Source organism: uncultured Psychroserpens sp., assembly GCF_947494225.1.
Classification (GTDB): Bacteria; Bacteroidota; Bacteroidia; order Flavobacteriales; family Flavobacteriaceae; genus Psychroserpens.
In genome coordinates this window covers 57,672-173,014 of sequence record NZ_CANLUG010000001.1, presented here as the reverse complement: position 1 = coordinate 173,014, position 115,343 = coordinate 57,672, and the positions used below count along the sequence as shown (strand labels likewise).

Genomic DNA, 115,343 nt, shown 5'->3' with positions numbered 1-115,343 from the left:
GGAAAAACGAACTTCTTCGAAAAACGTGTATCTGAATATCAAAAGGCAGGTGTTCTTAATAAAGAAGAAGAAGAAAATAAATACGACTTTGGCTCAGATAATTTCGATTTCTAGAGCTTAGAGTAAATCAAAGACAGAAGTATTTTAATTGGCATATCGTTTCCGTAGTTAATCAACTTCAGAATATAGTAGTACAGCCAATTTTAATTTCAATATAAAAACCTAATTAATTAACAAGCTATAAATCAACTTCCTGTAGGTTTATAGTTCCAACTAACCCTTTTTTCTGAACCCTAATTCAGAAAAGAACTAAAAAATGTGTAAAGTATGTATGTAGTAAAAAGAGATGGAAGAAAAGAACCTATCATGTTCGACAAAATTACGTCAAGAGTACGTAAATTATGTTACGGACTTAACGAACTTGTAGATCCTATTAAAGTAGCAATGCGCGTCATTGATGGATTATATGATGGTGTAACTACAAGTGAATTAGATAATTTGGCTGCAGAACAAGCAGCAACGATGACAACCGCACATCCCGATTATGCACGTTTGGCAGCTCGTATTTCAGTCTCTAACCTACACAAAAACACAAAGAAGACCTTTAGCGAGGTCATGACAGATTTATATACTTACGTTAACCCAAGAACAGGAAAAAAAGCACCACTATTAAGTGATGAGGTATACAACGTAATCACCGAAAATAAAGATAAATTAGATTCTGCTATTATCTATAATCGCGATTTTGGTTACGATTATTTCGGGTTTAAAACCTTAGAGCGTTCTTACCTTTTAAAATTAAATGGAAAAATTGCTGAACGCCCACAACATATGCTTATGCGTGTCTCTATTGGAATTCACCTTAATGATTTGGATGCCGCTTTAGAGACCTATGAGTTAATGTCTAAAAAATACTTTACACACGCAACACCAACATTATTTAACTCTGGAACTCCAAAACCTCAAATGTCATCTTGTTTCTTATTAACAATGAAAGATGATAGCATTGATGGTATTTACGATACATTAAAACAAACAGCAAAAATTTCTCAATCAGCTGGCGGAATAGGATTATCTATTCATAATATTAGAGCCACTGGAAGTTATATCGCAGGAACCAACGGAACAAGTAATGGTATAGTGCCAATGCTTAAAGTGTTTAATGATACTGCACGTTATGTAGATCAAGGTGGCGGAAAACGTAAAGGAAGTTTTGCAATGTATATCGAGCCATGGCATGCCGATATTATGAGTTTCTTAGACCTTAAGAAAAATCATGGTGCAGAAGAATTACGTGCTCGCGACTTGTTTTATGCAATGTGGATGCCAGATTTGTTCATGAAACGTGTTCAGGAAGATGCTGAGTGGACACTCATGTGCCCTAACGAATGCCCAGGTTTATGTGATGTGCATAGCGAAGAATTTGAGGCATTATATACAAAATATGAAGCCGAAGGTAAAGGTCGTAAAGCTATAAAAGCGCGTGAACTTTGGGAGAAAATTTTAGAATCTCAAATTGAAACAGGAACACCTTACATGTTGTATAAAGATGCAGCAAATCGTAAGTCTAATCAGAAAAACTTAGGAACAATTCGTTCGTCAAACTTATGTACAGAAATAATGGAATATACCTCTGAAGATGAGGTTGCTGTATGTAATTTAGCATCAATTGCATTACCAATGTTTGTTAAAAATGGCGCGTTTGATCACAAAGAATTATTTAGAATTACAAAACGTGTAACTAAGAATTTAAACAGAGTTATCGATAGAAATTACTATCCAGTAAAAGAAGCCGAAAACTCTAATTTCCGTCATAGACCTGTTGGATTAGGAGTACAAGGTTTGGCAGATACATTCATTAAATTACGTTTACCGTTTACAAGTGATGAGGCTAAAAAATTAAATCAAGATATTTTTGAAACCCTTTATTTTGCAGCTGTAACAGCAAGTATGGAAGAGGCTAAAGCCGATGGTCCTTATGAAAGTTATGAAGGATCACCAATTAGTAAAGGAGAATTCCAATACAACCTTTGGGGTATTAAAGATGAAGAATTGAGCGGACTATGGGATTGGGCGAAATTACGTAAGCAAGTATTAAAGAATGGTGTACGTAACTCATTATTAGTCGCACCTATGCCAACAGCATCGACGTCTCAAATTCTTGGAAACAACGAATGCTTTGAACCATATACTTCTAATATCTATACACGTCGTGTATTATCTGGAGAATTTATCGTTGTAAATAAGCATTTATTAGAAGATCTTGTTGAACTAGGTCTTTGGGATGAAGGTTTGAAAAATGAAATTATGAGAGCAAATGGATCTATTCAAAACGTAGATAACATTCCTCAAGATATAAAAGAGCTTTACAAAACAGTTTGGGAGTTGAGCATGAAAGATATCATTGATATGTCTCGCCATAGAGGATATTTTATAGATCAATCTCAGTCACTTAACTTGTTTATGGAAGGTGCAACAATGGCAAAATTAACATCTATGCATTTCTATGCTTGGAAAAGCGGATTGAAAACAGGAATGTACTACTTGCGTACTAAGAGTGCTGTAGATGCCAAGAAGGTTACCATTGCTAGAACAGAAAAAACGGAGCCTGTTGCTGTTGCTCAAACGCAACAAGTAGTCGTAGATAATGTTGCTCAAAAGCAACAAAAAGCTGCCGAAACTGCTGCAAAGTTTGCAAAACAAACAGCAGAGAAAGTAGAAGTAGAACCAATGAGTGCAGAAGAAATGAAGGCATTAATTGCTCAAGCTAAAGAAGGCGAAGGTGATGACTGCTTAATGTGTGGTTCTTAGTAATTAAGTGTTAGATAAAAAGCACCTCGAAAGAGGTGCTTTTTTAATAAAAGATTGAATGTTAAAAACATGTTGAAAAGCTTTAATCTAATAATTTTTCAATCTAACCTAGTAAAATTAATTTTGATAAGAGTAAGTAACAGATTTTATTAATGATAAATAATTATATGCGAGAATAAGACACAAAAAAAAGGGATACTGGAAATATCCCTCTTGGTAATTTTTTCTAAAAAAAGCTTGACCGGCAATTTTTTCAGATTAATAGCGAAACATTAGAGACTTCTCATCTCCTATTTCTTCTTCAAAGAAACGAAATTAGATTATTTCTGCCAAGTTAAATTATTTCCGTCAAATATAAATAGTTGAAAAAGCCTATGACATAAGGCTTTATGAACCTTATAATTTATCAACTATTTTAAAAAGTATGTTAATAACTAGAGTTATATATAAAATTAGAGTAACTCTTAAACAAATTAAAATTATGGAAAGAAATTATGTAATTTCAATAAATCAGTTAGCAGATTTTTCTAGAGCTACTGATGCAAAAAAAAGAAGAATTATTAAACAACAAAAAGTTCCAAATAAGTTTTTAGTCGCTTGGTATCAATTAGCAAAATCAAGAATAAAAAAAACGATTGCAAACAATGGAGATTTAAAACCAATATTAGATGGTATAGAAGAGTTAAAAGCAAAAAAGCCTGAAAAACAGAGACAGATAATTGATAGAATGGTTTCATTAGATGCTCTAAAAAGGTTTATTAATATAAAGTTACCTAAGTTATTAAAAGAGATTCCTCATGAGGTAATTAAGAAGCCTAAATCAAAATCTATAATAATTAACGGAGTAGAAGTGATAATTTCTCCAGATGTTATTTTTAAACTGAAAATTGAGGGTAAAACTTATATTGGTGCAGTTAAAGTACATATATCTAAGAATAACGTATTCGATAATCAACAATCTAGATATATATCAAGTCTTATTTATAAGTATCTGAACGAAGTTGTTGCTAAAGAAGATGAAGAAGTGATGAAGGACTTATGTTTATCAATAGATGTTTTTGGAGAAAAAGTAATTACAGTTCCTAAAAATTTAAAAAAGGCAATAGCAGATATTGAGGTTATTTGTGAAGAAGTAAAAGCTATATGGAATGTTGCATAAAAAAGACTCCAAAAAATCTTGGAGCCTTTTTAATGAATTTAAATCTGGAAAAAAGAAATTTCAACCCAGAACCTAATATTTTTATTAGTTGAACATGAGACTTCAAATATATAAAATTGATTAAGCATAAATGAAATTTCATATTTATTAATTAAAATTTGAAATTATGGCTAAGAAAGCTACAATTACAAGACACAGAAGCGCTAAAACTGGAAAGTATGTGACAAAAAAATATGCTGATAGACATCCAAGCACAACTGTGAAAGAGAAAAGAAGAAAATAATTTTCTCGAAAAGCATCTCGAAAGAGATGCTTTTTTTATGTTTGCAAGTATCATAAAAGATGGAAAAAAACCAATCAAAAAAACTTAAAGAAGTTGCTAGTGTATTTTTTAAACTAGGCTGTTTTGCCTTTGGTGGTCCCGCAGCTCATATCGCTATGATGGAGGACGAAATTGTAACGAAGAGACAATGGATGACCAGAGATTATTTTTTGGATTTAATAGGAACTACAAACTTAATTCCTGGACCTAATTCAACCGAAATGACCATGCATTGCGGTCATGAACGCGCTGGGAAATTAGGACTTTTTGTAGCAGGATTATCCTTTATAATTCCAGCGACTCTAATTACTGCAATATTGGCTTATTTGTATGTTTCCTACGGAACATTACCAGAAGTAGAACCCTTTATTTTTGGTATTAAACCTGCCGTTTTAGCCATTATCGCTTCTGCCGTAATTAAACTCGGTAAAAAGGCAATAAAAGGCACAGAACTTGCCATGTTGGGAAGTCTTGTTTTAATGGCTAGCTTGTTGGGTTTGAACGAAATTATTGCGCTACTAACAGCCGGCATTCTTGGAATGCTATATTTTACTATTAAAGAAAAGACTAATAAAAATATTCATAGTATATCACCATTGTTTTTATGGCCAGTTCTTGGAACATCCTTAGTAAAAGTATCAACACTTAATGTGTTTTGGGTGTTTTTAAAAGTAGGTGCCATTCTCTATGGAAGTGGTTATGTGTTATTTGCCTATCTAGATGCCGAGTTAGTTACACGAGGCTGGCTAACAAGAGCAGAGCTTATTGATGCTATTGCGGTTGGTCAATTTACACCAGGACCCATATTATCAACATCGACATTTATTGGTTATCAATTGTCTGGTTTTTATGGCGCACTTGCTGCTACAGCCGGTATTTTTTTACCTTCCTTTTTGTTTGTACTTATATTAAATCCGTTTATTCCTAAAATGCAGAAATCTAAAGTGCTAAGGCATTTTTTAAATGCTGTTAACGTTGCTGCAGTTGCTATAATGTTGGCTGTTTTAGTGATTATGACTAAAGAAACTTTGCTAGATTGGAAAGCTATAGTTATAGCCTTAGGTGCTGTAATTTTAACCTTTAAAACTAAAATTAGCCCTATTTGGGTCATTCTTATTGGAGCTGTTTTAGGTTATATATTACTTGGTTTATTTTCTTAATTAGTGAGTTTATCGGTTCCTAAATACTTATTGTCTTTGTTGTAATACCAAGCTCTAAGTTTTGGAATCTTAATGCCATTAATACTAGAAGTGTCTGTGAGCAAAATATATTCGCCGCTATCTTTTTTTAGAGCGCCTTTATCGTCAGTTTTAAAAAATTGATAAACCTCCATTGCATAGGTTTTTGGGTCGAAATAGAAAAACCAAACATCGCTACCAACGGTTTCATCATAGGAAGCTTTTAGAACCAGATATTCTTTTCCTTTAAATGTTTTACGTTCTACTTTATCGTGGATAATAGTACCTTCATCTTTGAGTTTCATTGGCAAACCATAGAGGTAAGTATAATAGTTTTTGTAAAGTTTGGCACGATCACAAGACAAGTTATGTTCTTTTTTTTGAGCTTCGGAAATAGCACTTTCTCCATTTAATTTTATGGTACAGTCGGTCTTGGCTATCGTGTATTCTGTGGTCGTTGTATCTCTTTTTGCGCTTACATAAAAGAACTCTTTCGGCAAATTAATTTTAATATGACTATCTCTATTTGGATTGTTTGGTGTTTCCATAGTGATATAAAACTCACCGTCAAATTTAGACCAACGTCCTTCAGGATCATGATAGTTAATGGCCTTGTCAAGAAGATCCTTACCTGAGAGTTCTTGGGCGTTTATGAATTGACAACTTAAAAATGAGATGATAACTATGAGCAATGATTTCATAACTGAAAATTTTGAGATACTAAATTAAACTATTTTGAATTACTAGAATTAGAACAAGATCATAGAAACAAAAAAGCCACCTCTTTTAAGGTGGCTTTTTTTCTATTCGAATTGTTGTTTATGATTCTGATCCCGACGCTGAATCTGGACCTGATTCTGATTCTGCAGGAGGAGGCGCTGTTTCACTAATTTTTGCTGGTTCTATGGAACTATCGTGAGAGTTGTAGTACTCTTCTAATAGATTCATAGTTGCTGTTAGTAAATCTTTGGTCTCCAATAATAATCCAAAGTATAATGTTGTGTTTTTTGGACTAGATTCTTCAGTTCTAGTTCTTGCTACTTGTTTTACAATTTTATCAGTAACTAAATCAAATACTTCCTTTTTACGATTTATGATTGATCCAATCTTTTCAAACGAACGCGAATCGAAGGCCTCTTTAGTTTCATTAAATAAAACTTCTAATGTGTCATCAATTTCTTTAAGTTCTCTAATCTGACTAAACTTAAGTTTTTTATGATTGTTATTGATATGCTTGTGACTTGCCTGAGAGATATAATCTAAAGACTGGGTCATATCTTGTAGGTAACCTAAGATATTGATATAAAAACTACTTGCTCTTAAACTAGTTTCGTCCAGGTTTTTAATAAAATAGAAGATGTTATCTCGCAAACTATCAACTTCCGTAGACAGTTTGTCAATTTGTTTTCTATTCTTCTTAAGTAAGACTAAATCTTGTTTAGCAAGACCTTTAACGGCATTGGTGTAAATTCTATTTCCACGTTTTACAACATTAGAAATATTAGAAGCACTTTCATGAATCACACCTTGAACCGAACGACTTCCTGTTTCAGTAAGAGAGTCTTCGTCTAAAGTTTTGTTAGATTTCTTTTTGTGAGCTCTATAATTTCTATACAATAAAAACGCCGTTATCAATAATAAAATAGGAGTCATTACGCTTGGGTTCCAGTTTATTAAGAATACGATAATACCTGCTGCAGTAAATGCACCAAAGGCAGTTCCAAACCATCCTCCAATAACATTTAAAACACCTGCTACTCGATATACAGCACTTTCCGCTCCCCAAGCGCGATCGGCTAATGATGTACCCATGGCTACCATGAAGGTTACATAAGTTGTAGATAATGGTAATTTCATTGATGTTGCAATCGCAATTAAAACACCTGCCACCATAAGGTTAACAGAAGCTCTAATCATATCAAAGGCAGGAGCATCAATACTTTGTGTTTTTGTTAGATTCTCATTTGGTTTATGGAAACTATGTGCGATACGTTCTTGAGTTGCTTTTGGAACGATAGAACTAATAGCTGTAGATAACCAAGATGTTCCTTTTACAACCGCTCTAGAGATGGCATTAGGCTCAAATTTTTCATGTGTTTCACCTTGACGTGATAAACTAATTTCTGTTTCGGCAACCGTTTTCGCTTTTTTAGAAAACCATAATGTCACTACCATGATACCTCCAGCAATAAATAATAAGAAAGGCTCTGCTGGCATTTTCTTATCTAAGACATCCATCATAAATCCAGAAGCAGCTCCACCATCTAAGGTCCACGCTTCATAAGAGTGATAAGCGGCCATTGGCACACCAATAAAGTTTACTAAGTCGTTTCCAGAAAAAGCTAAAGCTAATCCAAATGTACCTACGGCAATAACAACAAGAAGAATACTCTTTTTTGTGATTTGTTGAAATGCATATGAGAATAATGTAAATATGGCAAACCCAATGGCAATAATATAAACTTCATTACCTTCAACATAACCTTTTAAATCTTTGTAATAAGGTGTTCCTTTAAGTCCTTTCATGAAAATAAAGTAAAGGATAGCGGTTAAAGCTAATCCACCAAATAAGGCACCAAAACTCTTCATTTTATTTTCATACTGAAACGTGAAAATAAGCCTCGATATCCATTGCACAAAAGCACCTACACTAAAAGCTATAACCACAGACAAGAGTATACCACTTATAATTTCCATGGCTTTTTTGGTGTTAATATAACTGCCTAAATCTGCCAATGTTTGCGTGTCAGAATGACCAATCTTTATTAACGCCATTACTACAGCGGCACCTAATAAATTAAATACAATAGAAACCGTTGTTGATGTTGGTAAACCAAGTGTATTGAAGAAGTCTAATAGAAGAATATCTGTAATCATTACCGTCATGAAAATAAGCATGATCTCATGAAAACTAAACATGCCAGGAACGAATATTCCCTTACGTGCCACTTCCATTAATCCACTAGAATATACAGCTCCAATAAAAATACCTAAACTTGCTACAATCATAATGGTTCTCATTGAAATTGCTTTAGAACCTATGGCTGAGTTTAAGAAATTAATCGCATCATTACTAACTCCAACTATAATATCGGCAACCGCCAATACCGTAATTGCAATTAACATAAATAAATAAATATTATCCATAATCTTTATAGTTTAAAAAGGTGTGCAAATATCTTTAGAGTATTGCGTTATCGTGTTACCTTATTGTTATGTTTTTATTGTTTAAAAATGAACGTCAAACCCTATTCTAAACGTAATGTTATCATCATTTCCGTCTAAAGTTGTATAGCTAATATCTGACTGTACTTTTAATTTATGACCTAAAATGTATTTTGAAGCACCCAACGTGTACTGTTCTCTAGGTAGCGTTTCTGTTACAGCCTCATAATCTACAGTCGTAAAACGTCCTACGATTTCGTAATTACTTTTAAATAAATAACCAGCTTGAAGATTTACAGCGTTTCCTGTTAATACAATGTCACCAGTTGGTGTAGTACCATCAACATCAACAGCTACTGGATCATCGGCAGTTCGTTTAGCGTATTCTCCCATAAACGAGAATCCATTGTATTTAAACATGGCATCTGCAAAAATCGTTGTCTGATTGGTTTCATACAATGAACCATCAGATTTAAACATATAATCTCCAGCAAATCCACGTTCTCTCACTGCATCTTGATTAAAGTTATATGTAAAACCAACCATAAGTTTTGGTTTTTCCTCACGTTTTAAATCTGCTTGACTATAATCGCCTTTAGATTTAAATTTTCCGAATGGTAAAAATTCAAGACGTGCCGTATACTGTAAACCACCTTCATTACCTTCGGTTACATTACGCCCTTCTCCTTGTGAGATAGATAGTTTTTCACGTATTAAAAAATCGCCTCCCAAATTACTTTTGTGACGCAATTGAATTCCTAAATCACGATCAATATTAAAACGACTGTTAAGTAAAGAACGGTCAATTAGTTGTAAGTTACCCGAAGATACAACACGCTCTACGTTACCAGGTAGCTTTGTCTGACCTGCCCATAATTCCCAGTTTTTTGCAAAATTCCACATAATAACAGCATCTAATATGTAGCGTGGTGTATTTCTGTTAAATTGATTGGCTCCTGAAATATCTCTATTAGACAATCCTAGTTCAATTTTATATTTAAGTTTAGGGCTATAAGCAAAACCATCAAACTTTAAACGTGCACGTCTAACAATGAAGTTGTGATCTGGACTTCCATATTGGTCGCCATCATGATCCCATGATGATACAGAACGAACCTGAAAACGAGGCGCGAATTTTACGCTAAATGAGCTGTCTTTTGCAGTAAAGTTAATGAGGCCTTTTCCAAATGAAGTATCGCTAATTTCTTGAGCGTTTACAAAGGATACAATACACAATAGTAGTGTTAGGGTAGTAAATTTAGATTTCATTATAAGTATTAGTTTTTGTCGCTACAAATAACCAACTCTAATGTTAACTGAATGTTTCCTAATGATTAATTTTTATGTGCATTTTTAAAATAAAAAAGGCTGCTTTTGAAAAAAGCAGCCTCATTAGTAATCATAATTACTTAGCCGACAAAAACTAATAGAATTAACGACATACTAATCGTGTATTAATACACAATTACAAATATCTAGGCGAAACGTAATGTAATTGTAATGCTAATATTATCTAATTATTAAGATTTTTCAAAAATCACAAATAACTAAAAATCAATTAATTATGAATTCAATGTTAATTTAATGTTATGTGAATGTTTAAATATTGTAAATTTTTGCTTAAATTTGATAAGCTATGTTTAACTAATAACCCAAATTCCAATAAAGATGAAAAAATTGTTTGTACTACTGATAATGTTAAGTGTAACTTTCACTTTTGCTCAAGAGCAAAAAAAGGTGGATCTCAAAAAAGATGGCGACTTAACCGTTGCAACCTACTATTATGAAAATGGAGCCATAGAACAAGTTGGTACATTTAATAAAGAAGGTGAACTTCATGGTATTTGGACTAGTTATGATTTAAAAGGAAACAAAGTAACTGTAGCCAATTATAAAAATGGGAACAAAGTTGGAAAGTGGCTGTTTTGGTCAGGTGACAAACTAAGAGAAGTAGATTATGTAGATTCAAAAATTGCTAGCGTTAGCGAATGGACAGATAAAGTTCAACTAGCGGTTAGCAATTAAATAGATATTAAAACACATAAAATAAAAAAGTTCCCAACAGCGATGTTGGGAACTTTTTACTTATAGACCAATTCAAAAAATAAGTTTTAAAACTTATAACTGTATCCAAGAGCTATTTCTGTACCTGGTTCCCTAACTGAGAACAGCTGATCTCTTGTTCCAAAAGACACATAATCACTCTGCCTTTTACTATTTAATATGTTAGAAACTTTAAAATCAATAGAAGATCTCTTGTCTTCTCCAAAGGCTTTGTTCAATGTGAAATTTAAACTATTAAAGGGTTTCGTATATACATCAGGAACCAACCCAATACCTACAACCTCAAGAGTTTCACCTTGTACGTTGTAAAATAATCCAGTTTGAAAACCCGAATCTTGATCATTGTAATCTAAACCAAAATTAATAAGAAAAGGCGCCTGACCTTGTAAGTCTCTTTCTCTATCAATACGCTCACCATCTCTTGCAGCCAATTGCCTACTTTGAAACTCTGCGTCGGACATAGTTAGTTCAGATTTAATAAAAGACACGTTTGCATTAAACTTTAATTTATTTAAACCTTCAGTTATAAACCCTAGACGTTGTCTCACTTCAAATTCAACACCATAAACTTTAGCATTACCTAAATTAGCCACAGTTAATTGCGTTGGCGCTTGTAAAAAGAATGATTGCTCAATGGGATCTTTAAAATCTTTATAGAAACCACTTACGGCAAACATTTGACCATTTTCACCAAAGCGCTCATATCTTAAATCAAAATTGTTAACATAAGTTGGTACTAAGTTGATATTACCAATGAACAAACGATTTGTAATTGGATCAAAAATTCTAGCAACCGACGATTCTTTAAAAGAAGGGCGTGCTGTTGTACGAGAATATGATGTTCTTAAGTTGGAATTATCAGTAACGGTATAGATCAAGTTAGCCGAAGGAAAAAGGTCGAACTCATCTAAAATTGGAGCTCTATCAAATTGCATTTCATTATTCTGCCCTGTGTAAAACGATTTAAAGAGTTCAGTTCTAATACCTACAACCGTTTTCAGTTTGTCTGTTACGTTAAATTCGGCCGAAATATATGTTGCTCCAATATTCTGCTCACCTTCATAAGCATCAATAGGATTAAATTGATCACCAAAAACTAGGAATGTTCCAGAGTCTGTAGTTGGATTCCATATGTTTTGTGAAGCCAATAAATTATCGGCATTTCCGTCGGCAACAAAAGAATCATCACCTTGGATATTAAATGTGTAATCATCAATGCTGAAATCTCTAAACTTATAAGTATAAGCACCACCAAATTTCAGCTTTCCTGGTCTACCAAAAATGTCAACCGTTTTGTCTAAATCAACTTTACCTGCCCAGTTTTCTTCAATGAGATTTCTCCACAATTGAATTGGAAATGTCGATGCAGATGGACTCACAAAGAATTGCCCTTCTCCAGACTGTTGGAATGGTGTAATTCTATGAGCTTTATCCATAACTTTTGAAAATGTTGGAGAGAGTTTCCATTCTAGATTAAATGCATTCTCGTCGTCGCTCAAACGGTGTTTTCCATTAAGCAATAGGTTTGTGATTGAACGTTCTGTATAGGTTAATGAGTTTTTAATTAAAGGCTCAATTCCGCCTCCAACACCATCTTGTGAAATGTCTTGCTCAAAAAATCCAGCCGTCGACTCTCCATTTTGAATATGTAAAAAGTTGGCTTTATATTTTGACTTGCTCGTTTTATAAGTTAAGCCAAGCATTCCGTTAAGAATCACATTATTTATACCTTCAGACCCTCTTGAATTTAAAACAGAACTTAAGTCGTTTACTGAAGAGTCATTAAAGTTTTTTACGAATGCACCATCATTTCTATTTTCATAAAATGTAGTTTCATTCTTGTATGAAAATGAGGCCTGATATCCTATTTTGTTATCACCAATGTCATATTGATTTCCTAAGGTGAAACCAATATCAAAATTCATTCCACTGGTTTCTTGTTTTGCCTGCAGTTCTTTCTGAAATCTATTGGTTAAAGACGTTAATAACAATCTGTTTTCGAACGTTCCAGGAATAGGTTGGTATCTATGAATTGGAAGGTCTCTTGTGCCATCATCAAAACCAAAAAAGTCGGTATCACTTCCAGTATAAGTTAAATACTTGTCGTTAAAGTGCATATCTGGATTATAAGATGTACCTACTGAAAGCGTATATTCAGGTTTAGTAGGGAAATCTTTAGTAACGATATCTACAATACCACCAGTAAAATCGGCTGGGTATTCTGCAGATGCCGATTTCAATACAATAACGTTGTCTAATATATTCGTTGGAAACAAATTCATTTGAATTGTATTTCTATCGGGATCTAAACCAGGAATGTCAATACCATTTAAGATAGATTTGGTATAACGATCACCTAATCCACGAACATAAACATATTTACCGCCTTCAATAGAAACACCAGGAACACTTTTTACAGCACTTGCAAGGTTGCCTGCACCAGAACTTTTTATAGACTGAGCAGATAGTCCATCTAATACGACAACAGATTTCTTTTGTAAATTTAATACTGAATTTTCAGTATTACGCTTTACAGATGTTTGGATAATTACAGTATCTAACGAATTTGTTTCTAAAGTGACATCAAGATGAGTTACCTCTCCAGCTTTAATAACAACATCTGTTATTTCTTGTGTATTGTATCCAACAAATGAGAATATTATAGTATATGTCCCAGGATCTAATTCTAATTCGTATTTCCCATCAAAATCAGAAGTGGTACCAGTTGTAGTTCCTTTTACTAAAATATTAGCAAAGGCCATTGGCTCTACAAACTCACCATCAATTACGTTTCCAGCTACTGTTCCTTTTTGAGCGTTTACAAGATTAATGCTAACCAATAGAAAGAACAGAAGGGAGTAAATGTTTTTATGCATGATTGTTTAATTATTGAAACTATTGCTCGCCGTAATTGGCAAGCAATAGCTTTGTTTTCAAACTATATTGTTTGATTATTTTTTAGAATCCTAAATTTCCAGCGTTGTTGGCGTAAGTCCAGCTTAAGCTCGAAGTTGTTGCGCCAATAGTATTAGCACCTTCAGTTACAGCTGTAGCAGTAGAACCAAATCCGGTAACCGTAACGGTTTCAGCTTTATTTACGAAAATGCTAGTGACATCTGTAACACCTGCAGGTAATGCAATTTCCCAAGCTCCAAACGTTAAATCTCCAGTATTGTAATTGGTAGCAACACCATCATTATCTAATTCAACATCTGAAGACGCTTTGAACCCGTATGCATATATGTTATTTGTAAACCCTGTAGCACCAGATCTGTAATCTGCATATTCTCCATTCTCAGTAGTGGTATTACCAATAATAGTGGCATTTTGTAATGTAAATGAGCCTGTAGCAGAACCTTCTGGACCATCAATTTCAAAAGCGTGATCAGAGAAGTCTCCCAATATAACAACCGCATTGTCGATTGTACCAGAATACGCCTGATCAATATCTAAGGCGTCATCACCTTGAGCCCATACTAATAAGTTAGATGCGTTAACTGTTCCGCCAAAGAACTCTATACCATCATCAACATTGGCTACAACTTCTATATTATTGATTATTGTTCCGGTACCAACACCACCAAGTGTTAAACCGTTGATTTCGTTTCCTTCACCAATTAAAGCACCACCATGACGAATGGAGATATATTGTAATACTCCAGAATTATCAGTAGCATCTGTACCGCCATAAAGTCCGAAAGTATCGTCTGCAGGAATGCCTTCAATTTGAGCTTCAGTAATATCTCCAGAGAACGAACAAGGTGCATTACCTAATAGGATTAAACCTCCCCAAAGTCCTCTATCGTTTTCATCTAAGTTTGTACCAGCAGTTTCACCGCAAGTAATGTTATCAGCCGTAGATGTGAAAATAATAGGTTCTGATGCTGTACCAACAGCATTTATTTGTGCTCCTCTAGCAACAATTAAAGCAGAGGCTAAGGAACCCGTTCCAGGAGTTCCTTTAATGATAGTTCCTGCTTCAATAGTTAAAATAGCGCCATTATCAACAACCACTTTTTGATTCAATTGATAAATGTTATCGTTTGTCCATGTTGTGTTTTGTGTAATAGCTCCAGTTACTGATACTATTGGGCATTCATCACCATTACCATTTCCGTTTTGAATGATAGTAGTTTCTTCTATAATAATAGGTGTGTCATCATCTTTAAAACATCCTGTAAACACAAGAGAAGAAGCGATTAATGCAGATAATACTAATTTTTTCATGATTATTTTTTTAAATAGTTTTTATGTTCTTTTAGTAACGGTGCAAAGATGATTGTACAATGTAAAGTCAAGGTTAAGTAGTTATTAAACCTAAATCATAAAACCGTTAATTAAGTGTTATGGGATATTGCTATTTTTTGTTAATTGGAAACATTAAATTAACATTGAAATAGTTTATCTTGCTGGTGTTAAAACGATACTATGAATTGGGAACAATTACTCTCCTTAAAACGATTTGGTGATACTCATAAACGCTTAAGAAAAGAACAGGACGAAACACGATTAGGTTTTGAAGTTGATTATGATCGCATAATATTTTCTTCAGAATTTAGAAGTTTACAAGACAAGACTCAGGTGGTGCCATTATCTAAAACCGATTTTGTCCATACACGTCTTACGCATAGTTTAGAGGTAAGTGTAGTTGGTCGTTCTTTAGGCCGTAAAGTCGGACAGAAAATATTGGAGAAGCATCCTCATTTAAGAGATGTACACGGTTATCAAATTAATGATTTTGGAGCCATTGTTGCTGCTGCTGCACTTGCACATGATATTGGGAATCCGCCTTTTGGGCATTCTGGAGAAAAAGCTATTGGTGAGTTCTTTAAAACCGGAGAAGGCCGTTATTTTGAAGACGAATTAAACGCTGAGCAATATGAAGACTTATGCAGTTTTGAAGGAAATGCCAACGGATTTAAAATCCTAACCGAAAGCAGAAAGGGACGTGTTGGAGGTTTAAGACTAAGTTATGCAACACTTGGAGCATTTACCAAATACCCTAAAGAGTCCCTTCCGAAGAAACCCACAACTCATATTGCAGATAAAAAATATGGTTTTTTTCAAAATGAAAAAGATACGTTTAAAGATATCGCCCAAGAATTAGGCTTAATAAAAAGAGGTGCTAATGATGATGTTAGTTATTGTAGACATCCGTTGGTATATCTTGTTGAAGCAGCAGATGATATTTGTTATACGATCATAGATTTCGAGGATGGTATTAATTTAGGACTTATACAAGAAGAATACGCTTTAGAATATTTAATCAATTTAGTTAGAGATTCTATTCAAACAAAAACCTATAATGCATTAGAAAGCACCCAAGACAGGTTAAGTTACTTACGTTCATTAGCTATCAATACCCTTATTAGTGAGGCCGTAGATATTTTTATGGAACATGAAAACTCTATTTTATCTGGAGAATTTTCTAAAGCACTTATAGATTACAGCGCATACGAAGCACAAATAAAAGACATTATTACCTTAAGTATTAGTAATGTATATCAATCTACAGAGGTTATCGATAAAGAAATTGTAGGTTATAAAGTTATAAATGAATTACTCCAAGTATTTACTAAAGCTGTGGTCCATAACTTAAAAGGTGAAACATCTAATTTTGACAAGCTGATTTTAAAATCATTAAAACATCATGTTGATATCGAAAAGGATAATCTTTATGATAGTTTGCTGTCTGTTTGTTTTTATGTTTCTAAAATGTCTGATAGTAATGCAATGCTTACTTATCAAAAATTGACAGGGAATCATCTGTAATATAGAGTGTTAGTAATAATACAGAATAGACGCTGTGTTTTGTTGATATTAGTGTTGATAATTATTCACTTAAGTAAATAAATACTCACAAAATAAGTATGATCTTTGAGAGAGATACAGAAGGGAACTTTGTAGAGTTCTCTTTTTATTTTATGCATTTCATCGATTAAATTTGTATTTTAACGATAAATAACTATATTTGTTTAACCTAATCTTTTAAACCTACACAGATGAAAAAGAATATTCTTGGAGCTGCAGTGATTTTTTTCGTAACACTAGCGTTTTTGTTAATGATTGATGATATTACTAGTAATGGTAATCATGAACCACAACAACCCAATGTTCAGGTTTACGACGTGAATGAGCAGCCAGATATTGCTACTACAGACCAAGAGGAGCAATAGAGCTAAACAAAAGACTTAAACTATCGGCATCAATCTTTAAAGATTGATGTTGTTGTTTTATAGAAGCATGTTCAACAAAACGGTCTGGTATTCCTAATGTTTTTATAGGTGTAACGTAGTTGTTTTTTGAAGCAAATTCCAAAATAGCACTTCCAAATCCGCCAATTATCGTACCATCTTCGACGGTGATTATATGATCATATGTTTTAAACATGTGGTGTAATAAGGTTTCATCTAATGGTTTAACAAAACGCATATCGTAATGAGCTATATGGTCATTGTTTGTACAAGAATCGATGGCATCTTCCACAATTGATGAGATTGATCCAATAGTTAGAACTGCTAGATAATGGCCTTCTTTGAGCTGAATAGCTTTACCAATTTTAATTTCTGAAAAAGGCTGTTGCCAATCAATAATACGACCACGACCTCTTGGATATCTAATGGCAATAGGGTGGTCTAATCCTAATTGGGCAGTAAACATGATGTTTCGTAATTCAACTTCATGTCTTGGAGCAAAAATGATCAAATTGGGAATGCATCTCAAATAGGCTAAATCGAATACGCCATGATGTGTTGCACCATCTTCACCTACCAATCCTGAGCGATCCAAACAGAAAATAACTGGGAGATTTTGTAGCGCAACATCATGAATGACTTGATCGTAAGCACGCTGTAAAAATGTAGAATAGATGTTGCAAAATGGAATCAATCCTTGGGTTGCCATTCCAGCAGCTAAGGTCACAGCATGTTGCTCGGCAATACCAACATCAAAGGCACGCTCAGGAATTTGCTCCATCATAAATTTTAAGGAACTTCCTGTGGGCATAGCGGGTGTGATACCAACTATGTTTTTATTCTTCACAGCTAGTTCGACTATGGTATGTCCAAAAACATCTTGAAATTTTGGGGCTTGCTGCCTAGAGGCAGATTTAGCATATACCTCTCCCGTATCTGGGTTGAATTTTCCCGGTGCGTGATATTTAACTTGGTCGTCTTCGGCTTGTTTTAAGCCTTTACCCTTGGTGGTAATGACATGCAAAAACTTAGGGCCTTTAACCAATTTCAAACGTTCTAATTCCGAAATAAGCGCGTTAAAATCATGACCATCAATAGGACCTGAGTAATCAAAATTTAAGGCTTCAAAAATATTGTCTTGCTTCTCTTTTCCTTTTTTTACATTGGTTAAATATTGTTTCAAAGCACCAACGCTTGGGTCGATTCCAATGGCATTATCGTTCAAAATCACCAACAAATTAGTGTCAGTTACACCAGCGTGGTTAAGTCCTTCAAAAGCCATTCCGCTGGCAATAGAAGCATCACCAATTACTGCGATATGATGTTTGTCTTCGCCTTTAAGTTGTGAGGCAATAGCCATACCTAAGGCAGCAGAAATTGAGGTTGATGAATGCCCAACACCAAAGGTGTCGTACTCACTTTCTGCACGTTTTGGAAAACCACTAATACCACCTTCTTGTCTGTTGGTATGAAATATATCTTGTCGCCCAGTAAGTATTTTATGTCCATAGGCTTGATGTCCAACATCCCAAATGAGTAAATCGTCAGGCGTGTTGAATACATAATGCAAGGCCAAAGTTAATTCTACCACACCAAGACTAGCACCTAAATGACCTTCTTTTGTGGCTACAATATTGATAATAAACTCACGTAACTCTTTGGCGAGTTGAGGTAAGTCATTTGGCTGTAATTGCCTTAAGTCTTTAGGGAAATTAATATGGTCTAATAGTCGTTTTTGCACACTACAAAAATACGAGAATTAATCAGTCTTCCATATTAAAAGCAATAGGTAAATTATAAGCAACCGCAACGGGCTCACCATCATATTTTGCTGGACTAAACTTTGGTAATAAACCAATAACGCGTTTGGCCTCTTCGTCTAATAAAGGATGTGGAGCTCTGGTGTCAATATCTTTAACATTACCATGCGCATCAATTGTAAATTTAATATAGATCCGTTGTCTTCCATTTAAACCAAGGTTAGCGGCAGTTTTTATATTGAAATGTTCTAAAACAAATGCTCTCATACGTGTATTAAAATAGGCTTTGATATCTTTCTTTGGAAGGTTTTTAGGTGCATCAATGAAATTTGGTTTTTCATCAACAGTATACCATGTTAAAGGGTAATTCGTGTCTACAATGTCTACATCACCTTCAACGATTACAATACCTGTAGGTGTAGAAATAGGAGGCGGTGGAGGCGGTATTTTTTCTGCGATGCTATCTACTTGTTTTTCTTTTGTTGAACAAACAGATGCTGTAGAGTCAACTTGTGTTTTGGCTTCAAAAGCAGTTGAATCTATAGCGGTTTTAATAATCTCCACACTCTCTATCTTTTTGGCTTGTCCATTATCATCAGAACAACTAAAGAGTGATGTTCCCATGGCTAATAACAAGGCCAATAAAAATAGCTTATGGAAACTCATAGTTTGCTCAAATACGGTTTCTGAAATTTGCAAATTAACAGCATCTAACTGATTTTGTCTAATATGTCCGCAAATCCTATGATGTTTATGCTCATGAATAAATTCTTGAACTTCGTTGGTGTTCATTTTAGTGAAATCAACAACTGTTTTAGAGCAGGATTGACAAAAACGTCCTTTTTCATTAGGCGTCATTTCAGACCAGTTTTCATGACATGGTTTGGGAATTGAGATCGTGTAGCGTGGTTTCATAGTTGAGTGATTTCTAGAATAGCATCAAAATTCTTGCCGACTTTCAGAAAAAACATTTAGAATTGTATTTTTACAACTATGGAAAACCCGTTTGATGACACTTATTTTATGAAAAAAGCCTTGCAAGAGGCTGAAGATGCTTTTGAAAAAGGTGAAATTCCTGTAGGTGCTGTAGTCGTTATTAATGATCGAATTATTGCTAGAGCACATAATTTAACTGAGCTTTTAAATGATGTTACCGCACATGCCGAAATGCAAGCCATTACTGCAGCTGCTAATTTTTTAGGAGGAAAATACTTGACCAATTGTACCTTGTATGTTACGCTAGAGCCTTGCCAAATGTGTGCAGGGGCTTTGTACTGGAGTCAGATCTCTAAGATTGTTTATGGAGCCAGAGATGAAGAACGGGGTTGTATTCATTTAAAAACAAAACTACATCCTAAAACAAAAATGGTTGGAGGTGTGCTTGCCGATGAGGCTTCTGCATTATTGAAGCGCTTTTTCATTCAAAGACGAAATTTGAATTAATAGTTAAACACACTATGAAAATTAGTAATCATTTATTTAGATCTGTGATGGTGGTTTTAATATTTGTACTGCTATCCAGTTGTGACCCTCCACATAATATATTTCTTATCAATACAACCGAATCTGAGGCTAAGATATCGTTTCACTTCAACGAAACCTTTGAGAATAGATTATTAAAAGATGATGTAACTGGAGATTCTCTAATTGTATATTTAAAGCCAAATGAAACGTATGATATGGACTTCGGAATAGGAACGTGGTCAGATGATGAAGTCAATACATTGGTGAAATCAATACGTTCGTTGGAAATAGAAACAATAGATACTAAAAGCATTTATAAAACGGAAAAAGCAATGCGTAGTCTTTTTGTGAATAATAGAACAGGACGTTGGTGGGACACCGAAATTAATTTGGAAATTCAATAAAAAAAACGCCTAACTTTCGTTAGACGTTGAAACTGTAATATAAAGTATATCTTCTTAAAGAACTTGTACGTTAGCCGCAACCATTCCTTTTCTTCCTTCTTCTTCAGTGTACTCTACATTATCGCCTTCACGAATTTCAACACCGTTAAGGTTTGATACGTGTACGAAAATGTCTTTTCCTGTTTCTTCGTTGGTAATGAATCCAAATCCTTTTGAATCATTAAAAAATTTAACTGTTCCAGTCATTGTAAAAAAAATATATTAATTAAGATGCAAATGTAAGGCTAATAATAATGCAATGCATTAATTAATTGCAATTTTTTAAAATATTGAAAATTAAACAGTTAAAAAAAAGATTGTTTAGTACTTTTTATCTTTCTGGTTTTCACGCATTTTATCAAGGTTTTCCTGCGTTAACATGTAGTCTTTTATGTCTTTACCTTTCCATCTGTAATATCCAAAAAGTGGAAAGACCACGGCAAAAAGCCCAATAACACCAAAGCCTATGAGCTTTTGAGAGTACTCAACATCTATAAGAAAGCCACAAATAATGCTGGCAGCTGAGGCTAAAAATGCAATAAGAATAATATATTTCATCAGAATGTGGTTTTGGAAAATACCATTTTATGAATTAAGACGTAAAATTAATTAATTCTCGCCTGTATGCTGTTAATAGTTTAGATTTTGATACAAATCCGAAATAACTACCCGCTTTAATTACTGGGAGATTCCAAGCACTACTATCTTGAAATTTACGCATTACATCTTTCATAGAATCACTTTCGTAGTAAATATAGTCTGGCGGATTGTGCATAAATGTTTCTACCGAAGTGGTTTCATAAAGGGATTGGTCAAACATGACAGTTCTAATATCGTCTAGTAAAATAATACCTACTAAATAGTGGTTTTCATCTACTACAGGAAATAAATTTCGACTCGATTTAGCAACACCTTGATGGAGCATCTCACCTAGAGGCATTTCAGGATTTAGAATTGTAAAGTCTTTTTCGATAACACTATCTAATTTCATTAAGGTTAATACCGATTGGTCTTTATTATGTGTAAGAAGCGCTCCTTTTTCGGCAAGTTCCTTTGTGTAAATAGTGTGATCTACGGCATTTTTAGTAATAATGAACGACATGGAAACGGTAATCATTAATGGAACGAACAATTGATAACCACCTGTGATTTCAGCAATTAAAAAGATAGCAGTTAAAGGTGCATGTAGCACTCCTGCTATTAATCCTGCCATGCCTATAAGCGTGAAATTTGATTCAGATACCTGAAAACCAAAACCTATATTGTTGATGATTTTTGCAACGACATTACCTAGTGCGCTTCCCATAACCATTGTTGGAATAATAATACCACCTGCGCCGCCAGCGGCAAAAGTAGTGGTCATGGCTACAGCCTTAAAAACAGTAATACCAATAAGCAATGCGATAACGACCCAAATATTGTCTAAATAATCATCAAATGGCGTTTTCCCTAAAGCATGTAAATGATTGCCGTCTAGTAAATCTTTAATAAAACCAAAACCCTCCCCATAAAGTGGAGGAATAAAATAAAGCATCACTCCAATAGCTAAACCACCAACAATGAGTTTTTGACCGCTTGTTTTAAAACGTTCAAAAAACTTGTAAACGGCAAAATAAATTTTAGAGAAGTAGATTGAAGCAACTCCGGTTCCTATACCAAGAATGATAAAAAATAATGTATCCCTTAGGGCGAATGTTGTTGAAACATTATAGTTGAATAGCACGCCGTTTCCAAGAAAAAAATATGAAGTTAATACGGATGATACGGAAGCAATTAAAAGCGGTAATAAGGAAGCGAAGGTAAGATCGAGGCTAAACACTTCTACCGCAAAAATAATGGCGGCAATTGGGGATTGAAAAATAGAGGCAATGGCGCCAGCTGCTGCGCAACCAATGAGTAAGGTTCTTGTTTTTCTATCCACATGAAATAATCGTCCAATATTTGAGCTCACTGCCGATGCCGATGCAATTGCGGGACCTAATAATCCAACCGATCCACCAAAACCAGCGGTTATTGGTGCAGTAATTAGAGGGAGGTACATTTTACTCCGCTTTAGTAATCCGTTCTTCTTGGATAAGGAAAACAAGATACTCGGAATAGCATGTTCTACTGGTCGTTTTGAAACATACTTGGCGAATAAGTATACGAGCCAAAGACCAATGACAGGTAAAATAAAATAGATTCCATTTTGAGATTCTATGATGCCCTTTTCCAACAACCACTCAATACCATATGTGATATTTTTAATAGTTACAGATACCAACCCAGATAATAAGCCAATAAGAATAGCTAATAAAAACACGAAGTTCTTTTGCGAGATGTATTTGTATCGCAAAATGAGTAAGCGCTTTATTAGGTTTTGGATTGGCATAGATTAAATCTACTAAAAAATCCTGCATGAAGCAGGATTTTTAATTTATGATTTTAAGTTGAGTTTTAAACTCAATTCAGTTAATTGCTCATCATCAATTGGAGCAGGCGCATCAATCATGACATCTCGACCATTGTTATTTTTTGGGAAAGCAATAAAATCTCTAATTGTTTCTTGTCCGCCAAGTATGGCTACCAATCTGTCCAGTCCAAAAGCTAAACCACCATGTGGAGGTGCGCCATATTGAAAAGCATCCATTAAGAATCCAAACTGAGCTTTTGCTTCTTCAGGTGTAAATCCTAAATAATCAAACATTAATGCTTGAGTTTCTTTGTCATGAATACGAATAGATCCACCACCAATTTCATTTCCGTTTAAAACTAAGTCATAGGCATTAGCTTTAACATCACCTGGATTTGTTTTGAGTAACTCAAGCTGTCCTGGTTTAGGCGAGGTAAATGGATGATGCATAGCGTGGTAACGTTCTGTATCTTCATCCCATTCTAAAAGCGGGAAATCCATAACCCAAAGTGGTGCAAACTCATCAGGATTACGTAAACCCAAACGTTCTGCAAGTTCCATACGTAAAGCACTTAATTGTGCTCTTACTTTGTTCGTATGTCCTGAAAGTATACAAATTAAGTCTCCAGGTTTTGCTCCAGTAGCTTCGGCCCATTTTGCCAAATCATCTTGATCGTAAAATTTATCTACCGAAGATTTATAAGTTCCATCTTCATTACATCGGCAATATACCATTCCTAGGGCGCCAACTTGAGGACGTTTCACCCAATCAATTAATTTGTCAATCTCTTTTCTTGTGTGGCTGTTTCCTCCAGGAACCGCAATTCCTACTACAAGTTCGGCCGAATTAAAAACATTGAAATCTTTATGTTGAGCTACCTTATTAAGTTCTCCAAATTCCATCCCGAAACGAATGTCTGGTTTATCATTTCCGTAGAGACGCATCGCATCGTCGTACAACATTCTAGGGAATTTTTCAATTTCAACACCATTAATCTCTTTAAGAAGATGGCGAGTTAATCCTTCAAAAGCGTTTAAAATATCTTCTTGTTCAATAAAGGCCATCTCGCAGTCAATTTGAGTAAATTCAGGTTGTCTGTCGGCACGTAAATCTTCATCTCTAAAGCATTTTACAATTTGGAAGTATTTGTCCATACCTCCAACCATTAACAGCTGTTTAAAGGTTTGTGGAGATTGAGGTAAAGCGTAAAATTGTCCTTCGTTCATTCGAGAAGGGACTACAAAATCACGAGCACCTTCTGGTGTGGATTTAATTAGGTAAGGTGTTTCAACTTCTATAAACCCTTCATTAGATAAATAGTTTCGTACTTCTTGAGTGACTTTATGCCTAAAGATTAAGCTGTTTTTTACGGGATTACGACGAATATCCAAATAGCGATATTTCATACGTAATTCTTCGCCACCATCAGTGTTATCTTCAATAGTAAAAGGTGGTAATTGTGACTCATTTAGAATTAATAAGTGGTCTACTAAAATTTCAATATCACCAGTTGGCATATTAGGATTCTTAGATTCACGTTCGATAACCTTTCCTTTAACTTGAATTACAAATTCTCTTCCAAGTTTTTGAGATTGTTCTAAAAGTGCTTTTGCTGTTCGTTCTTCATCAAATACAAGTTGTGTCAACCCATAACGGTCTCTAACAACAACCCAGTTAATTGCTCCTAAATCTTTAACGCGCTGAACCCAGCCTGAAAGTGTAACTTCTGTATTGATATGCGATGCTCTTAATTCACCACAATTATGACTTCTGTACATAGTAAAAAATTGAAATGCAAATTTAACAAGTTAATATGTTTATTTCTATGTTTCGTGGCAATTTCTGGTTTAAGAAATTAATTTTTAAAGAATTCAAACAACATTATTTTTACATCTTTTTAACAATATTTGTGAATTTATTAAGTTTTTATTAAGATATTTAACATGACTAATTCAAAAAATTAACATTATGAACTACACTTTATCATTAAAGTTGCTTCTTTTTTCTTTTCTTTTTATTCCGCTCCTGACTTTCAGTCAGAATGTTACGGGTAAAATAATGGATGGGGCTACAAATCAACCTTTGCCTGGTGCTAATGTCATCATAAAAGGGACCTCTACAGGTGCAACTACAGATTTTGATGGAAACTTCTCAATTAACGTTGATAGTTTTCCAGCTACACTTGTTATTTCTTCTTTAGGTTTTGAAACTATGGAAGAAGTTGTAACCGAACCGGGAGTCGTTAACGTTACTCTTAAAGAATCTGCAACGGCCTTAAACGAGATTGTTGTTACAGGTTTAGCATCGTCTACGAAGAGATCTAATTCTGCCAATGCTGTTGCATCAATTTCTGCAGCGGATCTTACTGGTGTTACTGTGCAATCCGGTTTAGACGGAGCGCTCTATGGTAAATTTAATGGAGCAGAAATTAAAGCAAATTCTGGAGCTCCAGGTGGTGGTATTTCAATGAGACTTAGAGGTGTTACTTCAATCTTTGGAGATCAGCAACCGCTATTTGTTGTAGATGGTGTTTATGTAGATAACTCATCGATTGGGTTAGGAAATAATATTGTAAGTCAGGCTGCTGGTGGTGGTAACCCATCATCTAACCAAGATGATGCATCTAACAGGATTGCTGATATAGATCCAGAAGATATTGAAAGCGTTGAAATCTTAAAAGGAGCTTCGGCTGCCGCTATTTATGGGTCTCGAGCTGCTGGTGGTGTTGTTATCATCAAAACAAAACGAGGAAAGCAAGGAAAGCCGAGTGTACAATTTTCACAGGTTGTAGGTTTAAGAAGCCCAACACAATTATTAGGATTGAGAGACTATACTCAAGCTCAAATTACTGCATTAGGTGGACCAAGTAACCCAACGCTTACAGATTATGAAGCATTACTTTTTGATCATACTAGAGTATCTTCAACAACAAGGTTTTCAACATCTGGAGCTAAAGATAATACAGATTATTTTTTAGGTGCTACCCATAGAGATGAACCAGGTTTGGTTGACAATACTGGTTATACAAAAAGTTCAGTACGTCTTAATGTCGGACAACGATTTAATGATTGGTTAGATATTTATGTAACATCAAATTATATTAATTCGAAAGCCGATAGAGGGTTCTTTAATAATGGTAATGCCAACAGAACAATAGGATATGCGTTAGCGTTTACTTATCCATGGGAAGATTTGTCGCCAGTTAATGGTGTTTATCCTCAAGGTGGTGCAGGTTCAAATGTTCTCGAGACTGTGGCTTTAACCACAAATAGAGAGGAAGTAAATAGATTTATTGGAAGTGCTAAGTCGAACATTAAGTTATGGACAACAGATCAACACAGATTAAAACTTGTGTTAGAAGGTGGTTTTGACCAATATACATTGAGAACAACCAGTATTTTTCCTAGAGCATTATCTTATTTTGCATCACCAACATCTTTAGGAGGTGTGGCAATTTCTGGAACAACGATTAATACAAATTACAACTTGTCGGCGTTCTTGGTTCATAATTTTGATTTGGATAACGGCTTAAGTTTTACAACACAGTTAGGTAGTTTTTACCAAGACTTCGATCGTAATACTGTGATCACAATTGCTTCGGGATTAAATGGTTCTCAAACTAATTTAGGACAATCAACTAATGTGTCAACACAACAAGTAATTCGACCTCAAAAGGATACAGGATTCTTCGCTCAAGAGGAAATTAATTATAATGATCAAATTATAGGAACCATTGGTATTAGAGGTGATAAGTCAACAAACAATGGAGACGCTAATAAAATGTACTATTATCCAAAAGCTAATTTAGCTGTGAATCTGCACAAATTTGATTTCTGGAATATAGATGAAGTGTCTTACCTAAAACCAAGAATAGCCTATGGTGAATCTGGAAGATTTTCAAACTTTAATGACCGATTTACATTAATGAATCCACAATTTATTGGAGGTCAATCTGGTTTAAGCCCAGGGAATTTGAGAGGGAATCCTAATATTGGCCCAGAACGCCAAGCAGAATTAGAATACGGTCTTGATTTTGGGTTATTAGATAATCGTTTAAATTTTGAAATCTCATTCTATAATAAGAAAATTGACGATCTGTTGATTCAAGCACAAGCTCCACCATCTTCTGGTTTTACAACTGAAGTGGTAAATGGTGGTGAGTTAGAAAATAAAGGTATTGAGCTTGGTTTAAATGCTACAGTTATGGAAAAAGAAAATTTCACTTGGAATGCAAGTTTAAAATGGTGGAAAAATAAGTCTGAAGTAACACGTCTTGATGTTCCTGCATTTACTACAGGTGGATTTGCCGCATCTTTAGGAACCTTCTTAATTCAAGAAGGAAAAAGCGCAACACAAATTGTAGGTACTTATGACGCTACAGCTTTTACGCCAGAAGAGATTGCAGCCAGAGATCCTGAAGGAGATGGTTTCTTCGTTTATGGGAATGCAGAGCCAGATTTTCAAATGTCATGGTTTAATGAAATAAATTATAAAAATTTCGATTTTACATTTTTATGGCATTGGAAAAAAGGAGGTGACAATATCAATCTAACAACCTTATTATATGATTTAGCTGGAACAACATGGGATTACAATGACACCGGTTTAGATCCTAGTGGTCAGTTAAATAATGGAGATTATAGAGCTAGTCAAGCCTTTGTTAATCCAGATCCAGTAATCGAAGACGCTGGTTATTTAAAATTAAGAGAAATTGGAGTGTTTTATACATTACCAAATGATTTAATTAAGTATGCAAGTCAAATTAGAGTAGGCGTTTCTGGACGAAACCTCATTAACATCTTTGACTATAATAGTTATGATCCTGAGGTTTCTAATTTTGGAAACAATGTCCTTGGAAATAATGTTGAGGTTACACCTTATCCAACATCTAAATTTGTAAACTTTCATTTAAATGTCACTTTCTAAAAAAATAATATTATGAAAAATAGAATAATAAAAATGATCTTTTTTGCACTAGCCTTTTCTTTTGCTGGTTGTGATTTAGATGAAATACAAAATCCAAACGCCCCTACAGTGGAAAGTTTTGGAAATGGATCTAGCCAGGCTGATGTTCAGCTATTGGCTTCAGGACTCGAAGCGATAATGAGAAATGATTTAGCGTTTCATTATGATACAGTAAGTATTCTTGGAAGAGAATACTATGATTTAACAGGTGTAGATCCTCGTTATACAGGAGAGCTTTTAAAAGGACCATTAGACAATAATGGGTTTTTAACTACAAGAGCATATGCAGCGTGGTATAAAGCAGTAAAATCGGCCAATATATTGATTGAAGCTGTTGAAAATTCTTCCGCAGGATTTACAGATGATGTTAAGAATAGTTATTATGGATATGCAAAAACATTAAAGGCATATTCGTTATTAATGGTAGCTAATAGACAGTATACAAATGGAATTCGTCTTGATGTTGCTGATCCTGATAATTTAGGACCTTTTGTAGGTTATACAGAAGCACTGGCAGGAATTATGAGTTTATTAAATGAAGCAAACACTGATTTAATGAATGCTTCTGGAAATTTTGATTTTAGCATTAGTGCAGGCTTTACAGATTTTAATACAACAACAACTTACAGACAATTTAATAGAGCTGTTGCTGCCAGAGTAGCATTATATCAAGGCAACAATTCGTTAGTACTTTCGTTACTTGCCGAGTCGTTTTTTGACATTAATGGAGATTTATATCTTGGTCCTGCTCACATTTTTGGATTAACTGGAAATGATATCCTTAATGCGCAGTTTCATGTTCCTGGTCAGTCTGGACAGGAGTTTATGGTCTTAGATTCGTGGATTGCCGATGCAGAAGCTGGTGATACTAGAGTTACAGAAAAATCTATTGAGCTTCCTGGAGGAACCATGTTTGACGGCCTTTCTGCCGATTATCAAATAGCTGTTTATGATAGCAATGTGGACCCTGTATATCTCATTAGAAATGAAGAGCTTATTTTGATTTATGCTGAAGCTAATATTGGAACAAATAACAGTGAAACTGTTGCGGCAATTAATAGAGTTAGAAATGCGGCTGGCTTAGGTGATTATGCTGGAAGTCAAACCGATGATAATGAACTATTAGAAGAAGTTTTAAGACAAAGACGTTATTCACTTCTAGCTGAAGGTCATCGATGGATTGACCTTAGAAGATTAAATAGATTAAATGATACTTATATTGAACTGGATAGACCTGGTGACAATGTAATTGACGCATTCCCTACACCATTTGCTGAAAATGAATAGGTAATTATAGAGTAGTTAAATCAAAAGCCTCAACATTATGTTGAGGCTTTTTCGCTATTAATCAAACCTTTTCTAATTCCCTAAAAAGGTTTATTGTACATTGACACATAGGTCGAATGTATATTGTTAGACTTGCCCTTCAAGTCTTTTATCCATATTAAATGTTTCTGATTCTATAATATCAGTTTCTTCTACAGGGCTTACGCCTTTCATCCACATTTTTAATCTTGTCACTAAATAAAATAAAATAGGAACCACAATAAGTGTTAAGAAGGTCGCTATAAATAATCCATATATTACGGTCCATGCTAGAGGTCCCCAAAATATGACGTTATCACCACCAACATAGATGTTAGGGTTAAACTCACTAAATAGTGTAAAGAAATTAATATTTAAACCCGTAGCTAGTGGTATTAATCCTAAAATCGTAGTAATGGCTGTTAATAGCACTGGACGTAAACGTGCCTTTCCTCCTTTAACAATAGCATCTAATAAATCGTCTTTCGCCAAATAATCATCGTCATCTAATTTTCGTTTGATCTTTTTTCTATCTACTAATAACTGGGTATAATCTAATAGTACTACACCATTATTTACAACAATACCTGCGAGAGATATGATTCCCATCATGGTCATCATAATAACAAAGGCTTTACCAGTAATAATTAATCCGCCAAATACACCTATAAGACTCAAGAAAATCGCCAGCATAATAATACCCGGTTTCGATACAGAGTTAAACTGAAATATGAGCAAAAAGAAGATAAGACCAAGACCGATAAAAAAGGCCGACATTAGAAACGCCATTTGCTTATTCTGCTCTTCTATTTGACCAGTGTAATCAATTTTAACATCATCAGGCTTGTCAACAAAAGAGGTCATCTCATTTTGAATTTTGGCTACAATAGCACCTGCATCAGTATAACCAGCTGCCAAAGCAGAATAAACCGTCACGACGCGTTTCACATCTTTGTGTTTTATGGCGCTAAACCCAGAAGAATTACTTTGGCTTGCTACAGCAGATACAGGGACTTCCTTAATTTGACCTGAAGCCATGTCTCTAAACGTAATTTTCTGATTGAAAATAGCACTTTTGTTATAGCGGTTTTCCTCATTAAAGCGCACATAAATATCGTAGTCATCACCATCTTCCTTATAGATCCCTGCCTTAGCTCCAAAAATCGCGTTACGCAGTTGCTGTCCTACTTGCCCCGATGTAATACCAAGCTCCCCTGCTTTTTTACGATCTACATTAACCTGCATAGATGGCTTAGATCTATTAACATCAATTTTTAATTCCTCAATACCTTGAATATTTTTAGTATTGATAAAGTCTTTCATTTTTTCGGCAGTAGCTATAAGTTCTTCATAATCCTTACCTTCTAACTCAATATTAATTGGATATCCAGCAGGTGGACCAACAGCATCTTTCTCTACTGAAATGGCTACTCCAGGATATATACCATCTAAATCATCTTGAACTTTTTTCAATAGGTCATTACTATCGGCGCCTTCTCTGTATTTGTACTCACGCATAGTAGCAGTGATCTTACCGCGATGAGGCATTTCGGCCGCAGATCCTCCATCTGTTTGTGGATTTCCTGCACCTTCACCAACTTGAGATACGGCACTTTCGGTTAAGAAATTATAACCACCATGCAAATAAGAATCTTCATTGATGATATTGTAAACGCGTTGTTCAATATCATTGGTGATGGCATTGGTTTTTTTAATGTCTGTTCCTTCAGGATATTCTATATAAACAATAATTTGGTTTGGTGTATTGTCTGGAAAGAACTCCACCTTAGTACGTTGGCTAACTACAGAAGCACCAAAACTTCCAAAAGCAATGAATAATAGCACAACAGTTCCGATAGTGATAAAAATTGGACGTTTTCTGCCTAAGGCTCCGCGTAATATTTTTTCATAAAAACGTTCCCATTTTGGAAGTGTTCTAGACTGGAAATTATTTGCCCATTTCCTAAGAAATAAACGATAAGCCCATAACATGATTGAAGTAAATACCATAACAGTTCCTAGTCCGCGATAAGCACCTCCAAACACAATAATTAATAAGCCTATTACAGCTAGAATTAACGACACTTTAATAATTTGTTTTATAGGCATTTCTTTGTCTTCAATGGTCATATACCTTGATACTAATACCGAATTAAAGAAAATAGCAACAAATAATGATGATCCTAAAACAACAGAGAGGGTTATGGGGAAATATTGCATAAACTGTCCCATAACACCAGGCCAAAGTCCTAATGGTACAAAAGCGGCAACCGTCGTTAACGTAGAGATGATAATTGGGAATGCAATTTCACCAATACCTTTTTTGGCAGCTTCTATTCGGCTCATGCCTTCTTTCTCCATTAGACGATAGACATTTTCTACAACCACAATTCCATTATCTACTAACATTCCTAGTCCCATGATTAATCCAAATAAGATCATAGTGTTCATGGTATATCCCATGAGATTTAAAATCATTAAGGACATGAACATGGACATAGGGATGGCGAACCCAACAAATAATGCATTCTTAAACCCTAAAAAGAACATTAAAACCGTGACCACTAGAATGATTCCGAATATGATATTGTTTACCAAATCATCTACTTGACCTATTGTTTTTTCAGATTGATCATTAGCAATCGTCACTTTTAAGTCTGGAGGAAAAACACTAGTAATAGCATCGTCTACCATCACTTGAATTTTTTCGGCAGCATCAACCATGTTTTTTCCAGCACGTTTTTTTACATCAAGCATTACTACTGGGTCACCAAATTCTCTGGCGTAGGTCGTTTTATCTTCATCTTTAAAAGTAACTTTAGCAATGTCTTTAAGATAAATAGGGTTGTTTCGTTCGCTTTTAACAACAAAGTCTTCTAGCTCTTTTGGATCTTCAATTTCTCCTAAAATTCTAATCGTACGACGTTGTCCGCTTGAAATTAAATTACCTGCAGACATGGTCATATTCTCATTGCTAATCGTATTGATAATATCATTAAAACTAACTTGAGCGGCCATCATTTTATAAATGTCTACGGCAACTTCAACTTCTTTATCTTGAGCACCTCTAATATCAACTTGTTTGATTTCTTGCAAACTTTCAATTTCATCTTCAAGATATTCGCCAAATGATTTAAGAACATCTACGGGATAGTCTCCAGATATATTAATGTTGAGAATTGGAATTTCCTCAGACATACTCAAATCAAATACATTAGGCTCTACCTTGGCACCATTAAAGGTTGGCCAATCTTCACTCGCCGTTTCTGAATCTACCTCGTCTTTTACTTTTTGCTTAGCAGCTTCTACCGAAATATTTTCATCAAATTCAACGATAACAATAGAGTAATCTTCTTGGGATGTTGAGGTGATTTCAACAACATTACTCACCGTTTTTAGTTGATCTTCAATAGGATCTGTAATTAATTTTTCGATGTCTTCTGCTGTGTTTCCTGGATAGACAGAACTAATATAAATTTTCGTTTCTTTAATCTCTGGGAAATTCTCACGAGGCATACTAAAGTAAGCACCTGTTCCTAATATTAGGATAAGCGTAATTAGAACATACATCGTGGTTTTGTTGTTAATGGCCCACGAGGATAGTATAAATTCCTTATCTACTTTTTTCTTCTTTTTGTCTTTTTTGCTCATTAGTTTCTAAGCTTTAGTCGTTAGTAGAATCATTGGTTTCTAGGTTAAGAATCTTAACTTCTTGACCATCCTTTACGCTTCTTGCACCTTCTTGAATAATTTCATCTGAATTGGATAATCCAGAAAGTACCTCTATATAATCACCTTGTGTTTTACCTGTTTCAATAATAGCACGTTTGGCAGTGGCTTTGTTTCCAGACTTATCGGTAATGGTATATACATATTGTTGTCCTTCGGCATTTTCAGAAATAATGCTCAATGGAATTAATATCGCCTTCTCATTCGTGTAATCGTTAATTTTTAGTTTTGCTGTAAGATTAGGTTTGATGTTTTTGTCTTTGTTTGGAATCGACACTTCGACTTTAAACGTTCGATTAGCAGGATTGATAAAACTTCCTGCCTGACGTACTTTTGCTTCCATACTAATTCCAAGAACTGGAAACTCAACTTCAACTGTTTTGCCTTCAGTAACATTGGTAATGTAACTTTCTGGAACATCAGTTTCTATATACATATTATCTAAATTCACTATTCTAAATAATTGCGATTGTCCAGGAGCAACAACACTACCTTGTTCAGTAATAACGTCATCAATAGTTCCTGAAAAAGGGGCTTTAACCACTGTTCTTGCTACCTGTTGCTGTAATTGATTAACAGCCTTTTGCTGTGCTTCATAGTTGGACTTTGCCTGAAGAAATTGAATTTCACTACCTATGTTTTGATCCCAAAGACGCTTTTGCCTTTCGAAAGTTGTTTTGGCTAAGTCTGTCTGAATTTGTAATTGAGCAACTTGCTGACTTAACCCACCATCGTCAATTTTTGCTAGTGTTTGCCCTTTAGATACATTTTGACCTTCTTTTACAAATACATTAGTCATCACACCAGAGTACTCAGGATAAATAACTAAGTTTTTCTTCGTATCTACATTTCCTTGTAATTCTACGTAATGTTCAAAAACACTTTCTTTAGCTGGAAATGTGGTAATTAAAGGAATTTTCTCTTGTGGATCTAGCTCTTTAATTTTAGAACTCAATTGCTTTAATTGTTCAGCCAGTGCTTGCTGCTCAGCATCTAATTCGGTTTTCTTTTTACGAATTTGCTCTAAGTCATTAGAAGCAATAATATCTTCTACACTTTGCGTATTATCGTTTCCGCAGGAAACTAAAACAAGAGCGATTAATGATAAAGTTATAATATGTTTCATTTGAAATGGTGTTTAATTGTTGATTGGTGAATTGAGTACAGTTTCTAATTCGGCTTTAGAATTAATAACATCAAGCATGGCTTGAAGTAATTCCTGTTGTGCCGCATACAATTGTGTTTGAGCTTGGCGTAGTTCGAAACTTGAACCAATACCTTCGAAAAACTTGGTTTGATTTTTACGTTCAATACGTTCTGCTAATGCAAGGTTTTGTTTTTTATTTTCATAATCTTCAATAGCAAATTCGTAATTACTTTTTGCCGATGCGATTTGAAGTTTAATTTTCTGCTCGGTTTCTTCAAGTTCGGTTTCAGCTTTTACGAGATTTATTTTAGCACGTTGGGTGGCAGCGCTACGTTTTCCAGAACTAAAAATTGGAATGTTAAGGCTTACGCCAACCAATGCTGATCCAAACCATTGCTGATTACTTTTTAGAAATGTGAAAGAATCGCTATTTCCATTATAGCCCCCAGTAAGAAACCCGCTAAGGTTTGGTAATGCCTTACTTTTTTCAAGTTTTACAAGGAGTTCTTTTGAGGTTTTATCATTAGCTGCAATCATGTAGTCTATAGTGTTTTGAACATTGTCGTCGGCACTCAATAGGTTTATTGATAGTTGATCTGAAGAAAGTGTTTCTAATGTATCTGTTAATAATGTACCATTATAAATGTCTAATCCGAGTGTAATATTTAGCATTTGTAGAGCTAAAGTTTTTAATCTATTGGTATTATTAAGATTACTTCTTACACCAGAAAGTGTAATTTGCAATTGCTCGACATTTTCTTCTTCTCCCAATCCATTTTCGTAGATTTTTTGAGTTTCGTAAAGGTTTTTTTCAAGCACAGCGATATTGCTCTCAAGGATGCTCACACTTTCTTGCGCGAGGAGAACATTACCATAAGCATTAATTACGGCTTTTCGTACTTCTAAATCTGTTTTGGTTTTAGCATTTTTTGAAATATCTAAAAACACTTTTGCAGATTGTAATCCAACTAAGTACGAACCATCAAAAATAAGCTGACTTAAAGTTGCCGATGCGTTAACTGTTTGTTTAGTACCAAATGTTACAGGAATAAAACCTTGAGGAGCTTCTGGTAATTCTTGAGTTTGAAGCGCATCTAAGTCGTAATAATCTTCCAGTTGTCTAATGCCTCCAATAGGATCAAAAGCTGCAGCAGGGAGTAAAGATACTTGTTGTTTTAAAAAATTCTGATAATCAACACTCGCATTAATTTGAGGTAACCCCGTTGCTGTTGTTTCCCATTTTTGTTGTTTGGCAGCCTCGATATCATTTTGAGCATTTTTAACTTGCCTATTATTTTCTAAAGCAAAATCTATGGCTTCTTGCAAACTAAAAGTTGTAGGGTCATTTTGAGCAAAGCCAAAACAAAAACTTAAGAGTATGAAAGTTAGTGAAACGTTCTTCATTCTATTTATGATTGATTTTTTGTTATAAATTGATTTAATATGGTTAATCCTTTATCAGTAACAATAGCTCTTAAGTGATATTCAAGATAACTTTCCATTAAGTATTCCATTGAAAATTTTTGATTAGGAAAAATAGCAGGATCTTTAATTCCTGTCATTCCATTAAAGTACATTCTAGAAATAAAATCAACATCGATAGTGTTTCTAAAAAGCCCTGTATTTACACCATCCTGCAAACTTTCTTGTACAGATTCGTGCATCTTCTCAAATTGTTTGAATTTTAAGGCACTATAGATTTGAGGATAATATTTTCTTAATTGATATTGAGGTGACGACTTTTCATTTTTTAAATGATGCATCACAAACATTTTTATATCATATAGCTCTTCAATAGGATTGTTTGAAGCATCGCAAATGTCATCTATGCCATCACAAATGGTCTCAAAAAGATGAAATGTAACGGTTTCTACAAGTTTAGTTTTATTGCTAAAGTGAACATAAATGGTTTTTTTTGATATCCCCATTTCATTGGCTATATCATCCATTGTTACGCTTTTAAACCCTAGATTAAGAAAGAGTTCTGTAGATTTTTGTATTATTTTTTCTCTCATAACGAGGTGCAAAGATACGTGAGGAAACTTTAAAAACAAAAAAAGTTTCCTAAGTTTTAATCTTTTTTTAACATTGCGTTAAAGTCTTGTGCTCGGTTTATTGATTTACATTATTTTTGCACAATGCAAAATATTCAATCCTATCACGAAGTATTTGTAAAGCACCTTGATGCTTTTGTAAGCTCAAAACAACCTGAAACACTTTACAATCCAATTAATTATATATTGCAACTTGGGGGTAAGCGTTTAAGGCCCATTTTGACCTTGATGACTGCCGAAATTTTCGAATGCGATTACAAAAAAGCATTAGATGCCGCACTAAGTATTGAAGTGTTTCATAATTTCTCATTGGTACATGATGATATAATGGATGATGCGCCGTTGCGCCGCGGGCAGGAGACGGTTCATGAGAAATGGGACATCAATACAGGGATTCTATCTGGTGATGCTATGCTTATTATGGCATATCAATTGTTCGAAAACTATGAGCCTCATGTGTTTCAAGAGCTGGCAAAACTATTTAGTAAAACAGCTATCGAGGTATGTGAGGGTCAGCAGTATGATGTCGATTTCGAAACGCGCGATGACGTGACCATTACAGAGTATTTGAAAATGATTGAATATAAAACAGCAGTTTTAGTTGGTGCGGGAATGAAAATGGGAGCTATTGTAGCAGAAGCATCTCATGAATGTCAGGACTCTATTTATGACTTTGGAAGAAATTTGGGGATTGCTTTTCAGTTACAAGATGATTACTTAGATGCTTTTGGAAACCCAGAAACCTTTGGTAAGCAGGTTGGAGGTGATATTATTGAAAATAAGAAAACATACTTGTATTTAAAGGCTTTAGAGTTTTCAAATGGTGAAGATCAGTTACAATTAGAACATTTATATAGTGTTAATCCATCAGATCCAAGTGAAAAAATTGCAACGATAAAACAACTATTTGTGTCAAGTGGCTCTGCAGAAGCCACAAAAAATGAGATAGAGAATTATACTAAAAAGGCGTTCTCGGTTTTAGATACTATTAAAATTTCCGAAGAGAATAAAGATAAACTTAGAGCCTTTGGAAATGACCTAATGAATAGAAACGTATAATGCAATTGCCTAATACTTTTGAGAACTTGGTTAGCGAAGCTAATGATCTAAGTCTCTATTCTAAACTGATACAGCAAGTTAATAAAGATTTTTTGCTGGCAAATATTGATCTTGATTTTGAAGAAACTATTTTGCCTTCAAGTTTAAAATATATGCTACACGATACGATTTACAAACTCATTCAGCAGAAATTTGCCGATTATCTAAACCTCTTGTATATCGTAGATGTTTCCGAAGAAAAAATAAAGCGGTTGGATGGCAGTGATACTTTAAAGTTATCTGAGCAGGTTACTTTTTTGGTGCTACAGCGTGAGTGGCAAAAAGTGTGGTATCGTCATAAGTTTTCTTAAAAGAAAACGCGCACAAAGGGTGCCCAAGGATCTGCATAAATGCTTTTGTCCCTGTCATAAAGTACGTCATATCTAATACCCAGTGTAATATTATTAGAGCGATAACCTACCCCTAAAAATAAGGCTGGATACCAATAATTTTGATCTTCAAACGCATTGTCGTCAAATGTTCGATTGACATTAAGTTCTTCAAATTCTCCCGATAGTTGAATTTCAGGAATTGGATTGTATAAGCTAATAACGCTAGCCCCAAAGATGGTTGAGTTGTAAGTGTTTTTTAGACTGTTATATGTGCCATTAAGACCTAGACCTAACGCAAAATCTGGGTTGAACTGGTAGATTGCACTAGGCGCAATAGTACCACTAAAAAAACCATCACCAAAACTTAAACCTAAACCACCTCCAAATCGAACATGTTCCCAAAAGTCATTAGGTTTGTCTTCCGTTTGAGAAAATGAGACTATTGAAAAGTTTAAAAATAGACTAAGAATAACAGCAGATTTCAAATTAAAAAGACACGAAAATTTCATAAACTAAAATTTGAGTTAAATATGGTTTATAAATATACCAAAAAGGTATCTATTTTTAGTAAATGTTGTATTTTTGACTAAATTTTGTTGAAGCGAAAACGACTTATACCAAATAATGGATAAATATTCCTTTTTAAACGCAGCACACACAGCATACTTTGCTGATTTATACGAACAATACCAAAAAAATCCTGATTCAGTTGAACCAAGTTGGAGAGCCTTTTTTCAAGGTTACGATTTTGGTAGTGAAAGTTATGGAATGGATGATGATTTAGTTGAAGGTGTTTCGACGCAAATTCCAGAACAGGTTCAAAAAGAATTTCAAGTTGTTAAATTAATTGATGGCTATAGAAGCCGTGGGCATTTATTTACCAGAACAAACCCTGTTCGTGCTCGACGAAAATATGCACCAACCCTTGAGATTGAAAATTTCGGTCTTTCACAACAAGATATGGATACAGTGTTTTCAGCAGGGGAAATATTGGGCATAGGAAAAACAACGTTGAGACAAATTGTTGATCACCTAGAAAAAATATATTGCGATTCTATTGGTGTTGAGTACATGTATATTAGAAAACCCGAAGAGATTCAATGGATTCAAAATAAACTTAACGTTAATGACAACCAACCGCGATTTTCTGAGGATCAGAAAAAGCATATTCTTAAAAAACTTAATGAAGCTGTGTCTTTTGAGAGTTTTTTACACACAAAATATGTTGGGCAGAAGCGATTTTCCTTGGAAGGAAATGAATCTTTAATTCCGGCTTTAGACGCTCTTATTGAAAATGCCTCAGAACATGGTGTTAAAGAATTTGTTATGGGAATGGCACATCGCGGTCGTTTAAGTACCTTAACTAATATCTTTGGTAAATCTGCAAAAGATATTTTTAGTGAGTTTGATGGAAAGGATTACGAACAGGAAGTTTTTGATGGAGATGTAAAATACCATTTAGGCTGGACAAGTAATCGTGTTACCGATAATGGAAAGCAAATTAGTTTAAATATAGCACCAAATCCATCACATTTAGAAACGGTAGGAGCGGTTGTTGAAGGCATAGTTAGAGCAAAGCAAGACCACAAGTATAGCGATAATCCATCTCAGGTATTACCAATTGTGGTTCATGGCGATGCTGCTATATCGGGACAAGGCCTAGTTTATGAAGTGGTTCAAATGGCGCAATTAGATGGCTATAAAACAAGTGGTACCATTCATATCGTAGTTAATAATCAAATTGGTTTTACTACAAATTACCTTGATGGTCGTTCTAGTACTTACTGTACAGATGTTGGGAAAGTTACCTTGTCACCTGTATTACATGTTAATGCAGATGATGCCGAAGCAGTAGTGCATGCAATGTTATTTGCTCTTCATTTCAGAATGAAATTTAAACGTGATGTTTTTATCGATTTGTTAGGTTATAGAAAATATGGGCACAATGAAGGAGATGAGCCACGTTTTACCCAACCCAAATTATATAAAGCGATTTCTAAACATAAAAATCCGAGAGATATCTATGCTGAAAAATTAATATCTGAAGGTGTTATTGATAAAGGTTATGTAGCTCAGTTAGAAAAAGACTATAAAGATAAACTAGAAGTAAAGCTAGAAGATTCTCGAAAAATAGATAAAACCGTGATTACACCATTCATGGAAAATGAATGGGTAGATTTTAATACTGTTGTTGAAGATAAAATGATTCAACCTGTAGATACGACTTACTCTAAAGATCGTCTAAAACACATCACCAAAGTCATCTCTAATTTGCCAGAAGACAAGAAATTTATTCGTAAAATAGAACGTTTGGTGCAGTCCAGACAAAAGATGTTTGACAACGATAAGTTAGATTGGGCTATGGCAGAACACCTAGCTTATGGAACGCTACTTGAAGAGGGGTATGACGTGCGTATTTCTGGTCAGGATGTTGAACGTGGAACCTTTTCACATAGGCATGCAGTTGTAAAGGTTGAAGATAGTGAGGAGGAGATTTTATTACTTAATCAAATTAGTGATACACAAGGTAAATTCTATATTTATAACTCATTACTCTCAGAATATGGTGTTGTAGGTTTCGATTATGGTTACGCTATGGCAAGTCCTAAAACACTAACTATTTGGGAAGCACAATTTGGAGATTTTAGTAATGGGGCTCAAATTATGTTAGATCAATACATATCGGGAGCTGAAGATAAATGGAAACTTCAGAATGGCTTAGTTATGCTTTTGCCTCATGGTTATGAAGGGCAAGGAGCTGAACATTCTTCGGGTAGAATGGAACGTTATTTACAACTATGTGCAAAAGACAATATGTTTGTAATGGATTGCACAACACCTGCAAATATGTATCATTTATTGCGTAAACAAATGAAAGCAGAGTTTAGAAAGCCCCTTATTGTGTTTACACCAAAAAGTTTATTACGCCATCCTTTGGTAGTATCTTCGGTAGAAGAGTTTGCAAATGGTAGTTTCCAAATGCTAATTGATGATACCTTAGTTAAAACTGAAGACGTAAAAACCTTAGTTTTTGTAACAGGAAAATTCTATTACGATTTATTAGAAGAACGAACTGAACTTAAAAGAAATGATGTTGCTCTAGTTAGAATTGAACAGTTATTCCCTTTACCAGAAAAACAAATTAGAGCAATCATTGATCAATATAAAAATGCTAAAGACATTGTATGGGCTCAGGAAGAACCTAGAAACATGGGAGCTTACAGTCACATGCTTATGCATTTGGATGAGGCAAAATCGTTTAGAGCGGCAACCCGAAGACCTTATGGAGCTCCGGCAGCAGGAAGTAGCGTGAGATCTAAAAAACGTCATCAAGAAGTGATTGATTTCGTATTTGATAGTACTAAAAACAATCAACGTTAAATGAAAAAAGTAGTTTTTGTATTAAGTGTATTATTTGCGTCGTATATGTCTTTCTCGCAAGAGCAAGAACATTATAATGTTGTAGCATCACAATTTAAAGACCTTTATAATGCTAATGACTATAAAGCTGTTTTTGAATTGTTTAATGAAGGCATGCAAAAGGCTTTACCGATTGATAATACAAAGGCTTTCATATCTAATATGAAATCTACTCTTGGAACTATTAAATCTGTTGAGTTTAATAGACTTAAAAATGATGCTGCCCATATCTATAAGATGACGTTTGATTCTGAATTAAGAGACATACTTTTCTATCTAGATGATTCGAATAAAATTGCAGGTTTATTGGTAACACCTCATAAACCAAATAACCTTCCCGTAATAGAACGCAATACAACGAAAATGATACTGCCATTTAAAGAAGAATGGTTTGTTTTTTGGGGAGGTACTAACGTTGGACAAAATTATCACGTTGCTTATGAGAATCAGCAATATGCTTATGACATATTAATAATGAAAGACGGTGTTTCGCATAAAGGAGATTCTAAAGTAAATGAGAATTACTATGTTTTCGGTAAAGATATTATTGCGCCTTGTGATGCTAAAGTAGTTGAGGTTATTACAGGGGTGAAAGATAATATTCCGGGAGAATTAAACCCCGAGCAATTAACAGGAAACACAGTAGTGTTGCAAACAGAAAATGAAGAATATTTGTTATTTGCACACTTAAAAGAGAAGTCCATTGTAGTTAAAGAAGGACAAATGGTTAAACAAGGAGATCTTATGGGGCAATGCGGAAATTCTGGTAATACAACTGAGGCTCATTTGCATTTAAGTCTACAGAATGTTGCGGACATGAATATTGCTACAGGAGGAAAGTTATTCTTTGACGATATTCTAGTAAATGGTGAGATCAAAAAGAATTACCTTCCAGTTAAGGGAGATCAAATAAAGAATAAAAACTAATACAATAAACGCTTAAAAATAAAATTATAGAACGATGATTTTAGAAATGAAAGTTCCTTCACCAGGAGAATCAATCACAGAAGTAGAAATTGCAGAATGGTTAGTTGCAGATGGTGACTATGTTGAGAAAGATCAAGCCATTGCAGAAGTAGACAGTGATAAAGCTACTCTAGAACTACCTGCTGAGGCTAGTGGAACAATTACACTTAAAGCCGAAGAAGGTGATGCTGTTGAGGTTGGAGCTGTAGTCTGCTTAATTGATACAAGTGCTACAAAGCCTGATGGAGATGACGCACCTACAAAAGAAGAGGTAAAAGAAGAAGCGCCAAAGAAAGAGTCACCAAAAGCGGTCGTAACTGAATCTAAAACTTATGCTACAGGAACAACAAGTCCTGCTGCCAAGAAAATATTAGATGAAAAAGGTATAGAAGCATCTTCTGTTCCTGGAACAGGAAAAGATGGACGTATAACAAAGGATGACGCTGTGAAGGCTGTTCCTTCAATGGGAACACCAACTGGAGGCAACCGAGGAACATCGCGTAGTAAAATGTCTATGTTGAGACGTAAGGTTGCTGAGCGTTTAGTAGAGGCTAAAAATACAACGGCTATGTTAACAACGTTCAATGAAGTTGACATGTCTCCAATTTTTGAATTGAGAAAACAATACAAAGAAGATTTTAAAGCAAAACATGGTGTAAGCCTTGGTTTTATGAGTTTCTTTACATTAGCGGTTGTTAGAGCTCTAAAACTGTATCCTGCAGTAAACTCAATGATTGACGGAAAAGAAATGTTGAGCTATGATTTTGTTGATATATCTATTGCTGTATCTGGTCCAAAAGGATTGATGGTACCTGTAATAAGAAATGCCGAAAATTTAAGTTTTAGAGGCGTTGAATCTGAAGTAAAACGTTTGGCTATAAGAGCTAGAGATGGTCAGATTACGGTAGATGAAATGACAGGTGGGACGTTTACTATATCTAATGGTGGTGTTTTTGGAAGTATGTTATCTACGCCAATTATTAACCCTCCTCAAAGTGGTATTTTAGGAATGCACAATATTGTTGAAAGACCTGTTGCTATTGATGGAAAAGTTGAGATTAGACCAATTATGTATGTAGCATTATCTTATGATCATAGAATTATTGATGGTAAAGAAAGTGTTGGGTTTTTAGTTGCTGTTAAAGAAGCATTAGAAAATCCAGTTGAATTACTAATGAACAACGACATTAAGAAAGCCTTAGAAATGTAGTTCGTTAATGTCGGTCGATATATAATATACAAAAAAGCGCAATTCAAGTTATGTATTGCGCTTTTTCTCCCTAATAAAATAACTAACTAATAACTAAAAAAAATTTACAAGGATATTTATTGATATAATTAAAATGGCACTAAATATTAAGCCCGCAATAAATATCTTGTTGGTTAGGCTTTGTTTGTTTTTCATCGTTTCCATTTTTATATCTTTTTAAATTATACTTTTCGATTTCAATAAAGCTCTGAGCTTATGAAGACACTCAGAGCCTTATATACCCTAATTAATTAATAGAGTTACTATAAAAAAATCCCTCTAATCTTAATAACTCTGACGTAAAATTCGCCATTAATTGAATACCAAACAATACGTAGTTCTACGTATATTTTGTGCTTTAAATGTTAAAATTTGGAGTTTAACAGATTTATGAATGCCTGGTCATATATTTCTATATAAAAAAGCTCTGGATTATAACAACCCAGAGCCTTTGTCCTTTCTTCCAAAAGGAAATTGATTAATAGCAATACAAATTAAGGTAATATATAAATGCAAAACAATACGTAGTTCTACGTATTTTATAAAAGAAAAAACTCTAAATCAAAAATGATTTAGAGTTTTCTAGTTAATTAAATTCTCCCTATAAGAAATAAATAGCTAGAACAAATATCAGGAATCTGCGAATTGGATGCAATAGGTATATTTACCTGTTTTTTAAAATAAAAAACTCTAAATCAAAAATGATTTAGAGTTTTAGTTAGTTTAATTCTCCCTATAAGAATTAATAGCTTACAACAAATATCAGCATTAAATCAATTAGAGTCAATACGTAGTTCTACGTATATTTAGATAGAAATTCTTCGTGTTCTTTTGCATATAAAACGATGCTGTTAGCATTAGATTCTAACTTTAATTTGGTTCTTATATTACTTTTATGCTTTTCAACTGTTCTGTCTGAAATAAACAAAACACTAGCAATCTCCTTTGCTGTTTTGTTTTCGGCGGTGAGCTTAAAGACTTTCATTTCAGAATCGGTCAAAGTTTTTAAAGCATCAGGAGTTTCTTTTATTTCAAGGTATTCAATTAATTCTGGACTGAAATATGATTTCTCTTCAAGTACAGATGTGATACAAGTTTCGATTTCAGCGATTGCAAACTCTTTAAGAATATATCCGTAAATCCCTAAAGATTTTGCTTTGTTATAAATATCCTGACTCTTTTCAAAAGTGATAATAATAATTTTGGTGTCTGAATTTAATGCTTTGCATTTCTCGGCAACTTCTAAACCTGTAAATATGGGCATTTGGATATCCAAAATTGCTATATCAGGTTGGTGTGCATTAATTAGAGTTAGGGCTTCTTTGCCATTTTTTGCGCTAGCAATAACATTAAACTGCTTCTCTAGAAGGAAGTCATTGAGACCTTTAAGAATTAATGGGTGATCGTCTGCTATAATTATTGACGTAGACATTGGGCTTTGGTGTGAGGGATTTATGTTTAAATATAACGAGTTTTGTTAATTTAAAGAAATAATTTTCACAATTTTAAATAGAGATATTTTTTGTCATAGTCTATAATGGCTTTTGACTTTTTTAATATATCAGCCCCTATAATCCCGTCAACAGGTTTAGAGTTATGAGTTGTTAGAGCGGTGTTAACATGAGAAAGATTGAACAAGATTAACGCTACTTTGTCTTTTTTCCAACGTCCGATTTTGAGTGTGTTTTTTTTAGATACCTGAGTTTGCATGTCAATAGCACCAGCTCCAGCCGCTTTAATTTTAGAATCTTTAGCGATTAGGTTAAAGGTTTCAATAGCCTCAAAGCCTACACAAGAGCTAGAAGCGCCAGTATCGAGAATAAATAGCCCTTTGATGCCATTTATTGATGCTTTAATTTCAAAATGGTTGGTCTTGGTTAATTTCAGTTTTACCTTAGTATATTCTTTGGCTAACAAATACTCCTGTAGCGTTTCCATAGCGTTAATTTTGAACAAAGATAATAGTATAGATATTATGAACAGACTTTATTATTAATTCGTTTATTTTTGCAGCATGATAATCACAGATACCCATACACATTTATATAGTGAATCTTTTGATGCTGATAGAAAAGAAATGATTGAACGTGCTATTTCCCAAAATATCACTCGTTTTTTTATTCCGGCTATTGATTCTAATTATACAGAAGCTATGTTGGCATTGGAGGCTGATTTTCCAGAACATACATTTTTAATGATGGGACTTCACCCAACCTCTGTAAAAGAAAATTATAAGGAAGAATTACAACATGTAGAAACCATGTTGGCAAAACGTCATTTTTATGCAATTGGTGAAATTGGAATTGATTTGTATTGGGATACATCTACATTGAAAATACAGCAAGAGGCGTTTAGGTATCAGATAAAATTGGCAAAACAATATGGCTTGCCTATTGTAATTCATTGTAGGAATGCCTTTGATGAAATTTTTGAAGTTTTGGAAGATGTTGCAGATGAAAAACTTTTTGGGATATTTCATTGCTTTACAGGAACTATAGAACAAGCTCGTAAGGCGATTTCTTATAACATGAAATTAGGAATAGGAGGTGTGGCTACTTTTAAAAATGGAAAGATTGATCAGTTTCTTAATAGTATTGATTTAGAGCACATTGTTTTAGAAACAGACTCACCTTATTTGGCACCAAAACCATATCGAGGAAAGCGAAACGAAAGTGCTTACATAATTAAGGTGTTAGAAAAATTGTCGGAAATATATTCAGTTTCCGAAGAAAAAATTGCCGACATTACAACCTCAAACTCTAAAGATATATTTGGAATATAAATCATGAGCGCAAACCATCCCAACATATTATTAGTCTATACTGGTGGAACTATTGGTATGATTAAAAATGCTGAAACAGGAGCATTAAAAGCCTTTGACTTTAAAAACCTTTTAAAAAACATTCCAGAGCTTAAGCTATTAGATTGCGATATTGAAACACTTTCGTTCAATGAACCTATAGACTCTAGTAATATGAGTCCAAAGTACTGGATTCAAATTGCCGAAATTATCGAGAGTCATTACGATAGATTTGATGGGTTTGTGGTCTTACACGGAAGTGATACGATGAGTTATTCGGCCTCAGCATTGAGTTTTATGTTTGAAAACTTAGCGAAACCAATTATTTTCACAGGCTCTCAATTACCCATTGGCGATTTACGAACTGATGCTAAAGAGAATTTGATTACATCTATACAAATGGCTTCATTACAAAAAAATGGGAAGCCTGTAATAAAAGAGGTAGGCTTGTATTTCGAATATAAATTATATCGCGGAAATAGAACGACAAAAATCAATGCCGAACATTTTGAAGCATTCGAATCTTTAAACTATCCTCATTTGGCAGAATCTGGAGTTCATTTAAAAGTTGAATATGATGATTTGTATAAACCCAATACAAGAAAAAAGTTGGTGGTTCATAAACAATTTGAAACAGACATTATATTAATTAAAATGTTTCCAGGTATTTCAGAAGCGATGTTAAAACCCCTATTTGAATGCGATGATGTTAAAGGAATTGTTATAGAAACATATGGTGCTGGTAATACGACAACTGAAATGTGGTTTTTGAATATGTTGAAAAAGACAACAAAAAGAGGTATTCCTATAGTTAATGTAACACAATGTTCGGGAGGTAGTGTTCTTATGGGGCAATATGAAACAAGTACTCAATTAAAATCTCTAGGAGTTATTTCAGGAAAGGATATTACTACTGAAGCTGCCCTGGCCAAGTTGATGTTTATGTTAGGAGAAAAGGTGTCTCCAAAGGCATTTAAAACTATTTTTGAAACCTCGCTTCGAGGTGAAATGTCTTAAAGTGTATTTCAAAGTTTTATAATTATAATTTGAGTTGTATGTTTGCTGCTCAAAATTAGAGAGGTGGCCGAGTGGTCGAAGGCGCACGCCTGGAAAGTGTGTATACTCCAAAAGGGTATCGAGGGTTCGAATCCCTTCCTCTCTGCGAATACATGAAAACACCTCAGTGAATTTGTCGAAGCTTGCTTCAGTAAATTCACTGAGGTGTTTTCATGAGCAAACGAAAGTTTGCCTATGCAATGTATTACCAGCATATCCAATTGGGATCAGCGCAGCTAATCCTTCAAGGTTGTCGAAGCTTGCTTCAGTAAATTTGTACGATAGTATTATAATTTCTTTATAAGAAAATGTAATAAAAGTGATGTTAAATGCGTTAATTTTATGAGATTTTTGATTCTTCAAACAACAAATCCAAAACATTTTATTTAAATTCGTCATTGTAAAGATTTCAAATTGAGTTAAACAACGTTAAACCTCACGACTCAATTGGGATTTTTATTTTTTAATTACAATTTTTTTATATCTTTAACACTTTAACTAATAAAAATTAAGAACAAGAACGATGAAAAGACTATTTTCTATCTTAGCCATAGCATGTATCATGGCTTTCGGTACTGTTAACGCAAGTACAAATGCTTACACAGTAGAAGCTGCAACTACAGCAGTTACCACTTCATTTCAAGACGAAACTCCAGCAGCAGCTGACGAAGAAAAATCTTTTACGCAAGAAGTAAAAGAACGTTTTATTGAAGGTGGTCCATTTTTTATGGGAATTGTATTGCTATGTTTAATTCTAGGATTAGCTATTGCTATTGAAAGAATTATCTATTTAAATCTTGCAACTACAAATTCGAAGAAATTAACTGCTAATGTTGAAGACGCTCTTAATTCGGGTGGAATTGAAGCAGCAAAAGAAGTTTGTAGAAACACAAAAGGTCCTGTTGCATCTATATTCTATCAAGGATTAGACAGAGCAGATGAAGATATTGATGCTGCTGAAAAAGCTGTTGTAGCTTATGGTGGTGTTCAAATGGGACAATTAGAAAAGAATGTATCTTGGATTTCATTATTTATCGCATTAGCACCAATGCTTGGTTTCATGGGAACTGTACTTGGTATGATTGATGCCTTTGATAAAATTGAAGCTGCAGGTGACATGAACCCTTCATTAGTAGCAGGTGGTATTAAAGTAGCCTTATTAACAACAGTATTTGGTCTGATTGTTGCTATTATATTACAAATCTTTTACAATTACATTATCTCGAAAATTGATAGCATCGTTAACGATATGGAAGATGCATCTATCTCACTAATGGATTTATTAGTAAGACATAAGAAATAAGAAACCAATTATTAAATCGAACATAATATGAATATTCAAAAAATAATCAAAATTGTTGCTTTAGTAATAGGTCTAATCGCAGTATTCTTCCTAGTAAGAATTATGATGTTAGGTGATGAAGCTATTGAAACAGTGCCAGATAACCAAGCTGTATTAGGTTGGTTTGCAAATTTGGCCTATGTAGTTTTAGGAATTGCGACAGTATCTGCAGTTGTATTTAGTTTAGTAAACTTAGTAAGTAGTCCAGATAAACTTAAAAAATCTTTAATCTCTGTAGGCGTTTTTGTAGCTGTTTTGGCAGTTGCATGGTTTGCGTCATCTGGAGTTGAAAGAGCATTGGACGACGGTAAAATATTAACTGCTGGTGAATCTCAAATGATTGAAGCAGGAATCAAGGCATTTTATATTTTAATTCTATTAGCAGCAGGCTTAATGTTGTTCTTTGGAGTTAAAAAGATGCTAAGTAAATAAAACAAATTATGGCAAAACGATCAGCACCAGAAGTTAATGCAGGATCTATGGCAGATATTGCATTCTTACTTCTTATATTTTTCTTGGTAACGACAACGATTCCTAAAGATTCTGGAATTAATCGTAAGCTCCCTCCAATTGAGGAAAACGATGAAGATGTTATTATTAAGCAAAAGAATATTTTTACTGTTTTAATTAATGGTAAAGATCAATTATTAGTTGAAGATGAACTAATGGAGCTTAAAGATTTAAGAGCAGCGGCTATTGAGTTTTTAGATAATGGAGGTGATGGTTCTTGTGATTACTGTAATGGAAAGAAAGATCCAGCATCATCAGATAATCCAGATAAGGCCATTATTTCATTAAAGAACGAGAGAGAAACGTCGTATAAACAGTATATTTCGGTTCAAAATGAATTGGTAGCGGCTTATAATGAATTACGTAACAGAAGAGCAAAATTAATAGGACCTAGAAGAGGATTTCCAGATATGGATTTTGTGAAGATGGAAGAGAATTTTAAAGACGCTAAGTTCACTGGTAATAGAGAGAAACTAAAAGAGATTATTGAGGAAATTAGAACAGAATATCCAGAAAAGCTCTCTGAAGTTTACACTAAATAAAACACAAGAAAATGTCTAAATTTAAAAATAAAAAAGACGATGCTTTACCAGCGGTAAACACAGCATCTTTGCCAGATATTGTTTTTATGTTGTTATTTTTCTTCATGGTTGTAACAGTTATGAGAGAAGATACATTACTCATTGAAAACAAATTGCCATTGGCCGATCAGGTAGAAAAATTGGAAAAGAAATATCCAATTAGTTATATCTATGCAGGTAGCCCAACAGCCTCTTTTCAAGAACGATATGGAAAAGAAGCGCGTTTACAACTTAACGATAAATTTGCTGAAATTGGCGAAATAGAATCTTTTATTAATGCCGAAAGATTGGCTATAAGAGAGGAGTTGAGAGATTACTTAACGGTATCATTAAAAGTTGATAGCGAAGCAAATATGGGTATTGTTGGTGATATTAAGCAAGAACTTAGAGAGGCTAATGCCCTTAAAATTAATTATGCAACAGGTTCTGGTAGTGCATTAGACAACTAACTACGAGCCTATTAATTATAAAAAAAAGCATCCATTTAATGGATGCTTTTTTTATTCCATCTACTCAAAATTTTTTACAGACTATTGAGTTATATTTGTATCATGAAGCAGGTTTTATATTTAATAATCTTACTAATGTGTATGCAGTCACTGGACGCTCAAGAAGTGATTTCAAGTGAAAACGCATCAGACTCTATCGTCGATAAGAAATACAGAGAGGATCAATTTTATATTTCTGTAACCTACAACCTGCTTGGAAAAAAACTCGATGGTGTTTCTCAAAACGGATTTTCGAGCGGATTTCACTTTGGGTTTATTAGGGATATGCCCATTAATGTAAAGCGTAACAAAGCCATAGGTTTGGGCTTAGGTTTATCAACAAACTCCTATAATCAAACCCTACTTATTGCTGAAAATAGTGGCAGCTTTAATTATTCTATATTAGATGATGACGAGACATCGTTTAGTAAGAATAAATTCACAACCTATCTCATTGAAGTGCCTTTAGAATTTAGATGGCGAACGTCAACACCAACCAATTACGATTTTTGGAGAATATATGCAGGTATTAAATTTGGGTATGTTGTATATAGTTCCTCTAAATTTAATGGAGAACCTAATGATATTCAATTGACTAATATTGATGATTTTAATAGGATTCAATATGGTCTAACACTGAGTGCTGGATATTCTAATGTGAGTTTTCATTTGTATTACTTACTCAATCCCATTTTTGATTCTAATGCTAAACTCAGCACTACTGGTCAGTCCATTGAGATGAATGCCATTAAGATTGGACTTATATTTTATATTCTTTAAAAATGTAAAGTTAAATCCAGTAATTTAACAAGAGTAATTGTGGTAATAAGCCCACAAAAAAACCTACAATTAATTCTGAAGGTGTATGAGCTTTTAGATGTAATCTTGAGGTTGCAATTGCCCCTAAAATGATACACATTAAAGCAATAGTGCCATTAATGTTTATCTTGAAATGAATGGCTACAGCAATGGCGAACATAAAAAAACCTGCGGAGGCTATCATATGAATACTAGCTTTGAATTTCAATAAAACAAGAACAAGACAAGTGATTGTTGAAATAAGAATACCCATAAAAAAGAAGTATAATTCGGGTAATTCATCAAGAGGTAATACTCTAATCAGAACAAGTGCAATGATAAAACTATTAATGATAAGCGGAATTCTACGTTCTGAAACATGCTCTAAGTGAAAAGATTCTACCTTCCTGAGTGTTTTTAAGAGGTAAAATAATAGAATAGGTAAAACAATGGTGAGAATAGTAATAGAAAATACTTTCGCCTTCATTCTAGGTTCAGGAACAAAGCGTGGTGTTTTTGAGAAATAAAATACAACACCCAATAACGGCATCAATAATGGATGAAAAATATAAGATATACTTTTTAGAAATTGATCTGAAATGCGTGTCGTAAGCTGTTTACCTTCAATCATATTTTCTTACGTAATCTCGCTACTGGAATATCTAACTGCTCGCGATATTTAGCAACAGTTCGGCGAGCTATCGGATAGCCTTTTTCCTTAAGAATAGTTGCTAATTTTTCATCGGTTAATGGCTTTTTCTTGTCTTCCTCTTCAATAACTGTTTCTAGTATTTTTTTAATCTCACGAGTTGATACCTCTTCACCTTGATCATTGGTCATAGATTCACTAAAAAATTCTTTAATGAGTTTTGTTCCATAAGGTGTATCTACATATTTACTATTGGCGACACGCGAAACTGTAGATACGTCCATATCAATCTCATCGGCAATGTCTTTTAAAATCATTGGCTTTAACTTGCGTTCATCGCCTGTAAGGAAGTATTCTTTTTGATAATGCATGATAGCACTCATCGTAACAAAAAGAGTCTGTTGACGCTGTTTAATAGCTTCAATAAACCATTTAGCAGCATCCAGTTTTTGTTTGATAAATAATACGGCGTCTTTTTGAGATTTACTTTTGTCTTTAGATTCTTTATAGCCTTTCATCATGTTGCTATACTCTCGAGACACATGCAGTTCTGGCGCATTTCTGCCATTAAGCGTTAATTCTAGTTCGCCATCTACAATTTTAATTGCAAAATCAGGAACGACATGCTCAACTATCTTATTGTTTCCAGCGTAAGAACCACCTGGTTTTGGGTTAAGGCGCTCTATTTCTTCTATTGCATCTCTTAATTGAACTTCAGTGATGTCAAATTTTTGAAGTAATTTTTTATAATGTTTCTTTGTAAACTGATCAAAGGCTTTATCGATAATAGCGATGGCAAGCTCAACATCTGGATGTTTATCTTTTCGATGTAATTGAATACTTAGACACTCTTGGAGGTTTCTAGCACCAACACCGGCTGGATCTAATTGATGGACCTTAAGCAATACTTTTTCAATAGTTTCTTCGGTAGTAAATACATTTTGAGTAAAGGCCAAATCATCCATAATATCGCTCAATGAACGTCTTATATAGCCACTTTCATCAACACTTCCAACCAAAAACTCTGCTATTTCTCGCTGCTCATCACTAAGCCTAAATGTATTTAGTTGATTTCTCAAATGCTGCGTAAATGATGTTCCTGCAGCATAAGGGACATTTTTTTCTTCATCATCAGCGCTATAATTATTGGCCTGTGTACGATACTCAGGAATGTCATCATCACTCAAATATTCGTCAATGTTGATGTCTTCTGTGTTGATAGTTTCGTTGTCATCATACTCATCGCCTGAGTTGTCAAATTCATCAAACTTGTCTTCATCTTTAGAATCTTTCCCTGTATCCAAGGCAGGATTCTCTTCTAATTCTTGTTTTATACGTTGCTCAAATGCTTGTGTAGGCAGCTGTATCAACTTCATAAGCTGAATTTGTTGTGGGGACAACTTTTGAGATAATTTAAATTGTAAATATTGTTTGAGCATAATCTAAATTTGGTACAAAGTAAAGTTAAAAAAACTATTGATAATTGCTTGCAAAAACAGTGCCCTTTTATAATAATTTAAAAGACCTACCAGATTTTAAATCTAATAGGTCTTATAAATAAATTTATATACTGTGATTTAATTAAAACTCGGCATTTTGAGGAGTTCTAGGATAAGGAATAACATCTCTAATATTTCCCATTCCGGTAGTGAACATAACCAAACGCTCAAAACCTAATCCAAATCCAGAATGAACAGCAGTTCCGTATTTACGCAAGTCTAAATACCACCACAATTCTTCTTCTGGAATATCTAGTGCTTTCATTTTTTCTTTTAAAACCTCCAAACGTTCTTCTCGTTGTGAACCTCCAACCATTTCTCCAATCCCTGGGAATAAGATATCCATAGCACGAACCGTTTTTCCATCTTCATTTAAGCGCATATAAAATGCTTTTATATTAGCTGGATAATCAAACAAAATTACTGGACACTTGAAGTGTTTTTCAACTAAGAAACGTTCATGCTCACTCTGTAAATCTGCACCCCATTCTTCAATAATATATTTGAATTTCTTTTTCTTATTGGGTTTACAGTTTCTTAATATATCAATAGCTTCCGTATAGCTAACACGTTTAAAATTATTGTCTACAACAAACTTTATTTTTTCAATCAAACTCATTTCTGAGCGTTCGGCCTGAGGTTTGGTTTTTTCTTCGTTGAGTAAACGTGTTTCTAAAAACTCAAGGTCTTCTCGATTGTGTTCTAAAACATAACTCAATACCGATTTCATGAAATCTTCAGCCAAATCCATATTTCCAGCTAAATCCATAAAAGCCACTTCTGGCTCAATCATCCAAAATTCTGCTAAATGACGAGTAGTATTAGAGTTTTCAGCTCTAAACGTTGGTCCAAAAGTATATACCTTTCCAAGAGACATAGCATAAGTTTCTGCTTCTAATTGCCCAGAAACTGTTAAGTTAGTTTCCTTTCCAAAGAAATCTTGCTTGTAATCAACATGGCCTTCATCATCCAAAGGAGGATTTTTAGCATCTAGACTGGATACGCTAAACATTTCACCAGCACCTTCGGCATCACTTCCAGTAATAATTGGTGTATGCATGTAGTAGAACCCATTCTCATTAAAGTACTTATGTACGGCAAAAGACAATGAAGAACGCAAACGCATAACAGCGCTAAATGTATTAGTTCGTGTGCGTAAATGTGCATTTTCTCTTAAGAATTCGAAGGTGTGTTTCTTGGGTTGAATTGGGTATTCATCAGGATCAGAATCACCTAAAATAACAATAGACGACACTTGTATTTCTACTTTTTGCCCTTTTCCTTGACTTTCAACTAGGTCACCTTTAATATGAACTGCAGCGCCTGTTGTAATGCGCTTTAATAAGGCTTCATCGGTATTTTCGAAATCAACTACACACTGTATATTATTTATCGTCGAACCGTCATTTAAAGCAATAAAACGATTGGCTCTAAATGTTCTAACCCAACCTTTAATTTCTATAGGCTGAAATGTAATATCTTGTGTTAATAGTTGTGAAACTGTATAGCTCATTATTCTGAAATTTTATGCAAATATAATTGTTATAGGTTTAATTCTCTTCGGAAGTTTCATCTTCCTCTGGGATAATATTTATTGAAGGCTTTCGCATCACTTCCTTATTAGCAATGCTACGTTCAAGAGATAATAGTAATGACGGAAGTAAAAGTAAATTGGATAGCATAGCAAACAATAAGGTCGCAGATACTAAGGCGCCCAGAGCCACAGTGCCTCCAAAACTTGATGTTGTAAATACGATAAAACCAAAGAACAATACTATAGAGGTGTAGAACATGCTCACACCTGTTTCACGTAATGCTCTATAGACCGATTTGCGTATTTTCCAATGGTTTGCTTGAAGTTCTTGTCTGTACTTCGCTAAAAAATGAATGGTATCATCAACAGATATACCAAAGGCAATACTAAATACTAAGATTGTCGATGGTTTAATAGGAACGCCTAAATACCCCATTAATCCAGCTGTTATGACTAGTGGCAGTACGTTAGGGATTAATGAAACGATAATCATTCTAACAGATCTAAACATATAAGCCATGAATATTGAAATCAAAATAATGGCAAGCGACAACGATATGGCTAGGTTTTTCACTAAGTATTTTGTGCCTTTCTGAAATACTAAAGCCTTTCCAGTCATGGTTACATTATAACGATCTTTGGGCTGAAATACCTTATCAATTTTATTCTGAAGATCTTCCTGAATACGCTCCATTTTATCAGTGCCAATATCTTTCATGAACGTCGTAATTCTGGCATATTGCCCAGTACTGTCTACAAAGTTTTTTAAGAGATCAACATCTGAAGATGAGTTTTTAATATAGGAAGAAATAAAAAGTTGTTCTTGACTAGTAGGTAACTGATAGTATTTAGGGTTACCATTAGTGTAAGCTTGTTTGCTATATTTTACAAGGCTAACTACAGAAATTGGTCGAGATAGTTCTGGAGTTTCATCAATGAGGTCTTCAATTTGCTCCATTTTTTTCAGCGTACTCAATTTCATAACCCCTTTTTTACGCTTGGTATCTATCATAATTTCAAGAGGCATAATTCCATTAAATTCCTCTTCAAAAAATCTAATGTCTTTAAAAAAAGCCTCTTCTTTTGGCATGTCTTCTATAAGACTACCCGAGATTTCTATTTTATATATTCCAATAATACTGGCAATAATAAGTACTAAAGACGTCACATAAATGGCAATTTTTTGCTCTCTTACCATACGCTCAATCCAATTTACAAAACCACCAATCCAGCGTTTATTTAAATGTTCGAGGTGACGATCTTTTGGATAAGGTAAAAACGTATAAATTATTGGAATTACTAAGAGGCATAGTATAAAAATTGCAAGAATACTTAACGATGCAACAATACCAAACTCTTTCAAAAGTTTACTTTCAGTTAAAATAAAGGTTGCAAATCCAGATGCTGTAGTGACATTAGTCATGAGCGTTGCATTACCAATTTTCGTAATTACACGCTGTAAAGATTTTACCTTATTACCATGGAGTTTTACTTCATGCTGATATTTGTTAATAAGAAATATACAGTTAGGAATTCCAATAACGATAATTAATGGAGGTATTAATGCAGTAAGTACTGTAATCTCATAGTTTAGCAATCCTAAAATTCCAAATGTCCACATGACGCCCACGCAAACAACAATTAGCGAAATGAATGTTGCTCTAAAAGATCTAAAAAAGAAAAAGAAAATAAGTGAGGTAACACCTAACGCAAGCCCAATAAAAAGCCCGATTTCATCTACAATATTTTGAGAATTTAACGTACGTATGTAGGGCATACCTGAAATTCTTACATCCAGGTCGTTAGCATCTCTAAAGGCTTTGATTTTTTTATCTAGCGTGAGCATGATAAAATCTTTCCTTGCAGCCGTATTTACGATGTCTTTTTTTAGATAAATAGCTGTTCTAATGGTTCCAGTCTCAGTATTAAAGAGGAAGTTGTCATAGAACGGATATTTTTCAAAAAGCTCAGTTTTTAATAGGTTAATTTGTTCTTGAGACGAAACAGAATCTTTGATAAAAGGAACAAGGTCAAACTTTTCGGCCTCATTATTTTTCAGAAGTTTTTGAAGGTCTTTAACAGACACTACGGTCTCTACTTCGTCATAGGCTTTAAAATCTTCAGAAAGTTGGTTCCAAGCATTTAACTTTTCAACGGTGAAAAGCGTAGAATCTTTAACCCCCAGAACAATTAAGTTTCCTTCTTCTCCGAACACATCAAGAAACTTGTTGTAGGTTATATTAACCTCATGGTCATCAGGAAGTAAATTAGCTTCGGTATAGGTAAAACGCATGTTATTCCACTGCGAACTAAAGAAAATAGTAGCCAGAATAATGGTAATAAGAATACCAATTTTGTTTCGCAAAATTAGTCGCGCAACAACTTCCCAAAAATCCTTCGTAAACAATTTAAACATGTGCTTTATAAAAGAAGCGCAAAGTTAGGAAAAACCTAGTGATTGTGTGTAAAAAATAAGATTTATTAACACTCCTTTTTTTTTTGAAAATATCTAGAAATATTATTCTGGATTTAACATTTCGATATTAGAATAATAGTGTAAATATCTATAACTTGAAATAAAAATTAAATTGTATAGGGTTTACTTTTATAAATCACGGATTTTAGTGTTGTTTTTACTGTTGCTCACAACGAATTTGTTGGCGCAAACTAGTAAATCATACACGCATAATTCGTTGGCAGAAAAAGTTTACTTACAACTAGATAATACCGTTTACACCACTGACAAAACCATATGGTTTAAAGCTATTCTCATTAATGCTGGAACTCATCAGACAGCTTATTCCAGTGGAGTTTTATACGTTGACTTAATAGATTCAAAACAGCACATTGTTAATTCTAAACTCATTAAAATTAAAGATGGTATAGGTAATGGTCATTTTGAATTAGATAGAAGCTATAAGCCAGGAATGTATTTGATTAGAGCTTATACCGAATGGAATAAAAATTTCAATTCAGATTTTATTTATGAAAGGGAAATTCAAATATTTTCTGAAAATAAAAACGATAAGTATCATAAGCCAATTGAAAATATTAGACGAGTAGATAGTCATGCCATCACTCAAAGGTTTAAAGCCAATTTGTATCCAAAGCTAATTGACCCAGAGCATAAGAAAAATTTAATGGTTTTTGTAGCTCAAGATGGTCAAGTAGATACGCTTGTTTCAAAGAGAGGTAAAGACGATAGCTATGTTTTAGAATATGAAATTTCAAATCAATCCAAGCATGTAGAGTTAAGTTTTTTAACTGATAATAAACGTTCATATACAACGACGTTTTCAACACAATTAGGCTTTATAGATTTACAATTTTTTCCTGAAAGTGGAAACCTTATAAGTGGTTTGTCCAATAGAGTAGGTTTCAAGGCAATTGGAGCAGACGGTAGAGGTGTTTTTGTTGAAGGACATGTTTTGAATGAAACTAATGAAATTATAACATCCTTTAAGAGCAACACGTTGGGAATGGGAAGTTTTATGTTGGACAACGTAGATAGCGCTACACAATATAAGGTGCAACTCAAGTCCGATAATAATGTTGGAGAAAACGTATATTATTTACCACCAGCTGTGCAATTAGGTTATCTGATAAACGTGATTTCTAAAAACGATAAAATCTATGTAGCCGCTAAAACTAACATTAAAGGCAACAATTCAATAGTTTTGAAAGGAATGTCTCGCGGGTTTGAGTATTTGAAACAAGAGGCTACTTTAATTAATGGTAGTTTTATTTATGTATTTCCAAAGGCATTATTTCCTGAAGGTATTATTGCTTTTACATTGTTTGATAATACAAATGTACCTGTGGCAGAACGTTTGTTTTTCAATCATGATATAAGTAAACGGCTAATGGTTAATGCGACATTTGAACAAAAAAGTAGATACCAGAGAGATAAAATAGATTTAAGTATTTCCACTCAAATACCAGATAAAATTTCTGTTGGTGCCAATGTCTCGGTGTTAGTTTTAAATAAAGAAAACCTAGATAGTAACCATCAAAATATACGATCTTATTTTTTATTGAGTTCTGATTTGAAAGGCCCTATAGAAAATCCAGGATTCTATTTTCAGGATGGGCACATTGAAGATATTGATTTTTTGATGTTAACTCAGGGCTGGCGCAGATACAAATACCATGACGCTATAAGGAAATTGAATTATAAACTCGAAAAAAACTTAAATGTTTCTGGAATAGTAACGCCTAAAAACTCCAAAAATAAAAACAGTCCTATTGAATTGATGTTAATGACTTTTGATAAACAACGCTCGGTTTATACAACAGATGTTGTGGCTCCTGGAAGTTTTGAGTTTCAACTAAATGATATATACGGAAAGGAGCAGGAAATTGTAATTCAAGCTCTTGATAATACCGAAACAGATAAGAGTGATTATAATATAACTTTAAATAAGAAAACAGAACTTCCAGTTGACTTTGTTATAAATACTATAAGTGGAGTCAAGGATAGTTTAGTGCAAAAGATTGTAGAAAAAAATAGAGAATTTAAAAGCAAACAAGAACAATACTACTTTAATACGTTTGGCACAACCAAATTAGATGAAATTGTTATCAATGGCTATAAGATGACACCCATGAGAAAAAAGATGGCTGACAATTATGGAAACCCAAATGCGGTAATTGACGGCAAAGCTCTAAGAGCAGCAGAAAGCGAACTATCAACAGGTCTTTTTAGTGTGCTTTTTAGTAGTAGTTTCAGAGATAAGATTATTATCACCAGAGGCGTTACAGGAGATCTCAGTGCAAAAACAGCTAAAGGAGGAAGAGGTCATGTGACCTTATTTGTTGTAGATGGAGAGCCAGTGACCGAAGTCAATATGCCAATGCTTCAATATTTGTTGGTAGATGAGATTACGAGTGTTGAGGTTATTAATAATGCAAAAAAATTAAAAAAATTATACAGCATTGTCATGTCTGCACCTCCTCCACAAGGTCGTTTTGAGGGCAGTATTATAGCCATTTATACGCGTTCTGGTAGAGGTTTATTTGGTGCTATTAGAACTTCAGAAGAGAAATTAGAGTTAAATGCGATACCTGTGTTTTCTATTGAAAAAGAATTTTATGTGCCTAAACACGATTCTAATCATGTCTATGATTTGTCTGTTCCTGATTTTCGATCTACGATATTCTGGGAACCACAGTTAATAATAGATGATAAAGGAGTCCAAAATCTTAGTTATTATCATTCAGATAATGTAGGAACATTTCAAATTATTATCGAAGCCATTTCTAAAACAGGCGAAATAGGATATCAGGTCCTTAGTTATACTGTCGAAGAGCGCACTAATTGATCTATAGACTCACATTAAAGGTGAACTTGGCTGCAAAATTATCGGCCCATGATGGCAGGTGATATCCGCCATAACGATACGCGAAACTTAAACCAAAACCAAAGAGTAGTTTGTTAAGTTCTATTCCTGCTTCAGAGTATCCTTTAGATAACGTATTAAATTCGATACTTTCATGACGATTAATGTTTTTCATGTCACCAATAGCAAATCTAGAAATAAGGACGAGCTGTGGTCTATAGCGTTCAGTAATTTTAAAAGGCCGTACAAAGTGTTTAAGTTGCAGTGTGGTAAAACGATCAGAAAAGAACTCATTAAAATACATCGTTTCAAAACTGTTGATTCCTGCTACCGAAAAGCGTTGTAGAACGGTTTCTTTAGTAATATTATTTGGGTAGGCGTGATATAGATGTGTTAAAGGTGTGTTGCCTAAAGCAAGTCCAGATGTTAAAATAGCTTCGGTAAATACCTTGTCGTTAAAAATAAAGCGATGTACTGTTCTAAAATCGGTTTTAAAAAAATTAAAATCTCCTTTAAGAACATTCCTAAAACCTTGAGTGAACTGAAGTGAAAATTTCGGATAGCCGCTTTTAACTTCTTTTACTTGACCATTGTCTTTTTCAAAATCACTAAATGGACTCCATTGTAAAGATACTTTCGCTGTACTTAAATCAAAGGTCTCATAAGATGTATCGTCAATTGTATAAAAATAGTTGTAGGTTGGGTTTATTTTACTAATCGCAAATTGGGTTTCAGATAACAAATGATTTGAGAACTGATGTTCAACAGAAATAGATTTTGTTATGTGCTTATGGAAGAGGTCAATATTAAGTAATCTTGGTTCAAAAAAGGAGAAAAAACGTTTATCGGTTAAAAACGTAGAACTGCCTGTTTCTTGAAGGTCATCGATATATGTTAAGTTAATCCATGTATTTGTCGCTTCATTTACTCTTAATCCGCCACCAATTTTATACTTGAAACGATGATCTCTAAAACCATAAACAACATAGCTGTTTATGCGATATTTTTTAGAAAAGCCACTATTTGTTTCACCACCTAAACCAGTTCTAAATCCTTCATATTGATTAAATTTTATAAGATATTTTAGATCTATGTTGAGGAATTTAGTTGGAAAAAATCCGTTACCTAGTTGCTTTAAGAATTCTCTTTTATTTAAAGAATCATTTTGAACCTTGGTCGAATCGTTTTCTGGAATTGGATGTTGTGAATATAATGCACAAGTAAAGAGCATAAATAAAATTAAGCAATAAGTCTTATGCATGTAATGATGAATAAATTTAAATTAATAAAAAAAGCGACGTTAGGTTAGTCGCTTTTTGAGTTTTATACTGTCATGATTTCATTTTCCTTGACTTCAAACGTATTGTCTGCTTGTTTAACGAATTTGTCTGTCATTTGTTGTATATCAATTTCGGCATTTTTTTTCTGATCTTCAGAAACATCATCAAGTCCCTTAATCTCATTATTGGCATCTTTACGCGCATTTCTAATACCTACTTTTGCATCTTCAGCTTCTGCTTTTGCTTGTTTTGATAATTCACGTCTACGCTCCTCTGTTAAAGGAGGAACATTGATAATGATACTTTCACCATTACTCATTGGGTTAAATCCTAAGTTGGCGATCATAATGCCACGTTCAATTTCTTGAAGCATACTTTTCTCCCAAGGTTGAACAGTAATTGTTCTACCATCGGGTGTATTAACATTAGCCACCTGACTTAAAGGTGTTTGTGCACCATAATAATCTACTGTAACACTTCCCAACATGGCAGGACTTGCTTTTCCAGCTCGAATATTACCAAATTGCTTTTCCAGGTGCTTAATAGCATTATCCATAGCTTCTTGAGCCGTATCTAATATAAATTTTATGTCTTCGTTCATAATTTAAAAACTTTAATCTGTAAAAGGCTTAACAAAAAATGAGCCAAAATTATAAATTAACTTTAGTACCAATATTTTCTCCAGAAACTACTTTAAGTAAATTCCCTTTTTTATTCATATCAAAAACGATGATCGGTAATTTGTTTTCCTGACTTAATGTAAAAGCTGTTGTGTCCATAACTTTAAGTCCTTTTCTCAATACATCATCAAAGGTAATGTGATCAAACTTTATTGCATCCGCATTTTTTTCTGGATCGTCATTATAAATACCATCTACGCGAGTTCCTTTTAAAATAACATCAGCTTCAATTTCAATTGCGCGTAAAACAGCTGCCGAATCTGTCGTAAAATATGGATTTCCTGTTCCTCCACCAAAAATCACAACACGACCTTTATTGAGGTGACTCATTGCTTTTCTTCTAATAAAAGGCTCAGCAACCTCGTTGATTTTAATAGCCGTTTGTAGGCGTGTTTTTACGCCAGCATCCTCCAATGCATTTTGTAAAGCCAAACCATTAATAACGGTAGCAAGCATTCCCATATGATCACCTTGAACGCGATCCATGCCATTCATTGCGCCAGCAACACCTCTAAAAATATTTCCACCACCAATAACAATGGCAACTTCAACATCTAAGTCTGTTATTTCTTTGATATCTTTGGCATATTCTGCTAAGCGTTCGGGGTCAATACCATATTGACGAGAGCCCATAAGAGCTTCACCAGATAATTTAAGTAGGATTCTTTTGTACTTCATTATTTACATTGAAAGTTTAGCAAATATAATCATTATCTTTTTTTAGTAAAGTAGAAACTTATAAATAAAAAAAACCACTACTCTGTATTAAAGTGTAGTGGTTTTATTTATGAGGTTCTTGTTTTTCTAGGAATAAATTATCCTACTGTAGCACGTTTAAATCCAGTAACAGAAACGTCACCATAAGATTCAACATACTGAGCAACAGTTTTCTTTTCGTCTTTGATAAACTTTTGATCTAATAAACATTGTTCTTGATCTAAAGTCGTGTTATCAGAAATAAAACGCTCCATTTTACCTGGTAAGATTCTATCCCAGATTTGTTCTGGTTTACCTTCTGCTTTCAATTCTGCTTTTGCAGCTTCTTCAGCTTGTGCTAAAACTTCAGGAGTTAACTGAGCCATAGAGATGTACTGTGGTACATTCTTTAAAGTCTTACCTAAACGTCCTAATTCAATATTATCTTTTTCGATAACAGCAATTCTAGCTTCAGTTTCAGAAGCAACATATGCAGGATCAAAATCTTTATAAGATAATGTTGTAGCTCCCATTGAAGCAACTTGCATAGCAACATCTTTAACTAATACCTCTACATTGTCAACCTTTGCAGATAATCCTACTAAGGCAGCAATCTTGTTGATATGAACATACTGTCCAACGTAAGGTGCATCTAATTTTTCAAATGCTGTAATGTCTAATTTCTCTCCAATAACTCCAGTTTGTTCTGTTAACTTTTCTGCAACAGTCATTCCTCCAAAGTCAGCAGCTAAAAATTCTTCTTTAGTATTGTAGTTTAATGCAACATCTGCCAATTCGTTAGCTAATGCTACGAAATTTTCGTTTTTTCCAACGAAATCAGTTTCACATCCTAATACGATAGCAACACCTGATGTGTTGTCTGCATTAATTTTTGCGATTGCAGCACCTTCAGATGAATCTCTATCAGCTCTTTTTTCTGCAACTTTTTGTCCTTTTTTACGAAGTACTTCAATGGCTTTGTCAAAATCGCCTCCAGCTTCAACTAAGGCTTTTTTACAATCCATCATACCAGCTCCGGTAGCTTGTCTTAATTTATTTACTTCTGCAGCTGTAATTTTTACAGTATTTTCCATTGTTTATAAAAATTTAAAAAAGTCGTTTAATTTATATTTCCTAATGAAAACAATTAAACGACTTAATTATATTGTGTAATTGTTTTATTTATTCTTCTTCGTTAGCGGCAACTGGTGCAGCTACTTTTGGTTCGGCTTTTTTCTCAGCCTTTTTCTCAACTTTTACTTCTTTTTTTGCTGCTGGTGCTTTGTCGTTTTTAGCAGCATCTCTTTCTGCTTTGTCAGATTTTCTTTCAGCTAAACCATCTGCAACTGCCGACGTTACTACTGATAAAATTTTGTTGATTGACTTTGACGCATCATCATTAGCAGGAATCAAGTAATCTACTTCACGAGGATCAGAGTTTGTATCTACCATTGCGAAGATTGGAATGTTTAATTTCTGTGCTTCTTTGATAGCAATGTGCTCACGCTTGATATCTACAACAAATAAAGCACCTGGTAAACGTGTCATGTCAGAGATAGAACCTAAGTTCTTTTCTAATTTTGCTCTTTGACGATCTACTTGTAAACGCTCTTTTTTAGATAATGAGTTGAATGTTCCATCTTTCTTCATACGATCAATCATAGCCATTTTTTTAACGGCTTTTCTAATTGTAACGAAGTTAGTTAACATTCCACCTGGCCATCTTTCTGTAATGTAAGGCATGTTTACAGCGCCTGCTTTTTCAGCAACGATGTCTTTAGCTTGCTTTTTTGTAGCAACAAATAAGATTTTCTTTCCAGAAGCTGCAATCTTGTGAAGGGCTTCAGAAGTTTCTTCAATTTTTGCTGCTGTTTTGTAAAGGTTGATGATATGGATACCGTTACGTTCCATATAAATGTAAGGAGCCATGTTTGGATCCCATTTTCTTGTCAAGTGACCAAAGTGTACACCTGCTTCAAGTAAGTCTTTTACTTCTACTTTTTCCATTTTGTAATAGTTTACGTTCTGTTAAATTAGCAATGGTTGAGTGGTTGCTTTTCGCTCGCCTTAACCATTTAGATGCTAAACTGTACCTGAACTCGTTTCAGGATTTTTTTAATTGTTACTGAATAAAAATTCAGTGGTTTTAATTTAAAGCTGTTCTGACGATTAACCATCAGAACAGCTTTGAGATTTTTATATTCCGAAGAAAATTCAGAATAATAAAAAAGGATAGGATTAACGTTTCGAGAATTGGAACTTTTTCCTTGCTTTCTTCTGACCGAACTTCTTACGTTCAACCATACGAGGATCTCTAGTTAATAATCCTTCTGGCTTTAATATTAGTCTGTTTTCTGCATCAAGTTCGCACATTGCACGAGATAATGCTAAACGGATCGCTTCGGCTTGACCTGTAATGCCACCACCATAAACGTTTACTGTAATATCAAAGTTGCCATCGTTGTTAGTCATAGCTAAAGGTTGGTTTACCTTATACTGCAATGTTGCAGTAGGAAAATAAACCGCCATGTCTTTTTTGTTTACCGTGATCTTGCCTTTTCCTTTAGCAAGGTACACACGAGCAACAGCCGTCTTTCTACGACCGATTTTGTGAATTACTTCCATTAGTTAACTTTGTTTAAGTCGATTGCTTTTGGCTTTTGAGCTTCATGTTTGTGCTCAGAACCAACAACAACATTTAAATTACGGAATAAATCTGCACCTAATTTGTTTTTAGGGAGCATTCCTTTTACTGATTTTTCCACGATTCTTGCAGGATCTTTTCCAAACAATTCATTCGCAGTTAAACTTCTTTGACCACCTGGATACCCTGTGTGACGAATGTACGTTTTGTCATTCCACTTGTTTCCTGATAAGTTGATTTTTTCAGCGTTGATAACAATTACGTTATCTCCACAATCAACATGTGGTGTGAAGTTAGGCTTGTGTTTACCTCTTAAAAGTATTGCTACTTTAGAAGCTAAACGACCTAGCGTTTGATTCTCAGCGTCAACTAAAACCCACTCTTTATTAACAGTAGCTTTGTTTGCTGAAATCGTTTTGTAGCTTAATGTGTCCACACTTATTAATTTTGTTATTAAACATTCCTCTCTTAAAAAAGAGTTTGCAAATTTACGATTAAATATTTGATTACCAAATCCTATTTAGCCAATATTTTGAGAGGGATTAAAAATAGTTTTATTTTTGTATTGGCTTGATAGATACCTTATTCGTTAAAATTTTCTGAAACCTGATGGTTTAATGCAACAAAGGCTTTAAATTGAAGTCTTTAGAATAAAGACTAATCAATCAAATCAATGAAAATCTCTACACTAATCACTGCATGTTTCATTTGCAGTTCACCAACCATTTTTGCTCAAAACGAACCATCCAATACCAAAAGAGTCTATACAACCTCGGCTATTAAAGATTTAGACGCACCTACTATTGATGGTGTTTTAGATGAAGACGCTTGGAATATTGTAGAATGGACTTCAGACTATACAGAATTTCAGCCCGATGTTGGAACACCACCAACAGAGCAAACAAAAATGAAAATCATTTATGATGATAAAAACCTCTATGTCGCATTTAAATGTTATCAAGCCGATCCTAGTACCATAGAAAAACGTATGGGACGCCGTGATGATTTCCCAGGAGATTGGGTTGAAATCAATCTTGGAAGTTATAATGATGATCGAACGGGTTTTTCGTTTACCATTTCAGCATCTGGGGTAAAAGGTGATGAATTTATATCTGATAATGGAAATTTTGATGGCAGTTGGAACCCTATATGGTATGCTGATACAAAAATTGATGATGATGGTTGGACTGCCGAAATACGAATTCCTTTAAGTCAGTTGCGTTTTGGAGATCTTGAAGATCAGGTTTGGGGCTTACAATCAACGCGACGTTATTTTAATAATGAAGAGCGATCAACATGGCAACCTCTACCTGCAAACCCTCCAGGATGGGTAAGTGAGTTTGGTGAACTACGTGGACTTGTGGGTTTAAAACCTCAAAAACAATTGGAAATTCAACCCTATACTGTTGTGCAATTAGATACCTATCAAGCCGAAGCAGGAAATCCTTTTAGAGACGGAAGTGATACCAAACTTACGGGCGGATTGGATGCCAAAATTGGTATTACAAACGACCTTACGGTTGATTTGACAATTAATCCAGATTTCGGACAAGTAGATGCAGATCCTGGAGCCATTGCATTAGATGGTTTTGAGATTTTCTTTCAGGAACGACGACCATTTTTTGTAGAGAATAAAAATGTTTTTGATTTTAGAGTGGGAGGCGGAAGAGATAATGTATTCTTCTCAAGACGTATTGGCCGAACACCTCAAGGCTTTACAACGGCCGATGGTAGTTTGGGTGAATATGAGGACATACCAAATTTTACAACAATTCTTGGTGCAGCAAAATTTAGCGGTAAGACGAAAAATGGTTGGGCTATTGGCCTTTTAGAAAGTATTACAGCTAAAGAGTATGCCGAGATTGAACTAGATGATCGTGAGGATGTTATCAATAGCTTGCCCGAAGTTGGTGAACGACGTGAGGAACTCGTCGAACCATTTACTAATTATTTAGTGGCAAGAGCGCAGAAAGATTTTAATAATCGTAACTCTTATATAGGTGCCATTGTAACATCTACAAACAGAAAGTTGGAAGGGAATTTAGATTTCCTGAGAAAAAGCGCTTATACAGGAGGTGTCGATTTTAGACATAACTGGAAAAACCGCAGGTACTATATTCAAGGGAATCTTACATTGAGTAATGTTAATGGAAGTAAAGAAGCCATCACTAATACGCAAACGTCATTAACACATTTGTTTCAACGATCTGATGCCAGTCATGTGGATGTTGATCTTAACAAAACCTCATTAACAGGTTCAGGTGGACGACTGGAGTTTGGACAACGAGGTAGCGATAAATGGCGTTATACTATTGGCGGAAATTGGAAGTCTCCAGAATTAGAACTCAATGATATTGGGTTTTTAAGACAAGCAGATGTCATCTCTCAATATGCTAATGTGAGACGCTTATTTAATAAGCCTACAAGTTGGTTTAGGAGAGCCAATATTGGTTTAGAACAATTTACTCAATATGATTTTGAAGGGAATTATAACAGGATTCAGTATGAAATGAGCGGAAATATTAACTTCATAAATAACTGGTTTGCCGATTTTGGTGCTGCTCATAAACCGAGAATATACAGTAATACAGTATTGAGAGGAGGTCCAAGATGGCGATGGAATGAAGAGAATTTCTGGTATATGTTTATTGGAACCGATCAACGCAAGAAGCTAAGTACGACTGTTGGTTATGTGAACTCTAGAGCAAAACAAAACAACTTTTCATTGGATCGCTATGAATTAAGATTTAGATACCAGCCTTTAAACTCATTGAGTATGTCTTTAAATTTTCAATATGAGGAAAATCCGAATAGAACCCAATATGTCACTCAATCTGATTTTAACGGAACACCTCGATATATCTTAGGTGAAATTGATAACGAAAGTTTGAGTGCTACTTTGAGAGTTAACTATAATATCAACCCTAATTTGACCATTCAGTATTATGGACAGCCGTTTATATTTAAAGCGAAGTATTCTAACTTTAATTTTGTGAATAATCCAACAGCCGAAAACATTAACGATCGTGTTACTTGGTATGATTCTAATCAAATTTCTCAAGAAGACGGTTCGTATGTTGTGGATGAAGATGCTAATGGAACTGCAGATTATAGTTTTGGTGACCCTAACTTTGCGTTCGTACAATTTAGATCTAACCTTGTTGTGCGCTGGGAATACATACCAGGTTCAGAGGTTTTCTTAGTATGGTCTCAAGGTATTAACGGACTAGGCGACGTTAATAATTCATTTGGTAGTATAATTGACAATCAAATTTTCAATCAGAAACCAGAAAATACGTTTTTAATAAAAGCGACTTACCGTTTTGTACTATAGTTATGAGAATGTTTTTAAGGTGAAATCCCAACGAAGTGATTTAAACAAGTCGATATGAACATAAAGTTTGCGAGGCTTGGAGTTCAATTTTTCTTTAAATCGAATCGCCGATTTATTAAAGTAGTTACTCACACTATATTTGGTAGTAATATTACGATCTTCTAAATATCTATAACAAGCATATCGTAAATAAGGCGCCAAATTTCTCCCTCTAAAAGAGGTTAAGGTAAACATATTTAAAAGGTAAGCTTCATCAGGTTTTAACTTGAATACACGCTTTTTTATTTCAAAATCATTCAATTCGATGAACATATAGGCTGCAATTTGACCATTGTGAACAAGTCCTACACACTCTTGACCATCTGCAAAACTTTGATGGATTTTATTTTCAGAGATAGAATCTGCCTCAGCAATAACGACATTTAGATCTTGTTTCTCTAAACGTTTGAAAATGAATTTTTCATCGGTTCTTAGTTTAGGCTTTTCTGTGTGAAGAACTTCTTCCTGGACCCAATAATATGGCATGATATCTATACCAATTTTAGCAAAAGCATGTCTTACCCCTTGAAGAAATAGTCCATTCTTAATTAGATTGGATATCACTTTAAAACTATAAGGAGATTTCTTTTTAGTCGAGTCCATGACTGCTGTATTATTTGTAATAACGTCCATAACTTCCATTTCCAGGTTCTAAATTCATTTTAACTCTAAACTCTTCAGGAGACATAATCTCGCGTTCATTGGCTTTTGCAATAACATGTATGCGCTCCAATAATTCAGAGTTTGTAGCAAGCCTTGTTCTGGCTGTATCATACCATATGTTATCTTCAATACCAACTCTAACACCGCCACCTACGGCAATAGCAAGTGAATTCATTTTAAGCTGGCTATTTCCTATTCCTGCCAAGCTCCAATGCGAATTACTTGGAAGGTCATTAATCATAACACCAGTATGTAGTATATCGGCTTGAGCACAAGCTATATTTCCAAATAGTAAGTTGAAATAATAAGGTGCCTGTAATAAATTTTTACGTTCTAGATATTTAGCATAATTAATCATACCTGCATCAAAAACTTCCAATTCAGGAACTATACCGCGTTCTTTCATTACTCGCGCTAAATCCTGAACCATTTGAGGTGAGTTTATACTTGCTGTTGCATTAAAGTTTAATGAACTCAAGGTTAAACTTCCCATATCTGGTTTTAGGTCTCCATCAAGAAATAAAGCGTCAGATCGTTGTTCAAGTTCTTTAAAATCTCGTCCGCTTAAGGATACACATAATACAAGATTAGGTGCGTATTTACGTATTCCAGAAATGATTTCGGCATAAATTTCTTTTTCATAAGTTGGCTTTCCTGTAATGGCATCTCTGGCGTGCAGGTGTACCATGGTAATCCCAATCTCATTAGCTTTGTGAACATCTTCAATAATTTCGGAAGCAGTTACAGGAACGTGAGGCGTCATGTCCTTAGTAGGAATCATGCCAGTTGGCGTGAAATTGATAACTAACTTATCATCCATTGTAGTAGGTTTTTGTTTAGTGGCTTCGAATATATGTTAATTCTTTAAAAAAGACCTAAATCATAGATTTTCAGTTGAAATTATCGGTTGAAATCCTGATTTCATGCTGCTTTTTCTAAAAAAAATAGCAATTTTTCCATTTTTATTCAATAGATAATTTTGCCTAAACCTGCGATAATTCATCTGTTGTAAATAGAATTTTATGACTTAATTGTTTTACAACGTTGGGCTTTTAGTAGTTTTGCAGCTTTAAAATTTACATTATGATTTCAGTAGATAATTTGGCAGTAGAATTTAGTGGACATACACTTTTTAGCGATGTGTCTTTTACCATTAACGAGAATGATAAAATTGCGTTAATGGGAAAAAATGGAGCAGGAAAATCTACCATGATGAAAATTATTGCTGGTGTTCAAAAAGCAACTCGCGGAAATGTAAGAACACCAAAAGAGGCTATTATTGCCTATTTGCCTCAGCATTTATTAACGGAAGATAATACAACTGTTTTTGATGAAGCTTCAAAAGCATTTAGTCATGTGTTTGAGATGCGTGATGAAATGGAAGCCTTAAATAAAGCCTTAGAGACAAGAACCGATTATGAGTCTGATGAATACATGAAAATTATTGAGCGTGTGTCTGATTTGGGTGAAAAGTATTATGCTTTAGAAGATGTGAATTATGATGCCGAAGTTGAAAAAGCACTTAAAGGTTTAGGCTTTAAACAAGCAGATTTTATACGGCAAACCAGCGAATTCTCTGGAGGCTGGCGAATGCGAATTGAACTTGCAAAAATATTACTTCAAAAACCAGATTTGATTTTATTAGATGAGCCAACCAATCATATTGATATTGAATCGGTGATTTGGTTGGAAGATTTTTTGATAAATAAAGCCAATGCAGTTGTAGTGATTTCACACGATAGAGCCTTTATTGATAATATCACTAACAGAACTATTGAAGTGACTATGGGACGTATTTATGATTATAAAGCGAAGTATACCCATTACTTGCAGTTACGTGAAGAGCGTAGAGCGCATCAAATTAAAGCCTACCAAGAACAACAGAAATTTATTGCTGATAACATGCAATTTATTGAGCGATTTAAAGGCACATATTCGAAAACGAATCAGGTCTCGTCGCGTGAACGTATGCTTGAAAAATTAGAAATTATCGAGATTGATGATATTGACACATCAGCTTTAAAATTACGTTTTCCGCCAACGCAACGTTCTGGAGATTATCCCGTAACGGTTAAAGAGGTGTCTAAATCTTATGGTGAACATGTGGTGTTTAAAGACGCAAACATGTCTATTGCAAGAGGTGAGAAAGTATGTTTTGTAGGACGAAATGGAGAAGGCAAATCGACGATGATTAAAGCCATTTTAGGAGAAATTGATGTGAATGGAACATGCGCTTTGGGGCACAATGTTAAGGTTGGTTATTTTGCCCAAAACCAAGCAGCTTTATTAGATGAAAGTCTATCTATTTTTCAAACCGTTGATGAGGTTGCGAAGGGCGATGTAAGAACGCAAATCAAAAATATTCTTGGTCGTTTTATGTTTAAAGGCGATGATATTGATAAAAAAGTAAGTGTACTGTCTGGTGGAGAAAAAACGAGATTGGCGATGGTAAAACTTTTGTTAGAACCCGTGAACTTACTTATTCTTGATGAGCCTACGAATCACCTCGATTTAAAATCTAAAGACGTACTTAAGGAAGCGCTTCAAAATTTTGATGGTACGTTAATACTAGTCTCTCACGATCGGGATTTTTTACAAGGCCTTTCTAAAAAGGTATTTGAATTTAAAAATCAACGTGTTATTGAGCATTTTGAAACCATCGATGATTTCTTATCAAGGAATCGTGTTGAGAGTTTGAAAGGTCTAGATTTGTAGGTTCTGATATTTTATTTCTGGAGTTTTTACATAATTAAGTTCAAACTTATATTCATGTTCATTTTGCCTTGATGCACTATTTATTTTAGAATGTCTGGTAGACATTTTAAACTAAATACAAAACCAAAAATTCAAGCTAATCTGAGGTGTTAATACATTCATTTTGTCTTGAAACAAAAAGAACCAAAAAATCAAGTCAATCTGAGGAAATTCCTACGGAACATTCGCTTTCGGAATTTCGTGCTTAAAGCTTTGCTTTGCATCTTCATTCCTTCCCTCATTATTTCTGCATTTCAAGATTCCGACTTTGTCGGAAATTGGGACTTGAATCTTCACTAAGTTTTTCTCAATGATGATTTTTGCTTACTGCTTTGCTTGCGTTAGGGATAGAGGCATCTGTTGAAGCTCTTTTTTGTTGTTGCATTGAGCAACAAAAAAAGCGACTGCCGAAAGCGCGACCCTTGGGTAACGCCCAAAATAATTGTCTTATCAAACAAAGGCATCTATTTTTACCTATTTTTGCAATGTTATGCAAGACGAGTTGAGACTTTCAAGTTGGTTACCTACCACAAATAAAGAGGTTAAAATCCGCGGATGGGATGCACTAGATGTTATCTTATTTAGTGGTGATGCTTATGTGGATCACCCAACATTTGGTCCTGCCGTTATTGGACGTTTGCTAGAAAGCCTTGGCTTGCGTGTTGCTATTGTTCCACAACCTAGTGTGACGGATAATCTTCAGGATTTTACAAAACTTGGTGCGCCCAAATTATTTTTTGGGGTCACTGGAGGTTGTATGGATCCTATGATTAGTAACTATAATGCGAATAAGAAACGTCGTGATAAAGATGCCTATACACCAAATGGTGATATTGGATTTCGTCCAGATTATGCCACAACAGTATATTCTAAAATTCTAAAAGAAAAATGGCCTGATGTTCCAGTGTTGCTTGGCGGCATTGAAGCGTCTTTACGTCGTGTCACACATTATGATTATTGGAGTGATACCTTAATGCCAACCATTTTAGAAAGTTCTAAAGCCGATATGTTGGTTTATGGAATGGGAGAGCAACCCTTGCGAGAGGTTGTGCGTTTGCTACAAAAGGGTGTGCCGTTTTCTAGTATTACCACTATTAAGCAAACAGCCGTACTTTTAAATAAAGATGCTAAAATCCCTAAGAATAGTAATTGGGAAGATGTTGAAATTGCATCGCATGAAGTCTGTTTAAGCGATAAGAAAAAATACGCTGCTAATTTTAAGGTTATAGAGCAAGAATCAAATAAATTGGCTGCGCGACGCATTTTTCAAAATGTTGGTGATAAGACTTTGATGATTAATCCGCCGTATCCAACGATGACCGAAGACGAAATCGATGCGTCTTTTGAGTTGCCTTATACACGTTTACCACATCCAAAATATAAGAAGCGCGGACCAATTCCTGCGTTTGAAATGATCAAGTTTTCGATTAATATACATCGTGGTTGTTTTGGTGGTTGTAGTTTTTGTACCATTTCGGCACATCAAGGAAAATTTATAGCCTCCCGAAGTCAGGAATCTGTTTTGCGAGAGGTTGATATTGTTGCCAATATGCCTGATTTTAAAGGTTATTTGTCTGATATTGGTGGCCCTAGTGCCAACATGTATAAAATGAAAGGTAAAATACAATCGATCTGCGACAAGTGCGTGGCGCCTAGCTGTATTTCTCCTGTGATTTGTAGTAATTTAGATACGTCTCATAAACCGCTAACCGATTTATATCAAGCCGTTGACAAGCATCCTAAAGTTAAGAAGTCGTTTATAGGTTCTGGAATTCGCCATGATATGTTAGTGCCAGAATTCAACAAAAATGCAGATCCAAAAGAACTTGATGATTATACCGAAGAGGTCATGACCAAGCATGTGTCTGGCCGATTAAAAGTCGCTCCAGAGCATACCAGCGATCCTGTGTTGAAACTCATGAGGAAGCCTTCGTTTAAGTATTTCCATAAGTTTAAAGAGCGCTTTGATAAGATCAATATCAAGAAAGGTCTGAAGCTGCAACTCATCCCTTATTTTATTTCTAATCATCCTGCTTGTGAAGTGGAAGATATGGCCAATCTTGCTGCCGAAACCAAAGACATGGGCTTTCAGTTGGAGCAAGTGCAAGGCTTTACGCCTACGCCTATGACAGTTGCGACTGTCATTTATTATAGTGGGTATCATCCCTATACTTTAAAAAAGGTAAGCACGCCAAAATCACGTAAGGAAAAAGATGAGCAACACCGTTTTTTCTTTTGGTACAAGGACGAAAACAAAGCGTGGATTAGAAAGACCTTAAATAAACTTGGTCGTCAGGATTTACTCAATGTGCTACTGCCTAAAAAGGACGAAAAATGGCGTAAAAACAAACCTACAGGTGAAACTAAAAACACCTTTAATGATGCTGTGCCTTTTAACCAACGGAAAAATAAGGTGAAGTATAAGGGGAAGAAGAAGCGGAGGAGATAGGCTTATTGAACTACTTTTTGTTGTATCAACTCAGTTAAAGTTGTAGTAAATGGCTTAGCTGAGGCATTTCCTAAATTATAATTTTTTAGTTTTTTAAAGTTCCATTTATTTTTTCCAAATTCAGAAAGATTTACTTTCTCTAATTCGATAACTAGATAATAATCTTGAGAAGGATTAGTATACCCCTTTTTTATTAAATTTTCTTTTGAATATACCTTTGGACCTTTACTAACAATTTTCCATAAATTACCAGATGATTGTTCTCTATGAGTATGTAATAATAGGTATTTTGCGGAAACGGTTTCTTTATCCAAAACGAGAGAACCATTGCCTGAACCCATTCTAAAATTATATAGTCTTTTATTGGAAATCCAATCATACTGTTTTTGGTTGTTATAAAAACCTACTAAAACATAAGTTTCGTCTGGAATAATTTTTTTTCCATCTAGATATTCAGGAATTGGTTCTTGTAAACTATCATTAGGTTTGTCTTTTATAATTTGATATGTCTTAGCTGAAATATTCTCTCGTTGAGTTGTTCTGTTTAAGAAATGATCCAAAACCTCATTGATAAAGTTTTTTAGATATCTAGTCTCGTTTGCGTTTTCTAATGGTTTTATTGGGAATGCACCTAAACCTGGTAGTACCTCATGAAAGCCTCTAAGAGGTTTATCAATTTCTCCAGGGTATAAAATGTAAGCACCACTTGTTCTTCTAATGGCGTCTTTATAGGCATGCATTTTTAATAAATCAGCATTTTTATATATACCTTTTAGGTTTTGCTTTTTCTCTTTATTTAAAGAATCATCAGTTTTTTCAACCCCTAATATTTGGTTAATATTTGCTATTTTATATTTAGCGTCAAAATGAATATGAACAATTTGCTCTTTAGCTTCCGCTTGAACTTCTTCTTGACTTGCTGGCCAAATAGATAACGTGTAATCTGGTCTTAATGTAGTTGTCCAGCTTCCTCTTTTAGTAATATCCTGTGTTCCACCTCTAAAACTTCTGTTGTAATTAAACCTGATATTTAAATCTCTATTAGCTTTAGTATAGGTCCCTGCCAATGCAATTACCTTTCCTTGTTTAAGCTGTAAACTTAACTTGTCATTTGATGATACAATTAACTTTTCTAGTTGTTTAGGTTCAATATCAAAAACTTCTTTTAAAACATCTAAAAGTTTAAAAAACAACCAATATTCATATAAGGTTGCGATATCTTTTTTTCCTCCGCTATATACTTCGTCACCGCCATTCCAAACAAGTTGCGCTGCTAAATCAAATTTCAACCACACTTTTAAAACCTCTCGATAGCCTTCTTTTTTTTGAAGTGTTGGGCTATTTAATTTTAAGGTTGTAGGCCTTGATACTCCTTTAAACAAATCATGTTGTAAATGAGTTTCTAGTTTTTCTGAAATTATGTTTGCTTCTTCTTTAAGTCTAGTTCCTGCCTTTGGGTGATTAGCAATATCCATACAAAATTTTAAAAACGTTTCTAAGGCATGTTTTATAAAACGGTTTTCAGAGGTGTCAACACTTTCAAATTTTCTATAAGAATCTATTTTTGTAGCAATAGATTTAATCCCCTTTTTTTGTAATGGATGTGTTTCTTTTAACTTTATACGATTATCCGAATTTATTAGTAACCTTAATTCTGAGTTTTTAAATCGTTTAATTTTTCTAGAATCAGTCAACTCTGCTTCTTCTGTCCAATTAGTTGTTGGATTAGCAACAATACGTTGAATAGCGTCTTCAAAATCTTCAGAATTTATTATTGATCTAACAAAAGCAAAGCGCTGGTATAAGGTTTTGTTGTCAACGTTAAAATCAGTTTCAAAAGAATGGCTAACAGGTGAATTGGCTTGAATAATCAGATCTGTACATTTTGACGTAATATCGTTTAGCATGTACTGATAATCTGTTCTATAGGATGTTTTTTTAGACTGTACTTCTAATTGTAAATCCCATTTTTTATCCGGATTAACAATATTTAGAATCTCTAATGTAAGAGTACCAACGAATATATTTGGAGCAATCACACCAATGTGCTCTTTTCGTTTTCTGTTTGTAACTATATTTTTTTGGTCAACACAAATAAGCCGATAACGTTCAGCAATATTTTCTTTTTTATGAGAAAATTCAAAATCATAAAAACAACCTTCCTTTAATTGATAGGTTGGTTCGTGCTCATAAAAATTAGTTGTATCGACTTCTATATCTCCATTATGCCTTGCATCGATATATATAGATAAACCTTCTTCTACATGAGATAAATCAATTTCTATGGACTGTCTTTCTTCCATCAATTAAGCTTCTGCATAACTGGCAAAACCATTATCTATAGCTCCTTTATACATTCTTGTAATTTTCTCTAATGATAATGGGTATAAAACAGCAGTATTATCTTTATAAACGAGGGTTTCTTTATTGTTTAAAAAAACTTTTGATGCGTCAGTAGTCTCAGAAACACATAATGAAGCTAACACTTCTAGAATGGGGCAAAGTTTCCGTCTAGAACCATGCAGTTTTGGTAATAGCTTTTGCATGATAGCAATGTCTATTTTTGTATCTTCTGGAATCTCATTGTCCAATACTGTTAACTGATTATATAATCTATGGATTTCTTTTGCCGAACGATAACCAAATTCTGCCCCTGTTTTTTTCAATTCTTCAAAAAACTGCACTAATTTTTTGTTTAATTTAGCTGGGTTAATTGTTGTAAAATCTTTGTTGGAAGCAATGGTTATAAAATCTTCACCCATTGCTGTGCCTTTACTGTCAAGGTAACTAAAATCTATGTTCTTGGGTGCTTTTAAAAATTCTTCTATATCATCTTTGTCGACTCTAAACTCAATTACATTAGCTCTGTCTAACACTTTAGGACTAAACATGTAAGTCGTTTCGTCGACGTTCACGGTACCAACAATAAACAAGTTAATTGGCCAATTTAGATTGGAATCCACACCACTTATCTTTTCATTTGAGCTATGCAATTTGAGTTGGTCTTTAGATTCCATAATACTTAAAAAATCTGCAAAGTATCGCTCGACATGACTTAAGTTCATTTCATCTAAAATTAAAAAATATGGTTTGCTTTTATTGATTTCTTTATTCGCTTCAATTAACAACTTTAAAGCACCATTTTCAGGTACAATGTATTCATCATTATTTAAGGCATTAACATATCCTAGTAATGGCTCTCTATTTGTCCAGTCAGCTCCAACTGGTACAATGCAATATTGTGATTGGTCCTCAGTAATCCATCGTGCGAATGCCTGTGCTAATTTTGTTTTACCAGAGCCTGATAAACCACTTAATAGCACAAATGGTTTGGTTGCTAAGGATGCAATATATCTGGTGATAAATTTTGGTTTGTAGTTTAATCCTGAATTTTCACAAATTTTTTGAAATGTGATAATATCAAATTTGTCTTTATTAATTACATTCTTTTCTTCAATTTTAGAAGATAAATAATGCACTTCATTTTCAGTATAAATTGAATAATCTGGATAATAATTTTCAATTAGAATTTTAAAATTATCCAAATCTAATCTACTATCCTTTCCGTATGTCCATTCTGTAGATAGATAATAATTTTCATCTTCTAATCGGAAAATAACATCTTCAAAAAATCTAGTTTTCCCATCATTAAAGGATAATTCATCTTTAGACAAGATGCCTTCGGATGTTTTAAATATTGATGTTAATTTTATTTCTTTATCCTTGATTGAAGTATACTCTGATTGATTGTTTTTGAAAAAAAACGGTGTAATGTTATTTAGTTCATCGTAATCGTAAAAAAAAGTTAGAACCTTATATACAAATCGGCCAGTATACTTCTCTTCAATATATTTTTCTGTATTAATTAATAATGATTCTTTACTGAATTGCTTAGGTTTAATCTCGCTTATTTCACTTTCATTTAATAATTTGGATAAATTTGGATTTACAGTTAGATGATATGCTAAATCTGCAATATATGATTGACTATTATTAACTACGCTAGCTAACTCCAAGATTGGTGAAACGAAATAATCATTTCTGTCAATAGTTTTACTGCCATACCACCAATCATAATGAGAAAGAAATTTTTGAAAATATTCTTTGTCCTGTTCTAATGAAAAGTATTTATTTATTATTGATTGAATATTTTGGGGGATATGATTAGTCTTTTTAATTTCTGCTATAGCTTCTTTAGGATTGGCAATACCTCTAAATATTTCATTAAAAACATTCTTATATTCAAAAAGAGCTGACAAATAATCTACAAAGTAAGAAGCGATATAGTACCATTGATTTGGAAAGGTAATAGTTAATTCTTTTGAAGTAAAAACTACTGTTGTGTGTTTTGAAAAACTTACCTTCTGCTTTCCATCATTTTCTATGATTTGTGTAAATAGTTTTTTGAAATTATCAGATAACTCAATTTCCTCCTTTTTATAATTTAAAAAAGAAGTTTGGGTTTCGATAGCAATGTTATTCAAATTCTTAAGACTCATAATAGTTGTTTTTTAATTTCACCAGCCAATGTTTGTACAACTGGTACTGATACGCTATTTCCAAATTGTTTATAAGCTTGATTATCTGAAACAGGTATTTTATACCAATCATTTATAGGATATCCTTGTAACCTTGCTGCTTCTATAGGATGCAATTTTCTGGGTCTATCATCTCTATCTTTTATATTTTTTTGCTCAATTAAAATTTCACTTCCATCTTTATAATATCTGGCAGAAATAGTACTTGTGTATTTAGACTTTTTATTAAATAACGAGTACCCAAATCCATTACCTTTAATTGCATGTTCTCTTTTTCTTCTTTTATGACCAGTCCAAAGCTTTTCAGAAATGGTATAACTTTTATCGGCTTTCAATTCGAGTTTTTTTAATTGCGTATTAGTTAAAAGGATGTCTCCAAGTTTTGTTTCTTTAGATAGTTCTTCTCGTTTAGTTTTATCAAAAATCACCTTATCATCTTCATCTAAACCATAAGGGAATTTAAATTTTTCCGCTTTTATTTGTCTTTTATGCCAAGCTACAATAAAAATTCTTTCTCTGTTTTGCGGTACTCCAAAGTGTTTGCTATTAAGTATTTCAGAGTTTACTTCATATCCCATTTTATTAAGAACTCTCTCAATAGTTTCATAGGTTTTTCCTTTATCATGGTTTTTAAAACCTTTCACATTTTCTAATACAATTACTTTGGGAATTTTAACTTTTTTGTCTTTTTTATTAGCTTTAATTTTTGAGTGTATAATTTCTTGAATGTTAAAAAACAAAGTCCCTCGCGTATCATTAAATCCTTTTTTTAAGCCAGCATGAGAGAATGGTTGACATGGAAATCCACCACATAAAATATCAAACTCAGGGATTGAATCATAGTTTAAATTTGAGTCTGTTATGTCAATATTGAAATTTCCATTCTTAAAAATATCTGGTGAAATGTTTTTAAAATTTTCTTCATAAGTTAGTCTTGCAAACTTATCTATTTCAGAAGCAAAAACACATTCTCCTCCATTTTCATGCATAGCTATATGGAAACCACCAATTCCTGCAAATAAGTCAATAAACTTAAATTTATTTTTTGTCATTATTTTAATTTCAATCTTTAATTTATTAAATCTCTAATGCGCCTCCAACCAATTATCTCCAATATCCATATCGACATCTAGAGGAACGTCTAATTTGTAAGCGTTTTCCATTTCGGTTTTAATGAGTGTTTTAAGCGATTCTAACTCTGGTTTATAGGCGTCAAATACGAGCTCATCATGCACTTGAAGTAGCATTTTCGATTTATAATCCCCAGCTCTAAGTTTCTCATGAATATTAATCATCGCTATTTTAATAATATCGGCTGCACTTCCTTGAATAGGAGCATTTACGGCATTACGTTCTGCCGCACCTCTAACTACTGCATTACGTGAGTTGATATCTTTTAAATAACGACGACGACCTAAAACCGTTTGTACATAACCGTTATCTCTAGCAAAATCAACCTGCTCACTCATATAAGCACGTAATTTTGGATAGGTTTGATAATAGGTGTCAATGAGCTCTTTAGATTCAGAACGCGAGAGATTCGTTTGATTGCTCAATCCGAAAGCAGATACACCATAGATAATTCCGAAATTCACGGTTTTAGCATTACTACGCTGTTCTCTGGTCACTTCGGAAAGCGGAACATTAAATACTTTCGAGGCTGTTGAAGCATGAATATCTTCGCCTTGTTTAAAGGCTTCAATCATCGTTTCTTCTTTGCTCAGCGCTGCAATAATACGCAGTTCTATCTGAGAGTAATCGGCTGCAAGTAAGGTGTAATCTTCATTTCTAGGAATAAAAGCCTTTCGCACTTGTCGCCCGCGTTCAGTACGAATTGGAATGTTTTGCAAATTCGGATTGTTACTACTTAGGCGACCTGTAGCGGCAACAGTTTGCATATAATCGGTATGCACTCTACCTGTAGACGCATCAACCTGCAACGGTAAAGCATCGACATAAGTACTTTTTAATTTTGATAAGCCTCTGAAGTCTAGAATATTTTGAATAATCTCATGATCTTTCGCTAGGTAACTTAATACATCTTCAGACGTAGAATATTGTCCAGTTTTTGTCTTTTTAGGTTTGTCTACCAATTTCATTTTTTCAAATAAAATCACACCTAATTGTTTTGGTGATGCAATATTGAATTCTTCACCTGCGGCCTCATAAATTTTCTTTTCGAGATTAGCAATATCTGTGTTGAGTTGTTCAGACAGGGAGTTCAAGAATTCTTTATCTAGGTTAATGCCTTCCAATTCCATGGTTGCCAAAACTCGAACTAGAGGCAACTCAATGTCATCAAATAATGTTTTGGTATTGGCTTCGCCCAATTCTTTTTCAAAATGCTCTTTAAGCTGTAGGGTTATGTCGGCATCTTCAACGGCGTATTCGGTTTGCTTCTCTAAAGGAACATCGCGCATTGATAACTGGTTTTTTCCTTTTTTTCCCAGTAACTCTGTAATAGATATAGGTGTATAATTAAGATAAGTTTCAGCCAATACATCCATATTATGTCGCATGTCAGGATTGATGAGGTAATGCGCTAACATCGTATCAAAGAGTTTGCCTTTAACATCAACATCATATTTGGCTAAAACTTTAATGTCATATTTTAAATTTTGCCCAATTTTTTGAATAGCTTCATTTTCAAAAAACGGACGTAAGATTTCTATGAGTTCTTGAGCTTCGTTTTTATCTTCCGGAAAAGGGATGTAAAAGCCCTTTCCAACTTCCCATGAAAATGCAATGCCAACGAGTTCTGCAGTTAATGGGTTAAGACCAGTTGTTTCTGTGTCAAAGCAAACAGCGGTTTGATTCATCAAATTTTTAACAAACAGCTTTGTTGCCATACCAGGAGCAATACTTTGATAAAAATGTGCAGTGGTTGCAGATGTTTTTCTTGTGTATTCTGAAACCGCTTCGGTGCTGTTAGTATCATCTCCTCCAAATAAAGAAAATTGCCCTGCTCCAGCACTAGCAGAGGTTTTAGGCTTTGGTGTTGCTTTAGACTTCTCGACTGCGCTCGAAGTGACAGAGTTAGGTTTAGTTGACGTTTCTTCTTCCGTAGAAAATGTTTTTAGGAAATTATCAGTTAACCTTCTAAATTCTAAATTCTGAAATATCTCTTTTACTTTTTCGATATCTGGATGGTCCAGTTCAAAATCCTTAGCATTGAATTCTACTGGAACGTCGAGCATAATGGTTGCTAGTTTCTTTGATAATAAACCCAATTCACCATTAGCTTCAACTTTTTCTTTCATTTTACCTTTGAGCTGATCTGTATTAGCGAGCAAGCCTTCCATACTACCAAACTGATTGATAAACTTCTTAGCTGTTTTTTCACCAACGCCAGGAAGTCCTGGGATATTGTCACTAGCATCTCCCATCATGCCTAAAAAGTCAATCACTTGCATAGGATCTGTCACTTCAAATTTTTTCTGCACTTCAGGAATGCCCCAAGTTTCATAACCGCCTCCAAAAACAGGTCTGTACATAAAAATGTTCTCGGTTACTAACTGTGCAAAATCCTTATCTGGCGTCACCATATACGTTTTATAACCTTCTTTTTCAGCCTGTCTTGATAGGGTTCCAATAACATCATCTGCTTCGTAGCCTTCTTTCACCATGATTGGAATATGCATGGCTTTAAGAATCTCGTAGATATATGGAACTGCTGTTTTAATGCCTTCTGGTGTTTCATCACGATTGGCTTTATAGGCCTCGTACATTTCTATACGGTCTGCACTTCCTCCTTTGTCAAAGCAAACAGCTAGGTGATCAGGTCGTTCACGTTTAATTACATCCAATAAGGAATTCATAAAGCCCATTATGGCCGAGGTGTCTTCACCTTTTGAGTTAATTCTTGGATTTTTTATGAAAGCGTAATACCCACGAAAAATTAGGGCATAAGCATCAACTAAAAAAAGACGTTTCTGATCTGACATGTTATATCATATTTTATTTAAGTAAACTTCGTAAAACGCTCTTTTTTCATTTCTGCCTCAAAATAAAAAAGAAAAGTAGCTATGGCTATGTTTAATTTTTATTTTTTCACATATTCTAAAAAAATCATCATTTTACGTATAAGTTGACCTAAACAAAAAATGATATTGAGCTTTTTTTGAAGTTTATAAAGCTACAAAAACTTATGCGTTTATATGGAACAAATTAAACTACAATTTGTAATTTTCCGCAGTAAAAAATATTACAATGAAAAATTTCTCAATAGCCATTCATGGAGGTGCAGGAACATTAGTAAAAGGACTAATGACTCAAGAATTGGAGTTGCAGTATAAAGAAGCATTACAAGTGGCTCTAAACAAAGGGTACACTGTTTTAAATGATGGTGGCAATGCCATTGATGCGGTTGAAATTGCCGTAAAGTCATTAGAAGATTCACCATTGTTTAATGCTGGAAAAGGTTCGGTTTTTACCGCAGAAGGAACGCATGAAATGGATGCGAGTATCATGGAAGGAAAAACCTTAAACGCTGGAGCTGTGTCTTTAGTAACTGGTATTAAAAACCCCGTGTCCTTGGCACGTGATGTTATGGATAAAAGCTACCATGTGTTTTTAGCAGGTGAAGGTGCTATGGCTTTTGCGAAGCAGCATAACTACGACCTTGAAGAGGCTAGCTATTTTTATGATGAGGTACGTTACCAACAATGGCAAGGGATAAAAGATAGTGAGAACTTTCAACTAGATCATAGTGTAAAAAAGGATGGAAAGTTTGGAACGGTTGGAGCCGTAGCTTGCGATCAAGATGGAAATATCGCAGCAGCAACATCTACAGGAGGCATGACCAATAAAAAATGGGGGCGCGTTGGTGATAGCCCAATGATTGGTGCTGGTAATTATGCTAACAATAAAACCTGCGCAGTATCATGTACTGGAAGTGGCGAGTTCTTTATTCGAGGTGTTGTGGCTTATGATGTATCATGCTTAATGGAACACAAAGGATTGAGTTTGCAAGAAGCATCGGAAGAAGTTATAAATAAACGTGTTCTTGATATTAAAGGTGATGGAGGTTTAATTGCTGTAGATACCGAAGGAAACATTGCCATGCCTTTTAATACTGAAGGGATGTATCGTGCCTGTAAGACATCAAAAGGCGACGAACTTATTGCAATTTATAAGTAGGGGTCTTTTTGAATAATTTAGACCAGTTGATAGGTAAAAAGTAAACAATCATTATCCAAACAAAAATAGCGTTCAAAACGAACAAAGTTGTTCTATGATTATATAATAGGATATAAAGAATAACATCAATCGCAAATAGAAGCATAAAGAAGTTTGGCGTATTCAATAATACAAACTTTAATGCCTTGTGATTAAAAAGAACCTGATCTTTATGTTTTAATTGTAGCCAAAAGTGCTGCCCTTCATTATTTGGCGCCCACGTTTGTTTTTTGTCCATATCCAAAACCCTAAAAAACTGCTTTAAGACGTTTGCGCTTTTTTGTCTATACACAATATTTAATTGCGCTTTTGTAATACTATTAAAAGCCAATAATGTGATTACCAATGATTCTAGGAAATGACCAAATCTAAAAGAGGTTAAAGTGAATAAGGTGGTGTGAAACACAATGATAAACCAAACTGTTAATCTTCGCGTTTTTTTGAAAAGTATAAAAATGGCTATAGAAAACTCCGTAAACATGGCAATATAAGACAATAGTTTTGCCAATATCATTTTTGGAAAGAGTTGAGACATGTATAAATATGGAGGGTTTTCTCTTGCTGTTCCTAACCAGTTATCCATAAAAGCACCAGACCACCAATCTGGTTCAAGAAATTTATTTATTGAAGCGCCAAAATAGACTAAGCTCAATTGAAGCACAAAAAGATATGGAGGATCCTTGTCGTTACTTAGCCCGGCTAAAATTAATGCACAAGCACAAATAAAGTTATGGTTAAAAAAAAGAGGTTTTGAGGCTAAAATGCTTAAAATAATGACACAACCATTAATGAGGCTAGCTGTTCTAACTTTAATATTGAATAACAATGCAAATGCGCTAAGGCCAAATATGATTTTTAATGAATAATTAAAGACGTTAGGATAAGTATTGAACATATCTAATCCTGGTATAAAAGGAATAAACGGATCAGATATTTTAAAAAACATGTGATGCGCAATTAATAATAGCAGCAGTAGTTTACACATGAGTAATACGTTAGAATGCATTTTAGTGCCTTCAAACTGAAATAGTCTTAATATGAACGTTTTTAAGTAGGTCATCGTTTATATATCCATTCCTGCTCTTCGTGGCCGTTCGTTGAGTATTTTACAATAACTTGGGCATTATCTGTTTTGCCATAGGTATCTTCATATTGAGAAATAAGAGAAAATATATTGTCAATTGAGCGTTGTTCCCAACCTTTCATTTTATACTTATAGCGAGCTTCCGCTTCTTGTTGTGAAAGGGTCTTTCCGTTAATGGTAACAAAGGTTTCAAATTTCGTATGGCTATCGTAAGGTGCCCAGCAGAAAAAACGTTCAGGTATGAAACGAGCATGAACAACAGCTCCCACCTGAAGTAAGAGAAATAGGATTCCGAAGTAAAACCTAGTCTTCATAGGTTTAAAGCTAAAAGAATTTGGTGGCTATGTCAAAAAAACTAGATAAAAGGAGCTTCAATAGGAAGAACCGTTACCTTTCGGTTTGTAATGTCATATTGATCGCCATTAGATAATACATGAACAGTAAGATTAGCCATGGTCATTGGAGTACCTTCTTGCAAAACTTTTTCATTGTTATGTGTAAGCTGGCTCCCATCAAAAACAATCACCATTCCAGAGCCAATAATAGTACAATCATTTCCATTTTTAATGATAAGACCAGTGTCTTCTGCCAATCCTAAACCAACCAAATTGGGAAATTTAGCAATCGCTTCACTTTGTCTTCCAAAACGTCCACGTTTAATAAAGTGTGTATCAATAATTAAACTAGGAATTAAACTTAAGCCTTGATACATGTTAACGGCGCCTTTTACAAAAGCCTCAGAAGCACTACCACCTGCAATCATTTCATTGGACATAGCCATTGCACCAGCACTCGTTCCTGCGATTACAAAGCCTTCTTCATTTTTATAACGTTCTAAAAGGATGTCGTGAATAATTGTGCCTCCAATTTTATCGGTAATTTTAGATTGATTACCTCCTGAAAACATAACGCAATCTGCAGATTTTATAAGATCAATAGATTCTTGCTTTTCAGAGTCTTCTTTACTTCTAATATCCAAAACACTTACATTTTTGCAACCTAAGGTTTCAAAGGCCGATAAATAATTATCGCCAACTTCTTCAGGAATACTGGACGCTGTAGGTATAACAACAATTTTTGAGTTTACACCACCAGACTCTCTCACAACATGGTATAATATACCTTCGTCAATGAATTCTAGCGTGTACATTTCGTTGTGTTCCAGACCTTTGTCTTCGTTTCCTCCTATAGGAATAAGTGTCCCTTTTATCTTCTGCATAAAAATCTTCCTGTATATTGAATATTGGGCAAAAATAAACTAATTTTTTTATTGAAAAATGTTATATTTATAATCTTTCACTTAAAAAATCAACCAAATGGATATACGTAGTATAAATGCAATGCGAGGACCAAACTATTGGTCAATTAGACGACATAAATTAATTGTAATGGTTTTAGACCTTCAAGAAATGGAAGAATTACCTTCCAATAAAGTTGATGGTTTTTATGATCGTCTTAAAGCTATGTTTCCTGGCATGTATGAGCATCGTTGTTCTGTTGGAGAACCTGGAGGATTTTTTCAACGTGTAGAAGAAGGCACATGGATGGGGCATATTATAGAACATATTGCTCTAGAAATCCAGACATTAGCTGGTATGGATGTAGGCTTTGGAAGAACAAGGGGTTATGGCGAGGAAGGAGTCTACAATGTTGTTTTTGCGTATATGGAGGAGTCTGTAGGACGCTATGCAGCAAAGGCTTCTGTGAGAATATGTGAAGCCTTAATAAGTGGAGAAGCATATGATTTGTCTGATGATATTCAAGAGATGCGCGAATTGCGTGAAGCCGACCGCCTTGGACCAAGTACTGGTTCTATTGTAGAGGAAGCAGAAGCTAGAGGAATTCCATGGATTAGATTAAACAAATACTCTTTATGTCAACTAGGATATGGCGCTAACCAAAAGCGAATTCAGGCCACTGTAACGAGTGAAACAAGCAGTATAGGCGTTGAACTAGCCTGTGATAAAGAAGATACAAAATACTTGTTGGAACAAGCCGAAGTGGAAGTGCCTCGTGGAGATATTATTCGACGCGAACGTAGTTTAGAGGAGGCTTGTCGATATGTTGGCTATCCTTTGGTAATTAAACCAATAGATGGAAACCATGGACGAGGGATAACAGTCGATATTCAAAACTATGATGATGCATTGGTTGCTTTTAGACACGCAAAAGACAGTTCTAAAAGTGGTGCTATTATTATTGAAAAATTCATTATTGGAGAAGATTATAGGCTACTGGTTATTAATAATAAACTTGTTGCGGCCGCAATTAGAACACCTGCCCATGTTGTGGGTAATGGAAAATCTACAGTTCAAGAACTTATCGATGAGGTAAATAGTGATCCACGACGTGGTTATGGTCATGAAAAAGTATTAACACAAATTACTACGAACGAGCTTACACGAAAACTTATTAAAGATGCTGGTTATACATTAGATTCGGTTATTGCTGAAGGCGAACGACTTATTCTAAAAGACACGGCAAATCTAAGTACAGGAGGAACGGCAGAAGATGTAACTGATATTGTGCATCCTGCAAATGTATCAATGGCAGAGCGTATTTCTAAAATCATAGATTTAGATATTTGCGGTATCGATATCATGACAACAGATATTTCAAAACCTTTATCTGAAACTGGTGGAGCTGTTCTTGAAGTGAATGCAGGACCTGGTTTTAGAATGCATTTAGCACCAACCACTGGGTTACCTCGAAATGTTGCGGCTCCAGTAATTGACAAACTATTTCCTCAGAAAGGAGATACTGGTCGTATCCCTATTATTGCAACGTCTGGAACAAATGGAAAAACAACCACAACACGCCTAATTGCGCATATTGCAAAAATGAAAGGGTATCGCGTAGGTTATACAACAAGTGATGGTGTTTATATTCAAAACAGGTTGTTAATGACAGGAGATTGTACTGGACCAGCAAGTGCCGAATTTGTTCTCAAAGATCCTACCGTTAACTTTGCTGTTTTAGAATGCGCTAGAGGCGGATTATTACGAGCTGGATTAGGATTTAAAAAATGTGATGTAGCCGTGGTAACTAACGTTGCGGCAGATCATTTAGGCTTAAAAGGAATTCATACGATAGAACAATTAGCTAAGGTAAAAGCTGTTGTTCCTGAAACCGTATTACCAGATGGTTATGCCATCTTAAATGCCGATGATGATTTAGTCTATGATATGCGTCGTAATGTGGATTGTAATGTTGCTTTGTTTTCAATGGATGAAAATAACCCAAGAGTAAAAGCATTACAACGTCTTAATGGTATTACAGCCGTTTATGAAAATGGCTTTGTAACTATTTGTAGAGGCGAATGGAAGATGCGTTTAATGAAAGCCGAGCACATTCCTTTAACCTATGGTGGTAAAGCAAAATTTATGATACAAAATGTCTTAGCGGCTGTTCTAGCAGCCCATGTACAAGGCATTAGTATAGAAGATATGAAAGCAGCCTTAGAAACTTTTATTCCTTCGGCTTCACAAACACCTGGACGTCTTAACTTATTTAAGTTTAATAATTTCACGATTCTGTTAGATTATGCTCATAACCCAGCAGGAATGAGAGCACTTCAAAAGTTTACAGACGAATTAGAGGCCACTGTAAAAGTGGGTATTATTGCCGGTATTGGTGATAGACGTGTTGAAGATAATAACGAAATGGGAGCTATTGCTGCTGAAATGTTTGACGAAATTATAATCCGTCAGGATAAACGTTTAAGGGGAAAAACTGAAGAAGAACTTATAAAGATGCTTGATGATGGAATTAAAATGAAAGATCCTAATAAGAAAACGATGATTATTCCTTCAGAAAAAGAAGCGATTACATATGCTGTAAAAAATGCTGTTAAGGGGTCTTTAATTATTTTATGTAGTGATGTTATTCCAGATGCCTTAGACTTGGTTAAAAAGTTTAAAGAACAAGAGGCTAAAGGAGAATTAAACTTCGCTTAGAAAGGATATATTTAGATATGAAAACAAAAAAATCCGAAACGTTAGTTTCGGATTTTTTAAATGTCTTTAAAACGAATTAGCAAAGTTTTACAGTTTTTACTTTAATCTGTAAACTTTTTCTATATGCTTTTATACTAATTATATCTGAACTTTTCTTTCTGTTTATTTTTAATAGTTGAGCTTTAACTGCAGAAGCAGCTCTTGTCTCTTTTTTTATTTCTTGAGTTTTACCTTTATTTTCGATCACAGTTTCAACAGTATCATTATTTTTGATATCTACATTAGTATCCTGACCTACAGAAAGTAGAGGTAACATTGTAAAGGCTAATATGGTTAATACTTTTTTCATAATCGTCGAGGGTTTTTAATTTTAAACTCAGGTCAAAGAAACACAAGAAATGTAGTGATTATGAATATTTTAGATAAAACGGTTGATTTTTAGTTAAGATGAAACCGTTCGTAAAAAACATCGACGAAATGCACAAAAACGGCTCGCAGCCCAATAAAAACGTTTAGGATTAAATGACAGATTATTCAGATAACAGGTACTTTGAGTTGTTTAACAAACAAAAAGCTCATCAATTTACATTAGGAAATACCAATTATAAGGAGCGCATTAGAAAACTTAAAGCATTAAAGCGTGCTATTGAAAAAACCTACAGGCAAGACTTAAGAGATGCTATGTTTAAGGATTTTAAAAAACCACAAACTGAAGTTGACCTTACAGAGATTTATTTAGTAATTAAAGAAATAAAGTATGCGTGTTCAAACTTAAAGTCGTGGTTAAAGAAACAGCGCGTAGATACACCATTAACCTTATTAGGGACCTCTTCTTATATTACTTATGAGCCAAAAGGTGTATGTTTAATAATATCACCTTGGAACTATCCAGTAACCTTAACCTTTGGCCCATTGGTATCTGCCATTGCGGCTGGCAATACAGTTATTTTAAAACCTTCTGAGATGACTCCAAACACATCTGCAGTAATGCGCGAGATTGTTGAGAGTATCTTCTGGGAAAGTGAAGTAGCGCTTATTGAAGGTGAGGTAGATGTTGCTCAGGATCTTTTAAAATTGCCTTTTAATCATATATTCTTTACTGGATCTCCAGCCGTTGGAAAGATTGTAATGTCGGCTGCTTCAAAACATTTATCGTCAGTAACTTTGGAGTTAGGAGGGAAATCGCCTACTATTATTCATGAATCTACAAATATCAATGCAGCGATTAAGAATATCGTATGGGGAAAGTTTCTCAATAACGGACAAACTTGTATCGCTCCTGATTATGTAATGGTTCATGAATCAATTAAAGATGAATTTATAAATGCCTTTAAGGCTAAGGCACTAGCTTATTATTCAGAAAACCCAAAATCATCAGAATCATTTAGTCGTATTGTCAATAAGAAACATTTTGACCGTCTTGTTGCAAGTATTGAAAATGCTAAATCGTTTAATGCTACAATTGAACTGGGTGGTGATTATGATGAAAATACAAATTATATTGCACCAACGCTAGTGTCTAATGTAGATGAGGGAGCACAGTTGCTACAGGATGAGATCTTTGGACCAGTACTTCCCATAAAAACATATAAATCAACCGAAGAGGTTATCAATTATATCAATTCAAAAGAAAAACCCTTGGCATTATATATTTATGCTAAAAATCGAAAGTTCATTAATACAATAATTAAAAACACCAGAGCAGGTAGCACATGTGTTAATAGTAATGCACTCCAGTATTCTAACCATTATTTACCTTTCGGTGGTTCTAATAATAGTGGTATTGGAAAAGCCCATGGTTTTTTTGGTTTTCAAGAATTTTCTAATGCACGTTCTGTCTTAAAAAGACATACCGCAGGGCCTTTGTACTTACTATTTCCGCCTTATAATACATTGAAGGAAAAAATAGCCAACTTAGCTGTTAAGTGGTTTTAAGCCTTGTTAAAATAGTCAGATTGGATTTGTTCATTCACGCCATCTTGAAATTTAGTCATGCTAAACCATTGATGTATTGAATAACTTCCTGTTTCTCCTTTTTTATTTACAGCAATATATCCGACCTGGAAATTTTTATAATTGCTATTAGGTTTATTTACAATCCTACTTATAGCCTCTTCGCAAGCCTCTTGAGGTGACTTTCCTTGTCTCATAAGTTCTACAACTAAAAAACTTCCAACAGTTTTCACGACTTCTTCACCTAAGCCTGTAGCAACACAAGCACCAATTTCATTGTCTACAAATAAACCAGAGCCAATAATTGGAGAATCACCAACACGTCCACCTAATTTATAAGCAAGTCCGCTAGTGGTACAAGCACCAGAAATGTCACCATTTTTGTCTATGGCCAACATGCCAATAGTATCGTGGTTTTCGATATTGATAATTGGTTTGTATTCGCTTTTTACTTTCCATTCTTCCCATGCCTTTTTTGAAGCATCTGTTAGTAGATCTTCAGCTTCAAAACCTTTAGACAGGGCAAACTGCTTAGCGCCTTCTCCCGCAAGCATAACATGTGGTGTGTCTTCCATAACCTTCCTAGCCACAGAAACCGCATGTGTAATGTCTTTGAGATATACTACAGAACCACAATTTCCATGTTTATCCATAATACATGCATCTAAAGTGACATTACCATCACGATCGGGTAAGCCTCCTTTTCCAACAGATTGTCCTTTTTCATTCGCCTCTTCAACCCGACAACCTTGTTCAACAGCATCTAGAGCAGTACCTCCGGCTTCTAGGACTTCCATTGCTTTTGTTGTGGCATCAATAACATGCCATGTTGCAATAACTAACGGTAATGAACCGTTAGAACCGTCTGTTGTTGCAGCTGCAACTGTTTTTTTATCTTCCGAAGTTTTTTCGACACAACCTATTAAAGTATTTCCTACTGCGAGTCCAACACCTGTTAATGACGCATTTTTAATAAAGTTTCTTCGTTTCATGAGACTATTTTTTTAGAATTTTTATAACCATACCATAAGATATAGGTATAGCAAATTATGATAAAGAACAAGGCGTACTTAAAGCCTATTTCATCAGTTAAATAACCATATAAGGGAGGAATTAATGCGCCTCCAACAATAGCTGTACAAAGTAATCCAGAGCCTTTAGGTTTAAGTGCACCAATACCATCAATGGCTAGCGTAAAAATGGTTGGAAACATGATAGAGTTAAACAGCCCAACAGCTAAAATACTCCACATACTTACTAATCCCGTGGTGCTTATTGAAATGAGAATAAGGACTATGGCCAACGTAGCAAAAACACCTAGAACTTTTCCTGGTTTCATAATTTTTGTGAGATAGGAACCTACAAAGCGTCCAATCATTGCGCCAGACCAGTAAAACGTAACAAATACACCGACAATAGCTTTATTGTCGTTATCTGTTAGTCCAGAGTTTAAGATGCCTTCAGCTATAGATTTCATTACACTATTTTCTTTAATGACTTCAATCAAATTCATATCTAAAAAATAGTTCACGAGGTAACTACCTATTGCTACTTCTGCACCAACATAAAAGAAAATACCAAGTACGCCTAACATGAGGTTTTTGTTTTTAAAGGCATCTGCATAAGTTCCAGAGGATGTTTCACTTATTAGTTTGGGGAGTTTCGCAAAAAAGAAAATACCAGCTATAAAAATGATAAACAAGGCGAGTCCGAGAAATGGTTTTTGAACGGCCGAAGCCTCGCTAGCTAAGTAGGTTTCTTTTGCAGTTTCTGTTAATGCTGCAATTTCGTCTTTTGTTTTTATTGTATCACTCAAAATAAATAAGGCTCCAATTGCGGGAGCAATCGCTGTTCCTAGAGAATTAAAGGCCTGTGATAAATTTAAACGACTTGATGCTCCTTTTTCTGAACCTAAAACCGCAACATAAGGATTTGCTGCCACTTGAAGAATTGTCATTCCTCCAGCTAAAATAAAGTATGCCAACATAAAGACTCCAAACGTTCGGTAGGAAGCAGCAGGATAAAACAGCAAACAACCTAGAGCCATTGTAAATAGTCCCAATATAATACCACGTTTATATCCAATTTTAGATAAGATATAACTGGCAGGTATTGAGAGCAAAAAGTAAGCGCCAAAGAAAGCGAATTGAACCATTCCTGCCTGGAAATACGTAAGTGTAAATAGTTCTCTTAAACGTGGAATTAAAGAATCTACTAATACCGTTATAAATCCCCAAAGGAAAAATAGTGTCGTTAGTAAAATAAAAGATGATCGATATGATTTTTGTTGGTTCATAAATTGGCTCTTATTTAATTGAAATTTCATCTACAAATAGCCAACTTCGGCCATCGTGTGGGTAACCTAAATGCCATTTAGGAAGTTCTCCTAATTTTTTAGCAATCACTCTGATATAGCGATATTTTTTCGATGTGTTACTGAAATCTAATTGTAGTATTGAAACATCCTCTGAAGGTTGTGCAGCGTCAATAACCCGTTTAGGCGCAAAAGGTTTAAATAGTTTTCCATCATTGGATACTAGGCAACGGACTTCAGTAGGATAGAAAATCCATGAGCGCTGGTCTTGTAAAAAATCAACTGAAATTGTATTGATATCCCTAGAACTGCCTAAGTCAACAGTTGCAATAAGATCTTCATCAAAATAACCTTGCCACGTTCCTGTTCTAAAATCTTGAGTTCCCCTAATACCATCTATAAGAGCGTCGTTGCCTCCAGCATTATATTGATTGGCATATGTTGTTCCAAGATGTATAGATACATTTGGATCTATTTTGTAGAATTTTGTTTCAATAAGTGCGCTTTTGATGTTGTTTTTTTCTGAGTATACAACCATTGTAGTGGGATCCGAAATTTTAAACGGATCACTATACTTAATATAATCACCTTCGTTGAGCTTGTAATAAATAATAGCATCTGAATCTGCATTTTGCAATACAACTTCAGTATCTCCTTTAAAAGCTACATCTCCTTTGGCGATAAATGGAGCAGGAACAATCACGTGCTCCTTAATTTGGGTTTTAGGCTCCTGGCCATCTCTACTTCCCCAAACAGCAGGATTGTCGGTCATTTTGAATTCTAAAGTGCCTCCATCCATAATGTCATTATGAGAAATGAACGTCTTATCAAGGGCTTTTCCGTTGAGGTATGCATATTCAATATAGATGTTTCTATCACTTAAATTATCTGCAACAATAGTAAATTGTTTTCCGTTTTCTAAGTTGATAGTTGCTTTATCAAACAGCGGAGTGCCAATAATATAATCATTGCTAGAAGGTGTTACAGGATAGAATCCCATTGATGAAAAAACGTACCAAGCACTCATTTGTCCACAGTCTTCATTACCCGAAATACCATCAGGTTCATTGGTGTAGAGTTCTGTTAAAATTTGATGAACCTTCTCTTGGGTTTTATGTGGTTTGTTTACAAAATTATAAAGGTAAGCCATGTGATGGCTAGGCTCATTTCCGTGAGCATATTGCCCTATTAACCCTGTTATATCGGCTTGGTTACGACCAGAGGTTTCGCCTTTAGCGGTAAACAGGTCATCTAATTGTATTTCTAATTTATCTTTTCCACCTAACAAGGTCATAAACCCAGATATGTCTTGAGGGACATAAAAACTGTATTGCCATGAGTTGGCTTCGGTATAGTTGAAGTTAACTTCATAAGGATCAAAAGGGGCAAACCATGTATTACGAAAACGTCCGCGCATAAATTTACTTTCAGGGTCGTAAATGTTCTTATAGTATTGCGCTCTTTTCGAATACAATTCATAATCATCAGTTTTCCCCATGGCTTTAGCCATTTGTGCAATGGTCCAGTCATCGTAGGCGTACTCTAATGTTTTGGAAACTGATTCACTTTCTTCTTCCACAGGAATAAACCCGAGTGCTTTGTATGATTTAAGTCCGAGTTTATCTCTAGTAGCCGAATGTTTCATTGCTTCTAAGGCCTTTTCAGTATCATAATTGGTTATGCCTTTTAAGTAGGCATCGGAAATCACAGGAACGGCATGATAGCCAATCATACAACCTGTATAACAAGCTGATAGATCCCAAATAGGCATTATACCACCTTCATCATATTTGGCTAAGAACGTATTTATAAAGTCATTGGTGCGCTCTTGTTCGATAATAGTATATAAGGGATGAGCAGCTCTATAAGTGTCCCAAAGAGAGAATACTGTATAGTATTCAAAATCTTCCGTTTCATGAATTTCCAAATCCATCCCTCGATAACGCCCATCTACATCTTGATAAAGGTTTGGAGCAATCATGGTGTGGTATAAGGACGTATAAAAATTGGTTTTATAATCATTGTTTTGAGATTCAACAACAATTTTATCGAGCTGATTTTCCCATGCATTCTGAGCATCGGTTTTAATATGATCAAATGCCTTCTTGCCTATTTCTTGTTTTAGATTGTTGACGGCTCCATCATTATCAACCGCCGAAATACCTATCTTAACATAAATTGGGTCATTGTTGGGGTTGTTGAAGGTAATGGCAGCTTGTTTACTCTGATATTTATAATTTTTAGAAACCAAGGCGCCTTGATCTTGATAGGTGATGTTTTTTATAGGTTTTGAAAACTCAATTGTATAAAACAATCTTTGATCTGTTGCCCATGCTTTTGAGTGTCTAAAACCAGAAATAGTAGAATCGCTTATTTTCTGAATTTTATAATCTAGGAGCTCATCTCGATGATCGAGTTCAAGAATTACATATTGATTTTCGGATGATGGAAATTGGTATTTGTGCATACCACTGCGTTTTGCAACCGTAAGTTCAACATCAATATTGGTAGAATCTAAGCGTACCTTGTAATATCCTGGCTGAGCAATTTCATTATCATGAGAAAAATGAGCACGATAACCAGGTTTTCCGTCACTACCGTTATTAAAATTAATGCTTGTGGTTGGCATTAATAAAATGTCGCCGTAATCACTAACACCAGTACCGCTAAGGTGTGTATGAGAGAAACCATAAATGTAATTATCACTATAGTGATAACCCGAACAACCATCCCATCCATCGAGTCTAGTATCAGGGCTTAATTGCATCATGCCAAACGGCATTGTGGCTCCTGGATATGTGTGTCCATGACCACCTGTACCAATAAAGGGGTTAACATATTCAATTAGAGGTTTGTCTTTTTTGGCAATTTCGATTTGAGGTTTCGTTTCACAGCTAATTAGGAAAAAAGTTAGTAAAACGACGAAAAAAAGATGTTTCATGGACCGTGTTTTTAATCGAAACGGAAGATACTAAATCTTAACGTATCGTTAAATATAATTTATCAACTAAGTTGCTTTTTAAAATGAGTTATCTTTGAAAAAACTTCATTATATGGTACGTTGGATTATATTTATCTTAATCTATAGTCTTTTTTCATTTTACGGATTTCAAGCGGTTAAAACAGTAACCAAGGTAAGTTGGTTGCATTATTTATTTATAGCTATTGCGATTGTTATTGCTGGAAATTTTATTTACCAGTTTTCAATTGGCTCAGAAGGTCGTGTACTTAACCCTTCAAAGAGTTATGCTTTTGGGTTTTTATTAGCTTTTATGTCGTTAAACTTGGTTATTGTTCCAATTCTTTTAGGAGAAGATATTGTTAGAGTAGCGTTAGGTTTATATGATAAGTTAGTAACGAAAGATTCATTTTATTTACCATCTCGAAGAAAGTTTATTAGTCAAATTGCTTTGGGCTTGGCTGCCATTCCATTTAGTTCCCTTCTTTACGGAATGTATAAAGGGAAGTATCGTTTTAGAGTTTTGAATTACACTTTACATTTTGAGGATTTACCAGAAGCCTTTGATGGGTATCGCATTACACAGATAAGCGATATTCATTCAGGTAGTTTCGATAATCACGAAAAAATTGAATATGGTGTCAATCTTATTAATGAGCAAGAATCGGATGTTATTATGTTTACAGGAGACATGGTTAACAATAAAGCGTCTGAAATGGAACCATGGAAAAATGTTTTTGGTACTTTAAAAGCAAAGGATGGTGTGTTTTCTGTATTAGGGAATCACGATTATGGAGATTATGTGAGGTGGCCTTCCGAGGCAGACAAAGTTAAAAACCTTAATGATTTAAAAACAATTCAAAGAGAAATGGGCTATGATTTATTGCTCAATGAGTCTCGTTTTTTAGAGAGAGACGGACAGCGAATTGCCATAGTTGGTGTGGAAAATTGGGGAAAAGGTGGATTTAAAAAGGCAGGAGATTTGAAAAAGGCTTCTCAAAACGTTGCTGCAGATGATTTTAAAATTCTTATGAGCCATGACCCCAGCCATTGGGAGGAAGAAGTTATTAAGGACGATTATCACTATCATTTGACATTAAGCGGACATACACATGGTATGCAATTTGGAATTGAAATCCCAGGCTGGATTAAATGGAGTCCTGTAAAATGGCGTTATAAGTATTGGGCAGGAATTTATGAAGAGTTGGGTCAGTATATAAATGTGAATAGAGGGTTTGGATATTTAGGATATCCTGGTCGTGTTGGAATTTGGCCAGAAGTAACAGTTATTACACTTAAAAAGGGAGTAAATAACGCTTAATAGTATGGAAATGTTATATTTACTTTGAAAATGCGTATTTTTATAAATATGTCATAGTGAACCTACTGGGTAATACTATTTAAAGTATTACCAAAAATTTTATGTAGGTTTGTATATGCATATCAGATTTAAAAGTTTAAATGTATGTCAAAATTTGGGGAACTTATAGACGTGGATATTCCAGTTCTGTTAGATTTTTTCACAGAATGGAATGAGCAATCTACTGCAATGCATCCAGTAATGAGAGATGTGGCAGCTGCTCTTGGTGATAAAGCAAAGGTCATCAAAATCGATGTTGATAAAAATAAAGAGTTAGCCGAAGCCTTGCGTGTTAAAGGTTTGCCAACACTCATCATTTATAAAAATGGTGAGATGAAATGGAGGCATAGTGGTGAGCAAGATGCCAATACCTTAATAGGAATCGTTCAAGAATATATCTAATCTAGAGCGCTTTAAATTCAAACCCTTTTTTACTGAAAAGTTCTAATACTTTAGGAAGTGTATAAGTCATGTTTTTAGATGCCTTTACGCTGTCGTGAAATACAATGATACTACCAGCTTTGCTTTTGGATAACACATTTTCAAGACATTGTTCTTCAGAAAGGCTTTGATCCCAATCAAAAGATAGAACATCCCACATAACTATTTTATAACCCAGATTAATAATTTTTTTACCTTGCTTGGGCTTAATTTGACCATAGGGAGGCCGAAACAATTTTATGTCATCTTTTTTTAGGGTATCAATAATGGTCTGTGTAAGGCGGACTTCACTTAGATAGTCTTTGGTTTTGGTTGTCCAGCCCTTAACATGTTGATGTGTATGGTTTCCTATGGTATGACCATCGTCAATGATTTTCTGGAATATGCCAGGGTATTTTTCAATATTAGAACCTATACAGAAAAATGTGGCTTTCGCGTTATAACGCTTAAGTGTTTGTAAAGTCCAATCGGTAATTTCAGGAGTTGGACCATCATCAAAAGTGAGGTACAACTCCTTACTATTGGTAGTAATATCCCAAAGATAATTTGGGAACATTTTTTTAGCAACAATAGGTGTTTTTACTGGAGCTATTTTCATTTAATTCTTTATTACAAACCTAGGATACTATCAATGGTATCTTTAGCAATGTCTCTGTCTTCTCTTACAGGTTCTGTTTCTGGTTCTTCATCACCAGTAAAGTGTTTAAATAATTTCAAGTAATTATTAAACTTCTCTGTCTCCTGCAGTGCAAATTCTTTATCATTATAGATAACTAAAACATCAACTAGGTTGCGATACCATTCAATATCAGATACAATTTCATCCAAATATCGAGTTTGGTTTTCAATAGAAAGCTCACTCCAATACGTTAATTTTTCCTGATATTTTCTGGTTACATCTGTATAAAGTTTTCTGGCTTTATCTGTTTTGCCTATTTCATAATAACCTGTAATGTAAGGCTCAAGTAGAGTGTAAAAGCCAAATTTGTTTACAGGCATTTTTTCCATGGCTAGATCAGCTACTTTTTCAGCTTTATCAAATTGATTTTCATTTATAAGCTGTTCCATTAATCTAGCTAGGTTGCCTCTATAGGTAATTCCATTTTTTCGAGTTTCGACATCATGATAGATTTTATCGCTACCGCTATTTCCCCAATCCCATGACATTACTTTTTCATACATTAAATCTGAATCTACTCGACCCATATCAAATGGATTTGCTCTATCTACTGGTGTTTTAATTGGAACCAATTTATAACACAAACCATCTAATTGAAGGTAGTCTTTCATCCAAATATAATCTTCATCGCTAAAAGCACCACCTGTAAAATATATTGGTCGTTTCCAGTCATTGTTAGCAATGATGTCAAGCATTAATAGACGGTTTTTATATAAAGCTCCGGCTGTAATTTTAAGATCTATGTATGGTACTATTTCGTCTTCGTCTTTTGGTTTTACAATACCGCTTTCTAAAACGTTGTCTTTGTTAACAGGTACTCTAATGTTTGAAGTAGGTAAATAATTTGAATTTTGCAATTGAGCTGGATAACCGTTAGGGTTTTCACCACGACTTTGCATTGCATATTTCAACTTATATCTTGGATCATCATTAGAAATGAAATTTATAAAGTCTTTAATGAGCATGGTGTCTCTGGTGAGTTCATATTTCATTATAACATCACGTGTTCCAAACCTATACTGATCATGCGTTAATTGCGATGGTATTGGATCACTATCATAAGCCTTTCGTTTCATTTGATCTATATACCAATCGGTTTGGAATAAACTTGTATTGACAACACGTACATCTGTTCTAACACCTTCTATTTCTTGTAAATACCAAAGTGGGAAACTATCATTATCACCAATAGTAAACAAAATCGAGTTTGGTGCACAAGATTCTAAATACTTCCTTGCCATTGCTTGTGCTGTGTATTTTGCCGATCTATCGTGATCATCCCAGTTTTCGGCTGCTAAAATGCCAGGAACTAGAAATAGACAAACTAAGGTGATAGCAGGTGCCAAAAATTTAGAGTTGGCATATTTCCGAAGCAAATCAAAAATGGCATAAACTCCAAAGCCTATCCAGATAGCAAATACATAGAAAGAACCTACTACGGAATAATCCCTCTCACGAGGTTCAAATGGTCTTACATTGGTGTAAAATTGAATGGCTATTCCTGTGAATAAGAAGAAAACAAGGAGTACCCAAAAGCGTTTAGGATCTCTAGTAAGTACAAATAAAAACCCTATGACCCCTAAGATTAAAGGTAGCATGTAGTATGTGTTTCGAGACTTGTTATTGGCAACGTCACTAGGCAGATTGTCTTGAGACATCCCTAAACGCCATGAACTCTCGTCAATAAAATCTATACCACTAATCCAGTTGCCATGTAAATCGTCATATTTACCTTGAATGTCGTCCTGTCTACCAGCAAAATTCCACATAAAATAGCGCCAATACATATAGCCTAATTGGTAGTCTAACATGTAATAAAGGTTGTCACCAAAGGAAGGCTTCTGTATGTCCAGATAATCACGTCCAAATTGTCTGAGGAAGCTATGATAATCTTCATAATCAATTTTTCCCTGAGCAACTTCGCTCCTAAATTCATTTACGACGCGGCGCACGTCATTATCCATTTGAAATTCAGGTTTGATTCTAAAATCCAATAAGCCTGTAAACATCATATAATTTTCGGCATGCTCTGTGCTCCACATTCTTGGTAACCATGCGGCCTGATCAGAATTATAATTTTGTTTCGTGTTTTCCCATTCATTTACAATGACATATTCTCCTTTTTCATAATCTTTTTCATATTTCGGCTTGTCGTCTATGTAAGGATTGTTGCTATCTAAACCTGTGTACTGATCTGTAAATAATGGTCCATAAAACAAATGTGTTTCTGGATACTGCTCTAAGTTGTAATAGGCGAGCAATTCTCTTGCGCTCGAAGGATCATTCTCATTAATAATCACATTGGCATTAGCCCGAATAGGTAACATGGTCCATGATGAGAAGCCAATAAAAATAAAAATTAAGCAAAGCGTTAATGTGTTTGCATATTTATAGCCTTTGTCACGCGTATATTTTAATCCGAAATAGAAAGCTGCAATTAAAATTAAGGCTGCGATAATTGTTCCAGAGTGGAAAGGTAATCCAATACTATTTACAATAGTGACTTCCATCCAGCCAAAGAAACGAAGGGCATTAGGTAATAATAACTTAAATATAAATAAGAGAATGGCGGCTGAAATTACATTGGCTAGAATAAAATTTGTAACTGTAATTGTTTTATAGTTCTTAAAGAAATAGATAAGTCCTAGAGCAGGAATAGTTAATAATCCCATGAAGTGAACCCCAAAAGATAAACCGATAACAAAAGCAATTAATATTAACCATCTATGACCTCTTGGTTCATGCATGTCTCTTTCCCATCTCAGTCCTAAGTAAAACAGTATAGACATAATTAGGGTAGCCATAGCATATACTTCTGTTTCCACGGCATTAAACCAAAACGAATCGGTGAATGTAAATGCCAAACTTCCAACAAGAGCGCTTCCTAAGATAGCTACAGATGCATTTTTTGATAATTTTTCGTCTTCATTTTTGGCCAGTTTACGCAATAACATTGTAATGGTCCAAAACATAAAAAGAATTGTGAATGCACTTGAAACAGCGCTCATCATATTGAGCATGGCGCCTATTTGGGCAGGTTCAAGGGCAAACATTGAGAAAAAAGCACCTAGCATTTGAAATAGTGGTGCGCCAGGAGGATGACCTACTTGCAATTTAGAAGAGGTAAGTATATATTCGCCGGCATCCCAAAAGCTCACGGTTGGCTCTATAGTTAAGGCATAGGTAATTAAAGCTACGGTAAAAGCTAACCATCCTAAAATGGTATTCCATTTCTTGAAGTTGAAATGTGTCATAAAAATAGTCTATTTAATGCGAGCGAATTTACTAATAAATATGATAAACGCTATAGATTTTAAGTAAACGTTACCATTTTTTAATTATTTTATAAAAAATTATTTGTACAAATAAAACTTTGTAGTAAATTTGCATCCTCTTTAAGAGATTGGCCTATGGTGTAACTGGCAACACATTGGTTTTTGGTACCAAAGAGTCTAGGTTCGATCCCTAGTGGGCCAACAAAAAAGTCTTCCTATAAATGGAAGACTTTTTTTATTTAACGGTATAACGATTAAATCTTAAAGGTAATTACTGGTCTTTTAGCATGGTTAACAAGGTCCTCACTAATACTTCCATTAAAGAAATGTGCAATTCCTTGTCGGCCATGAGTACTTATTCCTATCAAATCGGCATCAATTTGTTTTGAAAAGTTAAGTACACCCTTTTCCACAGATTCGTCATTATAAATATTTATAGTGTAGTTTTTGAAGCTGTAATCTTCAATAAAATTAATGATGCGGTCATTTGCTTTTTTTGTGGTTGTAAAATTACTAGCAGTATTTACCATTAATAAGTGAACTTGAGCCCCAAAAGCTGTTGCAAACTCTGTAGCTTGTCTATAGGTTTCTTTGTTATCGTTTTTAAAATCTGACGCAAACACAATATCATCAACACTAAAATCATCATGACTATTTTTTATAACTAAAACGGGTACATCAGAGTTTCGTACTGCTTTTTCGGCATTAGATCCAACAAACATCTCCTTAATACCACTTGCGCCATGAGAACCCATAGTAATCATTGTAATACCATGTTCTTTGCAAATTTCAGAAATACCATTAAAAGAACCATCAGGCTTAACGATTTCATGCACAGTTAAATCATCGAGGTATTCACTATTCATGATGTCTTCAAATTTTTGATGAGCCATTTTCATAAAAAACATTACCTCAGGGACTTCTGCTTGCGTACTCACGGCATCAATTTCCTGCATTGGAATCTCTAACATGTGTAATAAATAGATTTCACTACCATGTTTTTTTGCTATTTGAGAGGCAACTTTTAGAGCGTTTTCTGCTTCTTGTGAAAAATCTGTTGGAACTAGTATTTTTTTCATTTTTGATGTGTTGATTTGTATTACATAAAATTAATAATAAAAATCGACATATCGGCAGTTGTAAAAATCAATAAAAATGTTGTATATTTGCAGCGTTGTTTGAAGAAAAAAGAATAATGAGCGGACGGGAAGTCCGCTCTTTTTATACTAAAAATGTTCAGAGAGACTGTAAAAAATTTATTAGACGAAGGATTAAAACAACGAGAAGACTTGTTTTTAATTGATTTTGATGTGTTAACAGATAACACTATTAAAATAGTAATTGACGGAGATAACGGGGTTTTAGTTGAAGATTGCATGTTTATAAGCCGCGCTATAGAGCATAACTTAGATCGTGAAGAACAGGATTTTTCGTTAGAGGTATTATCAGCAGGTGCAGCTGCACCATTTACTAATAAACGACAGTATAAAAAAAACCTAGGTAGAATGCTTAGCGTGAAAACAACAACGAACGAAACCATAGAAGGAAAACTTACTCAGGTTAATGAGGATAAGATTCTTTTAGAATGGAAGGCAAGAGAACCTAAGCCAGTTGGTAAAGGAAAAGTAACCGTAAAAAAACAAGCAGAGATTTCGTATGATACGATTTCAAAAGCTCAAGTTGTAATAAAATTTTAATTCATAGTTATGGAAAATATTGCGTTAATTGATTCTTTTTCAGAATTTAAAGACGATAAATTAATAGATCGTGTAACGTTAATGGCGATTTTAGAAGATGTATTAAGAAATGCATTGAAAAAGAAATATGGTGATGACGATAATTTTGATATTATTATTAATCCAGATAAAGGAGATTTAGAGATTTGGAGAAATAGAATTGTTGTTGCAGATGATGAAGTAGAAGAACCGAATCAAGAAATTGCATTGTCTGAAGCTCAAAAAATTGAACCTGATTTTGAAGTTGGAGAAGATGTAGCTGAAGAAGTGAAGCTCGTAGATTTAGGACGTCGCTCAATTTTGGCATTACGTCAAAATTTGATTTCTAAAATTCACGAGCATGACAATACTAATATTTATAAGCAATTTAAAGAATTAGAAGGAGAGATTTACTCAGCAGAAGTTCATCATATTAGACATAGAGCAATCATCTTGTTAGATGATGAAGGTAACGAAATCATCCTTCCAAAGGATAAACAAATACCTTCAGACTTTTTCAGAAAAGGAGAGAATGTTAGAGGAATTATTGAAAGTGTTGAATTAAAAGGAAATAAGCCAGCAATTATCATGTCTAGAACAGCACCAACGTTCTTAGAAAAATTGTTTGAGCAAGAAATCCCTGAAGTATTTGACGGATTAATCACTATTAAAAATGTAGTGAGAATTCCAGGAGAAAAAGCGAAAGTAGCTGTAGATTCTTATGATGATAGAATTGATCCTGTTGGAGCTTGTGTTGGAATGAAAGGATCTAGAATTCATGGTATTGTTCGTGAATTAGGGAATGAAAATATTGATGTTATTAATTATACAAATAACTTACAATTATTCATCACTAGAGCATTAAGCCCAGCAAGAGTAACTTCGATCAAACTTGATGAAGAAAACAAACGTGCAGAAGTGCTATTAAAACCAGAAGAGGTTTCAAAAGCTATTGGTAGAGGTGGTCACAATATTAGATTAGCTGGTAAATTAACTGGTTATGAGATAGATGTATTTAGAGAAGGTGCTGAAGAAGATGTAGAATTAACTGAATTCTCAGATGAAATCGAAGGATGGATTATTGATGAATTTAGTAAAGTTGGTTTAGATACCGCAAAAAGTGTACTTGAACAAGATGTTGATGATTTAGTGAAGCGTACAGATTTAGAAGAAGAAACAATTTTAGATGTTATTAGAATTCTTAAAGAAGAATTCGAAGATTAATACCAAACTTATGCAATAAAAAGTTAATTTGGTAGAATATATTTTTAAGTTATATTACACAATTTATGGCTCAAACGAGATTAAATAAAGTATTAAGGGAATTAAACATCTCTATAGATCGCGCAGTTGATTTTTTAGAATCAAAAGGTGTCGAGATAGAGAAGAGTCCTAATACAAAAATATCAGAGGAGGTTTATGTAATTCTTTCCAACGAATTTCAAACCGACGCTAGTAAAAAAGTAGCTTCTTTAGAAGTTAGCGAAGCGAAGCTAAAAGAAAAAGAAGAGTTGCGAGAGCAACGTGAGCGTGAATTGGAAGAGAAAGCTCAAAGAGAAGCCAAGAGTCGTGAAGTGGTTAAGGCCAAAGCAGAATTAAGTGGTCCTAAGCAAGTTGGAAAAATCGACTTAAACAAGAAAGAAAAGGAAGAGGCTAAAGAAGAAGCATCTATAAAAGAGGAAGCTCCTAAGGAAGAAGCCCCTAAAAAAGAAGAAGCCCCGAAGGAAGAAGCGCCTAAGAAGAAGGAAGTTGCGAAGGAAGAGGCACCAGTGAAAGCAGCGCCTAAAGCGGTTGAGAAACCAAAAGCCAAAGAAGCGCCTAAAAAAGAAGTTGAGGCCAAAACCGAAACGCCGGCGACTCCTGCCGAACCTGTAGAGGAAACGCTTAAAACACAGTATAAGAAACTTTCTGGGCCTAAAATTGCTGGAGATAAGATCGATTTATCTAAGTTTAATAAGCCTAAGAAGAAGAAAGAAGAAAAGAAATCTGATTCAGATTCTGATAATAAAAAGAAAAGACGCCGTATTAGTAAAGGACCATCTGGTGGTGATAACAGACCTAATAACAGAGGCGGAAATCAAAGAGGTGGATACAAAGGTAAAAACCAAGGAAAACGTTCTGTTGTAAAAGAAGAGCCTAGTGCAGAAGAAGTACAGAAACAGGTGCGTGAAACTTTAGAGAAACTTCAAGGAAAATCTAATAAAGGAAAAGGCGCTAAATACCGTAGAGAAAAACGTGAGCAGCATAGAGAGCAAACGGAAAAAGATCTACAGGCAGAAGCGGCTGAAAGTAAAATACTAAAGGTAACAGAGTTTGTTACTGCTAGTGAGGTTGCTACGATGATGAATGTCTCAGTGACAGAAATTATCTCAGCGTGTATGTCGCTTGGTATGATGGTAACCATGAACCAAAGATTAGATGCTGAAACTTTATCTGTTGTAGCTGATGAATTTGGTTATGAAGTAGATTTCGTAACGGCGGATATTGAAGAATCTATTGAAGAAATAGAAGATAAACCAGAAGATTTAGAAGCACGTGCTCCTATTGTAACCGTAATGGGTCACGTAGATCATGGTAAAACGTCATTACTGGATTACATTCGTAAAGAAAATGTAATTGCTGGTGAGTCTGGTGGAATTACACAACATATTGGAGCCTATGGTGTTCAGTTGGATAGCGGACAAAAAATTGCTTTCCTTGATACACCAGGTCACGAGGCCTTTACAGCGATGCGTGCTCGTGGTGCTCAAGTTACAGATATTGCAATTATTGTAGTGGCTGCGGATGATTCTATCATGCCACAAACCAAGGAAGCAATTGCCCATGCACAAGCTGCAGAAGTGCCAATTGTTTTTGCGATAAATAAAATTGATAAGCCTGGTGCAAATCCTGAAAAAGTAAAAGAGGGATTAGCTCAAATGAACTTATTAGTTGAAGACTGGGGAGGAAAAATCCAATCTCATGATATTTCGGCTAAAAATGGTACAGGAATTAAAGAGTTACTTGAAAAAGTGTTGCTTGAAGCCGAATTGTTAGAGCTTAAAGCGAATCCTAATAAAAATGCAACGGGTACTGTTGTAGAAGCGTTCTTAGATAAAGGTCGTGGATATGTATCTACTATTTTAGTTCAAGCAGGAACGTTAAGTGTTGGAGATTATGTGCTTGCAGGGAAAAACAGTGGTAAAGTGAAAGCTATGCATGATGAGCGTGGTAACGAAGTTGCTGCTGCAGGACCATCAACACCAGTATCAATTTTAGGTTTAGATGGAGCACCACAAGCGGGTGACAAGTTCAATGTCTTTGAAGATGAGCGTGAAGCGAAACAAATAGCGATTAAACGTACACAACTGCAACGTGAACAAACCGTAAGAACAACTAAGCATACAACATTAGATGAAATCGGTCGTCGTATTGCTCTTGGTAACTTTAAAGAACTTAATATTATATTGAAAGGTGATGTGGATGGATCGGTTGAAGCCTTAACAGATTCGTTCCAAAAGCTCTCTACAGAAGAAATTGAAGTTAAAATCATTCACAAAGGAGTTGGAGCTATTACCGAAAGTGACGTCTTGTTGGCAACAGCATCAGATGCCATTATTATTGGGTTCAATGTGCGTCCAATGGGTAATGCACGTCAAATAGCAGATAAGGAAGAAATCGATATCAGAACATATTCAATTATCTATGATGCGATCAATGATCTTAAAGATGCGATGGAAGGTATGTTATCTCCAGAGCTTAAAGAAGAGATTACTGGTACTGCTGAAATTAGAGAAACCTTTAAGATTTCGAAAATTGGAACTATTGCTGGATGTATGGTAACTAACGGAAAAATCTTTAGAAATTCTGGAATCCGTTTAATTAGAGATGGTGTTGTTATTCATACAGGTGAATTGGTATCGTTGAAACGTTTTAAAGATGATGCTAAAGAAGTGTCTAAAGGCTATGATTGTGGTATGCAACTTAAAGGCTACAATGATATACAAGTGGATGATGTATTAGAAGCATTCCAAGAAGTTGAGGTGAAAAAGAAACTCAAGTAATACATAACAAATAGAGAATAAAAAAAAGCGACTTAATTAAGTCGCTTTTTTTATATGCTTTATCGTGGTTTTCTAAGCCCTAGCTTTAATCTTCTTTTTTAGGTTCGAAAACCATAGCTTTTGAAAATTTCTTTTTAATTTTTAAGAGTGCAATATCTGCTTCTAGTCGTGTATTAAAATTTCCAACCCAAACTTTATAATTAGGAGTTTCATAAACTAATTCTGACGGCCATTGCGAAAATGTGTTTCTAAATTTTTGGCGCAAAGCCATAGCCTCAGATCGCGATCCAAAATCTAATTGTATTTTATATAAATCGGCAGTTTTTACATCTTTCTTATATTCTAAGAGCTTCGTGATGTCACTGTCTTGGTCAATAGTAACCGTTCCATCTTGGGCAAAGGTCTGGTTTCCAATAGTCAAGAAAGCTAAAATTAAGACTGCTATTTTGAGATTATTTACTTTCATAATTTTTGAAATTTAGTACAAAGAAAACGTTTTTTTTTGACTGTTGTTTCCAGAGTTAAAATTAATAACTAAATTGGCGGCTAAAATATTATTTAGAATCCTTATAAATTATCAATTAACAGTTCTGTAACATTTCCAAAATCGACTTTATATGTTATTTTTGCATGAGATTTTACAAACGTTTTTTTCAATAGTAATAATGAAAAAATCATACCAAAGTTTAGAAGATAATTCAACTAACAATATGATACAGGTGATTTACCGTCAACTAGCCTCAAAGATTCCTTATTTAGGACTGGTTATTTTACTCACGTTTTCCACTTCACTTAATGCCCAAGAAGGCGACATTTCAAAAGGAAAAGCTTTATTTAATACCAATTGTGCTTCTTGTCACAACCTAGACCGTGTTATGACAGGTCCTGCGTTGAGAAATGTTCAGGCGCGTTTGGAAGAAGATCAAGGTTTAGATAGAGAGTGGTTAAATAAATGGATTAGAAATAGTGCCGATTTAATTAGTTCTGGCGATGCTTATGCAAATAAGATTTACAATGAATACAGTCAGACGCCAATGAATGCGTTTGCTGCTTTATCAGATCAGGATATTACAGATATTTTAGCTTTTACGGCTGTGGATCCTTGTGAACTAAATCCGCAATCTTCTCCTGATTGTCCAGGTTATGTTAAACCTGAAGGTGGAGAGGTTTCTCAAGCAGAAGGAATCTCAAACAAATTAATCTTAGGCGCTTTAGCTGTGTTATTTGCATTATTAGCAATGGCTTTAGTGTTAGTAAGACGTACATTAAATCGTTTTGCCGAAGAAAAAGGGATTGAAGCTGCTACTAAAGATAAGAGCCTTCCAATATGGAAAGCTTTTGTTCAAAATCAATTTTTAGTATTGGTGACTGCAATCTTCTTCTTATTAGCGAGTGCATATTTTGTTTATGGATATTTATCTCAAATAGGTGTAGATCAAGGTTACGAACCTGTACAACCAATACATTTCTCACATAGAATTCACGCTGGTGAAAACGGTGTTGACTGTAAGTACTGTCACTCATCTGCTAGAGTAAGTAAAACATCTGGTATTCCTTCACTTAATATTTGTATGAACTGTCACAAATCTGTGTTTGAAGTGTCTCCTGAGACGCAACAACAAGGTCTAGCAGAATTTAATAAAGATTACAATGCCGAAATCCAAAAGTTATATGATGCTGTTGGATGGGATGGTCAAAACTACACAGGAGAATCTAAACCAGTAAGATGGGTTAGAATTCATAACCTTCCAGACTTTGCATATTTCAATCACTCACAACATGTTACTGTTGCTGGTGTAGAATGTCAAACATGTCATGGTCCTGTAGAGGAAATGGAAGTTGTATATCAATATTCATCTTTAACGATGGGATGGTGTATCAACTGTCATAGAGAAACAGATGTAAATGTAAAAGATAATGCGTATTACACTAAAATACATGAGCAATTATCTAAAAAATATGGTGTAGACAAACTTACTGTCGCTCAAATGGGTGGACTAGAATGTGGTAAGTGTCACTATTAATAAATTTAATAAGAAGTAATTCAATTATATAATATGTCATCAAACAAGAAATACTGGAAAAGTGTTGAAGAGCTAAAAGAGAATAGCTCTATTGTTGAGACGCTAAAACAAAATGAATTTGTTGAAGAGATTCCTACTGATGAATTTTTAGGAGATAAAGAAACATTAGAAGCCTCTTCTACTACGCGTCGTGACTTTTTGAAGTATGTAGGTTTTAGTACTGCTGCTGCATCTTTAGCAGCTTGTGAAGGACCTGTAATAAAATCAATTCCTTATGTAGTGCAACCAGAGTCTATTACTCCTGGTGTAGCGAACTACTATGCAACCACAATTGCAAACGGATTTGATTTTGCTAGTGTTTTAGTAAAAACACGTGAAGGTCGTCCAATCAAAATTGAAAACAACAACTTAGCAAAAACAAATAATAGTGCTAATGCAAGAGTTAACGCTTCTGTTTTAGGACTATATGATAGTTTAAGAGTTAAAGGCCCAATGAAAGGTGGAAGCGCTATTTCTTGGGAAACCTTTGATGCTGAGACTAATCAAAGTCTAACAGACTTGATGAATGCTGGTAAGGAGATTGTAATACTAACACAAACGTATGCAAGTCCTTCAACGTCAAAATTAATTGCAGAATTTAAAGCGAAATACGGAAATGTTCGTCACGTGGTTTATGATGCAGTTTCAGAATCTGCTGCGCTAGATGCATATCAAGCTCAGTATGGTACACGTGGAATGGCAAGCTACGATTTCTCAAAAGCAACTACTATTGTTTCTGTTGGAGCCGATTTCTTATCAGATTGGCAAGGTGGAGGATTTGACGCTGGATATGCACAAGGTCGTGTTCCTAAAGATGGGAAAATGTCACGCCACATTCAGTTTGAATCTAATATGTCACTTACTGGCGCGAACGCAGATAAACGTGTGCCATTAACACCAACGCAACAAAAACTTGCTTTAGCTAAATTATATAGCGAAGTGGTTGGTGGAGCAGTATCTGTAGATTTACCAGAACATATAAATACAGCTGTTCAAAAGGCGGCTTCAGAATTAAAAAATGCTAGAGGTAACGGTGTTTTAGTAACAGGTATTCAGGATGTCAATGCGCAAACGGTTGCCATTGCCATCAATGAAGCCCTTGGAAGTAAAGCGTTTGATCCAGAGACTCCTATATTAACAAGACAAGGTAATAACGCATCTGTTTCTAAGTTAGTAGCAGATATGAAAGCTGGACGTGTTGGTGGTATCATCATGAGTGGTGTTAACCCAATGTACACTTTACCTAATGCATCAGATTTTGCTGCAGGTTTAGCTGAGACAGACTTATCGATTTTGTTTTCGATGAAAGCAGATGAAACGGCTAAGGTTTCACAATATGTTGCTGCTGCACCTCACTATTTAGAATCTTGGGGAGATGTTGAGCTTAAAAAAGGACATTATAGTTTAATGCAACCGACAATTCGTCCGTTGTTTGATACACGTCAATTCCAACAAGCGTTATTATTATGGACAGGTAGTGATAAAAGCTATCGCGAGTACATAAAAGAGGCTTGGGGAAGTAATATTTTAACAGGATCATCTTTTAATAAAGCATTACAAGATGGTGTTTATGTTGGCAGTATTGCTACAGAAACTGTAGATACAACTGCCGATGCTGATACATCTACCGATGATTCATCTGCAGATGCAGAACCAACTGCTTCTGCTGTTTCAGCAGGAAGTGCGGCACGAGCTTTAGCATCTGCTAAGCCTGGTGCAGGTTTAGAATTATCACTATATACTAAAGTGAGTATGGGTGATGGTCAGCAAGCTAATAACCCTTGGTTACAAGAATTACCAGATCCTTTAACACGAACAACTTGGGATAACTACTTGACAATGTCTGCTAAGGATGCAGAGAAGTATCAAGTTAAAAACTGGCATGTTGCAAATGGAGGCTTAAACTCTAGTTTAGTAGAGTTAACTGTAAATGGAGTTCCTGTGACAGTACCTGTTATTATTCAACCTGGGCAAGCACAAGGTTCTATTGGTTTAGCCTTAGGTTATGGTCGTAAAGATGGTTTAAAAGCGGATATGCAAACTGGAAAGAATGCATACCATTTCTATAAAGATTTTAATACAACTCAAACCGATGTCTCATTAAAAGATATTGGTGGCGAGCATGAATTTGCTTGTACGCAGTTGCAAAATACATTAATGGGTCGTGGTGATCTTGTAAGAGAAACGACATTAGAGATTTTTAACTCTAAAGACAGAAATCATTGGAATGCTATTCCAACGGTATCTTTAAATCACGAACCTGTTGAAGTAACTTCTGAGAAAGTTGATTTATGGGATGAGTTTGATCGTTCAATTGGACATCACTTTAACTTATCAATCGACTTAAATGCCTGTACAGGTTGTGGCGCATGTGTTATTGCATGTCATGCTGAAAATAATGTGCCTGTAGTTGGTAAAGTAGAAGTTAGACGTAGCCGTGATATGCACTGGTTACGAATAGATAGATATTACTCATCTAATGACACGTTCGAAGAAGATCTTGTTGAAAAAGATGATGCTGATGGATTAGGATTAGGAAACTATCTATTTGGTGATGGTGAAGGCGACGGTTCTTTATCTACATTTGCTAGATTAGAAGATCCAGCAGATAATCCTCAAGTAGTATTCCAACCAGTAATGTGCCAACATTGTAACCATGCACCTTGTGAAACTGTTTGTCCAGTAGCGGCAACATCACATGGTCGTCAAGGTCAAAATCATATGGCATATAACCGTTGTGTAGGTACACGTTATTGTGCAAATAACTGTCCGTATAAAGTACGTCGTTTTAACTGGTTCTTATACAACAACAACGATGAGTTTGATTACTACATGAATGACGATTTAGGTCGTATGGTATTAAACCCAGATGTCGTTGTACGTTCTCGTGGTGTGATGGAAAAATGTTCTATGTGTATTCAAATGACACAGAAAACAATTCTTGATGCTAAGCGTGACGGACGCCCAGTTAAAGATGGTGATTTCAAAACAGCGTGTTCTGCAGCTTGTAGCAGTGGAGCGATGGTGTTTGGAGATATCAACGATAAGCACAGTAAAGTTGCAAAACTAAAAGAAGATGATCGTATGTATCACTTATTAGAAAGTGTTGGTACTAAACCAAATGTTCAGTATCATACTAAAGTGAGAAATACAACAGAAGCATAAAAATTAATTAAGAAACAATTATAATAGATTATGGCGTCTCATTACGAAGCACCTATTAGAAGACCCTTAGTTACAGGAGAAAAATCATATCACGATGTATCGGTAGATGTGGCAGCGCCTGTTGAAGGAAAAGCAAATAAATCTTGGTGGATTGTATTTTCAATAGCACTTGTCGCTTTCCTTTGGGGAATTGGGTGTATTATCTATACAATTTCTACAGGTATCGGAACTTGGGGTTTAAATAAAACCGTTGGCTGGGCTTGGGATATTACTAACTTCGTTTGGTGGGTTGGTATTGGTCACGCAGGAACATTAATTTCTGCAGTACTATTACTTTTCCGTCAGAAATGGAGAATGGCAATTAACCGTTCTGCAGAAGCAATGACAATTTTCTCGGTAGTCCAAGCAGGTTTATTCCCAATTATTCACATGGGTCGTCCATGGTTAGGATACTGGGTATTACCAATACCAAACCAATTTGGTTCGCTTTGGGTAAACTTTAACTCTCCATTACTTTGGGATGTATTTGCAATCTCGACGTATTTATCAGTTTCATTGGTATTCTGGTGGACTGGTTTATTACCTGATTTTGCGATGATTCGTGATAGAGCTGTAAAGCCTTTCCAAAAGAAAATTTATTCATTATTGAGTTTTGGATGGTCAGGACGTGCTAAAGATTGGCAACGTTTTGAGGAAGTATCATTGGTACTTGCAGGTTTGGCAACACCATTAGTGCTTTCTGTACACACCATTGTATCGTTTGACTTTGCTACCTCGGTTATTCCTGGATGGCATACAACAATCTTCCCGCCTTACTTCGTTGCTGGAGCGATTTTCTCTGGTTTTGCGATGGTAAATACGCTCCTCATTATTATGAGAAAAGTATGTAGTCTTGAAGATTATATCACAGTACAACACATCGAGTTAATGAATATTGTCATAATGATTACTGGTTCTATCGTTGGTGTAGCATATATTACTGAGTTATTTATTGCTTGGTATTCTGGAGTTGAATATGAACAATATGCATTCTTAAATAGAGCAACAGGACCTTACGCTTGGGCGTATTGGATGATGATGTCATGTAATGTATTCTCTCCTCAGTTCATGTGGTTCAAAAAATTAAGAACAAGTATCATGTTCTCATTCTTTATTTCTATTGTTGTAAACGTAGGAATGTGGTTTGAACGTTTCGTAATTATTGTAACGTCATTACATAGAGATTACTTACCTTCTTCATGGACAATGTTCCAGCCAACCTTTGTTGATATTGGAATATTTATTGGAACGATCGGGTTCTTCTTTGTACTCTTCTTATTATATGCTAGAACATTCCCTGTAATTGCTCAAGCAGAAGTTAAGACGATTTTGAAGTCTTCTGGAGAACGTTATAAAAACATTAGAGAACGTGGAGACAGTTTAGTTGGAACTGGAGCAGATTCTAGAACTTCGAATGTTATTTCGAATGTTAATACTGAAGTGCCTAAAGCAGTTTCAGAAGAAGATAATTCGGCTAAAGTTAATGACTTATTAGGTAGTATAGGAGCGTTTGATTCTAATACACAAACAGCCGACGACTTGAAAAAGGTAAATGGTATTGGCCCTAAAATGGAAGAAGTACTTAATAGTATTGGTATCTATACATTTTTACAAGTAAGTAAAATGACAAAAAGAGAATATGACTTACTAGATGCTATCACTGGTTCTTTCCCTGGAAGAGCAGAACGTGATGATTGGTCTGGTCAAGCTAAAAAATTAATAAACTAAAAATAGTACATGGAAGCTTCAAAAGTAATTCACGCTATTTATACAGATGATGATGTTTTAATGGCAGCCGTTAAAAAGGTTAAGTCTGCACACCATCATATTGAAGAAATATATACACCTTTTCCAGTTCACGGATTGGACAAGGCTATGGGACTCGCTCCAACAAGAATAGCTATTGCATCATTTATGTATGGTTGTGTTGGTTTAACTGTGGCAATTGTTATGATGAATTTCATTATGATTCAAGATTGGCCTCAAAATATTGGTGGAAAACCAAGTTTTAGCTATATCGAAAACATGCCAGCATTTGTACCAATTATGTTTGAGTTAACTGTATTTTTTGCTGCCCACCTTATGGTTATCACCTTTTATTTAAGAAGTAGAATGTGGCCATTTAAGAAAGCTGAAAATCCAGACCCAAGAACAACAGATGATCATTTTTTAATGGAAATCGCAGTTCATGATAACGAACAAGAACTCTCTAATTTATTGAAAGAAAC

General features: G+C 34.6%; 85 protein-coding genes and 2 tRNA genes (2 of these 87 cut by a window edge). 41 read left to right on the top strand and 46 right to left on the bottom strand.

Features of this window, described 5'->3' with window-relative positions; translation table 11 throughout:
- The 4 genes from Q0893_RS00680 to chrA all read left to right on the top strand — a co-directional run.
- A protein-coding gene (locus Q0893_RS00680; RefSeq protein WP_298901473.1) for a ribonucleotide-diphosphate reductase subunit beta crosses the window boundary here: on the top strand, positions 1 to 114 show its 3' end. The gene continues 876 nt to the left of window position 1, outside the view; the window shows 114 of its 990 coding nt (coding positions 877-990); its start codon lies off the left edge, out of view; its stop codon occupies positions 112 to 114.
- 213 nt (positions 115 to 327) lie between these two features.
- The gene (locus Q0893_RS00675) at positions 328 to 2,811 is read left to right on the top strand and encodes a ribonucleoside-diphosphate reductase subunit alpha (protein ID WP_298901474.1); all 2,484 of its coding nucleotides are present in this window, start codon (positions 328 to 330) and stop codon (positions 2,809 to 2,811) included.
- Between the two features lie 481 nt (positions 2,812 to 3,292).
- Entirely contained in the window at positions 3,293 to 3,970 is a 678-nt protein-coding gene (locus Q0893_RS00670; RefSeq protein WP_299271860.1) for a hypothetical protein, read from the top strand.
- Between the two features lie 342 nt (positions 3,971 to 4,312).
- A complete protein-coding gene (gene chrA, locus Q0893_RS00665) occupies positions 4,313 to 5,452 on the top strand; it encodes a chromate efflux transporter (RefSeq protein WP_299271859.1) in 1,140 nt (379 codons plus the stop codon).
- Here chrA and Q0893_RS00660 read toward each other — a convergent pair.
- From Q0893_RS00660 to Q0893_RS00650, 3 genes are all read right to left on the bottom strand, one after another.
- Positions 5,449 to 6,171 carry a DUF6503 family protein gene (locus Q0893_RS00660; RefSeq protein WP_298901476.1) on the bottom strand — a complete coding sequence of 241 codons (723 nt, stop codon included), beginning with the start codon at positions 6,169 to 6,171 and terminating at the stop codon, positions 5,449 to 5,451. The two genes, chrA and Q0893_RS00660, sit on opposite strands and share 4 nt — an antisense overlap.
- Positions 6,172 to 6,289: 118 nt before the next feature.
- Complete coding sequence (locus Q0893_RS00655; RefSeq protein WP_298901477.1) at positions 6,290 to 8,617, bottom strand: inorganic phosphate transporter; 2,328 nt, start codon at positions 8,615 to 8,617, stop codon at positions 6,290 to 6,292.
- Positions 8,618 to 8,698: 81 nt separating this feature from the next.
- Positions 8,699 to 9,904, bottom strand: a complete 1,206-nt coding sequence (locus Q0893_RS00650; protein WP_299271858.1) for a porin — start codon at positions 9,902 to 9,904, stop codon at positions 8,699 to 8,701.
- Positions 9,905 to 10,303: 399 nt separating this feature from the next.
- Here Q0893_RS00650 and Q0893_RS00645 point away from each other — a divergent pair, with 399 nt between their 5' ends.
- Positions 10,304 to 10,660 (top strand): nicotinic acid mononucleotide adenyltransferase, encoded by a 357-nt coding sequence (locus Q0893_RS00645; protein WP_298901479.1) that lies wholly within the window; start codon positions 10,304 to 10,306, stop codon positions 10,658 to 10,660.
- Between the two features lie 86 nt (positions 10,661 to 10,746).
- Here the strand turns inward: Q0893_RS00645 and Q0893_RS00640 are convergent, their stop codons facing one another.
- Together Q0893_RS00640 and Q0893_RS00635 are read right to left on the bottom strand one after the other, a co-directional pair.
- Entirely contained in the window at positions 10,747 to 13,575 is a 2,829-nt protein-coding gene (locus Q0893_RS00640) for a TonB-dependent receptor (protein WP_299271857.1), read from the bottom strand.
- Positions 13,576 to 13,657: 82 nt separating this feature from the next.
- The gene (locus Q0893_RS00635; protein WP_299271856.1) at positions 13,658 to 14,926 is read right to left on the bottom strand and encodes a hypothetical protein; all 1,269 of its coding nucleotides are present in this window, start codon (positions 14,924 to 14,926) and stop codon (positions 13,658 to 13,660) included.
- A gap of 201 nt (positions 14,927 to 15,127) precedes the next feature.
- Between Q0893_RS00635 and Q0893_RS00630 the strand changes: the two genes are divergently transcribed.
- The gene (locus Q0893_RS00630; protein ID WP_298901482.1) at positions 15,128 to 16,471 is read left to right on the top strand and encodes a deoxyguanosinetriphosphate triphosphohydrolase; all 1,344 of its coding nucleotides are present in this window, start codon (positions 15,128 to 15,130) and stop codon (positions 16,469 to 16,471) included.
- A gap of 230 nt (positions 16,472 to 16,701) precedes the next feature.
- Entirely contained in the window at positions 16,702 to 16,875 is a 174-nt protein-coding gene (locus tag Q0893_RS00625; protein WP_298901483.1) for a hypothetical protein, read from the top strand.
- On the opposite strand, the gene Q0893_RS00620 is transcribed toward Q0893_RS00625, so the two are convergent.
- Together Q0893_RS00620 and Q0893_RS00615 are read right to left on the bottom strand one after the other, a co-directional pair.
- Positions 16,853 to 18,634, bottom strand: a complete 1,782-nt coding sequence (locus Q0893_RS00620; protein ID WP_299271852.1) for a 1-deoxy-D-xylulose-5-phosphate synthase — start codon at positions 18,632 to 18,634, stop codon at positions 16,853 to 16,855. The two genes, Q0893_RS00625 and Q0893_RS00620, sit on opposite strands and share 23 nt — an antisense overlap.
- Positions 18,635 to 18,656: 22 nt before the next feature.
- Positions 18,657 to 19,568 carry an energy transducer TonB gene (locus Q0893_RS00615; RefSeq protein ID WP_299271850.1) on the bottom strand — a complete coding sequence of 304 codons (912 nt, stop codon included), beginning with the start codon at positions 19,566 to 19,568 and terminating at the stop codon, positions 18,657 to 18,659.
- A 78-nt stretch (positions 19,569 to 19,646) separates the two neighbouring features.
- Between Q0893_RS00615 and Q0893_RS00610 the strand changes: the two genes are divergently transcribed.
- Positions 19,647 to 20,096: a nucleoside deaminase gene (locus Q0893_RS00610; RefSeq protein WP_299271849.1), complete on the top strand. Its 450-nt coding sequence runs from the start codon at positions 19,647 to 19,649 to the stop codon at positions 20,094 to 20,096.
- Between the two features lie 14 nt (positions 20,097 to 20,110).
- Complete coding sequence (locus tag Q0893_RS00605; RefSeq protein ID WP_298901487.1) at positions 20,111 to 20,521, top strand: hypothetical protein; 411 nt, start codon at positions 20,111 to 20,113, stop codon at positions 20,519 to 20,521.
- 54 nt (positions 20,522 to 20,575) lie between these two features.
- Here the strand turns inward: Q0893_RS00605 and Q0893_RS00600 are convergent, their stop codons facing one another.
- From Q0893_RS00600 to aspS, 4 genes are all read right to left on the bottom strand, one after another.
- The gene (locus Q0893_RS00600; protein ID WP_230934899.1) at positions 20,576 to 20,767 is read right to left on the bottom strand and encodes a cold-shock protein; all 192 of its coding nucleotides are present in this window, start codon (positions 20,765 to 20,767) and stop codon (positions 20,576 to 20,578) included.
- A 114-nt stretch (positions 20,768 to 20,881) separates the two neighbouring features.
- A complete protein-coding gene (locus Q0893_RS00595; protein ID WP_298901488.1) occupies positions 20,882 to 21,118 on the bottom strand; it encodes a hypothetical protein in 237 nt (78 codons plus the stop codon).
- A 34-nt stretch (positions 21,119 to 21,152) separates the two neighbouring features.
- The gene (locus Q0893_RS00590) at positions 21,153 to 22,931 is read right to left on the bottom strand and encodes a chloride channel protein (protein WP_299271846.1); all 1,779 of its coding nucleotides are present in this window, start codon (positions 22,929 to 22,931) and stop codon (positions 21,153 to 21,155) included.
- A 45-nt stretch (positions 22,932 to 22,976) separates the two neighbouring features.
- The gene (gene aspS, locus Q0893_RS00585; RefSeq protein WP_299271844.1) at positions 22,977 to 24,731 is read right to left on the bottom strand and encodes an aspartate--tRNA ligase; all 1,755 of its coding nucleotides are present in this window, start codon (positions 24,729 to 24,731) and stop codon (positions 22,977 to 22,979) included.
- A 190-nt stretch (positions 24,732 to 24,921) separates the two neighbouring features.
- Between aspS and Q0893_RS00580 the strand changes: the two genes are divergently transcribed.
- Complete coding sequence (locus Q0893_RS00580) at positions 24,922 to 27,879, top strand: SusC/RagA family TonB-linked outer membrane protein (RefSeq protein WP_298901491.1); 2,958 nt, start codon at positions 24,922 to 24,924, stop codon at positions 27,877 to 27,879.
- 12 nt (positions 27,880 to 27,891) lie between these two features.
- A complete protein-coding gene (locus tag Q0893_RS00575; protein ID WP_299271842.1) occupies positions 27,892 to 29,205 on the top strand; it encodes a RagB/SusD family nutrient uptake outer membrane protein in 1,314 nt (437 codons plus the stop codon).
- Positions 29,206 to 29,331: 126 nt separating this feature from the next.
- Here Q0893_RS00575 and Q0893_RS00570 read toward each other — a convergent pair whose 3' ends face one another.
- From Q0893_RS00570 to Q0893_RS00555, 4 genes are read right to left on the bottom strand one after another with little or no spacing between them, the layout of a single operon-like run.
- Positions 29,332 to 32,874: an efflux RND transporter permease subunit gene (locus Q0893_RS00570; protein WP_299271841.1), complete on the bottom strand. Its 3,543-nt coding sequence runs from the start codon at positions 32,872 to 32,874 to the stop codon at positions 29,332 to 29,334.
- Between the two features lie 13 nt (positions 32,875 to 32,887).
- Positions 32,888 to 34,078, bottom strand: a complete 1,191-nt coding sequence (locus Q0893_RS00565; RefSeq protein WP_298901494.1) for an efflux RND transporter periplasmic adaptor subunit — start codon at positions 34,076 to 34,078, stop codon at positions 32,888 to 32,890.
- Positions 34,079 to 34,090: 12 nt separating this feature from the next.
- The gene (locus tag Q0893_RS00560; RefSeq protein ID WP_299271839.1) at positions 34,091 to 35,503 is read right to left on the bottom strand and encodes a TolC family protein; all 1,413 of its coding nucleotides are present in this window, start codon (positions 35,501 to 35,503) and stop codon (positions 34,091 to 34,093) included.
- 5 nt (positions 35,504 to 35,508) lie between these two features.
- A complete protein-coding gene (locus Q0893_RS00555; RefSeq protein ID WP_298901496.1) occupies positions 35,509 to 36,114 on the bottom strand; it encodes a TetR/AcrR family transcriptional regulator in 606 nt (201 codons plus the stop codon).
- Between the two features lie 123 nt (positions 36,115 to 36,237).
- Between Q0893_RS00555 and Q0893_RS00550 the strand changes: the two genes are divergently transcribed.
- Complete coding sequence (locus tag Q0893_RS00550; protein ID WP_299271836.1) at positions 36,238 to 37,212, top strand: polyprenyl synthetase family protein; 975 nt, start codon at positions 36,238 to 36,240, stop codon at positions 37,210 to 37,212.
- Complete coding sequence (locus tag Q0893_RS00545; protein ID WP_298901498.1) at positions 37,212 to 37,562, top strand: hypothetical protein; 351 nt, start codon at positions 37,212 to 37,214, stop codon at positions 37,560 to 37,562. Before Q0893_RS00550 ends, Q0893_RS00545 begins: the two co-directional genes overlap by 1 nt.
- Here Q0893_RS00545 and Q0893_RS00540 read toward each other — a convergent pair.
- Complete coding sequence (locus Q0893_RS00540) at positions 37,559 to 38,092, bottom strand: alpha-ketoglutarate decarboxylase (RefSeq protein WP_299271834.1); 534 nt, start codon at positions 38,090 to 38,092, stop codon at positions 37,559 to 37,561. The genes Q0893_RS00545 and Q0893_RS00540 overlap by 4 nt on opposite strands.
- A gap of 115 nt (positions 38,093 to 38,207) precedes the next feature.
- On the opposite strand from Q0893_RS00540, the gene Q0893_RS00535 reads away from it, so the two are divergent.
- The 3 genes from Q0893_RS00535 to odhB are packed head-to-tail and all read left to right on the top strand — an operon-like array spanning position 38,208 to position 43,179.
- Positions 38,208 to 40,964 (top strand): 2-oxoglutarate dehydrogenase E1 component, encoded by a 2,757-nt coding sequence (locus Q0893_RS00535; RefSeq protein WP_298901500.1) that lies wholly within the window; start codon positions 38,208 to 38,210, stop codon positions 40,962 to 40,964.
- A complete protein-coding gene (locus tag Q0893_RS00530; protein ID WP_299271831.1) occupies positions 40,965 to 41,930 on the top strand; it encodes a peptidoglycan DD-metalloendopeptidase family protein in 966 nt (321 codons plus the stop codon).
- A gap of 34 nt (positions 41,931 to 41,964) precedes the next feature.
- A complete protein-coding gene (gene odhB / locus Q0893_RS00525; RefSeq protein WP_298901502.1) occupies positions 41,965 to 43,179 on the top strand; it encodes a 2-oxoglutarate dehydrogenase complex dihydrolipoyllysine-residue succinyltransferase in 1,215 nt (404 codons plus the stop codon).
- Positions 43,180 to 44,014: 835 nt separating this feature from the next.
- Here the strand turns inward: odhB and Q0893_RS00520 are convergent.
- Together Q0893_RS00520 and Q0893_RS00515 are read right to left on the bottom strand one after the other, a co-directional pair.
- On the bottom strand, positions 44,015 to 44,650 hold the full coding sequence (locus Q0893_RS00520; protein ID WP_298901503.1) for a response regulator transcription factor: 636 nt from the start codon (positions 44,648 to 44,650) through the stop codon (positions 44,015 to 44,017).
- A gap of 65 nt (positions 44,651 to 44,715) precedes the next feature.
- A complete protein-coding gene (locus Q0893_RS00515; RefSeq protein WP_298901504.1) occupies positions 44,716 to 45,156 on the bottom strand; it encodes a retropepsin-like aspartic protease in 441 nt (146 codons plus the stop codon).
- Positions 45,157 to 45,232: 76 nt separating this feature from the next.
- Between Q0893_RS00515 and Q0893_RS00510 the strand changes: the two genes are divergently transcribed.
- The 8 genes from Q0893_RS00510 to Q0893_RS00475 all read left to right on the top strand — a co-directional run bounded on the left by Q0893_RS00510 (position 45,233) and on the right by Q0893_RS00475 (position 50,775).
- The gene (locus Q0893_RS00510) at positions 45,233 to 46,000 is read left to right on the top strand and encodes a TatD family hydrolase (RefSeq protein WP_298901505.1); all 768 of its coding nucleotides are present in this window, start codon (positions 45,233 to 45,235) and stop codon (positions 45,998 to 46,000) included.
- A 3-nt stretch (positions 46,001 to 46,003) separates the two neighbouring features.
- Positions 46,004 to 47,035, top strand: a complete 1,032-nt coding sequence (locus tag Q0893_RS00505) for an asparaginase (protein ID WP_299271827.1) — start codon at positions 46,004 to 46,006, stop codon at positions 47,033 to 47,035.
- A 57-nt stretch (positions 47,036 to 47,092) separates the two neighbouring features.
- A tRNA-Ser gene (locus tag Q0893_RS00500) sits at positions 47,093 to 47,180 on the top strand.
- A 417-nt stretch (positions 47,181 to 47,597) separates the two neighbouring features.
- Positions 47,598 to 48,377 carry a MotA/TolQ/ExbB proton channel family protein gene (locus Q0893_RS00495; protein WP_298904335.1) on the top strand — a complete coding sequence of 260 codons (780 nt, stop codon included), beginning with the start codon at positions 47,598 to 47,600 and terminating at the stop codon, positions 48,375 to 48,377.
- A gap of 27 nt (positions 48,378 to 48,404) precedes the next feature.
- The gene (locus Q0893_RS00490) at positions 48,405 to 48,848 is read left to right on the top strand and encodes a hypothetical protein (RefSeq protein WP_298904337.1); all 444 of its coding nucleotides are present in this window, start codon (positions 48,405 to 48,407) and stop codon (positions 48,846 to 48,848) included.
- A gap of 8 nt (positions 48,849 to 48,856) precedes the next feature.
- Complete coding sequence (locus Q0893_RS00485) at positions 48,857 to 49,468, top strand: biopolymer transporter ExbD (RefSeq protein WP_298904339.1); 612 nt, start codon at positions 48,857 to 48,859, stop codon at positions 49,466 to 49,468.
- Positions 49,469 to 49,479: 11 nt separating this feature from the next.
- Positions 49,480 to 49,956: a biopolymer transporter ExbD gene (locus Q0893_RS00480; protein ID WP_298904341.1), complete on the top strand. Its 477-nt coding sequence runs from the start codon at positions 49,480 to 49,482 to the stop codon at positions 49,954 to 49,956.
- A gap of 141 nt (positions 49,957 to 50,097) precedes the next feature.
- Positions 50,098 to 50,775: a porin family protein gene (locus tag Q0893_RS00475; protein ID WP_299271822.1), complete on the top strand. Its 678-nt coding sequence runs from the start codon at positions 50,098 to 50,100 to the stop codon at positions 50,773 to 50,775.
- A 10-nt stretch (positions 50,776 to 50,785) separates the two neighbouring features.
- On the opposite strand, the gene Q0893_RS00470 is transcribed toward Q0893_RS00475, so the two are convergent.
- From Q0893_RS00470 to Q0893_RS00455, 4 genes are all read right to left on the bottom strand, one after another.
- Positions 50,786 to 51,424 carry a hypothetical protein gene (locus tag Q0893_RS00470; RefSeq protein WP_298904345.1) on the bottom strand — a complete coding sequence of 213 codons (639 nt, stop codon included), beginning with the start codon at positions 51,422 to 51,424 and terminating at the stop codon, positions 50,786 to 50,788.
- Positions 51,421 to 52,881, bottom strand: coding sequence for an RNA polymerase factor sigma-54 (gene rpoN / locus Q0893_RS00465; RefSeq protein ID WP_299271819.1), 1,461 nt, complete (start codon positions 52,879 to 52,881; stop codon positions 51,421 to 51,423). The genes Q0893_RS00470 and rpoN overlap by 4 nt, the downstream gene beginning before the upstream one ends.
- 142 nt (positions 52,882 to 53,023) lie before the next feature.
- Positions 53,024 to 54,457 (bottom strand): asparagine--tRNA ligase, encoded by a 1,434-nt coding sequence (asnS, locus tag Q0893_RS00460; RefSeq protein WP_298904505.1) that lies wholly within the window; start codon positions 54,455 to 54,457, stop codon positions 53,024 to 53,026.
- 34 nt (positions 54,458 to 54,491) lie between these two features.
- Positions 54,492 to 56,891: an efflux RND transporter permease subunit gene (locus Q0893_RS00455; RefSeq protein ID WP_299271818.1), complete on the bottom strand. Its 2,400-nt coding sequence runs from the start codon at positions 56,889 to 56,891 to the stop codon at positions 54,492 to 54,494.
- Between the two features lie 241 nt (positions 56,892 to 57,132).
- Between Q0893_RS00455 and Q0893_RS00450 the strand changes: the two genes are divergently transcribed.
- Positions 57,133 to 59,796, top strand: coding sequence for a hypothetical protein (locus Q0893_RS00450; RefSeq protein WP_299271816.1), 2,664 nt, complete (start codon positions 57,133 to 57,135; stop codon positions 59,794 to 59,796).
- 1 nt (position 59,797) lies between these two features.
- Here the strand turns inward: Q0893_RS00450 and Q0893_RS00445 are convergent, their stop codons facing one another.
- The 7 genes from Q0893_RS00445 to rplM form a co-directional block, all read right to left on the bottom strand.
- Entirely contained in the window at positions 59,798 to 61,075 is a 1,278-nt protein-coding gene (locus Q0893_RS00445) for a DUF5686 family protein (RefSeq protein ID WP_299271814.1), read from the bottom strand.
- Between the two features lie 62 nt (positions 61,076 to 61,137).
- Positions 61,138 to 61,695, bottom strand: coding sequence for a ribosome recycling factor (gene frr / locus Q0893_RS00440; RefSeq protein WP_298904360.1), 558 nt, complete (start codon positions 61,693 to 61,695; stop codon positions 61,138 to 61,140).
- A 49-nt stretch (positions 61,696 to 61,744) separates the two neighbouring features.
- Positions 61,745 to 62,452: a UMP kinase gene (gene pyrH / locus Q0893_RS00435; protein ID WP_298904362.1), complete on the bottom strand. Its 708-nt coding sequence runs from the start codon at positions 62,450 to 62,452 to the stop codon at positions 61,745 to 61,747.
- A gap of 137 nt (positions 62,453 to 62,589) precedes the next feature.
- Positions 62,590 to 63,564 carry a translation elongation factor Ts gene (tsf, locus tag Q0893_RS00430; protein WP_298904365.1) on the bottom strand — a complete coding sequence of 325 codons (975 nt, stop codon included), beginning with the start codon at positions 63,562 to 63,564 and terminating at the stop codon, positions 62,590 to 62,592.
- An 88-nt stretch (positions 63,565 to 63,652) separates the two neighbouring features.
- Positions 63,653 to 64,477: a 30S ribosomal protein S2 gene (rpsB, locus tag Q0893_RS00425; RefSeq protein ID WP_298904366.1), complete on the bottom strand. Its 825-nt coding sequence runs from the start codon at positions 64,475 to 64,477 to the stop codon at positions 63,653 to 63,655.
- Positions 64,478 to 64,708: 231 nt separating this feature from the next.
- The gene (gene rpsI / locus Q0893_RS00420; RefSeq protein WP_298904368.1) at positions 64,709 to 65,095 is read right to left on the bottom strand and encodes a 30S ribosomal protein S9; all 387 of its coding nucleotides are present in this window, start codon (positions 65,093 to 65,095) and stop codon (positions 64,709 to 64,711) included.
- Entirely contained in the window at positions 65,095 to 65,550 is a 456-nt protein-coding gene (gene rplM, locus Q0893_RS00415) for a 50S ribosomal protein L13 (protein WP_230934935.1), read from the bottom strand. Before rplM ends, rpsI begins: the two co-directional genes overlap by 1 nt.
- Positions 65,551 to 65,787: 237 nt before the next feature.
- Between rplM and Q0893_RS00410 the strand changes: the two genes are divergently transcribed.
- Positions 65,788 to 68,448, top strand: coding sequence for a DUF5916 domain-containing protein (locus Q0893_RS00410; RefSeq protein ID WP_299271811.1), 2,661 nt, complete (start codon positions 65,788 to 65,790; stop codon positions 68,446 to 68,448).
- Here Q0893_RS00410 and Q0893_RS00405 read toward each other — a convergent pair whose 3' ends face one another.
- Both Q0893_RS00405 and Q0893_RS00400 read right to left on the bottom strand, forming a co-directional pair.
- A complete protein-coding gene (locus Q0893_RS00405; RefSeq protein ID WP_299271809.1) occupies positions 68,449 to 69,120 on the bottom strand; it encodes a GNAT family N-acetyltransferase in 672 nt (223 codons plus the stop codon).
- A complete protein-coding gene (locus Q0893_RS00400) occupies positions 69,101 to 69,970 on the bottom strand; it encodes a 3-keto-5-aminohexanoate cleavage protein (RefSeq protein WP_299271807.1) in 870 nt (289 codons plus the stop codon). The genes Q0893_RS00405 and Q0893_RS00400 overlap by 20 nt, the downstream gene beginning before the upstream one ends.
- Positions 69,971 to 70,233: 263 nt before the next feature.
- Between Q0893_RS00400 and Q0893_RS00395 the strand changes: the two genes are divergently transcribed.
- Together Q0893_RS00395 and Q0893_RS00390 are read left to right on the top strand one after the other, a co-directional pair.
- A complete protein-coding gene (locus tag Q0893_RS00395; protein WP_299271805.1) occupies positions 70,234 to 71,865 on the top strand; it encodes an ABC-F family ATP-binding cassette domain-containing protein in 1,632 nt (543 codons plus the stop codon).
- A gap of 529 nt (positions 71,866 to 72,394) precedes the next feature.
- Positions 72,395 to 74,353: a YgiQ family radical SAM protein gene (locus Q0893_RS00390; protein ID WP_299272635.1), complete on the top strand. Its 1,959-nt coding sequence runs from the start codon at positions 72,395 to 72,397 to the stop codon at positions 74,351 to 74,353.
- Positions 74,354 to 74,355: 2 nt separating this feature from the next.
- Here Q0893_RS00390 and Q0893_RS00385 read toward each other — a convergent pair whose 3' ends face one another.
- From Q0893_RS00385 to polA, 4 genes are read right to left on the bottom strand one after another with little or no spacing between them, the layout of a single operon-like run.
- Positions 74,356 to 76,656, bottom strand: a complete 2,301-nt coding sequence (locus tag Q0893_RS00385; protein WP_299271803.1) for a DUF2357 domain-containing protein — start codon at positions 76,654 to 76,656, stop codon at positions 74,356 to 74,358.
- A gap of 3 nt (positions 76,657 to 76,659) precedes the next feature.
- Positions 76,660 to 78,852 (bottom strand): McrB family protein, encoded by a 2,193-nt coding sequence (locus tag Q0893_RS00380; RefSeq protein WP_299271801.1) that lies wholly within the window; start codon positions 78,850 to 78,852, stop codon positions 76,660 to 76,662.
- Positions 78,849 to 79,943 carry a DNA cytosine methyltransferase gene (locus Q0893_RS00375; RefSeq protein ID WP_299271798.1) on the bottom strand — a complete coding sequence of 365 codons (1,095 nt, stop codon included), beginning with the start codon at positions 79,941 to 79,943 and terminating at the stop codon, positions 78,849 to 78,851. Before Q0893_RS00375 ends, Q0893_RS00380 begins: the two co-directional genes overlap by 4 nt.
- A 33-nt stretch (positions 79,944 to 79,976) precedes the next feature.
- Complete coding sequence (gene polA / locus Q0893_RS00370; RefSeq protein ID WP_299271796.1) at positions 79,977 to 82,835, bottom strand: DNA polymerase I; 2,859 nt, start codon at positions 82,833 to 82,835, stop codon at positions 79,977 to 79,979.
- A gap of 265 nt (positions 82,836 to 83,100) precedes the next feature.
- Between polA and Q0893_RS00365 the strand changes: the two genes are divergently transcribed.
- A complete protein-coding gene (locus Q0893_RS00365) occupies positions 83,101 to 84,030 on the top strand; it encodes an isoaspartyl peptidase/L-asparaginase family protein (RefSeq protein WP_299271794.1) in 930 nt (309 codons plus the stop codon).
- Here Q0893_RS00365 and Q0893_RS00360 read toward each other — a convergent pair.
- From Q0893_RS00360 to Q0893_RS00350, 3 genes are read right to left on the bottom strand one after another with little or no spacing between them, the layout of a single operon-like run.
- Positions 84,011 to 85,129 carry an HTTM domain-containing protein gene (locus Q0893_RS00360; protein ID WP_299271792.1) on the bottom strand — a complete coding sequence of 373 codons (1,119 nt, stop codon included), beginning with the start codon at positions 85,127 to 85,129 and terminating at the stop codon, positions 84,011 to 84,013. The two genes, Q0893_RS00365 and Q0893_RS00360, sit on opposite strands and share 20 nt — an antisense overlap.
- Positions 85,126 to 85,467 carry a hypothetical protein gene (locus Q0893_RS00355; protein WP_299271790.1) on the bottom strand — a complete coding sequence of 114 codons (342 nt, stop codon included), beginning with the start codon at positions 85,465 to 85,467 and terminating at the stop codon, positions 85,126 to 85,128. Before Q0893_RS00355 ends, Q0893_RS00360 begins: the two co-directional genes overlap by 4 nt.
- A gap of 41 nt (positions 85,468 to 85,508) precedes the next feature.
- Positions 85,509 to 86,372: a cyanophycinase gene (locus Q0893_RS00350; RefSeq protein WP_299271788.1), complete on the bottom strand. Its 864-nt coding sequence runs from the start codon at positions 86,370 to 86,372 to the stop codon at positions 85,509 to 85,511.
- A gap of 97 nt (positions 86,373 to 86,469) precedes the next feature.
- Here Q0893_RS00350 and cphA point away from each other — a divergent pair, with 97 nt between their 5' ends.
- Complete coding sequence (gene cphA, locus Q0893_RS00345; protein WP_299271787.1) at positions 86,470 to 89,109, top strand: cyanophycin synthetase; 2,640 nt, start codon at positions 86,470 to 86,472, stop codon at positions 89,107 to 89,109.
- Between the two features lie 76 nt (positions 89,110 to 89,185).
- Here cphA and Q0893_RS00340 read toward each other — a convergent pair whose 3' ends face one another.
- Entirely contained in the window at positions 89,186 to 89,458 is a 273-nt protein-coding gene (locus tag Q0893_RS00340) for a hypothetical protein (protein ID WP_298904407.1), read from the bottom strand.
- 173 nt (positions 89,459 to 89,631) lie between these two features.
- Here Q0893_RS00340 and Q0893_RS00335 point away from each other — a divergent pair, with 173 nt between their 5' ends.
- Entirely contained in the window at positions 89,632 to 91,044 is a 1,413-nt protein-coding gene (locus Q0893_RS00335; RefSeq protein WP_299271785.1) for an aldehyde dehydrogenase family protein, read from the top strand.
- On the opposite strand, the gene Q0893_RS00330 is transcribed toward Q0893_RS00335, so the two are convergent.
- From Q0893_RS00330 to Q0893_RS00320, 3 genes are read right to left on the bottom strand one after another with little or no spacing between them, the layout of a single operon-like run.
- Entirely contained in the window at positions 91,041 to 92,054 is a 1,014-nt protein-coding gene (locus Q0893_RS00330) for an isoaspartyl peptidase/L-asparaginase family protein (RefSeq protein ID WP_299271783.1), read from the bottom strand. The genes Q0893_RS00335 and Q0893_RS00330 overlap by 4 nt on opposite strands.
- Positions 92,051 to 93,358 carry a sugar MFS transporter gene (locus Q0893_RS00325; protein WP_299271781.1) on the bottom strand — a complete coding sequence of 436 codons (1,308 nt, stop codon included), beginning with the start codon at positions 93,356 to 93,358 and terminating at the stop codon, positions 92,051 to 92,053. Before Q0893_RS00325 ends, Q0893_RS00330 begins: the two co-directional genes overlap by 4 nt.
- A 10-nt stretch (positions 93,359 to 93,368) precedes the next feature.
- Positions 93,369 to 96,317 carry a GH92 family glycosyl hydrolase gene (locus Q0893_RS00320; RefSeq protein ID WP_299271778.1) on the bottom strand — a complete coding sequence of 983 codons (2,949 nt, stop codon included), beginning with the start codon at positions 96,315 to 96,317 and terminating at the stop codon, positions 93,369 to 93,371.
- A 112-nt stretch (positions 96,318 to 96,429) separates the two neighbouring features.
- On the opposite strand from Q0893_RS00320, the gene Q0893_RS00315 reads away from it, so the two are divergent.
- Together Q0893_RS00315 and Q0893_RS00310 are read left to right on the top strand one after the other, a co-directional pair.
- Complete coding sequence (locus Q0893_RS00315) at positions 96,430 to 97,656, top strand: metallophosphoesterase (RefSeq protein ID WP_299272633.1); 1,227 nt, start codon at positions 96,430 to 96,432, stop codon at positions 97,654 to 97,656.
- Positions 97,657 to 97,800: 144 nt separating this feature from the next.
- Positions 97,801 to 98,097 carry a co-chaperone YbbN gene (locus Q0893_RS00310; protein WP_028871703.1) on the top strand — a complete coding sequence of 99 codons (297 nt, stop codon included), beginning with the start codon at positions 97,801 to 97,803 and terminating at the stop codon, positions 98,095 to 98,097.
- 1 nt (position 98,098) lies between these two features.
- Here the strand turns inward: Q0893_RS00310 and Q0893_RS00305 are convergent, their stop codons facing one another.
- A complete protein-coding gene (locus tag Q0893_RS00305; protein WP_299271776.1) occupies positions 98,099 to 98,734 on the bottom strand; it encodes a polysaccharide deacetylase family protein in 636 nt (211 codons plus the stop codon).
- Positions 98,735 to 98,745: 11 nt separating this feature from the next.
- A complete protein-coding gene (locus Q0893_RS00300; protein WP_299271775.1) occupies positions 98,746 to 102,069 on the bottom strand; it encodes a DUF2723 domain-containing protein in 3,324 nt (1,107 codons plus the stop codon).
- A 150-nt stretch (positions 102,070 to 102,219) separates the two neighbouring features.
- Here Q0893_RS00300 and Q0893_RS00295 point away from each other — a divergent pair.
- Positions 102,220 to 102,292: transfer RNA gene (locus Q0893_RS00295), tRNA-Gln, on the top strand.
- A 52-nt stretch (positions 102,293 to 102,344) separates the two neighbouring features.
- Here Q0893_RS00295 and Q0893_RS00290 read toward each other — a convergent pair.
- Positions 102,345 to 103,169, bottom strand: coding sequence for a universal stress protein (locus tag Q0893_RS00290; RefSeq protein WP_298904421.1), 825 nt, complete (start codon positions 103,167 to 103,169; stop codon positions 102,345 to 102,347).
- Between the two features lie 153 nt (positions 103,170 to 103,322).
- On the opposite strand from Q0893_RS00290, the gene rimP reads away from it, so the two are divergent.
- From rimP to infB, 3 genes are all read left to right on the top strand, one after another.
- Positions 103,323 to 103,787, top strand: coding sequence for a ribosome assembly cofactor RimP (gene rimP / locus Q0893_RS00285; RefSeq protein ID WP_298904423.1), 465 nt, complete (start codon positions 103,323 to 103,325; stop codon positions 103,785 to 103,787).
- A 9-nt stretch (positions 103,788 to 103,796) separates the two neighbouring features.
- Positions 103,797 to 105,029 (top strand): transcription termination factor NusA, encoded by a 1,233-nt coding sequence (gene nusA, locus Q0893_RS00280; protein WP_299271772.1) that lies wholly within the window; start codon positions 103,797 to 103,799, stop codon positions 105,027 to 105,029.
- Positions 105,030 to 105,094: 65 nt separating this feature from the next.
- Positions 105,095 to 107,848 (top strand): translation initiation factor IF-2, encoded by a 2,754-nt coding sequence (gene infB, locus Q0893_RS00275; protein WP_298904425.1) that lies wholly within the window; start codon positions 105,095 to 105,097, stop codon positions 107,846 to 107,848.
- Between the two features lie 85 nt (positions 107,849 to 107,933).
- Here infB and Q0893_RS00270 read toward each other — a convergent pair whose 3' ends face one another.
- Positions 107,934 to 108,314: an SPOR domain-containing protein gene (locus Q0893_RS00270; RefSeq protein ID WP_299271769.1), complete on the bottom strand. Its 381-nt coding sequence runs from the start codon at positions 108,312 to 108,314 to the stop codon at positions 107,934 to 107,936.
- Positions 108,315 to 108,558: 244 nt separating this feature from the next.
- Between Q0893_RS00270 and Q0893_RS00265 the strand changes: the two genes are divergently transcribed.
- The 4 genes in view from Q0893_RS00265 to Q0893_RS00250 are tightly spaced (at most 33 nt apart) and all read left to right on the top strand, a layout consistent with a single transcriptional unit that may run on beyond the window.
- Positions 108,559 to 109,872 carry a c-type cytochrome gene (locus Q0893_RS00265; RefSeq protein ID WP_299272631.1) on the top strand — a complete coding sequence of 438 codons (1,314 nt, stop codon included), beginning with the start codon at positions 108,559 to 108,561 and terminating at the stop codon, positions 109,870 to 109,872.
- A gap of 33 nt (positions 109,873 to 109,905) precedes the next feature.
- Positions 109,906 to 113,076 carry a TAT-variant-translocated molybdopterin oxidoreductase gene (locus Q0893_RS00260; RefSeq protein ID WP_299271767.1) on the top strand — a complete coding sequence of 1,057 codons (3,171 nt, stop codon included), beginning with the start codon at positions 109,906 to 109,908 and terminating at the stop codon, positions 113,074 to 113,076.
- A gap of 30 nt (positions 113,077 to 113,106) precedes the next feature.
- A complete protein-coding gene (gene nrfD / locus Q0893_RS00255; RefSeq protein ID WP_298904431.1) occupies positions 113,107 to 114,843 on the top strand; it encodes an NrfD/PsrC family molybdoenzyme membrane anchor subunit in 1,737 nt (578 codons plus the stop codon).
- 9 nt (positions 114,844 to 114,852) lie between these two features.
- On the top strand, positions 114,853 to 115,343 hold the 5' portion of the coding sequence (locus Q0893_RS00250; protein WP_298904433.1) for a DUF3341 domain-containing protein. Its footprint extends 40 nt past the window's final position; only the first 491 of its 531 coding nucleotides appear in the window; the start codon lies at positions 114,853 to 114,855; its stop codon lies off the right edge, out of view.

Excerpts from the sequence above, each read along its gene's own strand:
- Q0893_RS00675 (WP_298901474.1), top strand. The coding sequence starts at position 328 with ATGTATGTAGTAAAAAGAGATGGAAGAAAAGAACCTATCATGTTCGAC.
- Q0893_RS00670 (WP_299271860.1), top strand. The coding sequence starts at position 3,293 with ATGGAAAGAAATTATGTAATTTCAATAAATCAGTTAGCAGATTTTTCT.
- chrA (WP_299271859.1), top strand. The coding sequence starts at position 4,313 with ATGGAAAAAAACCAATCAAAAAAACTTAAAGAAGTTGCTAGTGTATTT.
- Q0893_RS00660 (WP_298901476.1), bottom strand. The coding sequence starts at position 6,171 with ATGAAATCATTGCTCATAGTTATCATCTCATTTTTAAGTTGTCAATTC.
- Q0893_RS00655 (WP_298901477.1), bottom strand. The coding sequence starts at position 8,617 with ATGGATAATATTTATTTATTTATGTTAATTGCAATTACGGTATTGGCG.
- Q0893_RS00650 (WP_299271858.1), bottom strand. The coding sequence starts at position 9,904 with ATGAAATCTAAATTTACTACCCTAACACTACTATTGTGTATTGTATCC.
- Q0893_RS00645 (WP_298901479.1), top strand. The coding sequence starts at position 10,304 with ATGAAAAAATTGTTTGTACTACTGATAATGTTAAGTGTAACTTTCACT.
- Q0893_RS00640 (WP_299271857.1), bottom strand. The coding sequence starts at position 13,575 with ATGCATAAAAACATTTACTCCCTTCTGTTCTTTCTATTGGTTAGCATT.
- Q0893_RS00635 (WP_299271856.1), bottom strand. The coding sequence starts at position 14,926 with ATGAAAAAATTAGTATTATCTGCATTAATCGCTTCTTCTCTTGTGTTT.
- Q0893_RS00630 (WP_298901482.1), top strand. The coding sequence starts at position 15,128 with ATGAATTGGGAACAATTACTCTCCTTAAAACGATTTGGTGATACTCAT.
- Q0893_RS00625 (WP_298901483.1), top strand. The coding sequence starts at position 16,702 with ATGAAAAAGAATATTCTTGGAGCTGCAGTGATTTTTTTCGTAACACTA.
- Q0893_RS00615 (WP_299271850.1), bottom strand. The coding sequence starts at position 19,568 with ATGAAACCACGCTACACGATCTCAATTCCCAAACCATGTCATGAAAAC.
- Q0893_RS00610 (WP_299271849.1), top strand. The coding sequence starts at position 19,647 with ATGGAAAACCCGTTTGATGACACTTATTTTATGAAAAAAGCCTTGCAA.
- Q0893_RS00605 (WP_298901487.1), top strand. The coding sequence starts at position 20,111 with ATGAAAATTAGTAATCATTTATTTAGATCTGTGATGGTGGTTTTAATA.
- Q0893_RS00600 (WP_230934899.1), bottom strand. The coding sequence starts at position 20,767 with ATGACTGGAACAGTTAAATTTTTTAATGATTCAAAAGGATTTGGATTC.
- Q0893_RS00595 (WP_298901488.1), bottom strand. The coding sequence starts at position 21,118 with ATGAAATATATTATTCTTATTGCATTTTTAGCCTCAGCTGCCAGCATT.
- Q0893_RS00590 (WP_299271846.1), bottom strand. The coding sequence starts at position 22,931 with ATGCCAATCCAAAACCTAATAAAGCGCTTACTCATTTTGCGATACAAA.
- aspS (WP_299271844.1), bottom strand. The coding sequence starts at position 24,731 with ATGTACAGAAGTCATAATTGTGGTGAATTAAGAGCATCGCATATCAAT.
- Q0893_RS00580 (WP_298901491.1), top strand. The coding sequence starts at position 24,922 with ATGAACTACACTTTATCATTAAAGTTGCTTCTTTTTTCTTTTCTTTTT.
- Q0893_RS00575 (WP_299271842.1), top strand. The coding sequence starts at position 27,892 with ATGAAAAATAGAATAATAAAAATGATCTTTTTTGCACTAGCCTTTTCT.
- Q0893_RS00570 (WP_299271841.1), bottom strand. The coding sequence starts at position 32,874 with ATGAGCAAAAAAGACAAAAAGAAGAAAAAAGTAGATAAGGAATTTATA.
- Q0893_RS00565 (WP_298901494.1), bottom strand. The coding sequence starts at position 34,078 with ATGAAACATATTATAACTTTATCATTAATCGCTCTTGTTTTAGTTTCC.
- Q0893_RS00560 (WP_299271839.1), bottom strand. The coding sequence starts at position 35,503 with ATGAAGAACGTTTCACTAACTTTCATACTCTTAAGTTTTTGTTTTGGC.
- Q0893_RS00555 (WP_298901496.1), bottom strand. The coding sequence starts at position 36,114 with ATGAGAGAAAAAATAATACAAAAATCTACAGAACTCTTTCTTAATCTA.
- Q0893_RS00550 (WP_299271836.1), top strand. The coding sequence starts at position 36,238 with ATGCAAAATATTCAATCCTATCACGAAGTATTTGTAAAGCACCTTGAT.
- Q0893_RS00545 (WP_298901498.1), top strand. The coding sequence starts at position 37,212 with ATGCAATTGCCTAATACTTTTGAGAACTTGGTTAGCGAAGCTAATGAT.
- Q0893_RS00540 (WP_299271834.1), bottom strand. The coding sequence starts at position 38,092 with ATGAAATTTTCGTGTCTTTTTAATTTGAAATCTGCTGTTATTCTTAGT.
- Q0893_RS00535 (WP_298901500.1), top strand. The coding sequence starts at position 38,208 with ATGGATAAATATTCCTTTTTAAACGCAGCACACACAGCATACTTTGCT.
- Q0893_RS00530 (WP_299271831.1), top strand. The coding sequence starts at position 40,965 with ATGAAAAAAGTAGTTTTTGTATTAAGTGTATTATTTGCGTCGTATATG.
- odhB (WP_298901502.1), top strand. The coding sequence starts at position 41,965 with ATGATTTTAGAAATGAAAGTTCCTTCACCAGGAGAATCAATCACAGAA.
- Q0893_RS00520 (WP_298901503.1), bottom strand. The coding sequence starts at position 44,650 with ATGTCTACGTCAATAATTATAGCAGACGATCACCCATTAATTCTTAAA.
- Q0893_RS00515 (WP_298901504.1), bottom strand. The coding sequence starts at position 45,156 with ATGGAAACGCTACAGGAGTATTTGTTAGCCAAAGAATATACTAAGGTA.
- Q0893_RS00510 (WP_298901505.1), top strand. The coding sequence starts at position 45,233 with ATGATAATCACAGATACCCATACACATTTATATAGTGAATCTTTTGAT.
- Q0893_RS00505 (WP_299271827.1), top strand. The coding sequence starts at position 46,004 with ATGAGCGCAAACCATCCCAACATATTATTAGTCTATACTGGTGGAACT.
- Q0893_RS00495 (WP_298904335.1), top strand. The coding sequence starts at position 47,598 with ATGAAAAGACTATTTTCTATCTTAGCCATAGCATGTATCATGGCTTTC.
- Q0893_RS00490 (WP_298904337.1), top strand. The coding sequence starts at position 48,405 with ATGAATATTCAAAAAATAATCAAAATTGTTGCTTTAGTAATAGGTCTA.
- Q0893_RS00485 (WP_298904339.1), top strand. The coding sequence starts at position 48,857 with ATGGCAAAACGATCAGCACCAGAAGTTAATGCAGGATCTATGGCAGAT.
- Q0893_RS00480 (WP_298904341.1), top strand. The coding sequence starts at position 49,480 with ATGTCTAAATTTAAAAATAAAAAAGACGATGCTTTACCAGCGGTAAAC.
- Q0893_RS00475 (WP_299271822.1), top strand. The coding sequence starts at position 50,098 with ATGCAGTCACTGGACGCTCAAGAAGTGATTTCAAGTGAAAACGCATCA.
- Q0893_RS00470 (WP_298904345.1), bottom strand. The coding sequence starts at position 51,424 with ATGATTGAAGGTAAACAGCTTACGACACGCATTTCAGATCAATTTCTA.
- rpoN (WP_299271819.1), bottom strand. The coding sequence starts at position 52,881 with ATGCTCAAACAATATTTACAATTTAAATTATCTCAAAAGTTGTCCCCA.
- Q0893_RS00455 (WP_299271818.1), bottom strand. The coding sequence starts at position 56,891 with ATGTTTAAATTGTTTACGAAGGATTTTTGGGAAGTTGTTGCGCGACTA.
- Q0893_RS00445 (WP_299271814.1), bottom strand. The coding sequence starts at position 61,075 with ATGCATAAGACTTATTGCTTAATTTTATTTATGCTCTTTACTTGTGCA.
- frr (WP_298904360.1), bottom strand. The coding sequence starts at position 61,695 with ATGAACGAAGACATAAAATTTATATTAGATACGGCTCAAGAAGCTATG.
- pyrH (WP_298904362.1), bottom strand. The coding sequence starts at position 62,452 with ATGAAGTACAAAAGAATCCTACTTAAATTATCTGGTGAAGCTCTTATG.
- tsf (WP_298904365.1), bottom strand. The coding sequence starts at position 63,564 with ATGGAAAATACTGTAAAAATTACAGCTGCAGAAGTAAATAAATTAAGA.
- rpsB (WP_298904366.1), bottom strand. The coding sequence starts at position 64,477 with ATGGAAAAAGTAGAAGTAAAAGACTTACTTGAAGCAGGTGTACACTTT.
- rpsI (WP_298904368.1), bottom strand. The coding sequence starts at position 65,095 with ATGGAAGTAATTCACAAAATCGGTCGTAGAAAGACGGCTGTTGCTCGT.
- Q0893_RS00410 (WP_299271811.1), top strand. The coding sequence starts at position 65,788 with ATGAAAATCTCTACACTAATCACTGCATGTTTCATTTGCAGTTCACCA.
- Q0893_RS00405 (WP_299271809.1), bottom strand. The coding sequence starts at position 69,120 with ATGGACGTTATTACAAATAATACAGCAGTCATGGACTCGACTAAAAAG.
- Q0893_RS00400 (WP_299271807.1), bottom strand. The coding sequence starts at position 69,970 with ATGGATGATAAGTTAGTTATCAATTTCACGCCAACTGGCATGATTCCT.
- Q0893_RS00395 (WP_299271805.1), top strand. The coding sequence starts at position 70,234 with ATGATTTCAGTAGATAATTTGGCAGTAGAATTTAGTGGACATACACTT.
- Q0893_RS00390 (WP_299272635.1), top strand. The coding sequence starts at position 72,395 with ATGCAAGACGAGTTGAGACTTTCAAGTTGGTTACCTACCACAAATAAA.
- Q0893_RS00385 (WP_299271803.1), bottom strand. The coding sequence starts at position 76,656 with ATGGAAGAAAGACAGTCCATAGAAATTGATTTATCTCATGTAGAAGAA.
- Q0893_RS00380 (WP_299271801.1), bottom strand. The coding sequence starts at position 78,852 with ATGAGTCTTAAGAATTTGAATAACATTGCTATCGAAACCCAAACTTCT.
- Q0893_RS00375 (WP_299271798.1), bottom strand. The coding sequence starts at position 79,943 with ATGACAAAAAATAAATTTAAGTTTATTGACTTATTTGCAGGAATTGGT.
- polA (WP_299271796.1), bottom strand. The coding sequence starts at position 82,835 with ATGTCAGATCAGAAACGTCTTTTTTTAGTTGATGCTTATGCCCTAATT.
- Q0893_RS00365 (WP_299271794.1), top strand. The coding sequence starts at position 83,101 with ATGAAAAATTTCTCAATAGCCATTCATGGAGGTGCAGGAACATTAGTA.
- Q0893_RS00360 (WP_299271792.1), bottom strand. The coding sequence starts at position 85,129 with ATGACCTACTTAAAAACGTTCATATTAAGACTATTTCAGTTTGAAGGC.
- Q0893_RS00355 (WP_299271790.1), bottom strand. The coding sequence starts at position 85,467 with ATGAAGACTAGGTTTTACTTCGGAATCCTATTTCTCTTACTTCAGGTG.
- Q0893_RS00350 (WP_299271788.1), bottom strand. The coding sequence starts at position 86,372 with ATGCAGAAGATAAAAGGGACACTTATTCCTATAGGAGGAAACGAAGAC.
- cphA (WP_299271787.1), top strand. The coding sequence starts at position 86,470 with ATGGATATACGTAGTATAAATGCAATGCGAGGACCAAACTATTGGTCA.
- Q0893_RS00340 (WP_298904407.1), bottom strand. The coding sequence starts at position 89,458 with ATGAAAAAAGTATTAACCATATTAGCCTTTACAATGTTACCTCTACTT.
- Q0893_RS00335 (WP_299271785.1), top strand. The coding sequence starts at position 89,632 with ATGACAGATTATTCAGATAACAGGTACTTTGAGTTGTTTAACAAACAA.
- Q0893_RS00330 (WP_299271783.1), bottom strand. The coding sequence starts at position 92,054 with ATGAAACGAAGAAACTTTATTAAAAATGCGTCATTAACAGGTGTTGGA.
- Q0893_RS00325 (WP_299271781.1), bottom strand. The coding sequence starts at position 93,358 with ATGAACCAACAAAAATCATATCGATCATCTTTTATTTTACTAACGACA.
- Q0893_RS00320 (WP_299271778.1), bottom strand. The coding sequence starts at position 96,317 with ATGAAACATCTTTTTTTCGTCGTTTTACTAACTTTTTTCCTAATTAGC.
- Q0893_RS00315 (WP_299272633.1), top strand. The coding sequence starts at position 96,430 with ATGGTACGTTGGATTATATTTATCTTAATCTATAGTCTTTTTTCATTT.
- Q0893_RS00310 (WP_028871703.1), top strand. The coding sequence starts at position 97,801 with ATGTCAAAATTTGGGGAACTTATAGACGTGGATATTCCAGTTCTGTTA.
- Q0893_RS00305 (WP_299271776.1), bottom strand. The coding sequence starts at position 98,734 with ATGAAAATAGCTCCAGTAAAAACACCTATTGTTGCTAAAAAAATGTTC.
- Q0893_RS00300 (WP_299271775.1), bottom strand. The coding sequence starts at position 102,069 with ATGACACATTTCAACTTCAAGAAATGGAATACCATTTTAGGATGGTTA.
- Q0893_RS00290 (WP_298904421.1), bottom strand. The coding sequence starts at position 103,169 with ATGAAAAAAATACTAGTTCCAACAGATTTTTCACAAGAAGCAGAAAAC.
- rimP (WP_298904423.1), top strand. The coding sequence starts at position 103,323 with ATGTTCAGAGAGACTGTAAAAAATTTATTAGACGAAGGATTAAAACAA.
- nusA (WP_299271772.1), top strand. The coding sequence starts at position 103,797 with ATGGAAAATATTGCGTTAATTGATTCTTTTTCAGAATTTAAAGACGAT.
- infB (WP_298904425.1), top strand. The coding sequence starts at position 105,095 with ATGGCTCAAACGAGATTAAATAAAGTATTAAGGGAATTAAACATCTCT.
- Q0893_RS00270 (WP_299271769.1), bottom strand. The coding sequence starts at position 108,314 with ATGAAAGTAAATAATCTCAAAATAGCAGTCTTAATTTTAGCTTTCTTG.
- Q0893_RS00265 (WP_299272631.1), top strand. The coding sequence starts at position 108,559 with ATGATACAGGTGATTTACCGTCAACTAGCCTCAAAGATTCCTTATTTA.
- Q0893_RS00260 (WP_299271767.1), top strand. The coding sequence starts at position 109,906 with ATGTCATCAAACAAGAAATACTGGAAAAGTGTTGAAGAGCTAAAAGAG.
- nrfD (WP_298904431.1), top strand. The coding sequence starts at position 113,107 with ATGGCGTCTCATTACGAAGCACCTATTAGAAGACCCTTAGTTACAGGA.